Raw genomic sequence first — 109,825 nt, forward strand, 5'->3', positions numbered from 1 at the left:
GCCGAGTTCCACACGTCGAAGCGGTCGTAGTCCAGCGCGCCCTCGGCGAGGAAGTGGATCGAGCCGACGACGTAGTCCCAGTCGCGCGCCTCCAGCAGCGAGCGCATCTTGTCGTCCTTGCCCGGGATGAAGTCGGCCTCGATGCCGAGCTTGAGGTCGGTGCGCTCGCGGACGAACTCGCAGTAGCGGTCGATGTCGTCGTGGGCGTTCTCGACCCACAGCGGGTGCTGCCAGACGTCCAGCGCGGCGGTGAACCGGTAGATGTGCTCGGCGACGCCCAGCTCGGCGATGCCGCGCTCGGCGGCGGTCTCGCGGTAGCGCTCGGCGTTGGCCTCGGTGAAGTACTCGGCGGCGGGCGTGTTCTCGCCGTCGGGGCGGAGATGGACGTGGTAGTCGGTCAGCACGGGGGGAGTCAGCGACTCCGCAGCAGCAGGTCGGCCAGGCGGAGGTCGTCGGGGGTCGTGACTTTGAAGTTCTCGCGCGGGCACTCTACGAGACGGACGGTCCCGCCCAGGCCCTCGACCAGCGACGCGTCGTCGGTCGCGGCCGCGAGCACGTCGTGGGGCTGGTCCAGCGCGCGGGTGAGGATGTCGCGGCGGAAGACCTGCGGCGTCTGGATCGCCCACAGCCCGGCGCGCGCGACGGTCTCGCTCACGGTGGGGCGGCCGTCGGCCACGGGATCCCCCTCGCGCTTGAGCGTGTCGGCCAGCGGCGCGGCGGCGATCGCGCCGTCGGCCTCGTCGTCCAGGCCGGCGAGCGTCGCGCGGATGATCTCCGGCGTCACCAGCGGGCGCGCGGCGTCGTGGATCAGCACCGGGTCGCCGGCCAGCGTGTGGTGCAGCGCGGCGCGCACGGAGTGCGAGCGCTCCTGCCCGCCGAACACGCCGGACGTGCCGGCGGGCGGCTCGACGCCCGCGGGCGTGGCCACCACGATGTGGGAGATCTCCGGGACCGCCTTGAGGGCGTCGATCGACCACTCCAGCAGCGGACGTCCCCCACACATGACGAACGCCTTGGGACCGGAGGACCCAAGGCGTTCGCCACGTCCGGCGGCCACGACGAGCGCGACCGCTGACATCAGGTTCCTACTTCGCGGCGGCCAGGCGCTCGGCCGACGACGTCAGGAGGTCGTCGAGGTAGGCCTCGGCCTCGTCCTCGGACTTCTCCAGCGCGTACATCAGCTCCGAGGCCAGGATCTTCTTGGCCCGCGTGAACATCTGCTTCTCGCCGGTCGACAGGCCCTTGTCGTGCTCGCGGATCGCCAGGTTGCGCACGACCTCCGCCAGCTCGTAGATGTCGCCCGTCTTGATCTTGTCGCGGTTGTGCTTGAACCGGCGATTCCAGTTCTTGGGCATCTCGGAGATGTCGTCCTGCAGGACGGCGAGGACCTTCTTGACGGTCTCCTCGTCGATGACGCGACGGAGGCCCGCGACGCCCGCGTTCTCGCAGGGCACCATGACCGTCATGTCGTTGTGCAGGATCTTGATGGTGAGGTACTCGCGCTCCTCACCGAACATCTTCTTGAGTTCCTTCTTGAGGACCTGCCCCGCCCCGTGGTGGGGGTAGACGACGTTGTCGCCGATCTCGAACTCGATGTTGACGATCTCGACCTCGATGTCCAGGTCTTCCACGATCTGCTCTTCGGTGCTACCGGGAATGATGGTCCTCCTTGGCTTGGGCCACACGCCGGGGAGACGTGCGACCGCGGTGTTCCGTCCGGGCCCTTTTCTGGGGGCCCGATCAGGTCTGCAGGTACCGATCGACGAGGTTGATCTCCTGCAACCGGCGAAGGCCCTCGCGGATGTCCTTCGCCCGAATCTCTCCGACGCCCTCGACGGTCTCCAGCTCCGCGTCCGTCGCGGCGAGCAGCTCGTCGAGGCCCCCGAACTCCTTCACGATCTGCGCCACGACGAGCTTCGGCAGGCGCGGGACGCGGCCCAGGATCCGGAAGCCCCGCGGCGAGACGGGGTAGTCGAGGGTGTTCAGCTTGCGGTCGTAGCCCATCAGCTCGGCGAGGCGGCCGAAATCGAGCAGATCCTGATGGGGCATGCGCCCGAGCTGGTCGAGCGCGGCGGCGAACGTCTCGTCGGAGTCCGCCGCGAGGTAGTCGTGGATGAGCGCGGCCTTGTCGGCGGCGACGCCGACCATGACCTCCTCGAGCTGCATCTCGATGAGGCGGCCCTCGGTGCCCAGCTCCACGATGTAGCGCTCGATCTCGACGGCCATGCGGGTGACCAGCTCGGAGCGCTGCAGGACGGTGAGCACGTCGTGGAGCGTCGCGCCGCCCTCGAACTCCAGCGCGGTGAGGCGCGTGGAGACCTGGTCGAGGCGCGTGCGGTACTTGTCCAGCGTGGCCAGGGCCTGGTTGGCCTTGGCGAGCACGACCGGGATGTCCTCGAGGATGTACTTCGCGCCGTCGACGTAGAGGCTGACGACCTCGCGCCGCTGGGAGATCGCGATGACGATCGCGTCGGTCTGCTTGGACACGCGCTCGGCCGTGCGGTGGCGCGTGCCGGTCTCCAGCGTCAGGACCGTCGGGTCCGGCGTCAGCTGGACGTTGGCCATCGCGATCTTGGTGGCGTTGGCGTTGAGGACGATGCCCCCGTCCATCTTGGCCACCTGGTAGAGCAGCGCGGGCGTGTAGTCGACGTCGAGCTTGATGCCCCCGGAGAACAGGAAGCTCAGCTCGTCGTGATCGCCGATGACGAGCAGCCCGCCCGTGTGCGCGTGGAGGATGTTGTCGAGGCCCTCGCGCAGCGCGGTGCCAGGAGCGACCATCTCCAGCGCCTTGACGAGCCGGGGCTCCTGACGGCTCTCGAGCTCGTTGAGCTCATCCCCGGATCGCTGCGCCATCACAACGATTCTACCAGGGCTCCTTTAGATCGGCCTTACCGGGGTGGGCACGTTTGGACGAACTGGCCAGTCGGCCAGGTCCGGGCCCCGATCAGGCGGCCACGGGCTCGGAAGCCGTGGAGAACGCGGCCTTCAGCGCGTGGCGCAGCGTCCGGGCGCTGCCCGGGTGGACGGGATCGCCGAGGCCGAACTTCGTGGACTCTTCGACGCGGCGCTCGGGATGGGCGACCGTGCGCAGCTCGCCGGTCAGGCCGAGCTCGCCGAAGCAGGCCAGCGGCTTGCGCTCGGCGCCCAGGGCGACGCCGCGCTGGGCGGAGGCGACGGCCAGCGCGACCGCGAGGTCCGCGCCGGGCTCGTCGATGCGCACGCCGCCGACCACGTTGACGAAGACGTCCGCGGATCCCGTGTTGACGTTGGCGTGGCGCGACAGCACGGCGAGGACGAGCGCGAGGCGGTTGCGGTCGATGCCGGTGACGACGCGGCGGGGCGGGACGATCTCGGACGGCGAGACCAGCGCCTGGACCTCCACCAGCAGCGGCCGCGAGCCCTCCATGGCGGCCAGCACGACCGAGCCCGGCTTGCCGGTGGCCTCCCCCACGAAGCGGGCGCTCGGGTCCAGGACCTCGACCAGGCCGCCCTGCTTCATCTCGAAGACGCCGGTCTCCGAGGTCGAGCCGAAGCGGTTCTTCAGCGCCCTGAGGGTCCGGTAGGTGCGTTCGCGCTCGCCCTCGAACTGCAGGACGCAGTCGACGAGGTGCTCCAGCACGCGCGGGCCGGCGATCGAGCCCTCCTTGGTGACGTGGCCGACGAGCACGACCGTCGTCTGCGCGGCCTTCGCGGCGCGCATGAGCCGCGCGGCGACCTCGCGCACCTGGCCGACCGAGCCGGGCGCGCCGGTCAGGTCGGAGCAGTGCAGGGTCTGCACGGAGTCGATGACGCAGACCTCGGGGCGGTGGTGCTCGATCGTCGCCAGCACGGCGTCGAGGTCGGTCTCGGCCAGGACCGGCACGTCCAGCGCCTGGCACCGCGCGTGCTCCAGGCGCTCGTGGCGCAGGCGGATCTGCGCGGCGGACTCCTCGCCCGAGACGTAGAGCGTGGCGCGGCCGGCGCCGGTGAGGTTGCCCATCGCCATGCCGGTGAGCGTCGACTTGCCGATGCCCGGCGAGCCGCCGAGCAGGACGAGCGAGCCGGGCACGAGGCCGCCGCCGAGGACGCGGTCCAGCTCGCCGATGCCGGTGGACAGGCGGGCGACCGCGGACGCCTGGACGTCGCGCAGCGCGACGGGGGCGGGCGCCGCGGCGCCGCCCGCGCCACCGCGCCGCGCGGCCGCGCCGCCGCGGCCGGCGGGCGCCGACGGCGCGCGCTCCTCCACGAGCGTGTTCCAGGCCCCGCAGCCCGGGCACTGGCCGTGCCAGCGCGCCTCGGCGTGGCCGCATTCGGAGCAGACGTGGATCGTGGCGGGCTTCGGCATTCGGGATCAGCGAGGGTAGGGACGGGACCCGATGGATCCGCCCCGTGCCATCTAGGCTCGGCCGGCGGCGAGCGTGCGCAGCGCGCCGACGACGAGCGCGACCAGGGCGGCCAGGGCGAAGGCGACGCTGGTCGGCACGTGGGCCAGCAGCACGGCGGCCGTCCAGCAGAACGCCGCGAACGCGAAGAAGCCGCTGAGCATCCCGCGCAGGAGCGCGACGGCGGTGGGCGCGCCCGCCTGGGCCTGCGTGAAGGCGGCGAGGATCGACGTGATGATCGGCGCGGGCGCGATCAGCCCGGAGACGCGCGAGCCGACGGCGGCGGAGATGCCGGTCACCGCGAGGACGAGGACGGCGGCGCAGGCGGCGCGGACCGGGAGGTCCCAGGCGGGCGGGGTCGGCGGCGGCGCGGAGGACGGCGCCGCCACCTCCGGCAGGGCGCGCGCGGCGAGCGGGAACGACGCGCAGGCGGCGAGCAGGGCGACGGTCGGCGGGACGTCGACGACGCGCGTCAGGCCCGCGAAGGCCAGCGTCCCGAGCGCGAAGGCCGCCCACGCGGCGAGCAGCGCGACCGGCCACGCCCGGCGCACGGCGACCGCGCCATAGGTCGACGCGAACGCCGCCAGCGAGATCAACCCCAACAACGACGCGCTCGCCGCGTGGCGGGCGAACGGCGCGTCGTGGACGATCGCCAGCACCAGCAGGATCGGGCCGCCGACGACCGGCAGCCCGCCCACCAGGCCGCCCACGCGCGGGCCGAAGCGGCGCGCGGTGACCGAGGCGCCGACGACGAACGCCGGCGCCATCGCGAGCTTCAGCGCGAGGACGAGCAGCGGCCGGCGCTCAGTCGTCGTACCGCGTCGACTCGAGGACGCAGAACATCGCGCCCTGCGGGTCCAGGCCCACGGCGAAGCGTCCGGAGGGCACCGACATCGGCTCGACGATCACGCGGCCGCCGGCGTCGGCGGAGCGCCGCAGCGCGGCGTCCACGTCCTCGACGCCGACGTAGACCGTCCAGTACGGCCGATCGATCGGGCGCGCGGCGCGCATGATCCCGGCGATGGCGCGGCCCTCGTGACCGATCGAGCGGTACGCGCCGCCCGCGCCCGGGACGTCGGTGACCGACCACCCGAACAGGCCCTCGTAGAACGGCGCCGCGGCCTCGGGATCGCCGGTCTGGAGGTCGTCCCAGCACCAGGCGCCGACCTCGTTGACGACCTCCGCGCCCGCGAAGCCGCCCGCCTGCCACAGCAGCGTGACGCCGCCCTGGGGGTCGGCGACCGCCGCCATCGTCCCGACGTCCGGGATCGGCGTGGGCCCGAACGCCACGGCGCCGCCGAGGGCCTCGGCCCGCGCGGCCGCCTCCCCCACGTCCGGCACGTTGACGTACATCGACCAGGCGGGCGGCATCCCCGCGTCGCGCTGCTGCTCGTTGAGCGCCGACAGCCCGGCGACCACGGCGCCGTCGCGCTCGAGGTACCAGTAGGCGCCGGGCAGGACCTCCCGCGCCGTCCACCCGTGCACCGCGCCGTAGAACGCGATCGCTCCCTCCACGTCGGGGGTCGTGAGGTCCACCCAGCACGGCGTGCCCGGCGTGTAGCTCTGACGGCGTCCCATGGACGCGACGCTATCGGAGGCCGCGCCAGGGGTCGCGGGTCACCTTCGACGTCGATGCGACGTTCGGAGTGACCCGCGTCAGCCGAGCGCGGCGAGGACGTCGGCCACCAGGTCCTCGGCGTCCTCGATGCCGGTGCTGAAGCGGATGAGGCCCGGGGGCACGTCGTCGGTGCCCCAGCGGTCGCGGCGCTCGGCCATCGAGTGGACGCCGCCGAAGGAGGTGGCCTCGGCGACCAGGCGGCAGCGCGACAGGAACGCCTGGGCGGCGTCGGCGCTCTCCAGCACGAAGGTCAGCACGGAGCCGAAGCCCGGGTAGCGCGCGTCCAGCTCGGACGGCAAGGCGGACAACAACGCGCGCGCGTTGGCCTCCTGGCGCTCCAGCCGGACCGCGAGCGTCGGCAGCGACCGGTGGGCCAGCCAGACCTCGAACGGTCCCGGGATCGCGCCGGCGACCGTCCGCCAGCCGCGCATCGCCTCCAGCCACTCGCCGTCGCGTGTGGCCGCGTAGCCGAGCACGAGGTCGCTGTGACCGGTGAGGTGCTTCGACGCGCTGGCGACCACGACGTCGGCGCCGAGGTCCAGCGCCCGCTGGCGCAGCGGCGTCGCGAGCGTCCCGTCGACCACCAGCTTGCCCGGGAGCGCCGCGAGCGCCTCCACGTCGACCAGCTCCAGCCCCGGGTTGGACGGGGTCTCGACGAAGACCGCCGTCGCGTCCTGCCCGGCCGCCAGGAACGCCTCGGTCGAGGAGTCCACGAACCGGACCTCGACGCCGTGCGGCGCCAGGTGGTCGCCGGCGACCGCGCGCACGCCCGGGTAGCCGTCCCGCGGCACGACGAGCACGTCGCCGGCCTTCAGCACCGGCAGCAGCACCGCCGCGACCGCGGCCATGCCGGAGGCGAAGACCAGGGCGTCGCCGCCCTCCAGCGCGGTCAAAGCCGACTCGTAGGCCGTCCACGTCGGGTTGCCCATGCGCCCGTAGCCGCCGGGGCCCATCTCGCCGACCCAGTGCGGCGCCGCCTGGAAGGACGGGCCGCGCAGGAACGGCGCCCCGTGCTCGGCGGGCGCCAGCCCCGCGTGGACGACCCGCGTCGACTCGCCGCTCACGCCCGCGCCGCCCGGACGCACGACTCGAAGCCGCTGCTCTTGTGCGCGGCGTCGCAGAACGGCTTGGTGTGCGAGTGCCCGCAGCGGCACAGCACGATCGGCCGCCCGTCGTCCGGAAGCGCCAGCTCCCCACCCTCCGCGTCGACGAGCCGCACCGGTCCGGTGACCTTGTACGGCCCGTCGTCGCGCACCTTGATCTCGACGACTGCGGGCTCGGCCATGCGACCAAGCCTAGGCCTTTCGGCCCGCCCACCCGCGACCTGACCTCGCCCTCTGGGCGAGCGTCAGGCGTGCTCCTTGCGTTGCTCCACCAACGACCGCAGGTGGTCGACCACCGCGGGCGTCGACTTGCGCAGCTTGCGGATGTCCCAGGACGTCAGCGTCACGAGCACCATCGGCGACGTCGCGACGACCGTCGCGTTGCGCTGCGAGCGCTCCAGGACGCCCATCTCGCCGATGATGTCGCCCGGCCCGAGCTCGGCGATCCGCTCGCCGGAGCGCTCGACCGACGCGTTGCCCTCCTCGATGGCGAGCACGTCGTAGGAGTAGTCGCCCTCGCGGACCAGCTCCTTGCCGGCCGGGACCGACACCTCGGCCGCCAACGCGGCGATGTGGTCCAGGGCCTCGTCGTCCAGCTCGGAGAAGACCGGGATCCGCTTCAGGCGTGTGGCGTCCATGCGCGCATCCTTCCCGATCGCACGGATTCCTGACAACCCACAACGACCGAGGGCGGCCACGCGGGCCGCCCTCGGATCAACAGCTATGCCTTGAAGGCCAGCGCTACTCGGCCTCGGGGTTGTCCGAGCGCGAGGCGTCGGGCTCGCCCGGGAGGACCTTGTCCTCGACGGGCTCGTCGCCGCCCTCGGAGTCGCCGCCCGCGGCGCCGACGCCGACCGGCTTCGGAGCCTTCTTGGGCGCCACCACCGACAGGGAGACCTCGGGATCGCCCTCGGGGCGGTCCTCCGGGGCCTTGTCGACCATCACCGTGCCGCCGGGCACCAGCTCGGCGCGCAGGACGAAGTCGGCCAGCGGGTCCTCGATGTAGCGCTGGATCGCGCGGCGCAGCGGCCGGGCGCCCATCGCCGGGTCCCACCCCTTCTCGACCAGCAGGTCCTTGGCCTCCTCGGACAGCTCCAGCTGCAGCTCCCGCTCGGCCAGGGACTCGCGGATCCGGCGCAGCAGCAGCTCGACGATCGTCTTGATCTCGTCCTTCTGCAGCTTGTGGAAGACGATGACGTCGTCGATGCGGTTGAGGAACTCGGGCCGGAAGACCTTCTTCAGCTCGCCCATGACCCGCAGCTTCATGTCGTCGTACGTCATGCCCGTCTCGTCGTCGCTGACCGCGAAGCCCAGCGGCGTGTTGCGAGCGATCTCGGAGGCGCCGATGTTCGACGTCATGATCACGATCGCGTGACGGAAGTCCACGGTGCGGCCCTGGGAGTCGGTCAGGCGACCGTCCTCCAGGATCTGCAGCAGGATGTTGAAGACGTCCGGGTGCGCCTTCTCGATCTCGTCGAGCAGGAGCACGCAGTACGGCTTGCGGCGCACGGCCTCGGTGAGCTGGCCACCCTCGTCGTAGCCGATGTAGCCGGGGGGCGACCCGACGAGGCGCGACACCGCGTGCTTCTCCATGTACTCGGACATGTCGATGCGGATCATCGAGTCCTCGTCGCCGAACAGGAACTCGGCGAGCGTGCGGGCCAGCTCGGTCTTGCCGACGCCCGACGGGCCGAGGAACACGAACGAGCCCGTGGGCCGCTTCGGGTCCTTCAGGCCGGCGCGCGACCGACGGATCGCCTTCGAGATGACCTCGACGGCGGCGTGCTGGCCGATGACGCGCTTGTGGAGCTCCTCCTCCATGCGCATCAGCTTCTGGGTCTCGGCCTCGGTGAGCTTGAAGACCGGGATGCCCGTCCACATCGAGACGATGTCGGCGATCTCCTCCTCGCCGATGGCCGGACGCTCGGCGCCCTCGGCCTCGCCGGCCTCCCACTGCTCCTCCAGCTCGCGCTTCTTGTTCGTCAGGCGCCGCTCCTTGTCGCGGAGGTTGGCGGCCTTCTCGAACTCCTGCGCCTCGATCGACGCCTCCTTGGCGCGGCGCGTCTCCTCGATCTCGTCCTCCAGCTCCCGGTACACGGGCGGCGACGTCATCGACTTGATGCGCATGCGCGACGCGGCCTCGTCGATGAGGTCGATGGCCTTGTCGGGCAGCTGACGGTCGGAGATGTAGCGATCGGCCAGCTCCGCCGCGGCCTCCAGGGCCTCGTCGGTGATCTCGATCTTGTGGTGCTGCTCGTAGCGGTCGCGCAGGCCCTTGAGGATCTGCACCGTCTCCTCGGGGGACGGCTGGTCCACGCGGATCTGCTGGAAGCGCCGCTCCAGCGCGGAGTCGCGCTCGAGGTACTTGCGGTACTCGTCGAGCGTCGTCGCGCCGATCGTCTGCAGCTCGCCACGCGCCAGCGCGGGCTTGAGGATCGAGGCGGCGTCGATCGCGCCCTCCGCGGCACCGGCGCCGACGAGGTTGTGGATCTCGTCGATGAACAGGATGATGTCGCCGCGCTGGGTGATCTCCTTCATCACCTTCTTGAGGCGCTCCTCGAACTCGCCGCGGTACTTCGAGCCGGCGACCAGGGCCGCGAGATCCAGCGTGTAGATCTGCTTGCCCTTCAGCAGCTCGGGCACGTCGGCGTTGGTGATCCGCTGGGCCAGGCCCTCGACCACCGCGGTCTTGCCGACGCCCGGCTCGCCGATCAGCACCGGGTTGTTCTTCGTGCGGCGCGAGAGGATCTGCATGATCCGCTCGATCTCGGTCTCGCGCCCGACGACCGGGTCCAGCTTGCCGTCGGAGGCGAGCTTGGTGAGGTTGCGGCCGAACTGGTCCAGCAGCTTGGAGGACTTCTTGCCCTCGCCCGTGCCGGCCGCGCCCGCGGCCTGCGCGCCGGAGCCCTGGCCGCCCTGACGGCGACCGCCGGGCCCGCTCAGCATGCGGATGACCTCGTTGCGGATCTTCTCGGAGTCGGCGTCGAAGTCCAGGAGGATGCGGGCGGCGACGCCCTCGTTCTCACGGACCAGGCCGAGCAGGATGTGCTCGGTGCCGATGTAGTTGTGGCCGAGGCTCAGGGCCTCGCGGAGCGCCAACTCCAGCACCTTCTTGGCGCGCGGCGTGAACGGGATCTGACCGGAGGTCACTTCCTCGCCCGAGCCGACGATGCGCACCACCTGCGCGCGGACGCGCTCGACCGTGATGTCGAGCGACTCGAGGACGCGGGCGGCCAGGCCCTCCTCCTCGCGCAACAGGCCGAGCAGGATGTGCTCGGTGCCGATGTAGTTGTGCTTGAGCGTCCTCGCCTCTTCCTGGGCGAGCACGACCACCTGGCGGGCTCGCTCTGTGAATCGCTCGAACATCTTGGGGAACGTCCTTCCTACTGCGGGGGGAGAGTCGCTAGCGGTCGGTCGAAGAGGTGGTCCGGATGGGAAATTCGTCGAAAGGGTGCAAACGGTGCTGGAGGTCACCGAGATACCCGATTAACCCTCCTATTCGACCGCTGGGGCCGGAAGGATGAGCGAATCGGGTCCGTTCGGCGGGCATGAGTCAGTCTACCGCGCCGTACCCCGGAGCCCCGGACCTCCCAAACCACCGGCAACCGCTGAGAAACCTGCCCGGTTCGAGCCGCGTTGGGCGCGCGCGTCGCGCTAGTCGCGCATGGCGGGAAACAGCACGATCTCGCGGATCGAGCGATGGCCGGTCATCAGGAGGACCAGGCGGTCGATCCCGATGCCGATCCCGCCGGTCGGCGGCATGCCGTGCTCCAGCGCCTCGACGAAGACCTCGTCGTAGGGCGTGGTCTCCTCGTCGCCCGCCTCCGCCAGGCGCACCTGCGCCTCGAAGCGCGCACGCTGCTCGTCGGGGTCGTTCAGCTCGGTGAAGGCGTTGCCGACCTCCATGCCGTTGGCGAAGAACTCGAAGCGCTCGACCAGGCCCGGCTTGGAGCGGTGGTCCTTGGCGAACGGCGACAGCGCCTTGGGGTAGTCGACGACGAACGTCGGCTGGATCAGCGTCGGCTCGACCTTCTTGGAGAAGAGGTCGTCGACCAGCCCCGGCCACTCCAGGCCGTCGGTCCCACCCAGCCCGTCGATCCCGGCCTCCTTGATCGCGGCGGCCAGCGCGTCGCCGGTCTCGTGGGCCATGACGTCGATGCCGGTGGCCTCCTGGATGGCCTCGATCAGCGGCACGCGGCGGTAGGGCGTCGTGTGGAAGTCCACCTCGCCGTCGTAGCCCGCGGCGCGCGCGACCAGCGGGAACAGCTCCTCGACGGAGGCCATCATGTCCTCGTAGTCCGCGTAGGCCTCGTACCACTCGACCATCGTGAACTCGGGGTTGTGCTTGAACGAGATGCCCTCGTTGCGGAAGTCCTTGCCCAGCTCGTAGACGCGCTCCAGGCCGCCGACGATCAGCCGCTTCAGGTACAGCTCGGTCGCGATGCGCAGGTAGAAGTCGCGATCGAGCGCGTTGAAGTGCGTCGTGAACGGCCGGGCCGCGGCGCCGCCGTAGAGCGGCTGCAGGACCGGCGTCTCGACCTCGACGAAGCCGCGGTCGTCCAGGAAGCGGCGGACCGCGGCGACGATCCTGGCGCGCGCGACGAAGAGGTCGCGCGCCTCCTCGGAGGCCATCAGGTCCAGCTCGCGCCGGCGGAAGCGGGTCTCGACGTCGCGCAGGCCGTAGTGGGCGTCGGGCGGCGGACGCAGCGCCTTGGCGAGGACCGCGTAGTCGTCGACGCGCAGCGACAGCTCGCCGCGCTTGGTGACGAACGCGGTGCCGTCGACGCCGACGATGTCGCCGAGGTCGACGTCGTCGAGCAGCCGCTTCATCTTCTCGTCGCCGAGGACGTCGACGCGCGCCTGCAGCTGGATGCGCCCCGAGCGGTCGACGAGGTCGAGGAAGGCCATCTTGCCCTGGCCGCGGCGCTGGGTCAGGCGGCCGGCGACGCGGTAGGCGTTCTCGGTCTCCGCCCCGGCCTCCAGGCCCGGGTTCTCGTCGCGGACCTTGGCGGTCGGCACGACGCCCGGGTAGGACGGCGGGTACGGGTCGATCCCGTCCGCGCGCAGGCGGTCGAGCTTCTCGCGACGGACGCGGAGAAGCTCGTTGTGCTCGGCCTCGGACTCGCCCAGGGGCTCGTTCCCGGGCTCGCGGCGGGCCTCGTCGGTCATGGCCGGGAAGCCTAGAGGCCGACGTCGATCTTGGTGATCTTGAACTTCCGCGCCGGGCCCTTGGGCACCGCCACGGAGACCACGTCGTTGCGCTTGTGGCCCAGCAGGGCGCGACCGACCGGCGACTCGTTGGAGAGCTTGGACTCGGCCGGGTTGGCCTCGGCCGAGCCGACGATCGTGAACTTCTGCGACTTGCCGGTCTTCTCGTCCTTGACGTGGACGGTCGTGCCGATCGCGACGACGTCGGAGGACAGCTCCTCCGGGTTGACGACCGTCGCGGCGCGGATGCGCTCCTCGAGCTGGGCGATCTTCGACTCGAGCATCGCCTGCTCGTTCTTGGCGTCGTCGTACTCGGAGTTCTCCGAGATGTCTCCGAACTCCCGCGCCTCCTTGATGCGCTCGGCGACCTCGCGGCGGCGATCGGTCTGGAGGTGCTCGAGCTCGTCCTTGAGCTTCGTGAGGCCTTCGGGGGTGAGGATGACGTCTCGGGGCATGCGGTGAGGGAGATAGACCGGTCCGGGCCCAGGTCGGCCTGCGGCGTCTCCCTGGCCCAGCGAGCGCGGCAGTATAGCGACGCGGGAACGACCTGCCAGCGGCGACTTTCGACCCTGATCTAGACGGCTGGCACAGCGGCGCCCAGACCGTCCAGGACCGCGCGGGCGTCGTCGACCGTGGCCGTCTGCTGCAGGGCCGTGTGCAGCTCCTTGGAGCCGCCCAGACGCTCGACGTACCAGGGGTGGAACTTGCGCAGGTATCGGCCCGCGCGCTCGGCGCCGAGGTGCTCCTCGGCGCGGTCCATGACCCACTGCCACTCGGCCAGGATCTCGGCCGGCGAGGGCCCCTCCTCGCGCCGGCCGAGCAGCTGCTCGAACAGCCACGGGTTGCCCAGCGAGCCGCGCGCGAGCATGACCGCGGCGGCGCCGGTGCGCTCGTAGGCGGCCTTGACCTCCTCCACGGTGTGGAGGCCGCCGCTGAGGATCACCGGCGCGGGCAGCGACTCGACCAGCCGGGCGGCGAGGTCGTAGTCCGGCGTGCCCTTGTGATGGACCTTGGCCGAGCGCGGGTGGAAGGTGATGGCGGCGACGCCGGCCTCCTCGACGAGGCGGTGCGCGAGGTGGATGCCCGAGGTCGTGTCGCCGGGCACCGAGCCGGAGCGCAGCTTGACCGTGACCGGCTTGCCCGAGCCCTCGTGGGCGGCGCGCGCGACCGCGACCGCCGTGTCGGGGTCCTTGAGCATCGCCGCGCCCGCGCCGGTCTTGCAGACCTTCGGGACCGGGCAGCCCATGTTGAGGTCGATGACGTCGACCTGCGGGACGTGCTCGGCGACGTAGGCGGCGGCCGACCGCATGATCTCGGGGTCCTGCCCGAAGAGCTGGAGCGCCGTCGGGCCCTCGTCGGGATGGACGCGCAGCAGCTCGGTCAGCGTCTTCTCGTTGCCGTAGTGGATGGCGAACGAGGAGACCATCTCGCTGTAGGCCATCCCGGCGCCGTGGCGCGCGGCCTGCAGCCGGACGAACCAGTTGCCGATCCCGGCCAGCGGCGCGAGCAGCACGCGGTTGGGCACGCGGAGGCCGGCGAGCTCCCAGGGATCGGTCAGTGCGGGGCGGGACGTCGTCATGCGCGCCGTTCAGGATAGACGCGCCCGATGCCCCCGCTCGACGTCGACCCCAGCCGCCTGGCTCCGCTGCCCGCCGCGTTCCTGGCCGATCTGAACGCGCTGCTGGAGACACTCGCGCCGCCGCGGCTGGACGCGGCGATGACGAAGGCCACCCTGCGCGACGACGGCGTCGAGGTCGTCCTCGCGCACGCGACCGAGATCGCGTTCAGCGCCTGGATCCAGGCCGCGCGCGACGGGATCGTCGTCGGCTGCGCGGCGATGCACGAGGAGACCGACGACGCGGCCGTCGCGGTGGCGATCGTCGCGCAGCTGCTGCGCGGCGAGCGCGCGGTCCGCGGCTACGACGGCGCGACGCTGCGGCCGTCGTTCCTGGACGCGTAGGCGCGGCGGCAGCGTAGCACCGCGCGGCGCGCGCGGCGCTACGCGTTGCGCTCGTGCAGCAGCTTGAGGCCCTTGAGCGTCAGGAGGTCGTCGACGTCGTCGATCGACTCCGTGTAGGGCACGACGACGCCCGCCAGGCCGCCGGTGGCGATCGTCCGCGCCTCCTCCCCCAGCTCCTCCTGGATGCGCGCCAGCAGGCCGTCGACGGCCGAGGCGAAGCCGAAGACCACGCCGGAGCGGATCGCGTCGACCGTGCCCTTGCCGATCGCGCGGCGCGGCGCGACGAGGTCGATCCGCGGCAGCTTGGCGCCGCGCGAGGTCAGCGCGTCCAGCGAGATCTCCACGCCCGGCATCAGCACGCCACCGATGTACTCGCCCTGGGCGGAGACGACGTCGAAGTTCACCGCGGTGCCGAAGTCGACCGAGATGCACGGACCGCCGAGGCGCTCGTAGGTGGCGACCGCGTTGACGAGGCGGTCGGCGCCCAGCTCGCGCGGGTTGTCGATCTTGATCGGCATGCCGGTCCGGATCCCGGGCCCGACCGCCAGCATGCGGTGGCCGAGGTAGTGGTTGGCCATCGCCAGCCACTCGGGCTCCAGCTGGGGCACCGTGCTCGACACGATCGACGCGGTCAGGTCGGCGAGGCCGACGCCGCGCAGCTCCAGCAGGTTGCGCAGCGCGGCGCCGAGCTCGTCGCTGGTGGACGTCCGCACGGTCGCGAAGCGCCAGTGCTCGACCAGCTCGTCTCCGCGGAACGTGCCGAAGTGGGTCTGCGTGTTGCCGACGTCGACGACGAGGAGCATCGGTCGCGCATCATGCCAAGGCGCGCCCGCGAGGCGTCGCTCCCGTTAGGCTCGCGCCATGCCCGCCCGCCTGTACGTCGTCCACGGCTCACATCCGTGCCTGACCGTCGAGAAGGCCTTCGACCTGAAGGGGATCCCCTACAAGAAGGTCGAGCTGCCCGCCTCGTCCCAGCCGTTGGTGATGAAGCTGCTCTTCGGCGGCCGGACCGTCCCGGGCGTCAAGTTCGACGACGGCGCCAAGGTCCAGGGCTCGCGCGCGATCCTGCGCGCGCTGGAGGACCGCGTCCCGTCGCCGCCGCTCTACGACGGGCCGGCGGGCGCCCAGGCGATCCTCGACGCCGAGCGCTGGGGCGACGACGTCCTGCAGTCGATCCCGCGGCGGCTGCTGTGGGAGGCGTTCAGCAAGCGCCGCGGCGCGATGTACGACTTCCAGGAGGGCGGGAAGGGCCCCAAGCTGCCCAAGCCCGTGGTCCTGGCGGCGTCCTACGCGGTCCTCCCCGTCGAGCGCCGGCTCAACGACGTCGACGACGCCGGCGTGCGCGCCGACCTCGCGGCGCTGCCGGGCCTGCTCGACCAGGTCGACGCCTACATCGCCGAGGGCGTGCTCGACGGCGAGCAGCCCAACGCCGCCGACCTGCAGATCGCGCCGACGATCCGGTTGTTGTACGCGTTGGAGGACGTCCGCCCGCTGATCGCGGGGCGCCCCGCCGAGGCGTTCGCGTTCCGGTGGCTGGACCGCCCGGTCGCGACCGTCCCCGCCGGGGCGCTGCCGGCTCAGGCCGAGGTGCCCGCCGCGACGCTCCCCGCGGCCTGACCCTGCCCGGCGAAGGCGCCGATCAGCTCGGCCACGCGGTCGGGCCGGTCCCAGCTGACGAAGGTGTAGGAGTCGCTGACCTCCTCGACGCGCGCGTCCGGGAAGACCGCCGCCAGGCGGTGGGCGAGCGACGTCTTGAAGATCTTGTCCTCGCCGGCCCAGACGATCAGCACGGGCTTGGCGAACTCGGTCAGCCGCGGCGCGTTGTCGAGCAGGAGCTTGCCGTCCAGGCCCGAGAGGACCTGGCGCAGGTCGGCCATGACGCCCCTGTCGCGCAGCGCGCGCAGGACCCAGCCGTCGGTGACCTCGCCGGGGATCGGCCGCTTGGACAGCAGCCCGTAGGCGATCGGCAGCCGCCGCGCCGCGCGGATCCGCATCGGCGCCAGGCCGGCGCGCAGGGCGCCGGGGATCTTGGCGAAGGTCACCAGCGGCTTGACCATCGCCGGCGGGAAGTCCTCGAAGGCGTCGCAGTTGGTCAGCACGAGCCGGCCGACGCGCTCGGGCGCGGCGGTGACCAGGAGCTGGCAGAGCCCGCCGCCGGTGTCGTTGCCGACCAGCGTGACGTCGCGCAGGTCCAGGCGCTCGACGAAGTCGGCGATCAGCTTCGCCAGGCCGGTCGGCGAGAGGTCGGCGCCGGGTGGCATCGGCCGCTCGTGCGAGCCCAGCGGCAGCTCGGGCACGACGCAGCGGAAGCGGTCGCGCAGGCGCTCCACGACCGGGTCCCAGAGGCGGCCGTCGACCAGCGCGCCGTGGATGAGGACGACGGTCGGGCCGGTGCCCTCGTCGCGGTAGCGGATCGTCCCCTGGTCCAGCGTCAGCTCGGGCATCGCTCAGGCCCTCCGGATAGATTGCGTACAGGCAGTACGTAACTTACATACAGACGGTATGGAAGACAAGTCCGCCAACAAGCAGGAGCAGCGCTCGCGCGCCACGCGCGAGAAGCTCGTCGTCGCCGCGCGCGCGCTGTTCGCGCAGCGCGGCTACGCGGCGGTGGGCACCGAGGAGATCGTCCGCGCCGCGGGCGTGACGCGCGGCGCGCTCTACCACCAGTTCCGCGAGGGCAAGGAGCAGCTCTTCGAGGCGGTCTTCGAGGTCGTCGAGGCCGAGACCACGCGGCGCATCGCCGAGGCCGCGCTGGTGGGAGCGGCCGATCCCGTCGCCGCGCTGCGCAACGGCGCCCGCGCGTTCCTGGAGATCTGCGCCGAGCCGGAGGTCGAGCGCCTCGCGCTGCTCGACGCGCCCGCGGTCCTGGGCTGGGAGCGCTGGCGCGAGATCGGCTTCGCTTACGGCCTCGGCCTCGTCGCCGCCACGCTGCAGGCCGGCATCGACGCGGGCGCGCTGGCGCCCGGGCCCGTCACGCCGCTGGCCCATCTCCTGCTCGGCGCGTTGGACGAGGGCGCGCTCTACGTCGCGCGCGCCGAGGACGCCGACGCGGCGCGCGCCGAGATCACGCTCGTCATCGACCGGCTGATCGACGGCCTGACGGCCTAGCCTTAGGGCCGTGGGCCACGGGCACGATCACTCCCACGGCGGGCATGGGCACAGCCACGACATCGGCGCCGACGCCGATCGCGGCAAGCTGGCGGTCGCGCTCGCGCTGATCCTGGGCTTCATGGCCGTGGAGGTCGCGGTCGGCATCGCGGCCTCGTCGCTGGCGTTGCTCTCCGACGCGGCCCACATGCTCACCGACGCGGCGGCGATCGGGCTGGCGCTGCTGGCCATCAACCTGGCCGCCCGCCCCGCCAAGGGCGCGTTCACGTTCGGCCTGCGGCGCGCCGAGATCCTCTCGGCGCAGTTCAACGGCGCGACGCTGCTGGTGCTCGGCCTGCTCGTCGTGGTCGAGGGCATCCGCCGGATCGTCGAGCCGCCGGACGTCGCGGGCACCGCGGTGCTCGTCGTCGCGCTGGTCGGCGTCGCGGTCAACCTCGTGGCCACGATGGTCCTGGCGCGCGCCAACCGCCGGTCGCTGAACGTCGAGGGCGCCTACCAGCACCTGCTGACCGACCTGGCGGCGTTCATCGCCACGGCGATCGCCGGCGCGATCATCATGATCACGGGCTTCCGCGAGGCGGACGGCATCGCGGCGCTGATCGTCGCGGGGATCATGTTGTACGCGTCCTACGGGTTGTTGAAGGAGTCGGGCCGCGTCTTCCTGGAGGCCGCGCCGCGCGGGATGGACCCCGACCAGATCGGCCGCGCGCTGGCCCACGCGCCCGGCGTCGTCGAGGTCCACGACCTCCACGTCTGGGAGGTCTCCTCGGGCTTCCCGGCGCTGGCCGCGCACGTCGTCGTCGGCCGCGACCGCGACTGCCACCAGGCGCGAATGGGGCTGCAGACGCTGCTGCGCGAGCGCTTCGACATCGAGCACACCACGCTGCAGATGGACCACGAGTGCGAGCCGCTGATCCAGATCGAGACGGTCGCCGGCGAGACCTCCGCGCCCTCGCCGGCGCAGCGCTGACGTCAGCGCGCGGGCAGGGTCAGCGGGGGGCCGGCCCGCCGGACGCCTTCGGTGACCGGCAGCGCGGCGAGCGCGTCGGCCAGCGCGACGCCGTCGGGCGTGGCGAGGGAGAAGTCGATCTCCAGCAGCGGGATCAGCACGAAGCGGCGCTCCAGCAGCGCCGGGTGCGGGACCGTCAGGCGGCCGCCGGCGTGGCCGGCGCCGAAGGCCAGCAGCACGTCGACGTCGATCGGCCGGGGCCCGTGGCGGACGTACTCCGGCCCCTCGGTGGTGCGCCCCAGCGCGCGCTCGACGGCCTTGGCGGCGTCCAGCAGCGCCTCGACGTCCAGCGCGGTCTCCACGGCCACGCACGCGTTGAGGAAGGCCGGCTGGTCGAGGATCTCGCCGACCGGGTCGGTCTCGTAGGTCGACGACGACGCGACCGTCCGGACGCCCCGCTCCGCGAGCCCGTCGATCGCCGCCTGGAGCATCGCGCGGCGGTCGCCGAGGTTGGACCCGAGGCCGAGGTGGGCGATGTCCCCCGCGCCGCTCACGAGCCCGGGAACAGCAGCGCGAGCTGCCGGGACTGCGCCAGCAGCGTGCCGTCGGGCGCCCAGAGCGCGCCGTCCTCCTCGAAGAAGCCGCCGTGCGAGGTCGTCGAGGAGAAGCGCGCCAGCACCGGGTCGGCCGCGGACATGCCGGGGTGCGGCAGGCGCGCGCGGAAGTGGATCGTCAGGTCGATCGTCGGCGCGGGCGCGGGCACGGTCAGCCGCGCGAACGGCGACGGCAGCCACGCGTCGGCGTAGAAGGCCAGCACGGCGGCGTCGGCGGGCCGCGGCTGGGCCAGGCGCAGCCAGCCGCCGGTCAGCGCCTCGTCGCCGCCGCTCATCGGCGTGGGGCCGAAGACCGGCGCCATCGCGGCGCGCAGCGCGATCGGCGGGACGCCGGGCGCCGGGTCCAGCGTGTGCAGCTCGCCGGGCCCGGCGGCCAGCTCGGGCGGCGCGGACGTCGCGTAGTCGGCGACGGTCGGGAAGTCGTCGGCGAACGCGCCGATGGCCAGGACCATCGGCTTGTCGTCCTGGACCAGCCGGGCGGTGACCGTGGTCAGCGTGCGGCCCGCGCGCTCGATCGTCGTCGCGATCGTCGCGGGCGCGCCCGGCGCCGGCGGGCGCAGGTAGTGCAGCGTCAGCGAGCGCGGCGCGCGGTCGGGGTCGCCGACCGCGCCCTCCATCGCGCGCAGCATCACGGCGGCGATGTAGCCGCCGTTGGGCCCGCGCGGCACCGCCCACCGGTCGGAGATCGTGGCGCGCCAGAGGCCGTCGCCGAGGGGCTCGACCGCGGTGTCGCGGTCGAACTCAGTCGTCGTCGTCGCCACCGCGCTGGCGCCAGACCTCGACGCTGACCTCGTCCACCGGCAGCGGGATCGGCGGCTCGGGCTTGGCCGCCTTCACCCAGACCTCGTCGGCGCTGTACTCGTCCAGCAGGCGATCGGCGATCGCGGAGCAGAGGCGCTCCAGCGTCTTGTAGGAGCGCTGCTGGGCGACGAGCGAGACCGTGTTGCAGACCTCGCCGTAGTCGACGGTGTCCTCGACCATGTCGGTGACGGTCGCGTCGCAGTCGCCGACCTCCAGGCGCAGGTCGAGCACCAGCCGCTGGCCGACCTCGCGCTCGGCCGCCGACACGCCGTGGTGCGTGTAGAGCGACAGCCCGCGGATCTCGATCGTCACCTCGGTCTGGTCGCCGCCGTCCTCGTCGAAGTCGTCGTCGACGTCGTCGGGCTCGAGGTCGTCAGGCTCTTGGTCAGGCGCCATCGCGCTGCAACGTAGCACTCGCGACCTGGAGCGCCTGGCGCGACTCGGCCACGTCGTGGACCCGGAACACGCGTGCCCCGCGCTCGTAGGCGAGCACGTTGGCGGCGATGGTGCCGGGCACGCGGTCGTGCGGGTCGGGCGCGGGCGTGATCCGGTCGATGAACGACTTGCGGCTGACGCCGATGACCACGCGGAAGCCCAGCGCGACGATCTCGTCGGTCCGGGCCAGCAGCTCGAGGTTGTGCGCGAGGGTCTTGCCGAAGCCGATGCCGGGGTCGACGTCGATCAGGTGCTCGCCGACGCCCTCGCGGACCGCGAACTCGGCGCGCTCGGTCAAGAACGCCTTGACGTCGTCGACGACGTCGGCGTAGCGCGGCTCCTGCTGCATCGTGCGCGGGTCGCCGAGCATGTGCATCAGGCAGCAGCGCGCCTGGCGGTCGGCGACGAGGCCGGCCAGCTCGGGCGCGCCGCGGAAGGCGGTCACGTCGTTGACGTAGCGCGCTCCCGCGTCCAGGGCGGCCTCGGCGACCGACAGCTTGGTCGTGTCGATCGAGACCGTCGCGCCGCCCATGCGCGCGAGCGCCCGCACGACCGGCTCGGTGCGGCGCAGCTCCTCGTCCTCGGGGACCGGCAGCGCGCCGGGACGGGTGGACTCGCCGCCGACGTCGAGGATCGCGGCGCCGTCGGCCGACAGCCGCAGGCCGTGGGTGACCGCGGCGTCGCGGTCGAACCACTCGCCGCCGTCGGAGAACGAGTCCGGCGTGACGTTGACGACGCCCATGATCTCGGCCGGCTCCATGGGCGGGACGTTAGGGAAAGCCGGATGGCAGGGCTTCGGCCGAGGTGTCCAACAGATGGCCAGGGCGCTCATCCGATCCGGTCCAACGGTCGAGGACCTTCCACATGGAGAGTGCTCCTCACCGTCAGAGCCTGGATGTCGAGAAGCTCAGCGCCGCTGAGCGGGCGGACCTGCGGTGGGGGCTCGAGCGCGTGCTGCTGCGCCACGCGGAGGCGGGCGACGGCGAGACGCGCGACCTCGCCCGCAGCCTCCAGCGGGCGCTGCGCCATCTCCCGGTCGTGATGCTGCACGACCGCCGCCTGCCGACCGGCGTGCTGGTCGAGCACCTGGCGATCGGGCCGGGCGGCGTGACGGTCATCGAGGGCTGGTCGGCGGCCGACGCGCCCGAGCCGCTGACCGTCGAGCGCCTGCGCGGGATCTTCGGGGCGCGCGGCGACCTGCTGCGCGACGGCGCGAAGGCCGACCGCACGGCGCTGGTCGCGCCGGTGGCGCGGCGCGTGGCGACGGTCCGGGACGTGATCGACGACATGGCGCCCGTGGCCGGCGCGCTGTGCTTCGCCGACGAGGAGCGCAGCGAGCGCCTGCGCCCGCTGTACGTCGAGGGCGTGACGATCGCCGGGCCGCGCGCGATCGCCGAGCTGGCCGCCCGCGAGGGCGACCTGCGCGACTACGAGCTGGCGGGCATGGTCGACCACCTCGACGGCGCGCTGCCGGTGGCGCTGGAGCGCTGAACGGCGCCGCCCCTAGGCGGCCGCGACCACGTTGACGACGTGCGCGCCGCCCGGCCGGGCCGGGGCGTGCAGCTCGACGCGCCCGACGCCGTCGCCCCGCTCGGCCGCGGCGGCGACGTCCTCCGGCGCGGTCGCGGGGCGGCGGGCCTTCAGCAGCTCGCGCGTGACCGTGCCGCGGACGGCCTTGGCCATGTGGGAGATCGGGCGGCCGTCGGCGGTCGAGGCCTTGACCTCGACGAGCGTGGCGTGGCGCGGGCGCCAGGCGGCCGCGTAGCCGCCGGAGCGCATGTCGACGACCAGCGCGCCCGGGTCGTCCGGGAGCGCCCGGGCCAGCGCCGGCTTCCAGTAGGCCGCCAGCCCGGTCTTGGTCAGCGACGGCAGCTTGGCGGAGATCGACAGCCGGTAGGCCGGGATGCGGTCGTCCAGCGCGACGACGCCCCACAGCGCCGAGGCGACCAGGACGCGCTCGCGGGCGCGGGCGACCGCCGCGTCGGACAGCGACGCGAGGTCGAGGTGCTGGTAGAGCACGCCGGTGTAGACCTCCCCCGCCGGGCCGGCGGGCGCGGTCCGCAGCGCGGCGTCGCGGTCCAGCTCGTCGGCCTGGCCCGGCGTCAGCCCGAGCAGGCTCAGCGCGCGGTTGCGCTGCCTGCCGCCCGCGAGCCTGACCAGCGCGTCCAGCGCCTTCTCGCGCGCCCGCGTCAGCTCGCTTCCGAACGCCAGCGCGCTGACCTCGACGGGCGCGCCGCGCTCCGGCGCGCGCTTACCCTCGGACGGTGGCAACAGGACCAACACGGCGGCGCAGGGTATAGGTCGGCCGACCATGGACGACGGCCCCCGCACCGGCGCGCTCCAGCTCCTCCTGCTCCTCGTCGGAGCCGCCTGCGCCTACCTCACGGTCTGCTACGCCGAGGCCGGCCCGGCCCGCGCGGCCGTCGTCCCCGCCCTGCTCGCGCTCGGCTCCTTCTACGGCATCTACCGCACCGAGCGCTACGCGCGCCGCCGCTCCCGCGCGGAGGCCGAGGCCCGGGAGCGCGACGCGCTGGAGGCGCAGTTCCGGCAGCCCTCGGCGCCGCGGGAGTGACGCCCGGCGCCGGCGCGGGCCGGTTAAACGACACCGCCCGGCCGAGGCCGGGCGGTGCGGAGCGGCTGGGTCAGGCCAGGTTCGGCCGTTCGGGCGCGTCGAGCCCGCGGGCCTCGACGCCGCCGCCGGCCAGGCCGGGGCGCGGGAGCGGCCGCGGGGCCTCTCGGCCGGCGCGGTCGGCCGGAGCCGGCGTGCCGGGCGGCAACGAGGAGTCGGCGGGCTCGTCGGGACCGAAGACCTCTTCCTCGGACTTGCCGTCGAGCAGCGCGACGAACTCCTCCTTCTCGATCGTCTCGCGCTTGAGCAGGATCTCGGAGATGACCTCGAGCGACTTGCGGTGCTCCTCGAGGAGGTCCTTGGCCCGCTGGTGGGCGCCCTCGACGATGCGGCGGATCTCGTCGTCGATCTCGCGCGCGATCTCGTCGGAGTAGTCCGGCTCGGAGGAGAACTCGCGGCCCAGGAACGGCTGGCCGTGGTCGTGGCCGAAGACGCGCGGGCCGAGGCGCTCGGACATGCCGAAGCGCATGACCATCTGCTTGGCCGTCGCCGTGACCTTCTCCAGGTCGTTGGAGGCGCCCGTGGTGATCTCGCCGAAGATGATCTCCTCGGCGGCGCGGCCGCCGAGCGTCATCGCCATCGTGTCCTGCAGCTCGGCGCGCGTCGTGAGGAACTTGTCCTCCTGCGGCATCGAGATCGTGTAGCCCAGCGCCTGGCCACGGGAGATGATCGAGATCTTGTGCACCGGGTCGGAGTGCTCGAGGTAGTGCCCGACGATCGCGTGCCCCATCTCGTGGTACGCGGTGACGAGGCGCTCCTTCTCCCCCATCACGCGGGTCTTCTTCTCGGGACCCGCGATCACGCGCATGATCCCTTCCTCCAGCTCGGCCTGCGTGATCTCGCGCTTGCCGTTGCGGGCGGCCAGCAGCGCCGCCTCGTTGACCAGGTTGGAGAGGTCCGCGCCCGTGAAGCCCGGCGTCTGCCCGGCCAGCACGTCGACGTCGATCTCCTTGGCCAGCGGCTTGCCGCGGGTGTGGACCTCGAGGATCTTCGCGCGGCCCTTGCGGTCCGGGCGGTCCACGACGATCTGGCGGTCGAAGCGGCCCGGGCGCAGCAGCGCCGGGTCCAGGATGTCCGGGCGGTTCGTGGCGGCGATCAAGATGATGTTGTCCTTCATCTCGAAGCCGTCCATCTCGACGAGCAGCTGGTTCAGCGTCTGCTCGCGCTCGTCGTGCCCGCCGCCGAGGCCGGCGCCGCGGTGGCGGCCGACCGCGTCGATCTCGTCCATGAAGATGATGCAGGGCGAGTTCTGCTTGGCCTGCTCGAAGAGGTCGCGCACGCGCGAGGCGCCGACGCCGACGAACATCTCGACGAAGTCCGAGCCGGAGATCGAGAAGAACGGCACGCCCGCCTCGCCCGCGACCGCGCGCGCCAGCAGCGTCTTGCCGGTGCCCGGCGGCCCGTAGAGCAGCACGCCCTTGGGGATCCGCGCCCCCAGCGCCTGGAACTTCTTCGGGTTCTCCAGGAACTCCTTGATCTCGTGGAGCTCCTCGACCGCCTCGTCGACGCCCGCGACGTCGCGGAAGGTGATCTTCGGCGAGTCGACCGACATGCGCTTGGCGCGCGACTTGCCGAACGACATGACCTTCGACCCGCCGCCCTGGACCTGGTTCATGAGGAAGATCCAGAACGCGATGAAGATCACGAACGGCAGCACGTACGTCAGCAGCCCGAGCAGCGCGCTCGACTTGCGCGGCTCGATGTTGTAGTTCTGGATGTTCCCGTCGTCCTTGGCCTTCTGCAGCTGATTGCTCAACTGGGCCGCGCCCTGGTCCGTGAACCCCGTCTCGTACTTCTTGCCGTCGGTCTGGGTGACCGCGACGACGTTGTCCTTCGTGCGCAGGTCGACGGTCTTGATGACGCCCTTGGTGCTGAGCTGCTGGATGAACTGACCGTAGGTCGGCGGCGCCTTCTGGTTGCCGTCAGAGATCAGCTTCTGGGCGAAGAAGGCGAGCAGGACCACGATCAGAATCGGGAACGCTGCGCTCTTGAAGAACCTGCTCATGAGGGGTACGCGGACTGCTTTCGCATCGCTTCGGAAAGACCTTGAGGGTACCAGGGGGAGCCGGGCCCCCTGACTGGTTCCCGGTTACCGGTCCGTCAACGCGGCCACGTACGGAAGGTTTCGGTAGCGCTCCGCCACGTCGAGCCCGTAGCCGATGGCGAACTTGTCCGGGATCTCGAAGCCCACGTAGCGGGTCGGCAGCTCGACCTTCCGGCGGTCCGGCTTGGTCAACAGCGCGCAGACCTCCAGCGACGCGGGCTCCCGCGCGCCGAGGTTGCGCAGCAGGTACTGGAGGGTCAGCCCGGAGTCCACGATGTCCTCGACGATCAGGACGTCGCGGCCCGCGATCGGGCGGTCGAGGTCCTTGAGGATCCGGACGACGCCGCTGGAGTCCGTCTCGGACCCGTAGGACGAGACCGCCATGAAGTCGACCTCGCACGGGATGTCGATCGCGCGCATGACGTCGGCCAGGAAGAAGACCGCGCCCTTCAGGACGCAGACCAGCAGCAGGTCGCGCCCGGCGTAGTCGGCCGAGATCTGCTGCCCGATCTCGCGGACCTTGCGCTTGAGGTCGTCGGGCTGGACGAGGATCTCGCCGATCTGAGGGTCCCGCATACGGCCCGGCACGCTAACGGGTAGCCGGGCGCGCAGGGGTCCTGCCCACCGACACCACCCCGTCGCGGACGATCGCGCGCGCCCCGTCGCCCAGGTCCAGCGCGCCGTCGTCGCCCAGCGCGAGCACCTCGCCCAGCCGTCCGGCCGCCCGCGCGCACGGCCCGGCGATCGCGTCCTCGGCCAGCCGCCGCAGCACCAGGCGCCCCAGCGCGGCGGGCAGCGCGGCCAGCTCGGCGCGCGGCAGCGCTCCCCCGCGCCCGTCCAGGACGCCCGCGACGACCTCGTCGAGCACCGCGGCCTCCGCGCGCAGGATCTCCGCGGTGCGCAGCACGTTGGCCTCCGCCCGCGGGTCGACCGCCCGCAGCGCCGGCAGGAGGTCCTCACGCACGCGGGCGCGCGCGTAGGCGCGGTCGGTGTTGGAGGCGTCCTCGCGCCAGGCCAGCTCGCGGGCCATGCAGTAGGAGGCGGTCTCCTCGCGCCGGATCCCGGCGGCCAGCAGCGGGCGCACCAGGCCGCCGCGGACCGGGTCCATCCCGGCCAGCGCGCGCCGGCCCGGCGAGGACGCCAGCCGGTAGAGGATCGTCTCGACCTGGTCGCTGAGCGTGTGGGCGGCGGCCACGCGCGCCCCGAGCGACGCCGCCGCCGCGTAGCGGACCTCGCGCGCCCAGGCGTGGAAGTTGCCGACCGCGTCGGGAGCGCGCGCCGCGCGACGGACCTCCAGCGGGACGCCCAGGGACCGGCACAGCGCTACGCAGAGCTCGCGGTCGGCGTCGCTCGCGGCGCCGCGCAGCCCGTAGTCGACGTGCAGCGCGGTCACCCGCGCGCCGAGCGTCACCGCGACGTGCAGCAGGCAGACCGAGTCGCGACCGCCGCTGAGCATGACGACCAGCGGCTCGCCGTCGACCACCAGCCCGGTCTCGCGCACGCGCGCGACGACGTCCACGCCTCACCGCCTCCGGCCGCCGCCACCGCGCCGGCGCTCGCGCCGCCGCGCCAGGAACAGCTCGGTCGCCTCGGCGAAGCCCTTCAGCCGGACCGCGCCGATGCGCTCGAAGGCCATCTCCCCCGGCGCCTGGTCGACCACGGGCCGGGTCACCAGGACCTCGCCGCCCGCCGCCCGCGCCGCCACGCGCGAGGCCTGGTTGACCTCGCGCCCGTAGTAGTCGCCGTCGCGGTAGAGCGTCTCGCCGTAGTGGATGCCGATCCGCGGCCGCGGACGCGCCGCGAGGTCGTCCTGGAAGGCCACCGCCCACTCCAGCAGCGCGCCCGCGTCGGGCCCGACGACCATGACCTCGTCGCCGATCGTCTTGATGACCCGCGCCTCGTCGGGCAGCGAGCGCTCGACGTTCTCCACGAACCGCTCGACGACGCTGACGGCCTCCTCGTCGCCGACCTCCTCGGTCAGCCGCGTGTAGCCGGCCAGGTCGGCGAAGGCGATCGCGACGCGCAGGCGGCCCAGCACCCGTTCCCCGCCCGCTCCGTCCTCGAGGTCGGCCTCCATGTGCCCGATGACGTCCTGCTCGATGAAGTGCTGCAGGAACCGCGTGTGCGCGTGCTCCATGATCGGCGAGGCCAGCGGCAGGATCTCGCGCGCCAGGCCCTCCATCTCCTCGGCCATCTCGAAGCCGGGCACGCCGTCGCGCATCAGCGGCTCGTGGACGTAGAGGTGGAACAGCCGGACCTCGGCGTCGGCGATCTGCGACATCGCCTGCCCGTAGACGCGCGTGAGCTGCAGGAACGCGACCAGCGGGAGCCCCGCGTCGAGCACCGCCGCCGCGTAGCGCAGCAGCTGCACGTCGTCGTCGGTCAGCCGGTCCAGCGTGTGCGCCGCGAAGCCCAAGGACATGAAGACGCGCTCGATCAGCGCGGCCTCCAGCCCGACCTCGGCGGCGGCCTCCTCGCGCGTCCAGGTCGCGTCGGCGTCGGGCAGCAACCCCTCGATGTAGGACGTCGCGAGCTTGCCGCTCTCGGTCGCCGCGCGGATCTCGGCCAGCGAGTGGCCGCGCTCGCGCAGCCGCGCGACGACCCGCGCGTGCCCGTAGGACGCCGCGGTCATCCCGCCGTCGCCGTCGGCGGGCACCAGGCCCGCGTCGACCCAACGGCGCAGCGTCGACGGCGTGACGCCGACGCGTCGCGCGACCTCGGCCAGCGACGGCGGGGCGGCGCTCACGCGCGATCGGCCCCACATACGTCAGCGGCGGGATCTCGGAGAGAGTCCCGCCGCTCGCGGGCACGGCCCGCAACGAGGCCGCTGGCGCTCGTCCACCGGTGAGCGGCGCCTTGCGGGTGGAGTCGAGCCACCCACTCTCCGGCCTTCTGACGTTCATAGGTACTCCTGCGGGCGGCGGCCGTCAACCTCATCGGAACGCGCCCTGACGTTCGATCAGGTTGTCGTACACCATGCTCTGGATCCGCTCGCGGACCTCCTCGGCGACCTCCAGCACGGTGGCGCGGTCGTCGGCCGCCTCCGGCCCCAGCGCGCTCAGGTCGATCGGCTCACCGAACGCGATCCGCCAGCGCGACGGCAGCGGGATCGCGCCGAAGGGCCCGAGCAACGGGAACGTCGGCGTGATCGGGAAGTACGGCGCGCCGAGCAGCCGCGCGAGGCCCGGGATCTCGCCGAGCTTGGGGTAGATCTCCTCGCTGCCGACGACCGCGACCGGGACGATCGGCGCGCCGGTGCGCAGCGCCAGCTCGACGAAGCCGCCGCGCCCGAAGCGCTGCAGGCGGTAGCGCTCCGACCACGGCTTGCCGACGCCCTTGCTGCCCTCGGGGAAGACCATCACCAGGTGGTCCTGGCGCAGCAGCCGCAGCGCGTTGTAGGGCGAGGCGGGGACGCCGCCGGCGCGGCGGATGGCGGGCGCGACCCACGGCAGGCCGAAGGCCCAGTCGAGCACGAGGAAGCGGACCCGCCCGCCCCCGCGGGCGATCCCGCCGCGGCGCAGCGCGGTCGCCATCATCGCCGCGTCCCACGGCAGCACGCCGGCGTGGTTGGCCACCAACAGCGCCCGGCCCTCGCGCGGGACGTGCTCGGCGCCGGTCGCGGTCACCCGCCACCAGCGGTCGTAGAGGAACGAGAGCAACGGCTCGGCGGCCGCGGCGAACTCCGGGTCGAAGCCCCACTCGTCCTCGTCGTAGTCGCCGCGCAGGCGCCGCGCGGTGAGGTCCAGCGCCCTGCGCAGGTCGTTCAGCGGCCCGAGCCCGATCACGCGGCCGCCGTCCCCTCGCGCTCCCCGCGCAGCCGCGCCGCGACCGCGTCGATCGCCTCGACCGTCGTGCGCGTCGGGACGAACCGCAGCTCGGCGCGCATCCGCGTGGTGTCGACGCCGCGCCCGTGGCGCAGGTAGCTGACGACGTCGTCGTCGATCGGCGGCACGACGCCCGCGCGGGCCAGCGCGCGGACCGTCGGCGCGTAGACCGGCGCGGCGATCGGCAGCGCGCGCTTGCCCAGGCGGCGCAGCATCCGCGCCAGCGAGACCGTGCCGTCGGCGGCGACGTTGACCGGCCCGCGGACGGGGACGTTGACGGCGGCGACGATCGCGCCGAGCGCGTCCTCGTCCAGCAGCAGCTGCAGGCGCGGGTCGAAGCCCAGGAACGTCGGGACGACCGGCGAGCGGAACAGCGACATGATCGGCGAGTCGAGCGTCGTGCCGATCACCGGCTGCAGGCGCAGCGTGGTGCAGACGACGGCCGGGTGGCGGCGCGCGAACGCGGCGACGAGGCGCTCCAGCTCGGCGATGTCGCGCTGGAAGCGCGTGCGCAGCGTCGCGCTGCGGGCGAGGTCCTCGGTGAAGAACGCGGGCGCGTCGGGCGCCGAGCCGTAGATCGCGGCCGCGCTGCGGACGACGAGCTGGCGCAGGCCGGGCAGCTCCGAGCACGCGGCGAGCACCTGCAGCGTGCCGATCACGTTGAGGTCGTGCAGGTGGCGGCGGGAGCGCCCGGGCTCCGGGAACTGCGTGATGTCGTGGTGGATGACGACGTGCGGCGCGGCGACCTGGAGGATCGGCGCCAGCTCGCCGGCGGTCAGGTCGGCCTCGACGAACGTGATCCGATCGGCCAGCGGTGCCGGCGGGCGGCGCGTGTCGATGCCGACGACGTGCTCGACGCCGGGATCGGCCGCCAGCCGCGTGGCCAGCCGCGCGCCGAGCGGACCGGAGACGCCCGTGATCAGGACGCGCCGCGTGGTCACGGCGTCAGCGGTCCTGCTGCTCCAGCTCGGCCACGCGCGCCTCCAGCGCCTCGACCTGGGCGCGCAGCGCGGCCAGCTCGGCGGACAGCTCGGCGCCGCCGGTCGCCGCGCCGAGCGTCTCGCGCACCCGCGCCGCGACGCTCACCAGCTCGTCGCCGCCGACGAGCCCGCCCCGCAGCCGTCGGGCCGCGTCGACCAGCTCGTCGGCCAGGTCTTGGGCGCGCCGCTGCACCGGCGCGGCGCCGCCGGCCGTGGCGCTGAACGCGCTCTCGACCGCGCCGCGCAGCTGGTCGGCGCGCGACTTCGCCGTCGGATCCTGGTCGGCGTCCTTGGGCATCGCCAGGAAGTCTAAGGTGGCGCGCGGTGTCCGAGCCGATCCACCTCCGCCCCACCGCCCCGCTGGCCCCGCGCGTGCTGCTGCCCGGCGATCCCGGCCGCGCGCTGGCGCTGGCCCAGGTCGTCCTGGGCGACGACCGCAGGATGTTCCACCACCACCGCGGGCTCTGGGGCTACACGGGCACGGCGGCCGACGGCGCGCCGCTGACGATCCAGTCGACCGGGATCGGCGGGCCGTCGGGCGCGCTGGTCCTGGAGGAGCTGGCGGGGATGGGCGCGCGGGCCGCGATCCGGGTCGGGACGGCCCGCGGGCTGCAAGATCCCGTGCGGCCGGGCGCGCTGCTGGCGGTCACCGAGGTGCGCGCGCTGGACGGCGCGAGCCGCGCGCTCGGCGGGCCGGAGACGCTGCCGCTCGCCTTCGCCGACGCGCTCGTCGCGGCCGCCGCCGACGCCGTCAGCGGGCCGATCGTCAGCCACGACGTCCTCCACGCGCCCGACGCCGCCGACCAGGCCGCCGCCTGGCGGGCCGACGGCCTGCTCGCCGCCGACCTGGAGACCGGCGCGCTGGCCGCCGTCGCGCGCCGCCACGGCCTCGCGTTCGGCGCGATCCTCGTGCTCGACGGCCACCGCCTCGACGACGAGGCGCTCGCGCCCCGCGCCGAGCGCGCCGGGCAGGCGGCCGCCGCCGCGCTCGCCGCGGCCGACGTCGCCGGGGGCTAACCGCACCAGCGGACGCCGGCAGCCCGAATGGTCTGGCCGCGGCACCTTCGGCACCATTCGCTCATCGGCCGCAGCCGACCCTCCCCGCCACGGCAAGCGTCATCCCCTGACTGCGGCCATCGGTGCCCACCGGCCGACCCACCCCATCCCGGGGCCGGCAGGCATCGCCCACGACCCCTCCCCCCACGACGAGAACGGCCCGGCTCCTCTCCTCCGCCGGGCCGCTTCTCGTTCGGCGCCCTGCCCGACGGCTAGGACGCCTTCTTGGCCGCCGCCGCCCGCTTGGGCGGCGTCGCGGGCAGCTTCTTGCGCAGCGCCTCGACCTCGTCGGTCAGCTTGCCCAGCGTCGCCTCGATGGCGGCCAGGCGGTCCTCGATGCCCGCCCCGGGCAGCTTCGCGAGGCGCTCGTCGAGCCGGTCGACGCCGTCCTCGATGCCCTCCAGCCGCTGGCTCAGCGAGCGCACGCGGCGCGTCAGGCGCTCCAGGTCGGCCGCCGACGGCAGGTTCAGCGCGCCCATCGCGGCCTCCTGCGCCTGGACGGCCTTCTCGCGCGCGTCGAACGCCCCGGCCAGCGCCTTGTGGACGATCGGGCTCTCCAGCAGCTGCTGGGCGAACTGGCCCAGCGCGTCCTCGCCCTGCTTCTGCAGGCGCTCGCGCAGGCCGTCGGTCGCCGCGTTCTCCGACTCTTCACTCATAGCTTCCGGTGTCTCCGATTGAATGGGGGGCCGTGGGCCAGCAACCTACCCGTGAGCCGCGGCCTCGCCAAACCCTCAGGCTCGATCAGAGCTTGAGCGTGTCAGCGGACTGCCGCCCCGAGGGCAACTTCCCGCCGATCGCGGACGTCCGCCCTTCAAGTCCTTCCGACGTCCGGCCGATCTCACGGGCAACGCGCCTCCTGGACTAGTGCCCACTTGGGTACAAGCCGGCAGTCGGTTGTGGTTTGCACATCCAGAAACATGCAAGTAGCGTCCTGCACCCCCGATCGGTCCCCCTTGGTAGGGTCTCGCCGCACCCGCGGCGCGGTCGGGCCTGACCGGGTCGCGGGAGGAGAACTCACCATCTAATGAGACGGCGCAAGCTGCTGATCGGACTCATGTCCGCCGGAGCGTTCACGGCGGGCTTCAGCGCTGCCGTCTTCCCGGCGTCGGCCGAGCTCCGCACGATCACGGTCACCCTCCTGGGCGGCCAGACGGTGACCGTGCAGGTCGACCAGCCCGCGGACGCCACGACGCCCGCGACCGACACGACGTCCACGACGACGGCGACGAGCACCCCGGCGCCGACGACCACACAGGCCGCGCCGCCCGTCTCCACCAGCACGGGCTCGACCGACACCGGCACGCAGACCCAGGCGCCCGCGCCCCCGAGCACGGACACCGGCTCCACCCCGCCCGCGAGCGCGCCGCCCGCCGCCTCCAGCCCGGCCGCGCCGTCCACGGCGACGCCCGCCGACCCGGCCTCCACGACCACCACGCCCGCCGACGCGATCCCGTCGCTGTCGCCCGACGGCTCCAAGCCCTCGGTCTCCGCGGGTGGCCAGCAGAGCCAGAAGACGGTCGGCAAGGAGCTCAAGAAGGCCACGGGCGAGGACGAGGCGTCCAAGAAGCAGCAGGCCGAGGGGCAGCCCGACGCCAGCGCCATCCGCCAGGCCGACGGCGTCCCGACCTCGGCCAACCCGACCTTCTCGCAGGCGCTCCCGGGCGCCGCCGCGATCGGCGTCCCGAACTTCTTCATCGACAAGTTCCGGATCCCGCCCTTCCTGCTGCCGATCTACCAGGCCGCCGGCATCGAGTACGGCGTGCGCTGGGAGGTCCTCGCGGGCATCAACGAGATCGAGACCGACTACGGCCGGAACCTCTCCGTCTCGTCCGCCGGCGCGCTGGGCTGGATGCAGTTCATGCCGTCCACGTGGAAGCAGTACGGCGTCGACGCCAACCACGACGGCAAGAAGGACCCCTTCAACCCGGTCGACGCGATCTTCGCCGCCGCGCGCTACCTCAAGGCCGCCGGCGCCGACACCGACATCCGCAAGGCGGTCTTCGCCTACAACCACGCGGACTGGTACGTCGACTCGGTCCTGATGCGCGCCCGCCTGATCGGCGGCCTGCCGTCCGACCTCGTCGGCTCGCTCACCGGCCTCACGCAGGGCCAGTTCCCGGTCGCGGCCAAGGCGACCTACGCGGACGACCTCTCCGAGCGCGACCTCAACAAGAAGATCGCGCTGGGCCACAACGCGGCCATGCCGGTCGAGGCCAACACGAGCCGCCGCGGGATCAACATCTACGCGAAGGCCGGCTCCCCCGCGATCGCCACGCAGGACGGCAAGGTCGTCAAGATCGGCACGTCCAAGCGCCTCGGCAGCTTCATCCAGCTCGAGGACGTCTACGGCAACACCTACACCTACGCGAACGTGAAGAAGGTCGCCAAGGCGTACGCGGTGCCCAAGGAGGAGAAGGTCTCCAAGGCGTCCGTCGCCAAGGAGCTGGGGCTCCCGAAGAAGGACCCCAAGCCGACGCAGGCCGCCTCGGCGGGCACGCAGCCCGACAAGCGGGCGGCCGCCAAGGCCACCGACGCCGAGGCCGCCGCGCGCACCGCGTCGCAGGTCGCCAAGGCGCCGGCCAAGGAGGTCGTCTCGGCCGCCGGCGCCGCCGACGTCACCAAGGAGCGCGCGTTCGCCAACCCGTCGCGCCCGGCCTCCTACAAGCACGGCGGCGAGGAGCAGCTCCTCAACCGCGAGTTCCAGGCCGGCGGCACGAGCTACCAGGCGCAGTTCACCAAGGTCCTGGGCCTGGACTCCAAGGACGTCCAGATCAAGAAGCTCAAGGTCGGCTCCAAGGTCGTCGCGGGCACGATCCTCGGCCGCCTGGGCAAGACGCAGAAGCACGTCGCGTCGCACCTCCTCTTCGAGATCCGCCCCGCCGGCCAGGGCGCGCCGCGGATCGACCCCAAGCCGATCCTCGACGGCTGGAAGCTGCTGGAGTCGACCGCGGTCTACCGCGCCGCGGGCAAGAACCCGTTCTTCGGCCCGGACGCCAAGAACCCGTCGATCGGCCAGATCCTGCTGATGTCCAAGGCGTCGCTGCAGAAGCGCGTGCTCGAGGACCCGCGGATCCAGGTCTACGACTGCGGCAAGACCGACATCAAGGCGGGCAACATCGACCGCCGCGTCCTGGCGACGCTCGAGTTCCTGGCCACGTCCGGCCTCAAGCCGACGGTCAGCGCGCTGGAGTGCGGCCACTCGCTCATGACGACCTCGGGCAACGTCTCCGAGCACTCGTCGGGCAACGCGGTGGACATCGCGGCGATCAACGGGATCCCGATCCTCGGCCACCAGGGCGAGGGCTCGATCACCGACATGACGATCCGCCGGCTCCTGACGCTGCAGGGCACGATGAAGCCCCACCAGATCATCAGCCTCATGACCTTCGAGGGCGCCGACAACACGCTGTCGCTGCCCGATCACGCCGACCACATCCACGTCGGGTTCCGGCCGCTGTACGGCTCGGACTCCAAGCTCGGCCGTCAGCTCAACAGCGCGCTGAAGCCCAAGCAGTGGATCAAGCTGATCGACCGCCTCGGCGAGATCGACAACCCGAAGGTCCTGACGTCGCCGTCGAAGTACGCGATCGACGACCCGAAGACGTCGACCGACGGCGACTAGCCGTCCAAGGCAGCGTCGTCGTTGGACGCCCCCGCCCCAGGGTCCCGCTTCCGCTTCGTCCAGCTCGAGCTGCCGTGGGCGCTGGGCCCCGCCGACGGACGCTACGTCCTGCGCGGCCACGCGGGCGAGCCCGAGCACGTGCTGGTGCTGGAGACGCTCGGCGCGCCGCCGCGGCGCCGGCGGCTGTCGCGCCGCGTGGCCAGGGCCCGGCGCGAGGAGCCCAACACGCCGCACGCGCTCGCGCCGCTGACGATCGCCACGCTGGTGGCCGCCGCGCCGCTGCCCGGCGATGACGTCGCGCTGCAGTGGCTGGAGTCCGCCGACCTGGCCGCGGAGGTCCGCGCGGCCGTCGAGGTCCTCAACCGCGTGCTGCACGCCGAGCGCCTCGTGCGCGCCGACCCGTTCGTCCGCGAGGTGAGCGCCGCGCAGGCGATCGCGCTGCGGATCGGGATCGGGCGCGGCGAGGAGGTCGCCGAGGGCCACTGGACCGCGGCCCGCGCGCTGGACGCCACCGCGTTCCGGCCGCGCTCGCGCGAGAGCGCGCTGCGCCCGCAGGAGCGCTTCGCCGCGCTGCTGGCCGGGCGCGACGTCGCGCTGGCCGCCGAGGAGCTGACGCTGCGCGCCCGCCTGGACCTCGACCGCGGCCGCACCCGCGAGGCGGCGCTGCAGCTGCGCGTCGCGCTGGAGGCCGCGCTGGCCGAGCTGCAGGCGTGGTCGCGCAACGACGACGTCGCCTCGCGCCTGACCGCGCTGCGCGGCGACCGCGAGGCCGTCGCCGGCGCCGCCAACCGCGCGCTGGAGGGCGGCCTGGACGCCAAGCAGATCGCCGCCGTCTCCGAGATCCTGTCGCGCGTCGAGGCGGCCCTGGCGGCCCGCACGGCCGGCGGGCTGGACTAGGCGCGCTCGCCGCGCGGGCGCCACCGGCGCCACCGCGCGACGTTCAGCTGGGTGAGCGCCACCACTTCTCCGGGCAGTCCGACGACACCGGTCACGATGACCAGCCAGGTCGGGCCGCCGAAGACCAGCAGGAACCAGAACACCAGGTACGCGACCGTCGAGAGGCCGAGCAGGATCGAGCCGACGGCGCGCATGGGCCGTGAGCGTACAGCGACGCGCGCGGCGGGCATACTCGCGGGCATGGACGCCTCGGCGATCGTCATGCACGCCCCCGTGATCCGCGACGACGGCGTGCGGGACCGCGTCGCGGTCGAGGAGCCGCTGGAGATCCGCGTGCGCGGTCGCGCGCTGGCGGTGACGATGCGCACGCCGGGCCACGACGAGGAGCTGGCGGCCGGGTTCCTGCACGGCGAGGGCCTGCTGGCCGGGCCGGTGCGGGCCGTCGGGCCGACCGCGGACCTCGCCGGCAACGTCGTCGAGGTCGACGCCGACCTGGCGCCCCACGCCCGCGAGCGGCGGTTCTACACCACGTCGTCGTGCGGGGTCTGCGGCAAGGGCGCGCTGGAGGAGGTCGCGGTCCACTCCGCCCTAATGGATCCGGCCGACGGGCCGATCGTCGATCGCGCGCTGCTGGCCGCCCTGCCCGGGCACCTGCGCCAGCCGGGCTTCGACGTCACCGGCGGCCTGCACGCCACCGGCCTGTTCACCGCGCGCGGGGAGTTGTTGTACGCCCGCGAGGACGTCGGACGACACAATGCCATGGACAAGGTCATCGGCCGCGCGCTGCTGGACGGGACGCTGCCGCTGAGCGACCGGATCCTCTGCGTCTCCGGCCGCCTGTCGTTCGAGTTGGTGCAGAAGGCGGCGGTCGCCGGCGCGCCGATCCTCGTCGGCGTCGGCGCGCCCTCGTCGCTGGCCGTCGACCTCGCGCGCGACCGCGGCCTCACACTCGCCGGCTTCGCGCGCGGCGACCGCGTCAACGTCTACACGGGCGCCGCGCGGGTCAGCATGCGCGCCTAGTGGACCTCGTCCATCCGCGCCTCGCGCGGCAGCAAGAACGACAGCGCGAAGGCCAGCAGGAACAGCGCCGCCGAGATCAGCGCGGTGTCGCGCATCGCGGCCGCGGGCACGTGCCCGTGGTCCATCAGCGAGAAGAACACCGTGCCCAGCAGCGCGACGCCGATCGCGTTGCCCAGCTGCTGGATCGCGTTCAGCGTGCCCGACGCCGAGCCGACCTCGCGGTCGTCCACGCCGGCCAGGATCACGTTGAACAGCGGCCCGAAGACGAACCCGAGGCCGAGGCCGAACGGGATCAGCGCGGGCACCATGTCCCACGTGCTCAGCGACGCGTCGCTGCCGTCGACGATCAGCGCCAGGGCGCCCAGCGCGGCGGCGATGATCAGCACGCCCGCCTGCAGCACCCGGCGCCCGAACTTCGCCATCAGCGGGAACGACGCGCCCGCGGACACGGCCGACGCCGCGGTCGCCGCGACGAACGTCAGGCCCGCGTGCTCGGGCGTGTAGCCCAGGCCGAGCTGGAAGAACATCGACAACACCAGCAGCAGCCCGCCGAAGCCCGCGAAGAACGCGATCCCGACCAGCAGGCCGGTCCGGAACGCGCGGTTGCGCAGCAGCGAGGGCTCGATCAGCGGCGTGCCGTGCCCGCGGCGCTCGACGACCGCGAAGACGCCCAGCAGCGCGACGCCCGCGGCCATCAGCGCGAACGACCACGCCGGCCAGCCCAGCTCGCGGCCCTGGACCAGCGGGTAGATCAGCGCCAGCGACGCGGCGCTGATCAGCGCGACGCCGAGCGGGTCGAGCCGCAGCCGCTCCGGCGCGCGCGACGCGGGGAAGAAGCGCCGCGCGCCGATCAGCCCGGCGATCCCCAGCGGGAGGTTGATGAGGAAGATCATGCGCCAGCCGGTGCCGAGCAGGTCGGCGGAGACCAGCCAGCCCGCGAGCACCGGCCCGCCGACGGCGGCCAGGCCCATCACCGGGCCGAACGCCGCGAACGCGCCGCCCATCTCCGACGGCGGGAAGACCGTCTTGATGATCCCGAGGCCCTGCGGGATCAGCAGCGCGCCGAAGCCGCCCTGCAGGACGCGGAAGGCGATCAGCAGGTCGGGCGAGGCGGCCAGCGCGCACGCGGCGCTGGAGAGCGTGAAGCCGACGATGCCGATCGTGAAGATCCGGCGCCGGCCGAAGACGTCGCCGAGGCGGCCGCCGACGATCATGAAGACGCCGAAGGCCAGCGTGTAGCCGGCCGCCCACCACTGCATCGTGGCCTCGCTGCCGCCCAGCTCGGCGCGGACGGTCGGGGCGGCGATCGTGATCACCGTGCTGTCGAGCAGGTCCATGATCTCGGCGACGAGCACGACGGCCAGGCAGAGCCAGCGCAGGTCGTAGGCGGGCGGGCGCGGGTCGGCGGGCACGGCCGGAGCCGCCGCGGCGCTGGGGACGGCGCCGGCCGGCGAAGGGGAGGCGGACATGGGGAGAGGTCGTCCTTCGGGGTCAGAGGGGGTTCTGCGTCACACGCGAACGAACAGCGTTCGCTACGAACACCGTACGCCACGAACGGCGTTCGCGTCAAGCTATGCTCTGCGCGAGATGTCCTCCGACGCGTCCCCCGGCCCGCGCAGCCGCCGCGAGCGGCCCGCCAAGCCCGCGCTCTCGCGCGAGGCGATCGTCGACGCGGGGCTGGACGTCCTGCGCCGCGAGGGCCTGGGCGCGCTGAGCATGCGGCGCGTCGCCACCGCGCTGGACACCGGCCCGGCGTCGTTGTACGTCTACGTCGCCAACCGCGACGAGCTGCACGCGCTGCTCTTCGACGCGGCGATCGCGACGATCGCCGTCGAGGAGACCGACCCGGCGCGCTGGCGCGAGCAGCTCCACGGCCTCGCCGGGCGCATGCTCAGGATGATGGTGGAGGACTTTCCCGGGATCGCGATCATGGGCATGGCCGCGATCCCGACCGGCGAGAACGCCATGCGCCTCACCGAGTCCATGATGTCGCTCCTCCGCGCGGGCGGCGTGCCCGACCAGGCGCTGGCCTACGCGCCGGACCTCGTGTCGATGTACATCACCGCGATCGCCTACGAGCAGGCGCTGTACCAGGAGCTGTACGCCGACCCCGCCCACGAGCAGCGGGAGATCGAGCGCCTGCTCGAGCGCTTCCGCACGCTGCCCGCCGACCGCTATCCGACGATGGCGTCGGTCGCCGCGCTGATGACGCGCGGCACCGGCGACGAGCGCTTCGGGCTCGGCCTCGACATCATCGTCAACGGCCTGCTGGCGACGCCGACCGACGGCCGACTGTCCGAGGGCTGCCCACCCGACTAGTCATTCTTCGCCGCGGCCTTGCCGCCCTTGCGGCCGGCCTCCTGCTTCTGGCGGCGGTTGCCGCCGCTGCCTTCGCCGGACGACTTGCGCGAGCGGCTCGACCCGCCGCTGTGGGAGTGCTCGCCGCCGTGCTTGGAGGCGTCCGGGGCGTTGGCGATCGCGGCCGCGCGCTGCTTGCTCATGCCCTTCTCGCGCAGGCCCTCGTACTGCTTGTCGTCCTTGATGGACGGTCCGTGGTCCTTGGCCATGGTCCCGGGCCTACCCGCGCGCGGCGGCGCGCCACACATCAGCGCGGCGGGCGCGGACGCCGCGCGGTCACGGCCTCCAGCCCGCCCTCGCCCTCGATCAGCGCCAGCAGGGCGCGGCGCAGCGTGGGGACGGCGCGGACGCTGAGCGCCGCGGCCAGCTCGGCCTCGAGCCTCTCCGACGTCGCCAGCGCGCTGGCCCGCACGGCCTCCCCGCGCGCGCTCAGCGAGAGCCGCACGCGGCGGCGGTCGGCCGGGTCGGGCGCCCGCTCCAGGAAGCCCGCGCGGAGCATGTCGTCGACGAGCGTGGACGCGGACTGCTTGGTCACGCCGAGCAGCTCGGCCAGGCGCCCGACCGTCGGCTCCTCGGCGGCCACCGCCCGGATCACGAAGCCGTAGCTGGGGCGCATCCCGGCGATCCCGCGCGCGGCCAGCTCCCGCTCCAGCCGCTCGGTCATCGCCGAGTAGGCCCCGGCGACGAGCAGGACGAGGTCGGGCGCTTGCGCTTCCATGGTCGTCAGTCTACTCTGACCGTCAGTCAGACCTGACGAACTCGGAAAGGACCCCTCCCCATGGCCACCCTCATCACCGCCGACGACGCTCCCCGCTTCGGCCAGGACGGCTTCGCGCTCACCGGCCTCGCCGCCCCGTCGCGCGGCTGCGCGACCGTCAGCGCGTGGCGGGTCAGCGCCGCGCCCGGCGCGACCTCGCCCGTCCACCGGCTGACCAGCGACGAGGTCTTCGTCGTCGTCGCCGGCGCGCTGGAGGCGAACGTCGGCGACCGCGTCCTCACCGCGCGCGCCGGAGACGCGCTGGCGATCCCGCCCGGCGTCGAGTTCTCGTTGACCAACCGGGGCGACGAGCCGGCCGAGGCCGTCGCCTGCATGGCCGCGGGCGGGCAGGCGGCGATCGGCGACGGCGAGCCGTTCACGCCGCCCTGGGCCGCGTGAGCGCCTGACCGGGCCGTCCGCCGTCCGCCGCCGCGCCGCGCGCCCGCCTCAGCGGGCGTCGGCGACGGCCCGCTTCAGCTCGTCCTTGCCGAGGTCCGATCGGGTGCTCCTGTCGAGGTGCTTGAGCGTCTGCTGGTCCTTGGCGGCGGCCTGCGCGTGCTCGACGTTGCGTCGGGCCGCCGCGCGCTGCTTGGTGGTGGCCATGCCCGACGCGCTACCGCGCCCGGCGCCGGGGCAAACGCGACGGACTACAGTGCCTGCGTGACCGACGCCGCCGAGCCCGCCCTGATCCGGATCGCCCGGCCGCCGGTGCGCTCGCCCGACGCCGACCTGCCGTTCACGGTCCTGCTCGACGACGCCGAGGCGGGCCTGCTGGAGCACGGCGAGGCGGTGACGCTGGAGGTCGCGCCCGGCTCGCACCGGATCGAGCTGCGCGTCGGCGACGCGGGCAGCCCGGTTCGCGAGGTGACCGTCGGCCCCGGCGAGCGGGTCCTGCTCGGCTGCCGCAGCCGCGCGGCGGGCGTCAACATGGTGTTCAACGTCTTCGGGCGCGGCCACTACATCAGCTGGATCCGGTAGCGCGGGCGCCGCGCCCGCGTCCGGTAGCGACGCCAACCCCTACAACGCGGCGACCAACGCCTCCAACTCGGCCACCACGTCGCCGTCGAGCTTGACCGCCGCGCGTCCGTCCCACGGCGTCGGTCCCTGCGTGACCACCGCGACCGCGCCGCCGTTCTGGCGCGTGACGCCGGGCAGCTGGGCGATCGGGTGGACCTCCAGCGACGAGCCGACGCACAGCAGGACGTCGGCGCCCGCCGCCAAGGCGTAGGCCTCCTCCAGCGCGCCGGTCGGCAGCCACTCGCCGAAGAGCACGACGTCGGGCTTCAGCGGCTCGCCGCAGTCGCAGTGCGGCACCGAGATCGGCGAGTCCTCCAGCCGCGTGCGGACCTCGGCGATCGGGTACCGCGCGCCGCAGCTCAGGCACGACGACGTGTCGATCGTCCCGTGCACCTCGATCAGCCGCGACGTCCCCGCCCGCCGGTGCAGCCGGTCGATGTTCTGGGTGATGACCGCGTCGAGCTTGCCGCGCGCCTCCAGCTCCACCAGCGCCCGGTGCGCGCCGTTGGGCTCCTTGTCCTCCAGCGTCTGGAAGCGGTTGCCGTAGAAGTGCCAGAAGCGCTCGGGGTCCGCGCGCCAGGCGTCGATGTGGGCGACCTCCATCGGGTCGACGTTCGCCCACAGCCCGGTCCCCGGCGAGCGGAAGTCGGGGATCCCGGACGGCACCGAGATCCCCGCGCCGGTGAGCGCGACGACCGACCCGGCGTCGCGCACCAGCGACGCCAGGCGGTCGATCCGCTCGGGCTCCGAGCCGCCGCTCAGCTCAGCGGCCCTTCCACTCCGGCTTGCGCTTGCCCAGGAACGCGCCGATGCCCTCCTTGGCGTCCTCGCTCTGGAACACGCGAGCGAACGCGGCCTTCTCCTTCTCGATGCCCTCGTCGAGGTCGCCGGCCGCGCTGTTGGCCTTGATCTCGGCCAGCGCCAGCGGCGCCGACTCGCCGAGCTTGCGCGCCCACGCCAGCGCCGTGTCGAGCAGCTCGTGGTCGGGCACCGAGCGGTTGACGAGGCCGAACTCGTAGGCCTCGTCGGCGCCGACCGGGTCGCCGATCAGGTTCATCTCCAACGCCTTGTTCTCGCCGACCAGGCGCGGCAGGCGCTGCGTGCCGCCGAAGCCGGGGATGATCCCCAACTTGATCTCCGGCTGGCCGAAGATCGCCGACTCCGCGGCGATGCGCACGTCGCAGGCCATCGCCAGCTCGCAGCCGCCGCCGAAGGCGAGGCCGTTGACGGCGGCGATCGTCGCCACGCCCTTGGTCTCCAGCTCGCGGAACAGCGCGTGCGCGTCGTGGATGAGCTGGGCGCCGGACGCCTCGTCGAGCGTCGTGAAGGCCTTGATGTCGGCCCCGGCGCTGAACAGGAACGGGTTGGTCGAGGCGATGACCAGCGCGCGGACGCCGTCGGCCTGGACCTTGTCCCACACCTTGCGCAGGTCCTCGATGACCTTCGGCGCGATCGAGTTCATCTGGCCGTTGGCCAGCCACGCGATCGCGGTCTCGCCGCGGGACTCCAGCTTGACGACCGCGTCGTCGCCCGCCGGCTGCTCGGCGTCGGCCTGCGGGTAGGCGTAGAAGCCCTGGCCGCTCTTCTGGCCGAGGCGGCCCTGGGCGACCAACCGCTTCAACACGGTCGGCGGCGCGAAGCGCTCGCCCCACTTCTCCTCGGCGCTCTCCAGCCGCTCGAGGATCGAGTCGAGGCCCTCGATGTCGGCCTTCAGGAACGGCGGCAGCAGGCCGCGACGGGGGTCGAGGCCGGCGCCGGCCATCATCCCGAAGTCGATGTCGCGGTGGGTCGCGACGCCCTCCTCGAGCACGCTCGCCGCCTCGACGAACGTCTTCAGCACCAGCTTCTCGACCAACTCCTCCACGTTGGGATCGGCCTCGCCGGCGAGGTTCGCGTTGCCCTCGGCGTCGTAGAAGCCGTTGCCGCCGGTCTTGGCCCCCAACTTGCCCTCGGCCACGAGCTTCCGCATGCCCTCGGGGACGTAGAAGCGGTCGCCGTAGGAGTCGGCGAGGTGCTCGGCGACGTGCAGCACCGTGTCGAGGCCGAGCAGGTTGATGAGGAAGTACGGCCCCATCGGGACGACGTTGGCGGCGCCGACGCCCTCGTCGATCTTCTTGATCGAGAGGCCCTGCTCCTCCTGGTCGCGCCAGATCTCGGCGATGCCCGAGTTGAGGATGCGGTTGACGACGAAGCCCGGGACCTCGGCGCAGGTGATCGGCTGCTTCTTGATGGCCTGCGCGAAGGTGATCGCGGCCTGCATCGTCTCCGAGGACGTGTCCTCGCCCTCGATGACCTCGATCAGCGGCATGATCGACGCGGGGTAGAAGTAGTGGAAGCCGACGACCTTGTCGGGGCGCAGCGTGGCGTCGCCGATCTCGGTGATCGACAGCGACGAGGTGTTGGACGCGAGGATCGCGTGGCCGGGCGTGACCGCGTCCAGCTCCGAGAAGACCGCCTGCTTGATCTCCATGCGCTCGGGGACGGCCTCGATGACGAAGTCGACGTCGCCGAAGGACGCGTAGTCGGTGGCGCCCTCGATCAGGCCGACGATGCGATCGACCTCGGCCGCGGCCTGCTCCTCGGTCAGCTTGCCCTTCTTGACCAGCCGGCCGATCTGCCCGGCCGTGACGTTGCGGGCCTCGGTGAGCCCGGCGTCGACGAACTCCTGCTTGACGTCCTTGAGGACGACGGGGATGCCGGAGGCGGCGATCGTCTGCGCGATCTGCCCACCCATCGTCCCGGCGCCGACGACGGCGGCCTTGAACACGAACATGAGGTCTCGGGAACCCTTCTGGTTGGCGGCTTTGCGGGTGCTGCGGCGGCGAAGACTAGCCCGTCCGGGCTAGTCGCGAGGCCTCGATCACCTGTGTGGGCCACGATCGCTGTGGGGGACGTCACACATCCCTTGCGGGCTGTCACAAGCGTGTCACAATGTCCTCGTCGCCCAGCTCCCCAGCAGCGGCGGCGCAGGACCCGACGCAGGACCCCTCTCCCCTACTCCCCAAGGATCGCCGATGGCCCGTCGCATCATCGACGCCGTCGGTCGCGCGCTGACGCGCACCGACCGCATCACCGACCACGAGCACCCCCACTTCCATCGGGGCGCCCAGGGCAACGTCGCCGCCTGCTACGTGCAGGGCTGCGACCGCCCCAAGCTGGACAGCTAGCGCCCGGAAGACGCGGCACCCGCAGCACCGCAAGACCCAAGACGCATCCTCCTCCTCACGGCCGCCGTCGGACTCGCTCCGGCGGCGGCCGGCGTCTTTCAGGCGCCATACGCCGTCCAGCCTCCGAGGCCGCCGGACGGCAGCGGGCGGTCGTCGGGCCACAGCTCGAGCGCCCGTTCGGCCGCCTCGCGCAGCGGCGCGCTGTCGACCTCGGCGACGACCTCCTGAAGGCCCTTCGCCGGCCAGACCAGCGCGAACCTCACCGGGCCCTCCGGCGGCAGCGGCCACAGCCAAAAGGTCTGCGACCACGATCGCAGGCCGCCGTGCCCACCGCGCTGCACCAGGGCGATCTCGCGCGACGCGTCGCCGCGCGCCGGCGGCCCGTCGACGACCGCCCGTCGCCCGTCCGCGAAGCCGACGCCGAAGCGCAGCGCGTCCGGACCGCCCTGATGGTGCAGCGGGTGCATCCGGTCGGGCTCGACCGCCTCCTGCCGCGCCCGCACGGAGAGGCCGAAGGCGAACCCGTCCGGCGTCACCGACGCGCTGCCGATCCACGCCGCCCAGTCCGCGGTGCGCGCGAGGAGGACGTCGAGCGCCACGGTGACCGGCACGACGTTCTCGGCCATGCCGTGCCACGGCGGCTGACGGTGCTCCGTCGGCGCCGGTGGCGCGGGCGGCAGCTCCAGACCTTCGAAGAAGGACGCCATGCGGTGAGCATCTCACACGATCTGGTCGCCGGCCTCCAGCTCGTGCTTGAACCGCCGCAGCGTGCGCTTGAGCGAATCGCGCATCGGGCGGCGCGCGAAGAGGTCGATGACCTGGCGCTGCGGTGGGTCCATCTTCAGCGTGTAGTCGAGCGACATGATGATCTTGCAGCCCTCGCCGTCGGGGTGGAACTCGATGCGTTGCACGCCGCGGATCTTGTCGTCCTCGACGTCGAGCGTCTGGCCGACGCGCGCCTCGTGGCGGGACACGCGCTCCTCGACACGGCCGCGGCCGTCGACCTTGGCGTCCCACACCACGCGCCCGGAGCGCGGCCAGTCGCCCTCGACCTTGGCCACGTGCGCCAGGCCGTCGACGAACGTCGGCCACCGCGCGGTGTCGTACCACAGCTCCTCCGCGGCGCTGGCCAGCGCGGCGACCTGCACCTCGGCGCGAACGCGTCCCATGGCGCGACAGTCTCGCCTACAGGCCCAGCGTCGTGCGGATGTCGTCCAGCGCCTGGGCGACCGCGTCCAGCCGCGGCTCGACCGCCTCAGCCAGGCGGGCGCGCTCGGCGGCGCCGGCGTCGGTCAACCGGTAGAAGCGCCGGGAGCGGCGCTCGGGGTGCTCCCACTCGCCGGCGATCAGGCCATCGGCCTCCAGGCGGCGCAGCAGCGGGTACATCGTGTTGGGGTTGACCGCGATCAGCCCGCGCGAGAGCGTCTCGATGCGCTCCATCAGCGCGCCGCCGTAGGACGGTCCGTCGCCCAGGAAGTGCAGGACCAGCAGCGGCAGCACGCCCGCGCGACGCAACTCGCCGGCCAGCGGGTCGGAGGATCCGGCGCCCCCGCCGACCGCTCCACGTGCCGCCCCCAGCGGTGCCGCCTCGGCGACGGCCTCCTCGGTGCGACGGCGGGTCATGGGACCGAAGCTTCCCACGCGCACGGCCTCGCCATGCGCGTGGGAGCCGATCCGGCCGCGCTACTTCGTGCAGGCGGTGACCTTCGCCGCGTCCGTGCCGGCCGCCGAGAGGCAGGCCGTCAGGTCGCCCTTTGGCGCCGCGGACCCCGTGGACGGTGCCGTCGTCTTGGCCGTCGTCGCGCTGTTGTCGAGCCCGTCGAGCGTCTTCTGCACGCCGGCCATCGCCTTGCGCGCGTCGGCCTCCGGCGACGACATGCCCTTGCCGTCCAGCGACGCGCGCCAGAAGCGCTGGTTGTCGAGGTAGACCGAGATGCCGGGCTTGCCGGTGTCCGGCATGACGGTGACGACGATGTGCGACACGTCGTCGAGGCCGAGGTGCTCCTTGGCGGCGGCCTCGCCCGCCAGCTTCTCGACGACCTTCGTGTCGACCTTGTTGATGGGGAACACGTTGTCCTTCAACGTGCCCGGGCCCGTCAGCGTGACCGGCAGCTTGTCGACGCGGCCGTCCTCCTGGATGCGGAACGAGCGTCCGCGGTCCTCCGAGCCGGTCGAGGCGTCGGCCTCGATGTAGCCGGGGTAGACGTTCAGCGCCAGCAGCCGGCCGTCGTCGCCCACCTGGGCGCGGACCTTGTCGAGGGACTGGCTCAGGCGATCGGCGTGGAACTGCGACTTGGGGTCGCCGCCCTTGCGGTTGACCGAGTCGGTGGCGTGCTTGGCGGTGATGGCGCCCTTGACGCCGAAGAAGAGGCCGACGGCGGCGCCGATCAGGCCGAGGATGGTGAGTGAGCGGAACATGCCCCTCACGACGGCGCAGCGACGCTCTCCTTACGCGGCCGCCGCGCAAGACGCGGACGGGCCGCCCTCGCGGGCGGCCCGTCGCGCGGCGAACCTTCTCCTCGGTGGCGCTAGGCCGTGGCGGCCGTGGGCTCCTCGATGCGGCGCGGCAGCAGCGTCTCGCGGGCGATGACGAGGCGCTGGATCTGCGACGTGCCCTCGTAGAGCTGCATGATCTTGGCGTCGCGCATCAGCTTCTCGACCGGGTACTCCTTGATGAAGCCGTAGCCGCCGTAGACCTGCACGGCGTCGGTGGCGACCTCCATCGCGGAGTCCGAGGCGAAGCGCTTGGCGTGCGACGACTCGATCGTGTTGCGCTGGCCGTTGTCGAGCAGGACGGCCGAGTTCCACGTCGCCAGGCGCGACATGTGGACCTTGGTCGCCATGTCGGCGATCATGAACTGGATCGCCTGGTGCATGGCGATCGGCACGCCGAACTGCACGCGCTCCTTGGAGTACTCGACCGCGAACTCCATCGCGGCGCGGGCGATGCCCGTCGCCATCGCGGCGACGCCCGGACGCGTGCGGTCCAACGTCATCATCGCGACCTTGAAGCCCTTGTTCTCCTCGCCGAGGATGTGGTCGGCGGGGATCTCGGTCTCGTTGAACGTCACGGTCGCCGTGTTCGACGCCCGCTGGCCCATCTTGTCTTCCTTCTTGTCGATGACCACCGTCTCGTCACGGGGCACGACGAAGGCGGAGATCCCGCGGTGGCCGGCGTCGGGGTCGGTCTTGGCGTAGACCGTGTACCAGTCGGCGTGCGAGCCGTTGGTGATGAAGCACTTCTGGCCCGTGATGACGTACTTGTCGCCCTTCTTGACGGCGCGCGTGCGCATCGACGACACGTCGGAGCCGGCGCCCGGCTCGGTCAGGCAGAACGACGCGTACTTCAGCTCCTCGGCCAGCATGCCCAGGTACTTCTTCTTGATCTCCTCGGAGCCCGCGAGGATGACCGGCGCGCTCGCCAGGCCGTTGGCGCCCAGCGACGTCGTGATGCCGGAGCAGCCCCAGGACAGCTCCTCCTCGATCAGGCACCCGTCGAGGTAGGACAGGCCGGGCCCGCCGTACTCCTCGGGGATGTGCGTGTTCATCAGCCCGACCTCGTGGGCCTTGGCGAAGACGTCGGCCGGCCAGGTGCCGTCCTTGTCGTACTCCCACGCGACAGGACGGATCTCCTTCTCCGCGAAGTCGTGGGCCAGCTCGCGAAGGGCCTTCTGCTCGTCGGTCAGCGTGAAGTCGACCATGGGAAAGAGGCTGCTTTCTCCTAGAAGAACGGGGAAGCGCACGCGGAGCGAGCCGCGTGCGCCGGGTCCGATTGACTGGTCAGTCAACGGCTGTCGCACAGGGTAGCGGGATGTCCCTCCTCGTCAAGCGCGACTGGACCGACGTCACGCCGCGAACGGCCCGCGGGACGCGTTGCCCTGGGTCCCGGCGGTGGCGGCCGGCGCGGTCGCCGCCGCCCGAGGTTGCCGCCTATCCGGCAAGTCCTATACAACCCGTGCCATGGCCATGCGGCGCTTCGAGCTCGACGACCTCGTCAACCGTCCCGGGACGTACTTCAACCCCCAGACGGAGGTGCTGATCGTCGTCGACGACTCGCCCGACCTCGACAACGAGATCTTCGACCTCGAGGAGGCCGAGGGCGCCGACTGGGTGCTGATCTCCGACGAGGCCCCGGTCGACGAGCGCACGCGCGACGACCTCATCGAGCGCTTCCAGTCGCGTCACAGCGCGACCACGACCGGCGACGTCGAGCCCGACGAGATGGACGCCGACGACTTCGACGGCTTCGAGGTCCAGGACCCCGACGAGGACGACCTCTAGGTCGCCTAGGAGCCGGTCGCCTAGGAGCCGGCGGTCGTGCCGCCGGTGGCGGCGGAGGCGGCGGTCGTGGCCGCGGCGGACGTCGAGGCGGCGGTGGTGGTGTCGCTCGTGTCGGTCGTCGTCGTGCCGGTGGTCGCCGTGCCGGTGGTCGACGCGGCCTTGTGGCCGACCTCGACGACGCTGCGGTCCTTGCCGCTGCCGTAGACGTGGAACTGCCGCCCGTCGCGCCAGATCAGGTCGAACGCCTGCCCGCTGCGGGCGTTGCCGGACAGGTTGACGCACATCTCGTCGCGCTCGCCGCCCTTGATGCGGGCGAACTGGTGACCGTCCACCTTCGAAAGCTTCTCGCCCTTCTTGAGGTCCTGCTGGGCCTCGGTGAAGAGCGTGTCGAAGCTCTTCTTGGTCGTCGAGCTGGTCGACGACGTCGAAGGGGTCGACGTGGTGGTGGAGGTGGTGGTCGCCGCGGTGGTCGCGTTGACGGACGTCACACCCGGGTGGTCGACCGCCCGGCCGCGCCGCTTTAGCGCGCCTACGAGCCCGCGAACAGGAACGTCAGCCCGAGGACGACGTAGACGGCCAGCAGCTGCAGGCCCTCGAACCACGTCGACTCGCCCTCGTTGGTGACGTGGTTGGCGATCAACACCGCCAGCAGCACCGCGCCGACCTCGAAGCCGTTGAACACCAGCGCCATCGGGTGCGGCCCGAGGAAGAACGAGCAGATGACCAGCACCGGCGCCGCGAACAGCGCGATCTGCGCCGATGAGCCGATCGCGATGTTGACCGCGAGGTCCATCTTGTCCTTGCGCGCGACGAGCACCGCGACCCAGTGCTCGGCCGCGTTGCCGACGATCGCCACGACGATCACGCCGATGAAGAACTCGCTGAGCCCGACGCCCTTGGCCGCCTCGGAGATCGACCCCACCAGGATCTCCGACATCACGCCGACCGCCACGCCGGCGATCGCGAGCATGACGATCGACCGCTTGATCGACCAAGCGTCCTCGACCGGCTCGGCGTCGGCGCCGTGGTCGGGGTTGAAGAGGTCGCGGTGGGTCTTCAGCGAGAACAGCAGCCCGGCCGCGTAGGTCGCGATCAGGACGATCGCCACGGCCAGCGACAGGTGCTCGACGTTGGACGGGTAGTTGCGGATCTCGTCTCCGGGCAGCGGCAGCCCGTTGCCCTGGATCAGCTCGAAGATCGCGGGCATCACCAGCGCGACCGCGGCCAGCAGCAGCATCGCCGACTGCGACGAGGCGGCGGTGCGGTCGAACTTCTGGCGGTCGCGCCCGATGCCGCCGACGAACATCGCGGCGCCGAGCACCAGCAGGATGTTGCCGAGCATCGAGCCGATCAGCGACGCCTTGACGACCTCGTGCAGCCCGGAGCCCAGCGCGAACAGCGCGATGATGATCTCCGGCGCGTTGCCGAACGTGACGTTCAGCAGGCCGCCGATGCCGGGCCCCGACCGGTGGGCCAGCTCCTCGGTCGCCCGGCCCATCAGCGCGGCCGTCGGGATGACGCCGCCGGCCGAGACGAAGAAGATCGCGATCGCCGACGCCCCGATGATGTCCAGGACGATCGCCAGCGGGATCAGCGGCACCAGGAGGTACGGCCAGCCCTCGCTGGTGGCCAGGAACGAGCGCAGCTGCTGCACCGAGCGCAGACTACTTGTTCAGGTACTGGGCACAGCCCTGGACCTTGGCCAGGTCGTTGCCCGCGGCCGCCAGGCAGGACTCGTACTTGCCCTGCGGCTCGGTGGCGGCCGTTCCGCCCTGGTCGGCCGGCGTCGCGTCGGTCGTCGACGGGGTCGTCGCGGTGGTCGACGGCGTCGTGGCCGACGCGTCGCCGCCCAGCAGCCCGCTCTGCTGGAGCACCGAGCGCAGCTGGGAGATCGGGCGCGCGTCGGCGGGCTTGACGATCTTCTGCGGCTGGTTGAGCTGGGCCAGCGACAGCGTGAAGGCGACGCGGCCGGTGGTCAGGCCGTTGGCCTGGTCCTTGAGCTGGTCGGGGACGTCGACGCGGACGTCGACCGCCACCTTGCGCAAGGTGTGGTCCTTGGTCCCGGTCCACACGTCGACCTTGGCCGACCTCACCGACCGGGAGATCAGCTCGCGCTGCTGGGCCGACAGCTGGGTGGGCACGGCGGTGCCGGTCGCGGCGCCGCCGGCGGACGCCACGCTCTTGGCCTTGCTCAACAGCGTCGAGAGGTCGGTCAGCAGCTTGGGGACGTCGACGCCGGAGGTCAGGTGGACGGTCGGCGTGCCGGCGACGTCCTCCTCCCCCACGTTCTTGGGGTCCTTCAGCCAGCGGATCGGCCGCACGCCGAGCGCCGACAGCGTCGTCGTGCCCTGCTTGGCGCCCGAGTCCTTCTTGGCGTTCTCATAGCCCTTGCGGAACGCCTCGTAGGTGCTCTTGCCGACGTCGAAGGCCCGGCCCTCGATCGTCAGGTAGCCGCCGCCCTGCGCGAAGACCGCGCCGAGCGTGACCGGCTGGGTGCCGCCGAAGTCGACGTCGAGCGCGAAGTCCGGGAGCTTGGCGCCGCCGTTGGACTGGAACGGGCCGTTGAGGTGGAGGTTCAGCGGCGTGCTGAGCACCGACCAGCCCTTGAGGTCGACGTCGAGCGTCGCGTCCACCCGGCCGCTGTGGACCGGATGCCCGGTGCCGAACGTGTCCTTGATCAGCGTGGACGCGTCGCCGCCGGAGCCGCCCGCGGACGCGTCGGCGCCCGACCCGCCGCCGCAGGCGGAGGCGGTCAGCGCGATGACGGCGAGCAGCAGCGGGACGAGGCGGGAGGGCTTCATGGCAAAGGGCGTTGCGAACGGCGAGGGCTGAGGAACGTAGCATCGGCCTCGTGCCGCGCACGCCGGTCCTCGCCGTCCTCGTCACCGTCCTGATGCTCCCCGCGAGCGCCCTCGCGAAGGATCCGACCGTCCGCGGCGAGCTCAACCGGCTGGCCGCCTCCGACGCGATCGTGCCCGAGCAGCAGACCGCCTGGCGCGACGACTACGACGCCGCGCAGGCCGCGCTGAAGAAGCTCCACGGCACCCGCTTCCGCGAGCTGCGGGCCGTCGTCGTCAACGTCGACCGGATGGCCGCGCGCCACCAGTTCACGCCCTCGCGGCTGCCCGCGGTCTTCATGACGCTGCGGCGCAACCGCGACTGGTGGACGGCCAAGCCGCTGCCGCGGACCGGGCAGCGCGCGTCGTTCGCGCCCAGCCAGCTGGTGTGGCAGTACTACCCCGGCCAGGGCTGGCAGATCCAGTGGCTGGCGACGTTCGGCAAGGCCAACGCGCTGTGGTCCTACGGGGGCAAGGACGACGAGCTGCGGCGCCTGCTCGACGAGGCGCTGGCCTACGCCACGCAGCGCGCGGGCGGGATCGCCTTCGAGTACCTGTTCACCTTCGACGGCGGCCGGCCGCCGTGGGTCAGCGGCCTGGCGCAGGGCACGGGGCTGTCGGCGCTCTCGCGCGCGGCGATCCGGCTGCGGACCACCCGCTACTTCGACGCCGCGCGCCAGGCGCTGGGGATCTTCAGGACCCCGCCGCCGGAGGGCGTCCGCTTCACGCGCTCGACGGGCGTGCACTACCTGCAGTACTCCTACGCGCCCACGCTGCGGATCGCCAACGGCTTCACGCAGGCGCTCAACGGCCTTCATGACTTCGCGGCGCTCGCCAACGACGAGGAGGGGCGCGTCCTGTTCGCCTCCGGCGAGCGCGAGCTGCGCCACGAGCTGCCGCAGTTCGACACCGGCGCCTGGTCGCTGTACTCCAAGCCGGGCGCGGAGTCCGACCTGGGCTACCACAAGGTGCTGCGCGACTTCCTCCAGAACCTCTGCGACCGCCTGACGAAGGCCGGCTCCCCCAGCCCGACGCTCTACTGCGACACCGCGCGGCGCTTCACCGCGGACCTGACGACGCCGCCGACGCTGAAGGTGCGGCTGCCCGCGAAGGACCCGCGCGCGAAGGCGGGCGTGACGATCCGGATCGCGCTCGACAAGATCTCCACGGTGACGGTCACCGCGGCCCGCGGCGGCAAGGTGGTGTTCTCGCACACGGCCCGCTGGGCACACGGCACCCACGCGCTGCGGATCACGCCGTCGCGGCGCGGCGCGCTGACGATCCGCGCCGGCGCCGTCGACCTCGCCGGCAACGTGGGGTCCGGTCAGGCGGTCCTGCACGTCAAGGCCGCCCCGAAGAAGAAGCACAAGGACTAGTCTGTCCGCTCCTTGAGCCAACCCCCGCGCACGATCCTCTACACGGGCAAGGGCGGCGTCGGCAAGACGTCGGTCGCCGCGGCCACGGCGCGCCGCTGCGCGGCGGCGGGCCTGCGGACGGTCGTGCTGTCGACCGACCCGGCGCACTCGCTCAGCGACTCGCTGGGGACGCCGCTGGGGGCCGAGCCCGTCGCGGTCGGCGACCGGCTCTGGGGCCAGGAGGTCTCCGCCCAGGAGGAGATGGAGCGCAACTGGGCGGGCGTGCAGGACTGGCTCGGCGAGCTGCTGATCGCGCGCGGCGTGGACCGCATCAGCGCCGAGGAGCTGACGGTCCCGCCCGGGATGGACGAGCTGTTCAGCCTGCTGGCGATCAAGCGCCACCACGAGTCCGGCGAGTACGACGTGGTGATCGTCGACTGCGCGCCGACCGGCGAGACGCTGCGGCTGCTGTCGTTCCCCGACGTCGCGCGCTGGTGGCTGGACAAGGTCTTCCCGCAGCAGGGCCGGATCCTCGACGCCGCGCGGCCGTTCGCGCGCGCCGTGCTGGACGTGTCGCTGCCGGGCAACGAGGTCTTCGACGACGTCCAGCGCCTGGTCCGCAACCTGATCGCGATGAACGAGATCCTCCGCGACAACGAGCGCGTCTCGATGCGGCTGGTGATGACCCCTGACCGGATGGTCGTCGACGAGGCGCGGCGCACGTTCACCTACCTCAACCTGTACGGGTACCTGACCGACGCGGTCGTCGTCAACCGCGTGTTCGGCGAAGAGGTCGGCGACTACTTCGGCCCGTGGCGCGCGCGCCAGCAGGAGCAGCTGGAGGCCGTCCGCGACGCGTTCGCCCCGGTCCCGGTGCTGCAGGCGCCGTACTTCGAGGAGGAGGTCGTCGGCGGCGCGATGCTCGACCGGCTCGGCGACGCGCTGTTCTCCGGCGACGACGCCCTGCCCGCCCAGGCCGTCCACCACGCCACGGTCTCCGAGCGCCTGGAGCTGGGTGCCGACGGCGCGACGCTGCGCCTCGAGCTGCCGTTCGCGCGGCGGGGCGACCTGTCGCTCAAGCGCCTGGGATCCGAGTTGATCGTGCGCGTGGACGGGCACAAGCGGACCATGCTGCTGCCGCCCGCGCTCGACGACCTGCACCCGAGCGGCGCGACGTTCGAGGACGGCGCGCTGACCATCACCTTCGATGCCGCCTGAGCCCACCGAGCCCACGCGCCTGGACGACCTCCGGGCCCGCCTGCGCGACACGCGCGAGGCCGCGCAGCGCCTGGCCGAGGAGATCCCGGACGCGCCGGCGGAGGCCCAGCACGCCGCGGCCGACGAGATCTCGGCGCTGGTCGGGGTCCTGCGCGCGCTGCGCGACGCGGTCCCCGACGACCTCTGGGAGCAGGTCCGCGAGATCGTCCGCCAACTGCTCGTGCTGCTGCGCGCGCTGCTGGACCTGGTCGTCGAGCGGCTGGGCGGCGAGCGCGACGCGCCGCGCGGCGGCACCGCCACCGCGCGCGGTCGCGGTCCGGACCTCCAGGACATCCCGATCACCTGATGGCGGTCTGCCCACGCGCCTACAATCGGCGCCAGATGGCGGCGGGAGCTTCGGCATGATCGGGCGCGTGCGGCGCGCCTTCGGCGCCCTGGCGCCCGACCAGCGGCTGGCGGGCGCGGCGGCCCTGGGCCTGTTCGTGACGATGTTCCTGCCCTGGTACACCCGGGACACGACCGCGGTCGTCGGCGGCAAGCTGCAGACCGTCGGCTCGACGCTGATGGCCTGGAAGGCGTTCTCGTTCGTCGAGGCGGCGATCCTGCTGGTCGCCGTCGGCGTGCTCGCGCTGCTGTTCGCGCGCGGCGAGCGGAAGGCGTTCCACCTGCCCGGCGGCGACGGCCTGGTCATCACGGCCGCCGGCGTCTGGGTCGCGCTGTTGGTCTTCTACCGGCTGATCGACAACAAGACCGGCTCGACGTCGGAGTTCCAGAAGGTGGACTACGGCGTCTCGTGGGGCATCTTCGTGACGCTGCTGTGCGGGATCGCGCTGGCCTACACCGGCCAGCGCATCCGCCAGGCGCGGCTGAGCGAGCCGCCGCTGCCCGGCGAGGGCCCCGACGGCGGCGCGCCACCGCGCGGGCCCGGCGGCCCCGCGGGCCCCGCGGCTCCCGCCGGCCCGGCGAGCCCCGCCCCGACGGTCACCGACCGGCGTCCCGGCCGCACCGCCGCCGAGCGCGAGGCCGAGCGCGCCGCGCGCGAGCAGCGCCGCCGCGGCGACACCGGCGAGACCGCCGTGGTCCCCGCCCCGCCGCCGACGACGCGGGCGCCGGCGGCCGCGCCGACCGAGCGCCTGCCGCCGCGCCCCGAGATCGACGGCGGCACGCAGCTCTCGTTCGACGAGCAGGAGTAGGTGAGTACGGCCGCGGTGACGCGGGAACGTCCGGGTCATGATGCTCCGCCGACGACGCAACGCCATCGACGACGATCGCGGTCGCGACGTCGTCGTCGACTACGGGCCCTCGCTGGCCAAGGGCCCCGCCATGATCGCGGGCGCGATCCTGGTGGCCTTCGGCCTCTGCGCCCTGCTCAAGAACAACGACTTCCCGTCGTTCTCCGCCTCCTTCCCCAACGCCGACGTCCACGGAACCAACTTCCTGGGCATCGAGGTCAACGGGTGGACCTGCTTCTTCTCGATCACCGCGGGCGCGCTGCTGCTGTTCGGCGCCGCCCAGCACCACCTGGCCAAGCTGATGTCGCTGCTCGTCGGCCTGGCGCTGGTGGCCTGCGCGGTGATCGCGGTCATCGACGGCCACGACGTCCTGGGCCTCGCCGCGACCAACGGCTGGACGAAGCTCGGCTTCGCCGTCGCCGGCGTCGCGATGCTGCTCAACGCGCTGATGCCGCGGGTCCAGCGCCGCCGCGAGGTCGCCACCGGCGCCGCGGCGGGCACGGGCGCCGGTGCCGCGCCCGTGGCCGGCGACACGACCGCCACGCGCCGTCGCCGCTTCGGCCGCCCGGGCCGCGTGCGCGGCGACGCGCCGGTCGCCGACCGCGCGCAGCCCCGCGCGACGGCCGCCCCCGAGGAGGCGCCACGCGGCCCGCGCCACCACCCGGTCTAGAACCTAGAACCCGCCGGGCTCCGGGTCCGAGCCCGCGAGCTTGGCCACGATCCGATCCAGTGCCTCGAGGTCCTGCGGCGGCAGCGCCAGCAGGACCTCGGGGGGCAGGTAGAGCACGCGCTCGGCCTTGGCCGCCGCCCGCCTGCCCGCCGCCGTCACGCTGATGAGCTTGGCGCGCCGGTCGGTGGGATGCGGCTCGCGGCGCACGAACCCGCGCTGCTCGAGGTCGTCGACGATCACGCTCACGTACGGCGCGTCGATCGCCAGCAGCGTCGCGAGCTGGCGGCCGGTGCGCGGCTCTCGGGACGTGTACAGCAGGGCCTTGACGCGCGTGAAGCTCATCCCGAGCGCGTCGCTGACCGCCGGGCGCCGATCGCGCCGGCGCACGAGCGAGGACAGCGCCGCCCAGACGCGGCGGGCCTGCTCGTCGTCCTCGGGCACGCCGGTCATGCCGCCACCATCGGCTCGTCCAGGCGCCGCGCGGTCTCCGCGGCGGTGCGCTGGGCCCAGCGCGTCGTCGTCGCCAGCCCGAGCGCGACGACCACCACGCCCAACGCGAACACGATCCACCAGCCCGTCGGGTCGCTGCCCGGCAGCACGCCGTGCAGCGTCGCGCCGACGACCGCGACGCCGAGCGACTGCCCGACCTGCCGCGACGTCGAGGCGACCGCGGCCGCCACGCCCGCCTGCGCGGGCGGCATGCCGCTGACCGCCGTGTTGGTGATCGGCGGGTTGATGACGCCGAAGCCGATCCCGAAGACCACGTAGGCGGCCAGGACCCAGACCAGCGACGTCGTCGGCGCCAGCACGGTGAGCATCAGCGCGCTGATCGCGATCCCCACCCCGCCGGCGACCAGCGGCCAGCGCGTGCCGAAGCTCCCGACGACGCGGCCCGACAGCGGCCCGCCGATCGCGGTCATCGCGGCCATCGGCAGCGTCAGCAGGCCGGCGTGGACGGGGCTGTAGCCGCGCACGTCCTGGAGGTACAGGGTGTTCATGAACAGGAAGCCCGCCAGCGCGGCGAACGCCGACACCGCGATCAGCGTCGCGCCGCTGAACGGCGCGCTGCCGAAGAAGCGCAGCTCGATCAGCGGCTCCTCGCGCCGCGGCTCGTAGAGCAGCAGGCCGACCAGCGCGACGGCCGCGACCGCGTAGAACGGCGGCGCGCTCTCGATGATCCCGTACACCAAGGTCGCCAGCATGACGATCACCAGCCCCTGGCCGATCGGGTCCACGCGGCGCCCGTGCGCGGCCCGCGACTCCGGCACGTAGCGCGCGGTCAGCGCGATCGCGGCCAGGCCGACCGGGATGTTCACCCAGAAGATCGCGCGCCACGACGCCTCGACCAGGAAGCCGCCGAGCACCGGCCCCAGCGCCATGCTGAGGCCGACGACCGCGCCCCAGACGCCGATCGCCCGCGCGCGCTCGCGCGGGTCGTGGAACGTGTTGCGGATGATCGACATCGCCACCGGGTTGAGCATCGAGCCGCCGACGGCCTGCAGCATCCGGAACGCGATCAGCCAGCCGACCGACGGCGCCAGCGAGCAGGCCAGCGAGCCGAGCGTGAAGACCGCCAGCCCGACCTGGAAGACCCGCACGCGGCCGAGGCGGTCGGCGGTCGAGCCCGCCAGCATCAGCAGCGAGGCGAGGACGAGCGTGTAGGCGTCGATCGTCCACTGCAGCTCGGAGACCGAGGCGTGCAGGTCGCGCCGGATCGAGGGCAGCGCCACGTTGACGATCGTGTTGTCGAGCCCGACGATGAAGAGGCTGATGCAGCAGATCGCCAGGACCCGCAGCCGCCCGCGCCGGTCGGAGATCGTTGTAGGCACACAACCGTTATAGCACCACAACTATCGCGCGCCCAGAGACGCGTCCGCGCTCAGAAGTCCAGCGGACCGTGCTCCTGGTAGCTGCCGTAGGCGCCGAGCAGCAGCAGCCCGGTCGCCAGGAACAGCAGCGCGATCCCGATCGCCACGATCTTCTGGTCCTTGAAGATGTGCCCCATGAGCGTGAGCACGACGCTGAAGGCCATCAGCGCGTAGATCGGCGTGGCGGAGATGGCGCCCAGGATCACGCCCGGCAGCCTCGCAGATCGCCCGGCTTCGTAGACTTCTTGGCCCATGCCGGTCGAGCCCTCCTCCGTTTCCGACGTCCACGCGGGCCTGCGCGCCACGGGCTACCTGCCCGCGGAGTCCACCGCCCTGGTCAGCTACCTGTCCGCCAAGCTCGGCAAGCCGATCCTCGTCGAGGGCCCAGCGGGCGTCGGCAAGACCGAGCTCGCCAAGGCGCTGGCCAAGTACCTGGACCGGTCGCTCGTGCGCCTCCAGTGCTACGAGGGCCTCGACGAGGCCAAGGCCCTGTACGAGTGGAACTACCGCAAGCAGCTGCTGCGGATCCAGGCCGAGCGCCAAGGCACCGGCTGGGACGACGTGCAGGACGACATCTTCGGCGAGGAGTTCCTGCTCGAGCGCCCGCTGATGACGGCGATCGCCTCGCCCGACCCGGTGGTGCTGCTGATCGACGAGATCGACAAGACCGATCAGGAGTTCGAGGCCATGCTGCTGGAGGTCCTGTCGGACTTCCAGATCACGATCCCCGAGCTGGGCACCGTGGCCTCCAAGTCGCACCCGATCGTGCTGTTGACCTCCAACAACACGCGCGAGCTGACCGAGGCGCTCAAGCGCCGCTGCCTGTACCTGTGGATGGACTACCCGGACCTCGAGCACGAGCTGGAGATCGTCCGCCTCCACACGCCGGACCTGCCGGACGCCGTCGGGCGCAAGCTCGTCGAGGTCGTCGCGCAGGTGCGCGACCTCGACCTCAAGAAGCCGCCGTCGATCGCCGAGTCGATCGACTGGGCGCGCGCGCTGCTGCTGCTCGGCGCGCAGGACATCGACACCAAGGTGTTCAACGAGACGATGTCGGTCATCGTCAAGCACCGCACGGACCTCGACGTCGTGTCCGAGCGCGTCGGGGTCAAGCTCGGCGGCGGGCTGGGGGTCAGTGCCGGCGCATCCTCATAGGAACGCGCGGCGCGCGGGCGTCCACGGGACCGCTCAGCTGGAGCGGCCCGGGATGGCCGGGCGCCTGCTGGAGTTCGGCGAGGAGCTGCGCGGCGAGGGCGTCGCGATCGGCACGTCGGAGCTGCTGGACGCCTTCGCGGCGCTGCGGCACGTGCCGTGGACCGAGCAGGTGGACTTCCGCGAGGCCTTGGCGGCGACGCTGGCCAAGTCGCAGGACGACCGGCGCGTCTTCGAGCTGGTCTTCGACCGCTTCTTCTTCCGCGCCGCCGAGCTGGCGGCGATCGAGGAGGGCGTGCGCGAGGAGGGCGGCATCTCGCCCGACGACGCGGGCATGCTCGACATGGAGGAGCTCAAGCGCCAGGTCGCCGAGGCGGTGCGCGACGGCGACGAGGCGCTGATGCGCGACCTCGCGCGGCTGGCGATCGCGGCGTTCGGGCGCCAGGGCGAGGGCTCGGGCGTCATCGGCGTCGACGTGCAGCGGATCCGGCGCTCGCTGGCGCTGCGGACCGACCCGCAGCCCGACCTGCCGCCGGAGGACCCGCGGCGCGACGGCCTGCCGCGCGACGAGATCCGGCGCTTCGAGGCGCTGTTGCGCAAGGAGCTGGAGCGGTCGCAGATCGAGCGCACCGAGCAGCTCTCTCCGGCGCGGCCGCTGAACGAGCTGGACCGCGCGCTGCCGTCCGGGCCGCTGCAGGACCTGGCCGCCGTGCACCGCGTGGTCGCCCAGCTCAAGCGCCGGCTGAAGACGCAGGGCAACGAGCAGCGCGGCCAGAAGCGCCACGCGGCCGTCGACATGCGCAAGACGATGCGCGCGTCGCTGGAGTTCGGCGGGGTCCCGGCGGTCATCAAGGAGAAGCCGGTCCGGCCGCGGCGGCCCGAGATCTACGTGTTGTGCGACGTGTCGACCAGCGTCACCAGCGCGTCGGTGTTCTTCTTGTCCGTGTTGCACGCGCTGCACGACTCGTTCCGCAAGATGCGGTCGTTCGTGTTCATCGAGCGGATCTCGGAGGTCACCGAGATCTTCGCCAAGGAGCGCGACTTCAAGGCCGTGTCCGAGGCGATCGGGCGCGACAGCGGCGTCGCCGACATCTCCGGCTACACCGACTACGGGCGCGTCTGGAGCGAGTTCCGCGAGCTGGTCGAGGACGACCTGCACCCGCGCGCGACGGTCATCGTGCTCGGCGACGCGCGCACCAACGGGCGCGATCCGCGCGCCGACATCTTCGCCAAGGTCGCCCAGAAGGCCGGGCGCACGTTCTGGCTGAACCCCGAGCCGCGGTTGTACTGGAACTACGGCGACAGCGTGATCTCGGCCTACGAGCAGCACTGCGAGGCCTACGAGTGCTGGACGACCCAGCAGCTCGAGGACTTCGTCAAGGCGCTCACGCGCCCGATGAACCGCTGACCGGCGGGCGCGGTCCTCGAGCACGCGGTCGGCGACGCGCCGGACGACCCCGCCTGCGCGGCGCGCCGGCGCTGACCGAGGCCGAACGGCGGACGGCCGACCTCGCGGCCGAGGGCCTCACCGACGCCGAGATCGCCGGACGCGGCGAGCCGGAGCGCGCGCGGCACGAGCGCTGACCGGGAGCGCGTCCGGTAGGCTGGAAGGTCTAGGAACTACAGGGGGGCTCGCGGACGCGGGCTGAGATTGCGCCCGAGGACGGTCCGGCGCTGACCCTTCGAACCTGTGGGGTAATGCCCGCGGAGGGAGCGATGGCGACGAGGCTCGGGGTCCCGAAGGTGGGGCCGGGCGACGCAACAAGAAGCGCGGTGCGGCTGGAAGGGGTGACCCGTCGGTTCGGCGACGTGGTCGCGCTGGACGGCGTCTCGCTGAGCGCGGCGCCGGGCGAGGTCGTCGCGGTCGTCGGCGCGTCCGGCTCGGGGAAGTCGACGCTGCTGGAGCTGGTCTGCGGGCTGCAGGCGCCGGACGCCGGGTCGGTCCACGCGGGCCGCGCGGTGCTGATGCCCCAGCGCGACCTGCTGCTCCCGTGGCTCGACGCGCGCGACAACGCCGCGCTGCCGCTGCGGCTGGCCGGCACGCCGAAGGACGCCGCCCGCGCGCGCGCCCACGACCTGCTCGTCCGGCTCGGCCTGGAGGGCTTCGAGCGCGCCCGCACCTGGCAGCTCAGCGGCGGGATGCGCCAGCGCGTCGCGGTCGCGCGCACGCTGCTGGCCGGCGCGCCGATCCTGTGCCTCGACGAGCCGTTCGGCGCGCTGGACGCGATCACGCGCGCCGACGCCCAGACGTGGCTGGCCGAGACGCTCGCCCACGAGCCGCGCACGGTCCTGCTCGTCACCCACGACGTCGAGGAGGCCGCGCTGCTCGCCGACCGGATCGTCGTCCTCTCCCCCCGGCCCGGCCGCGTCGTGGCGACGGTCCCGGTCGACTTCCCGCGCCCGCGCTCGGCCACCGATCCGCAGGTCGTCGCGGTCCGCGCCCAGGCGATGGAGGCGCTGCGGACCAACCGCTAGGCCATGCTCGCCGCGCTCATCATCATCGTGCTCCTCGGCATCTGGGAGCTGTACGCCCGGCTCGGCTCGGTCGACGACTTCATCCTGCCCGCGCCCGACCAGGTCGCCTCGTCGCTGTGGCACGACCGCGGGCTGCTGTGGGACAACCTGCTCGTCACCGCCGAGGAGATGCTGCTCGGCCTGCTCGTCGCGCTGGTCGCCGGCGCCGCGCTGGCGCTGCTGCTGCACCGCTTCGCGCCGGTCCGCAAGGCGCTCTACCCGCTGCTGGTCGGGACCCAGGCGATCCCGATCGTGACGATCGCGCCGCTGCTCGCGGCCTGGTTCGGGTACGGGCTGCTGCCCAAGCTCGTGATCGTCGCGCTCGTCTGCTTCTTCCCGATCGTCGTCACGACCCTCGACGGCCTGCGCTCGGTCGACCCCGAGCAGCACAAGCTCATGCGCACGCTGAACGCGACGCCCGCCCAGACCTTGCGCTGGGTCGAGCTGCCGACCGCGCTGCCCGCCGCGCTGAGCGGCGCGAAGATCGCGGTCGCCGTCGGCGGCATCGCCGCGGTCTTCGCTGAGTACGCCGGCTCCGAGGACGGCCTCGGCCACCTGCTGCTGCAGTCGATCCCGCAGCTGGAGACCGCGCGCGCCTGGGCCGCGGTCGTCGTCCTCGCGGCGCTCGCCGTCTTCTGCTTCGCTCTCCTGGCCCTCGCCGAGCGCCGCCTGGCGCCGTGGGCCCACCGACCAAAGGACCCGACCACGTGATCCGCCGCCGCGCCCGCCTCGTCCCGCTCGCCCTGACCGCCGTCGCGCTCGCCGGCACGCTGTCGGCCTGCGGCGCCAAGAAGGACGTGACCACGACGAGCAGCGCCGCCACCAAGCGCCTCGACCTCGTCCTGGACTACCTGCCCAACGCCGACCACGCGCCGATCTACGCCGCCCAGGCGATCGGCGCGTTCAAGGCCGCCGGGCTGGACGTCCGGATCCAGACCCCTTCCGACCCGGCGACCCCGCTGAAGCTCGTCGAGTCCGGGCGGGCCGACCTCGCGATCTCCTACGAGCCCGAGCTGCTGCTGGCGCGCGACAAGGGCGCGCACGTCGCCGGGGTCGGCGCGCTGATCCAGAAGCCGCTGACGTCGATCATGTCGTTGAACAAGCACTTCACGAGCGTCAAGGACCTCAAGAACGCCACGGTCGGCACCGCGGGCATCCCGTACCAGACGGCCTACCTGCGGACGATCGCCGACTCCAACGGGTTCTCGCCGAGCACGATCCACGAGGTCAACGTCGGCTTCAACCTCGTCCCGAGCATGTTGTCCAAGAAGGTCGACGCCACGCTCGGGGCGTTCTGGAACATCGAGGGCGTCCAGCTCCAGCGCCGCCACAAGGACCCCACGATCATCAAGATGGACGAGGCCGGCATCCCGACCTACCAGGAGCTCGTGTTCGTCGCCAACAACGAGAAGCTCCAGGAGAAGGGCGTCGGCGCGGTGATGCGCCGCTTCCTGCAGGCGGTGTCGCGCGGCGCGAGCGCGGTCAAGGCCGACCCGGCCGTCGGCGCCGACGCGCTGGTCAAGGCCGACCCCGATCTGGACCGCGCCACGGTGCTGGCCCAGATCAAGGCCACGCTGCCGGTGTTCTTCCCCGAGAGCAGCGCGTTCCCGTGGGGCTACATGAACGCTGACGAGTGGGCGGCCTACGGCCAGTGGATGTTGAAGAACAAGCTGGTCAAGACGCTGCCGACGGCGACGTCGATCACCAACGAGTTCCTGCCCGGGCGCGGGATCTGAGGCGTCGGGCCGGCGTCAGGCCGCCGCGGCGAAGCGCGTCCCCGCGCCGCCGCCGGTGGCCTTGACGCCGAGCGCGTGCAGGCCGGCCAGGCCCATCCAGCCCTCGTAGGGCGCGAAGGCCTCCAGGACCTCCTCCTCGGTGGCGCGCGCGGACGGGCGGCCGCCCGCGCGGGCGCGGCCGACGAGCTTGAGGTAGGCCAGGTCGCCGGCGGGCAGGACGTCGTGGCGGCCCTGGCCGTGCAGCGCCAGGACGGCGATCGTCCACGAGCCGATGCCGGAGATCCGGCGCAGCCGCGCCCAGCCGGCCTCCTCGCCGCCGGGCGCGCAGCGCAGGTCGCAGCGACCCGAGGCGACCTCGCGCGACGCCTTGACCAGCGCCAGCGCGCGCGCCGCCGAGAGCCCGAACGCCTGCAGCCGCGCGGGCGCGGTGTCGCCGAGCGTCCGCGCCGTCGGCAGGTCGCGCAGCGTGCGCGTCCCGTCCCACGACGGCGCGCGGCGGCCCAGCCGCCACACGATCGCGCGCTCGATCTCGGCGGCCTCCTCGTAGGCGATCAGCTGCTCGCAGATCCCCCACGCCAGCGCCTCGAACGGCTCGGGCCGGCGCACCGGCCGCAGATGCGGGCGCGTCCGCACCGACGGCCCGATCCACGGGTCGTCGCGGAAGCGGTCGTAGAACGGCCGCAGCGAGACGTCCACGCCGAACCCGGCGCGCACCCGCGCGATCGCCTCCTCGCAGACCTCGCCGGTCTCCCCGCGCGCGCCGATCACCACGCGCTCGCTCGACGGCTGCGCCGCCCGGACGACCACCGGCGCGTCCTCGACATGCACCAGCCGCTCCCAGACCCCGCCGCGCATCGACGCCACGCCGTCCATCCCGCCCGCGCCGGGCAGGCGGAACGGCCACGGCGGGCGGACCTCGCGACGGACCTCGATCATCGGGCGCCGGAGGCTACGCCTCGCGCAGGACGGGCGCGCGTCAGCACCGGGCCCGAGCGGGCCGAACCGGTGGCGCCTTCGTGTCGCATGGGAACACCAAGGCGCCACCGGTTGGGGTTCGGTGCCGAACCGAGCCCTCGCGCGGGTGCGTCGGGGCCGGTCAGTCCCGGCCGCTCAGGAGGTGGATGTCCACCAGGAACGAGCGGGTCGCGCGGATCTCGCCCAGCGAGGTCCGCTGCTCCTTGCGGCGTACGCGGACCCGCTTGCGGGCGCGGGCGCGGCGGACGACGGCGACGGTGGCCGCGCCGGCGGCGAAGCCGGTGACCGCGACGGCGGCGGCCTGGACGGCGACCGGCGCGGCGACGACGAGGTTGCGGCCGGACTCGGGCGCGGTGGGCGCCGGGGCAGGCCGCGGTGGGATCTCGTGGGCCTCCGGCACCGGAAGCGCGTCCACCACCTCGACGTCGTCGTCGTCGGCGGGCGCGGCGTGCTCGAAGGAGGGATCCGTCACGAGGTCAAGGATGCCGCATCGACAGGCGGGAAGCGACGTCCGCGGACCGTCGGGTCCGACGGACGTCGATCAGGTCGCGCCCGAGGCCGTGTCGGTCGGCCCGTGCTTGCCGCGCGAGGCGACCGGCGGAGCGCCCGAGGCGCGCGCCGCGCGCTGCTCGGACAGCGGCCGGTTGCCGGTGCGGGACGTCGCCGTCCCGAAGACGTTGTCCCAGTACGGCGCGCTGATGCCGAAGCCGGTCTCGTCGTCCTGGAAGTGATGGCGCATGTGCAGCTCGCGCAGCTTGTGCCCCACCGCCGTGCGCGGCGTGTGGTGGTGCACGTGGTAGTGGAGCATGTCGTAGGCCAAGTACCCGGCCAGGAACCCACCGCCGAACACCAGCGCCGCGTTCCAGCCGAGGATCAGCCAGAACACCGACAGCACCGCGGCGCCCAGCGGGAGCGACACCGACGGCGGCATGACCAGCCGCAGCGGGTCGTTGGGGTGGTCGTGGTGGACGCCGTGGATCATCCAGTGCAGCCGCATCCCGATCTGCGAGTTGTAGGGCTCGAAGTGGAAGACGACGCGGTGCAGCCAGTACTCGAAGAGCGTCCAGAAGACGTACCCCGCGATCAGCAGGAGCACGGCCTGGAGCGTGCTCTGCCGGCCGAAGCCGGCGATGACCATCACGAGGATGATCGGCGTGAAGATGATCGGCGGCACCGACGGGTGGACACGCGTGAAGCGGTCCAGCCACGGGCTCTCGAACATCGGCGGCGAAGCCTTGAGATCGTCGGACCGTGCCATTAGGTCAACCTTATCGCGCCGCGCAACCTGATTGCACGTACAACCTGAATCCCGGTCGATCAAAGCTCCCGACGATAGATCCGGTACTTCTTGACCACCCGCCCGTGCATGGCCTCCATGCCCCGGTTCATCGCGCGGTTGGTCTCCAGGATCCAGCCCATCTCGCCGCCCTTGATCCGCGGGTGGCGAGCTGCGGTGTCGAAGTGCTCCAGGTACAGCGCGGCCGCCGCGCCCGTGTGCTGGAACTTGGGCTTGACGCCCAGGAACCCGACGCGGACCTTGTCGATGGTCTTGCTGCGGCGCAGGTAGTGCCACCACCCGAAGGGCAGCAGCCGCCCCTTCATCTTGGGCAGGACCTGGTTGAGATCCGGGATCGTGATGGCGATCGCGATCGGCTCGTCGCCGACCTCGGCGATCATGAACCAGTCGCGGCTGTAGGCCAGCTGCAGCTCGAGCGCGTACTGGTCGAGGTCCTCCTCGCCGTAGGGCACGAACCCGAAGTTGCGCCGCCACGCCCGGTTGTAGATCTCGCCGAAGACGTCCATGTCGCGCCGCAGGTGGCGGCGCGACATGCGCCGGATCGTGACCCCGTGCTTCTCGCGGGCGTCGCGGGCCAGCTCGGGCAGGATGTCCAGCATCTGCTCGCGGTCGGAGATGTCGAGGTGCCACATGAGCAGGTCGACCTCCTTCTCCAGCCCCAGGCCCTCCTCCAGCAGCCGCTGGTAGTAGGGCGGGTGCCACGGCTGGCGGATCATCGGCGGGAGGTCGTGGCCCTCGACGACGATGCCCGACTCGTCGTTCATCGTGAAGTCGGCCGGACCGCTCATCAGCGTCATCCCGCGGGTGCGCAGCCAGTCCTCGGCGCGCGCGATCAGCGCGGCGGCGGCCTCGGTGTCGTCCTCGCACTCGAAGAACCCGAACCACCCGCGCAGCTCGCCGTGGTGGCGGTTGTAGGCGTGGTCGACGTGCGCGGACACGCGGCCGACGACGCGCCCGTCGCGCTCGGCCACCAGCAGCTCGAAGTCGATGCGCGACGCGTAGGTGCCGAGCTTCGGCCGGCGCGACAGGAACAGCCGGCGCTCGAGCTTCAGCGGCGGGACCCACGGCGTCCCGGCGTGCAGCCGGAACGGAAGGTCGATGAACGCGCCGACGTCGCGGTACGAGCGGGCAGGACGAACGGTCACCGGCATGAAGGTCCGCACCCTAGCTGACCAAACCTGGCGACAGACGGCACAGGTACGCTCCTGGCGTGCCCACACGTGCGCAGGTCGACGTCTTCGAGAAGGCCCGGACCCACGAGCGCCTGGAGATCCTCCGGGCCGCCCGGGCGGCCGACATGGTGCCCTACTTCCGCGTCATGGAGTCCCCGGCGCGGCCCGTGGTCGAGATGGAGGGCCAGGCCCGGATCATGCTCGGGGGCAACAACTACCTCGGGCTGACCGAGGACGAGCGCGTGATCGACGGCGCCGCCGACGCGCTCAGGCAATACGGCACGGGCATGACCGGTTCGCGACTGCTCAACGGAACGACCCAGATGCACCTGACGCTCGAGGCCGAGATCGCCGAGTGGATGGGCACCGAGGACGCGATCGTCTTCACGACCGGCAACCAGGCCAACGTCGGCACGCTCGGCACGATCCTCGCGCCGGGCGACACCGTGATCGTCGACTCCGGCGACCACGCGTCGATCCTCGACGGCTGCCTGCTGAGCAAGGCCAAGCTGCGCCCGTTCCGCCATAACAAGCTCGACAAGCTCGAGCGGATGCTGGAGCGCGCGGCGGGCGACGGCGGCGGCGTGCTCGTCGTCGTCGACGGCGTCTTCTCGATGGAGGGCGACCTCGCCCCGCTGCCGGAGATCTGCGACCTCTGCGAGGCCTACGGCGCGCGCCTGATGGTCGACGAGGCCCACGGCGCCGGCGTGCTCGGCGACCGCGGCGCCGGCGCCTGCGAGCTGTTCGGCGTCGAGGACCGCGTCGACCTGCGGATGGGCACGTTCTCCAAGTCCTTGGCGAGCTGCGGCGGCTTCGTCGCCGGCTCCGCCGAGGTGATCGAGTACCTGCGGATCCAGTCGCGGACGTTCCTCTTCACGGCGTCCGCCGTCCCGGCCGCGACCGGCGCCGCGCTGGCCGCGCTGCGCGTCGTCCGCGGCGCCGACGGCCCGCCGCTGCTGAAGGCCGTGCAGGACAACGCGCGCTACTTCCGCGACGGGCTCGAGGAGCGCGGCTTCGCGGTCGTCGAGCCTCAGCGCCTGCCCGCCGGCCACCCCTACGGCGCCGACATCGTCACGCCCATCATCCCCGTGTTGATCGGCGACGACTGGCAGGCCGGGCTCATGTGGAAGGGCCTCTATGAAGAGGGCGTCTTCGTCAACACCGCGCTGCACCCCGCCGTGCCCCCGGGCGCCTCGCTGCTGCGCACCTCGGTGATGGCCACGCACGATCGCGCGACGCTCGACCGGGCGCTCGACGCCTTCACGAAGGTCAAGGCGGCCTTCGAGCGCGAGCACGGCCCGCTGCCCGGCCCGGGCGAGCACGGCAAGCGCCGCCGGCAGGATTGAACCCGCCGCTGAGCGTTGCTCAGCAACCTTGGTCAGCAGGATTTCAGCAACTGTCCGTAGCACGTCGGGAGCGCTCGACGACGCCTCGTCGGGCGCTCGCCGACGGGCGGACAACCGGGTGTGTCTGACGGAAGAAAAAAGGCGCTCTGAGCGAATGTTGCGGTCGTTCACACCTTGATCGAACGTGCCGCCCTGGCATACGTTCGAGACGCGTTCGAGGCGGACGCCCCGGGGATTGGATGTCCCGGATCGAGGAGTGGTTTCGTTTGAGGAGACGCCCACTCGTCGTGCCGGAGACACGTGGTCGACCCCGGTCCGTCGCTGCCCGGACGCTCGTCACGCAGAACACACGAGCGCCGGCTCACGACTGAGGGTGAGCCCGGCAGGGAGGACAGATGAACGCAGCAGCGACGATCGCCCCTGCGCCGCAGCACTTGCGCGCATTGGCCCGAGCGAACGAGGTGCGCCTCGCCCGCGCGGAGCTCAAGCGCCAGGTGGCCGAGGGGGAGATCAGCGCCGCGCACGTCATCCTCGAGTGCCCGTGGGAGGCCGCCTCGATGACGGTCTCCGACCTCCTGACCAGCCAGCGCCGCTGGGGCAGCACCCGGTGCCGCAAGCTCCTGGCCTCGATCCCCATGTCGGAGAACAAGACCGTGGGATCGATGACCGAGCGCCAGCGAAACGCCCTCGCCGCCCTGTTGGAGGGACTCCCGGCCTAGAAGGTTGATGCGCAGCGCGCGGCGGGCCGTCCGACTCGATGGACGGCTCGCCGCGTAGCGGCCACCGATCTAGGCGGTCGCGATCTCGATCAGATGGCCGTCGGGATCGCGGAAGTAGATGGACTTGAAGCGCCCGCGCTCGAAGACCTCCGAGCACGGCACGCCCCGGCCCCGCAGGTAGTCGCGCCACGCGACCTGCTCGTCGGCCGACCCGACGCTGAAGGCGAAGTGGTGGACGCCGCCGCGGCCCTCCTGCGCCTCCCCCATCCGCGGGTACTCCATGAAGGACACCAACGTGCCCGGCGTGCCGTTGGCGTCGCCGAACCAGAAGTGCCGCGAGCCCGGGTCGTCCGGGTTGTCCTCCTGCGCCGTGAGCGCCAGGCCGAGGACGTCGCGGTAGAACGCGGTCGTCCGGTCGAGGTCGGCCACGATCGCGGTGACGTGGTGCAGCCCGCGCAGCTGCATGCGGCGCTGCGGGGCGCCGGGCTCGGCGGGGAGGTCGCTCACGCGCGGAACCCTACGCCGCCGCTCCGACGCACGAACGCTCGGCGGAAGAGGAAGAAGGCGGCGAGCCCGGCGACGAGCGCGATCGGCGGGATCACGTTCTGCGACACGCCCGCGACGTAGAACGGGATCGCGACGACGACGGCGACCAGGCCCGCCAGCAGCGACGAGTGCGAGCGGTAGCCGGCGAAGTGCTCGCGGAACGACAGCTCGCCGGCCGAGAGCGTGATGAGCACGAAGCCGCCGCCGAGCAGGACCGCGCGGCGGTCGCCGGTCGCGAAGGCGAAGCCCCAGACCAGCAGGACGATCGACAGCAGGATCGTCAGCTCGGTCAGCGGGAACGGCGCCCACGGGGCGGGCGGCGCGTCCTCCCTGCGCGACGTGTAGGTCGCGGTGCGGGGAGGCGAGGGCGCCCGGACCGGCGCGGCGGGACGCTCCACCGCGGGCGGAGGCGGCGGGGCGATCTCGTGGCTGACGCGCTTGCGGCTGCGGCGACCCATGGGGCGGGATGGTATTCCGCGCGGGCCGGCCTCACGCCGGCGCGGGCCTCGGGCATCCCGAGGAGAGCTTGACCTGCCACCAGCCCATGCAGCGCCCGACGATGCCCAGGCGGGGCCGGACGAGGTAGGCGCCGCAGCCGTGCTCGCCGAGGTCGGCCAGCGGGAGCCGGACGTGGCGGTGCCGCGCGGGGTCGCGCAGCATCTCCTCCAGCAGCGCGCGGCTGTCGGCCTCCAGCTCGGCGCGCCGGGCGACGACGACGTGCGCGCGGCGCACGCGCTCGGCCAGCTCGTCGCGGACGCGCTCCAGCTCGCCCAGGCCCAGCAGGCGCGGGCCGTGGACGGCCGCCGCGCGCGCCTGGACGTCCGCGTCGGTCACGTGCGGGAACGCGGCGAGCACCGCGGCGCCCAGCTCGCGCTCCAGCCGCGCGATCTGCGCGCGCAGCGTGCGGCGTGCGGCCCGCTCGTCGGCGGGCGCGACGACCGGGGGCGCGAGACGGGTGCTGTCGGCAAGGACGACCACGCAGTTCCTCTCTCCGGCCGAGGTTAGCGCCCGAGGCCCTCGGCCGCCAGCCACAACGCCTCGTCGACGTGGACCTCGGGCACCCCGGGCACGGCGATCGCGACCAGGCGCACCGCGGCCGTGCGGCGGTGCGGGCCGTGCGCGCTCGAACGGCGGCCGAAGAGGACGGCGACCGGCCCGGCGCCGTCGGCCAGCACGAGACGGCCCCGCGGCACGTCGTGGGCGTACCCGCCCTCGGCGGGCAGCGTCTCCCCCGCCCGCGCCGCGCGCAGCGTCACCTCTCCCTCCAGGGCCGCCTCGTCGAAGGCGACGATCGGCACCCCGGTCTCCAGCAGGCCGAGCACGAGCGCATCGGTGAAGCGGTCGCCGGTGTGCAGCTCGCCGCGGATCAGGCGCTCGACCGCCAGCTGCTCGACCGGCGTGCGCTCGACGTCCGGGTCGAGGCCGACCTGGCGGAAGAACACGCGGTAGGCGTGCGGGACCGGGCGCGTGCGCAGCTGGATCGCGTTGGCGCCGCGAAAGCGCGTGCTGACGTCCTCCAGCCGCAGCCGCAGCCCGCGCGGCGTCTTGTGCCCGCCCTCGACGGCGACCAGCGCCCAGCGCAGGCGCAGGCCGGGCAGCTCGTCCAGGACGGCCGCGTCGACCAGGCCCTCGCGCGGGTCGTCGCCGCTCACGTCCCGCCGCCCAGCTCCCGGGCGCGGGTCACGAGGTCGTCGGCGCCGATCGTCCCGAACGTCGTCGCCGCGACGCGGCCGCCGCGCCGGGCGAACGTGATCTGGGGGCAGACCTGCACGTGGTAGGCGTTGGACAGCGCGCCGTCGCGGTCGTAGCCGATCGGGATGCTCCAGCCGTGGTCGCCGACGAGCTTGCGCAGCTCGTCGCGGTCGCCGCGGATCGCGATCGCCGCCAGCTGGACGCCGGGCAGCCGCGCCCGCGCGCGATCGAGGACGTCGACCTGGTCGATGCACTCCCGGTTGCGGACGGTGAAGAACGCCAGGACGACCGGCCCGGCGTCGCGCAGCGCGCAGCCGTTGAGCACGTCGGCCCCGCGGACCTGACAGGCCGGGACGTGGCCGGCCTGCCCCTCGCCGGCGTGCGTGGCGAGGTTGGCGTCGCCGTCGAGCCTGCCGGTGGCCGTGGGCACCGCGAAGGGCGGCATGGCCTCGCCGTCCGGGATCCCGCGCGCGCCCTGGTCGGTGCCGTGACGGATCGTCGTGGCCAGCAGCACGAGCACGAGCACCAGCGCGCCGACGCCGACGACCCAGACGTAGCTGCGCCCCGGCGCGGCGGCGGGACGGCGGCCGCGCGGCGACGGCGACGGCGACCGCGGGGCGTCGCGCGCGGACGCGGGCTCGCGGCGCGGCGCCGACGCCGGCGGCGGGTCCAGGTCCTCGTCGTCGAAGTCGAGCGGGCCGCGCTCGCTCATGTCTCCGGCTGGGTGCGGCGCAGCGAGGGCCGGCGCGGGCGGCGCACGCGCGGGCGGGGTACGCGCGGCCGGGGCACCCGGACGTCGGACAGCGTGAAGCGCTCGCCGAGCACCAGCGCCGAGGGCAGCACGAGCAGCACGCCGAGCAGCGACACGGTGAGGTCGACGACCGTCACCGCTCCGAAGTCGCGCAGCATCCTGATGTCGCTCAGCGCCAGGACCGCGAAGCCCGCGATCGCCGTCACGCCCGAGGCGAGCACCGCCGCGCCGGTCGACCGATAGGTCCGCTCCAGCGCCGCGGCCGGGTCGAAGCCGTCGGCCCGCTCGCTCCGATAGCGCTCGGCGAGCAGCACGGAGAACTCGGTCGAGATCGCGATCACCAGCGCGCCGAGCGTCACCGACATGGGGTTCAACGGCACGCGGATCGCGAACAGCACGAGCGCCGACCAGCCGGTCGCCAGCGCGATCGGCACCAGCGGCGTGAGCGCCCGGCGCCAGGACCGGAAGGCCGCCAACAACACCGCGGCGACGGCGACCAGGCCCAACACCATCAACAGCATCCGCCGCCAGGTCGAGGACACCTGCGCGTCGGCGTCGGCCGCCAGCACCGGCAGGCCGGCGAGCTGCGCGTCGACGCCCTTGGGCGGGTGCAGCTCGCGCCGCATCGTGTCGATGACCTGCTTCTGGCGCGCGAGCGGCATCAGCCGGATCCCGAACGCCAGCGTCGCGGTCTTGCGGTCGGCCGTGACGACGCTCTGGGAGAAGTACTCCGGCACGACCTTCAGCAGCTCGTCGACCTGGGCCTGCGAGGTGACCTTGCCGCTGTTGCCGCCGAAGAGGTCGGGCAGCGAGAACGCCGGGCACAGCTCGGCCTTGCCGCAGCCGCGCTTGTCGGTGTAGCCGAAGGTCTTCAGCAGCCGCGACTGGTAGGCCGCCATCCAGTTGAGGTTCGCGGGCGTCGTGAGCTTCCGGTCGCTGCGCACGACGACGTCGATCTGGCCGCCGACGCTCGTCGACCGCTCCAGCGCGGTGAGGTCCCGCAGCGCGGGCAGGTCCTGCGGGACGAGCTTGGTGACGTCGGACTCGACCTTGGTCTGCGTGTCCAGGCCCCAGCCGACGATCGCGACCCCCAGCCCGACGGCCAGCACGCGGCCCGGCCGGTGCGCCGCGGCGCCCAGCGCCCGCGCGCGCGCCGCGCGGCCGCCGCGCAGCAGCCCGCGCGTCGCCGGGTTCTCGCGCAGCAGCTCGCCCGCGCCGCGGCCCGCGGAGGCGACCATCGCGCCCGCCTCGGCGACGGAGGCGCCGAGGCGCCCGCCCACGCGCGGCCGGCCGCCGCCGCGGCCCGTCCGCCCCGCCGTGCCGACCAGCACCGCCACGCCGAGCGTCGTCGCCGTCGCCAACCCGACGAAGATGCCCGCGACCAGCAGCCAGCCGAAGCCGCGGACCATCGGCACCGGCGAGGCGCCGAGCACCAGGAAGCCCGCGGCGGTCGCCAGCGCGGCGATCGCCACCGACGGCGCGCCGCGCCGCGCGACGTGGGCGACCGCGCGCGCGACCTCCGCGCGTGACGCCCCGGGCCCCGCGCGCTCCTCGATGCGCGACTGCAGCTGGATCGCGTAGTCGACGGCCAGGCCGATCAGCACCGGCACGACGCCGACCGACGCCATCGTCAGCGACGCGCCGATCAGCGACAGCGCGCCGAAGGTGATCGCCACCGCGGCCAGCGCGACGACCAGCGGCAGCAGCCGGCGCCGCGCCGGGAAGACCAGCGCCAGCACCAAGGCCATCACCAACACCGAGGCGATCAGCAGCAGGACGATGGCGTCGGTGATGTTCGTCGTCAGGTCCGACAGCACGACCGGCGCGCCGGTGACCGTGTAGGTCCCGCCGTTGGCCAGCCGGAAGTCCTTCATCTCGGTCGCGGCCCGGATGTTCGCGATCGCGTCCTTGCGCTGCCGGTCGCTCAGCCCCGGCTTCAACCGCACCTGGATCAGCGACGAGTCCTTGTTGGGCCACAGGTAGGCGAAGCGCGACTTCGGCGTGCCCGCCGCCTTGCCGCCCTCGAAGACCAGCTGCGAGACGAAGCCGGGGTCGTTGACCTCCGGCGCCTTGAGCAGCCCGTACTTGAGGGCGATCTGCGCCGCCTGCGTCAGCGCCTGGTACTCGGCGAGCTGCTGGGCCTGCGTCGCCAGCTTCTTGGAGCGCGCGACCGAGTACCTCTTGGCCCGCGCCAGCTTGTAGGCCGCGGTGTAGGCCTGCTGGGCGTCGTCCTTGATCGCCTGCTGCTGGGCGGTGAACTGGTCGCCGATCTGGCCGACGGACTCGTTGATGAACGTGCCGGGGCCGAAGACGACCTTGGCGGGCTTGGCCTTGCCGAGCCGTCCGCACGGCCCGCTCCAGCCGCCGGGCGGCGTGTGGTCCTTGGGCACGTTGCCGCCCAGGCAGCCCTCCAGGCCGATGAGCTGGTTGAGGTCGGTCGTCAGCACGACCTTCGACACCGGCCCGGAGACCAGCACGTAGACGGCGTCCTCGCCGAACAGCTCGTGGTCGCGCTCGGTCGCCTGCCAGGACGCGCTCGACGTCCCGACCAGCGTCTTGGTCGCGGTGGTGGGCGCCAACCGCAGCGCCAGCGCGGCGCCCGCCAGCGCGAGCACCGTCACCAGCAGGCCGACCGCCAGCGGGCGGCGGGCGGCCGTGCCCATGGCGGCGCCCAGGATGCGCGGGAGCCGACCCATCAGTCCGCTGAGGGTACCGGGACGGTCACGGCCGTGCGCCGGATCCCGGGCGGGCCGGGCGGGCCGGCGGGGCCGTCTGGCCTACGGCTGCGGCAGCCCCGCCTGCAGGCCCGCGACGTTGGCCTTGACCTGCGGGAACTGGGTCAGCGTCCCGCCGAGGTTGAAGCGCGGCTGCTGCGTGCACGGCGGCGCGACGACGTTGCCGTTGTTCAGCGCGTACTTGAGGATGTTGTCGCGCAGCGTCTCGTCCATCACGCCCGGGACGGCCGGGCCCAGCGTCGGGTTCGGCGCGGTGGCCGAGCCGCACTGGCGCGTCTCGAACGACGACAGGCCGGTCTTGAGGCTGTTGCTGTCGCCCGGGAAGGCGTACGGGTTGGTCCGGTTGGTCTTCAGGCGGTTGGGGTACTGCGCCAGCGCCTCGGGGTTGAGCGGGTTGGCCGTGCGCAGGTAGTGCAGGTTCTCGCCGCTGGCCTGCGAGGGCGTCACCGCCTGGGTCGAGGCCGTCGCGTTGGCGAAGAACGCGTTCAGCTCGCTCTTGTACAGGCCCGCGCCGTCGAGGATCGGGTTGAGCTGCTGCAGCGGCGCGTCGAAGTTCGCCAGCAGCGGATGCAGGTCGTCGAGGAACTGCTCGGTCGCCGGCAGGCCCTTCTTGGAGGCCTTGGTCAGCGGGTCGATCGAGCGGAACAGGTGCTTGAGGTCGGGCGCGATCGCCGAGAGCTGCTCGAGCGTCGGCGACAGCTCGCGCGCCGCCGGGCGCAGCTGCGTGACGACCGGGTTGGCGTTGGCCGAGAACCGCGACAGGCGCTTGAGCGTCGTCGCCGACTCCTCCTCGAACGTCGGCAGCGCCTTGAACGTCGCCTGGAGCTCCGCGTCGCGCGCGGCGGTCGTCGCGAACACGCGGTTGGAGTTCGTGATGACGCCCGCCAGCTGCTTGTCGCGCTCGCTGAGCGCGTCGAACACCACGCCGGTGTTGCGCACGAGCTGGCGCACGCCGGCCTTCTGCTCGTTGAGGATCTGCAGCAGCTTGGTGGTGTCCTCGGCGAACGGCGCGAGCTGGCCGAGCGCGTCGTTGAGGTCCTGGCCGCGGCCGTTCAGCGACTCGGCCTGGGTCTGGATCCAGGTCTGGAACGCCTTGCGCGTCCGCGGGTCGAACGTGCGCAGGATCTCGTCCAGCTCGACGGTGTCGGCGACGCGTCCGGTGGCCAGGCGCCCGTTGTCGGGGATCGGCCTGGCCTTCGGCGTGCCCGGCGTCAGCTCGACGTAGGTCTCGCCCAGCAGCGTCTTCTGGCGCAGCGTCGCGCGGGCGTCGGAGGGCAGCGGCGCGTAGTCGGGGTCGAGCTGGATCGTCGCGTCCGAGCGGCCCGTCTGCTTGTTGGTCTGGATGGCCTTGACCTTGCCGACCGGCACGCCGGAGATGCGCACGTCGGCCTCCTGGGCCAGCTGCGTCGCCTCGCCGAAGGACACCTTGAACTGGTAGCCCTTGGGCGCGAACGGCGTCGACCCGCCGAAGGCCAGCCACAGGAACAGCAGCAGGCCGAAGCAGGACAGCGCGAAGCCGACCATCACGAAGATCTTGCCGAGGCTGGGGACCTGCTTGTTCACGCGCCGATCACCCCGCCGCCGCCGTGGTTGCCGCCTGGCCCGTGGAGGCGCAGGCCTGGGACTTGGAGGGCGCGTTGGTCAGGCTGATCAACGTGCCCAGCTGCGGGTTGACGCCCTTGAGCACGTCGAGCAGGCCGAGGCCGTCGCAGCTGAAGAACAGCGCGCCGCGGCGGATCGGGCCGTGGGCGTCCTGCGTGCTGAACACCGTCGGGCCGATGTGGTTCAGCCACGACACCCAGAACAGGTAGCCCTCGTCGTCCCCGGGCGGGTTGTAGGCCAACGTGTTGAGCAGGTAGTTGGCGGTCTTCAGCGCGGACGTGAAGTCCGGGGTCAGCGCCGCGAGGTCGTGCGCGGCCGGGCGCAGGACCTTGACCGTCGGCAGCGCGTCGCGCGCGAACGGGCGCAGCTGCTTCTCGATGACCGGCGTCGTCTGCTGGAAGAACGGCCGCGACTGCTTCAGCGACGGGCCCAGCGCGCGCGCCGCCGGGCGCAGCTTGCCGAGCGTCGGCCCGAGCGTCTTGCCGAGCTTGTCGGCCTTCTGGACGGCGGTGTCGGTCGTCTTCAGCGCGTTGGGCAGCAGCTGCAGCGTCTCGCGCAGCTTGGCGTCCTGGTCGGCGAAGGACTTGAACACCGCGTTGGACGCGTCGACCAGCGAGGACAGCTGTCGGTCCTTGGAGCCGACGGCCGCCACCAGCTCCTTGAAGTTGTGGATCGAGCGGCTGATGTTCTGGCGGCGGACCGACAGCGCCTGGGTGATCTTCAAGATGTCGCGGTTGGTCGGCTCGAAGCGGCGGAAGGTCGCCGACAGGTTCTTGCCGTTGCCGCCCAGGCCCTGGCCGCCGCCGGCGACCAGGAGCTGCAGGTAGCTGCGCGTGTCGCCGTCCAGCGCCGCGAGGAACTCGTCGGTGTTGACGTTGGGCAGCGTCTGGGTGATCGGGATGACGCCCTTCTTGGGGTCGATCTCCCCGGCCTTGGACGAGCCCGGCGTCAGCTCCACGATCATGTCGTTGAGGCCGGTCTTCGGGCGCAGCAGCGCGGTCGCGTCCTTGTAGATGTGCGCGTACTTCTTGCGCACCTTCATCGTGACCAGCGCGCGCCCGTCCTTCAGCTCGACCTTGGAGATCTCGCCGATCGGCACGCCCGCGACGTTGACCGTCTGGCCCTGGCCCGGCGTGACCGACTGCGCGGTGGCGAACTCGGCCTTGTAGCTGACGAAGTCGGTGCCGACGAGCGGGACCCACTTGGGCAGGTAGAAGCGCTGGTGGCCGAGGATGAAGCCGCCGACGACCAGCGCGATCACGAAGATCCCGACCATCGCGACGAAGTCGAAGCGATGCTTGCGGATCGCCCGCCTCACCGGCCCTCACCCCCGGTCCGGAACGGGTTGAGGCGATCGATGAGCTGCGACGTCAGGTCGTCGGACGTGGCCGCGCGCGTCGTGGGCGCCGAGGCCGACGTCGCCGACGACGTGCCCGGCACCTTGTTGGCGTCGGTCGGGATCACGCCCGACTGCGCCTGCGGGCTGCCGTCGGCCGGGCCGGTCTTGGCGCCGTTGAGGTCGGGCAGCTTCTGGTCCTTGCACGCCGCCGTGTGGTTGTAGGGCGAGCGCTGCTTGCCCGGATAGGCGGGGCGCGTGCCCTCCGGCGCCTGGTTGACGTTGGAGTACAGCTTGGCGCCCTTGGCGCCGCCGTACTTGCCGGTCGAGATCGTGTTCGAGCCGCCGCCGACCGCGAAGCGGACGTAGTGGCCGTTGCCGTCGAAGTTCTGCGACTCGCCGGCCAGCCCGACCATCGAGTACCAGAACTCCTTGTAGTTCTCGACGTCGGACGTGAACTGGCCGTCCTGGATCTTGACGTCGCCCGTCGGCAGGATCGTGTGCGTCACGCACTGCGACACGAGGTCGGCCTGCGGCAGGGCACTCAGCGAGCCGTTGACGACCTTGGCCAGGTCGACGGTCGTCGGCTGCAGCTGCGTGACGACGCCGCCCAGCTCCGACGGGGACACGAGCTTGCGCGCCTGCGCGATCCACGGCTCCGCCGCGTCGATCGTCGCCGGCGTCTCCTTCACGCCCGGCAGGATCTCCTTGGCGAACGCGCGCGTGTTCGGGAACGACGCGTTGAGGTGCGTCAGCGCGCTGTCGGCGTGCCGCAGCGTCGGCCCGAGCTGCGCGATCGAGGCCTTCAGGTTGGACTGCTCGGAGGCCAGCGCGCCCAGCGTCGTGTTGAAGTTGGCGACGAACCCCTGCAGCGACTGCTCGTTGTTGGCCAGCGCCTTGGTGACCTTGGCGGTGTTGTCGACCAGGCCGGACAGGTCGTGGGCCTGCAGCCCGAGGAACGCCTCGTTGACGATCGACGCGTTCTTCAGCGCGCCCGGCGCGTAGCCGATGGACTTGTTCAGCGCCTGCGCGCCGGTCTTGCCCTTGACGTCGGGGTCCTGGGTCTGGTCGTCGGCGCCCGTCGGCTCGTAGGTCAGCGCGGTGCCGTAGCCCTCGAGCAGCTCCTTGAGGTCGTCGCGCGTGTCGCTCTGCAGCGCGCCGAGCACCTGGTCGAACTGGACCGGCGCCGCGGTCTGCGTCGACGGGATCGTGTCGCCGGAGTCGATCGTCGGCGCGCTCGGCGTGCCGGGCTGCAGGTCGACGAACTCGTTGCCCTCCAGGAAGATGCGCGGCCGGACCTTCAGCGTCGCGTCCTTGTGGATCGGCAGGCCGGCCTTGTCGATCTCCATCGTGACCAGCGACATGTTGCCGTCGCCGCCCTTGTAGGCCTGGACCGTGGTGACCTTGCCGATGTTGACGCCGGCGATGCGCACCGGCGAGTTCGGGCGCACGTTGTTGGCGTTGACGAAGACGGCCTTGACGCGGAAGCCGTGCGTGAACGGCACGTGCTTGGAGAAGCCGGCGTAGACGATGATCGCGGCCAGGACGAGCACGATCGCGCCGACCGTGACCGGGTTGGCCCCGGTCCGGTCCTTGCGCAGGACGCGCTTGCGCTTGTCGGGTCGGTTGCTCATCGCGACGCGCTCGTGGTCGTCTTCTGCGTGTTCTCGCCCTGGTTGCCCGGGACGTTGCCGATGACCTGCTTGCCCGCCGCGTAGGACTCGTTGCCCGCCTCGCACTCCTGCGTCTGGCCCGGCGCGGCGGTGTTGGGGTACGGGTTGGCGTGCAGGAAGTTGTCGTTCTTGGCGCCGCCGCCGTTGGCCGGGCCCGACGACGGGCTGCCCTCGTTGTTGGGGCCCTGCGGCGTGGCGACGATCATGAAGCGCTGGCCGGTGCCGACGGTGTCGCCCTCGCTCAGCAGCGAGGCGGCGTTGCGGAACAGCAGCGTCCAGTAGTTGCAGACCGTCTGGCCCGGCGCGATCGCCGCGAACAGCGGGTTGGCGATCTTCGCGGTCTGGGTCAGGTCGTCGACGCCGAGCTTGACCAACGGGTCGTCGGCGAAGCGCTCCAGCGAGTCGAAGACCGGCTTGAGCCGCTTGTTGAAGGTGACGGACTCCTTCAGCGCGGGCTCGCCGACCGTGAACGCGTCGGCCAGGTCCGCCGCCGCGCCCGACAGCGCCTTGACGCCCGGTCGCAGGTCGTGGAAGAAGGCCTCGGAGTTGGCCAGGAACGGCCGCTGCTTGGGCAGCTCGTCGATCGCGGTCTGCAGCGCGGGCGGGCCGCCGCTGATCGAGTCCTGCAGGTAGGGCCGGGCGATCGCGGCGAACGCGGTGAACGTCGTGTCGAGGTTGGCGAACAGCTGCGCCTGCTGGTCGGCGACCGGCGCGACGATCGCCGACGTGCGGCCCAGCGCCTCGGAGAACCGCGCCAGCCGCGTGCGGTCGTCGGCGAGGTTGGCCATCGCGGGCGCGAGGTTGGCCAGCAGCGGGTTCAGGGACTGGATCGCCCGGTTGAGGTCCTGGCCGCGGCCCGCGAACCCGGTGCCCAGGCCGTTGAGCTGCTGCTGGGCGGCGTGGCGCGTCTTCTCGTCGAAGGTCGACAGGAACTCGTCGAACTCGACCGGCGCGGGCGTCGCCTGCTTGAGCGGGATCGTCGCGCCCTCGGCCCAGCCCTGCGAGGACTTGCCCTTGGTCACCTGGACGTACTTCAGGCCCAGCGCGGACTTCTGCCGGATCAGGATCGTGGAGTCCTTGGGCAGCGGCTTGACCGTCGTCTCCAGCTTCATGTGCAGCTGGGCGATGACGCGGCCGTCGGCCAGGCGCTTGGGCGTGATCTTGTCGACGACGCCGACGCGCGTGCCGCCGATGCGGACCTCGTTGCCCTTGACCAGGTTCGCCGCGCTCGGGACGTCGGCGGTCAGCTGGTAGGTCGGGACGAACGGCAGGCCGTTGTTGGCGTTGTAGGCCAGGAAGACCGCGACGAGGACGACGAGCGTCGTCGCCGCGCCGATCAGGACGGGGTTGGCCGCGATGGACTGGGATCCGCGCCGCATCTCAGCCGCCCAGCAGGTAGTCGAGGAGGGTCTGGGCCGCGCCGGAGGACGTCGTCGTGCTCGTGCCCGAGGACGGCGCGGTGCCGCCGACCTGCGTGGTCTGCGTCGAGGTGGCGGTCTCGGTCGTCGTCGCGGTGGACGTCGTGGTCTGCGGCGTCGGCGTGGTCGTCGCGCCGGAGGCCGCCGGCGACGGCGACGCCTGGCCGGGGAAGACGCTGGTCGGCAGGCTGATCGGCGCGCTCGCCGTGCCCGAGGAGCCGCGCTTCTTCTTGGAGACCTTGGTCTTCGACGCGCCGGTGGAGCCGGTGGTGCCCGCGGAGCCCGACGCCGACGACGCCGACGACGCGGACCCGTCGCCGTCGAACGCCGACGGGTCGAGGCCGGCGGCCACGGCGTCCTGGCGGGCCAGGAACGGGCTGCGGCCGTTGGCGATCTCGCGGTTGACGTCGGCGACCGTCGGCGTGGTCCTCGACGCGCGCGCCACCGCGGCGTCGGCGCCCGTCGCCGGCTTCTCGAAGTTCGCCGAGCAGCTCGGCTGCGGCTCGGTCACGTAGGTCGTGCAGTTGGTGACCACGAAGATCGCGCGCAGGTAGTGCCCGAGCGAGTCATAGCCGTTGGTCGCCGCGGCCTGGTAGTAGAAGAAGTCCATCAGGCGCTCGATGCCGCCCGTGGTCCGCAGGCTCGTCAGCATCGCGGCCAGGTTCTTGGTCAGCGGCCGCGCCTGCTTGGCGAACGTGCCGACGTCGGAGACGATCGGCTTGGCCTTCAGCAGCGCCTGGTCGCCGGCGTCGGCGGTGTCGCCCAGCGACTTCAGCGCCGGGATGCCGGCCTGGCTGAACGGCCCGAGCTGCTTGATGAACTGGTTGAGCTGCGGCGCCGACGCGTTGAGGTCGTCCAGGACCGGCGTCATCTGGTCGGCCAGGCCGCCCAGGCGCTGCATCGTCGGCGTGAGCTGCCGGAGGAACGCCGGGAGCTTCTGGAGGCTCGCCTCGATGTCGCCGCGGCGCTCGGCGGAGGCGACCGCGGTCTTGTCGGCCTTGTCGATGAAGTCGGCGACCTTGCCCTTCTGGCGCGCCAGCGGCGCCAGGACCGTGTCGCTGTTCTTGGCCAGCTGCGCCAGCGTCTTGTTCTGGTCGGCGAGGATGGCCAGGACCTTGTCGGTCTGCTCCAGCGCCGGGTCGGCCTGCTTGATGGCCTCCCGCAGCGCGTCGCCGTTGCCGGCCAGGCCGGTGCCCAGCTCGTTGATGATGATCGACAGCCGCTCGCGGTAGGGCAACCGCATGATGTTGCCGACCAGGTCGATGTCCACCGGCTTGATCGTCTGCGAGTCGGGCAGCAGGTACTGGCCCTTGCCGGCGCCGCTCTTGATCCGGTCCAGCTCCGGCGACGGCGCCTCGCCCTCCGGCTTGGGCTGCGTCGGCGTGCACTCGACGAAGCGCTCGCCGATCAGCGACTGCGGGCGGATCGTGCAGGTCGCGTCCTTGCGGAAGTCCTTGAAGCCCGGCTCGGTGATGTTCAGGACGACCGCGGCCTTGTTGTCCTTGGTGACCTCGAGGTCGGAGATGCTGCCGACCTTGACGCCGGAGATCTTGACGTCCTCGCCCGGGATCACCGTGAACGCGTTGGAGAAGATCGCGCGGACCTTGTAGCTGCCCTTGTGGTCGTCGCCCGCGCCCGTGCCGAAGACGACCAGCACGAGGGCGGCGGCGGCGAGCGCGAAGCCCGCGCAGAAGATGCGCACGCGGGTCATGGGCCGGGCGGGGTGATGCTCGGATCGCAGTCCGAGCCCTCGGGGGCGTAGGGGTTGGACTTGTCGGCCGCCGTCTGCGTCGCCGAGCCCGGGCAGCGCTTGACCTTGCCCGACTGCAGGCCGACCTGGCGGTCGGCGGGCTGCAGCGCGTTCAGCGTGCCGCCCTCGGGGCTGTCGGTGAACTGGAAGGCGTTGACGATCGGCGAGATGCGCGCGAAGTGGCCGTTGGCGTCGTAGTTGGCCGTCGTCTGGCCGAAGTCGCGGAACCAGCCGATCAGGTCCGGCGCGTAGGGCCGGATGAACTGGAGGACCGGCGTGCCCTGCTGCAGGCCCTTGACCGTGTGGTCGAACGCGGGCTTGGCGACCTTCGTCAGGCGCGGCTGCTTGTTGAGGAGGTCGATCAGGTCGTTGTCGGCGCCCTTGCGGCTGATCAGCGAGCTGAGGTCCTGGATCGTCGGGCGCGCCTCGGTGACCAGCGGGCGCAGCTGCCGGAAGAACGGCGCGAGCTTCGGCGCGACCGGCTTGGACGCGTCGACCAGCTGGTCGAGGTCGTCCAGCGTCGAGCGCAGGTTCACGAACGTCGTGTTGGCCTGGCGCAGCGTGCGCGGCAGCACGCTGAGCGCCTGGTTGAGCGAGTCGCTCTCGGAGGCGATCGCGCCCGACGCGGTGTTCGCGTTGGACACCAGGTCGGCGACGTCGTCGCGCTTCTCGGCCAGCGCGGTCGTCGCGCGCGCCGTGTAGACGATGAAGTCCTGCAGGGACTGCTGGTCGCGGTCCAGCTCGTCGACCAGGCGCGACGTCGTCGACAGCGTCGGGCTGAAGTACTTGAGCGCCTCGTTGGCCTGCTTCCCCTTGCCCTCGTACTGCGTCGCCGAGCCGCGGATGACGTCCTGCAGGCTCTTGCGCGTCTTGGGGTCCAGCGTGTCGAAGAGCTGGTCGAGGTCGACCGAGGTGGTGGTCTTGTCGAGGCCGAGCGTGGCGCCGTCGTCGATCTTGCGCGCGTTGTTGGGGCCCGGCGCCAGCGAGATGTAGCGGTTGGCGACGCCCGACAGCGAGCCGGAGCGGATCGTGGCCGTCGTGCCCTGGTGCAGCGGCGCGTAGGGCTCGTCGACCTGGATCTTGACCTCGGCCAGGTTGTTGTTCGACAGCTTGATGTCCGCGACGCGGCCGATGCGGCGGCCGCCGATCTGCACGTCGTTGTCCTTGACGAGCTGGCCGGCCGTCTGGAAGACCAGCGTGTACTCGTGCTTCTTGCCGCCCGTCAGCAGCAGGATCGCCGCGACGACGGCGACGCCGACCACCCCGACGGCCAGACCGCGGGCAAGGGTCACCGGCGCACCCCCATTTCAGGGATGACGCGGGACACGTCGGGACAAGGTGACGGGAAAGACGACAGGACCGTGTGGGGTTCGGTTCCCGGCCGGATGGACCGGCCGAAGATCATGCAGTTGGTGTGTTGAGGTGATGTTGCGGTACCGCGGGTTTGGCTACTCCATGCCGAGCGGCCCCTGCGACTCGCCGGAGAGGAACTGGCGGACGAAGGCGTTGTCGCTGTTGAACAGCTCCTCCGCCGGGCCCGCCTCCACGATCCGGCCACGCCACAGCACGCTGATGTACTCCGCCACGCGGCGGGCGCTCATGATGTCGTGCGTGATGACCGTGTAGCAGCCGCCGTTCTCCTCGTGGATCTCCTGGATCAGCTCGCACAGCAGCGCCGTGCGGACCGGGTCCAGGCCGGAGTCCGGCTCGTCGAAGAGCACGATGTTGGGGTCCAGGACCAGTGCCCGAGCGAAGCCCGCGCGCTTGCGCATCCCCCCGGAGAGCTCGTTGGGCATCTTGTCGTGGGCCGAGCCGAGGCCGACCTCGTCGAGCCGCTTGTAGACGATCTCGAGGATCTCGTCCTCGGACTTGTCGGTGTGCTGGCGCAGCGGGAAGGCCACGTTGTCCACCAGGTTCATCGAGCCGAACAGCGCGCCGTCCTGGAACAGCACGCCGAAGCGCTTGCGCATGTCGAACAGCTCGTCGTCGGTCATGTTCGGGACCGACTCGCCGTGCACCAGGACGTCCCCCTCGTCCGGGTACAGCAGGCCGACCATGTGCTTGATGCACACGGACTTCCCCGTGCCCGACGGCCCGAGGATCATGGAGATCTTGCCTTCCGGCAGGCCCATGTTCAGGCCGCGGAGGATCTTGTTGCGGCCGAAGGCCTTGTGGACGTCGACGAACTCGACCGCGTCCGGCACGCCCGTGGGGCGGTTCATGCCGGTGTGCCAGCGGTACTCGTCCTCGTCGTCGTCGCTCGGCGGGGCCTCGCGGACGACCGAGGCGCTCGTCGCGGCGGCAGGCGCGTCCGCGGCGGCGTGGGCCGGTCCGGCGCCGGCGAGGCGCTCGTCGTCGGGCGTCGGAGCCGGCTCGGCCGCGTCGCGGCCGTCGCCCTCGTAGCCGTCGGCGTACAGGTCGTCGTCGTGGTCGCGTGGCGTGTCGGTCATGTCAGCTCAGCCTCCGATCGGAGCGCGTGGGTTGGCGCCCCAGAACACCTGTGTTCCCAGCATCCCGATCAAATGCACCAGGACGATGTTCATCACCATCGATTTTGCGGTGGCGGTACCGACGCCGACGGGTCCTCCGCCCGCGTGGTAGCCGTAGTAGCAGCCGACCAGGACGATCGCGGTCGCCATCACCATGGCTTTGATCACGCTGTAGAGCAGGTCCGGTGGGTTCTGGAACATCCAGAAGATCAGCGAGAAGCCGCCCGGCGAGACCTCGCCGATCTGCTGCACGACGGCCAGGTAGCTGGCGAAGAAGCCGGCGCCGACGGCCGCCATGTACATGAACGGCAGCACCAGCCACGACGCGAGCAGCTTCGTCGCGCAGAGGAACAGCACCGAGTCGATGCCCATGACCTCGAGCGCGTCGATCTCGTCGGAGATCCGCATCGAGCCCAGCTCGGCGACGATGCCGGTGCCGACCTTGGCGGCCATCATGTAGCCGAAGCCGTAGGGCACGATCTCGCGCAGGTCGCACCAGGCGGCGAAGACGCCCGAGTACGCGGGCGCGCCCTGCGCGCGCGTGAAGTACGCGCCCTCGATGCCGCACTGCAGGCCGACGATGAAGACCAGGCCCCAGATGACGAGCGTCGAGCCGAGGATCAGCACGCCGCACTGGCGCAGCGTCTCGCCGAAGAAGTGCAGGACCCGCAGGGTGTAGACCTGCTTGAGGATCTTGCCGCTGAACTTCGCGATCGAGCCGAAGGAGCCGATCCACTCCTTGGGCAGTGCGAGCCATCCGCCCATGGCTAGCGGATCACCTGGATCTCGGGGTGGGTGGCCAGCAGCGTCTGCGTGAACACGTAGTTGAAGGCGAAGACCCCCAGGAACGTGATCACCACCGCCTGGTTGACCGCCTTGCCGACGCCCTCGGCGCCGCCGCTGGCCGTCATGCCCTTGTAACAGCAGACGATCGCGGTAATCGCGCCGAAGAGCGTGCATTTCAACAGCGAGCCCCAGAGGTCCGTCGTCGACGCGTTCGTGAAGAACGTCGCCCAGAACGGGCCGAGCGGCGCGCCGTTGACGAGCGTCGCGATCAGGCCGCCGGTGATGCCGAAGATGATGGCGAAGATGTCGAACAGGCCCGTGACGAGCATCAGGGCCAAGAAGCGCGGGACGACGAGGTTCTTGACCGGGTCGACGCCGAGGACCTGGAGGGCGTCCAGCTCCTCGCGGATCTTGCGGGCCCCGAGGTCGGCGGTGATCGCCGTGCCGGCGACGCCCGCGACGATGATCGCGCAGACGAACGGCGCGAACTCGCGGATGATCGCCAGGACGAAGAAGCCGCCGAGGCGGTCCAGCGCGCCGAAGAGGATCAGGAAGTTCGCGGCCTGCAGGCCGGGCGCGCCGTAGGAGACGGCCACCGTCGAGATGAGCAGCGGCAGCCAGCACAGGCGCAGCGCGAAGAGGAACTGACCCACGAACTCGCTGCCGTACGGGTACGGCGGGCGCAGGGCCGACACCAAGGTCTTCCCCGTCAGGATCATCATGTCGCCTACTTCTTCGAGCAGGCTCTTGGCCGGGGCAAACGCCCGGTCGGCAACGCTGCTGACCACGCGGTCTCGGACCTCTCCTCTTGTGCAACCCTCGGGACGTGCGGCGCGGACGCGCGCGACCACCCGCACGGCGCGCAGTCTATGTGACCGCTGTCACGGCTGCCAACCGGGAACCGTGACGGCTCTGGAGAAGTTCCACCTGCGCTCGGCGACACCTGCTTCTGGTACGTTCCGCGCGCAGTGGAGGGGTCCAGGAGAGCCATGCGCCTTATGGGGGCCGCCGCGACGGCGGCGTGCGTCGTGCTGCCCGTCGCCGGCTGCGGCGGCGGGGAGCGCCAGGACGCGCACGAGACGGCCGGCACCTACAAGGTCGACGTCGTCTCGCACCGGTTCCCGCTCAAGCAGCGCCTGGCCAACGCGTCGGTCATGACGATCGCGGTGAAGAACACCGACTCCAAGGCGATCCCGAACGTCGCGGTGACGATCACCAATGACGACGACGCCAAGGGCGGCGCCGGCTTCGCGACGCGCTCCGACCAGCCCGGCCTCGCCGACCCGTCGCGGCCGCTGTGGATCGTCGACGTGGGCCCGCACGGCGGCGACACGGCCTACGTGTCGACATGGGCGCTGGGGCGCCTGGCGCCGGGCGCGACCAAGACCTTCGTCTGGCACGTGACGCCGGTCGTCGCCGGGTCGCACCGCCTGCGCTGGCACGTGGCGGCCGGGCTCAACGGCAAGGCCGTGGCCCGCACCGACGACGGCAAGGACCCGGTCGGCACGTTCGCGGTGGACGTGTCGCGCAAGCCGCGGGCGGTCGTGGTCGACCCCAAGACCGGCGACGTCGTCGACGCGGACGACGCCAAGAGCTGACGCGGCGCGGCGCCGCGCGCGCGTCGCCCGCTAGCTCCAGCCGCGGGCGCGTCCCGCGTCCTGGACGGCGGCCAGCAGCGCGCGGGTCGACGGGCGGTGCGCGTCGGCCGAGCGGACGGCGGCGAGGATCGTGCGGTGCACGGCGCCCTCGCGCAGCGTGCGCGCGACGACGCCGGGATGGTCGGCCGGACCGGTCAGCTCGGGCAGCAGCGTGACGGCCTGCCCGTGGGCGACCAGCCGCTGGGCGACGAGCGCGTCGTTGGTGCGGTGGCGGATCGCGGGCTCGAAGCCGCCCAGCTCGCGGCAGGTGCGCAGGATCAGCGACTCCCAGCCGCCGCCGGGCGGGGCGGCGACCCAGGCGGCGTCCCGGAGGCGGCGCAGCTCGACCGGGTGGGCGGGGTCTCCTTGCGCGGCCGGGTGCTCGGCGGGGAGCGCGAGCAGCACCGGCTCGCGGTGCAGGTCGTGGCGGTCGAGCCCGGGCAGGCGCGGCAGCGGCTGCCCGACCCACTCGTCGGCGAGCACGAGGTCGAGGTCGCCGAGCGCCAGCGCGGGCAGCGACTCCTCGGGCTCGGCGGCGATCAGCTCGGTGCGCAGCCGGGGCGCGGTGCGCGCGAGCCGCGCGATGGCCGGCGTGGCGATGTTCAGCGCGACCGACTGAAACGCGGCGATCCGCCCGCGCCCGGCGGGCTCGCCCGCGGCGGCGGCCAGGTCGGCCTCGGCGCGCTCGGCCTGCTGGAGCAGGGCCGCCGCGTGGCCGACGAGGACGAGCGCCTGGTCGGTCAGCCGCACGCCGCGGCCCTCGCGCCGGATGAGCTTCACGCCCGTCTCGCGCTCCAGCGTGGCGAGCTGCTGCGAGACCGCCGAGGGCGTGAAGCGCAGCGCGTCGGCGACCGCGGCGATCGTGCCGCGCTCGTGCAGCTCGTGCAGCAGACGCAGGCGGCGCAGGTCGAGCATCGTGAAGCGATGCTAATGCGTTGAGCGCACGAATCCGAATCGCTCCTTGAGGGTGTTCGCGGCGATCATGCGCGCGCCATGCGCACCCTGGGCATCGTCCTCTGCGTCGCCTCCGCCGCGTTCTTCGGGGCGATGGGGATCTTCGGCAAGCTCGCCTACGAGCAGGGCGTGAGCGTCGGCACGCTGCTGGCGACGCGGTTCGCGCTGGCGGCGGCGGTGTTCTGGGTGGTCGTGGTCGCCTCCGGCCGGCTGGCGGCGCTGCGGAGGCTGCCCGTCCGCGACGTCGCGCTCGCGCTGGCGCTGGGCGCGGTCGGCTACGCGGCGCAGGCGGGCGCGTACTTCGCGTCGCTGAAGCGCCTGGACGCCTCGCTGCTGTCGCTGTTGTTGTACACGTTCCCCGTGATGGTGGCCCTGGCCGCCGCGGCGCTGGGGCGCGAGCGGCTCACGCGCCGGAGCGTCGGGGCCTTGGCGCTGGCCTCGGCGGGCGGCGTCCTCGTGCTCGGCGGCGCGCCGTCCGGCGCGCTGGACCCGCTGGGCACCGCGCTGGGGCTGGCCGCCGCCGTGGTCTACAGCGCCTACATCCTGACCTCCGCGCCCGTGTCGTCGCGGCTGGACCCGCTGCTGCTGTCGACGCTCGTCGCGACCGGCGCCGCCGTCACGCTGACGCTCGCGGGGATCGTCGACGGCGACCTCTCCCCCACCACGGTCTCAGCCGCCGGCTATGGCTGGCTGGCCGCCATCGCGCTCGTCTCCACCGTCGGCGCGATCACGCTGTTCTTCGCGGGCCTCGCGCGCGTCGGACCGACCACGGCCTCGATCGTCTCGACCGTCGAGCCGGTCACGGCGATCGCCCTGGCGGCCGCGGTCTTCGGCGAGTCGCTCGCGCCCGTCCAGCTGGCCGGCGGCGCGCTCGTCCTCGGCGCGGTCCTCGTCCTCTCCGCCCGCCGGGCGGCACCCGCGCCGCCGGGCGCGGAGCCCGCGCCGGTCGAGCGGGTCCCGGTCCTGGTCCTGGACTAGCCGGCGTCCTTGCCGAGACGCCCCAGCCGGACCCCGGCGAGGGCGGACACCAGGCTCGAGACGACCGTCGCGCCGGTCAGCCCGAACACCGCGAGCACGACCGCGACCAGGGCCAGCACGATCGTCAGGACGAGCAGCGCGCGGCGCTCGACGAGCAGCGCGCGCCGTTCGACGAGCGTGTGCTCGAGCAGCCGTCGCTCGGCGCGCGCGGAGAGCAGGCGCTCCTCGGCCAGCCCACCCTCCAGCGGGTTGTCGCGACCCTCGCGGGCGCGCCCCAGCCAACCGCGCAGATGTCCATTGAACGACAAAACCCGCGGAGATGCGCGGGCCAGCTGTGCTGTTTAGCATGCTCCGGTCTTCTGTACAGCCGAAAATTGTGAACATGAATATGCAGGAGATGCATAAGACGTAAACATGGGATTTGCAGGTAATTTTCACAGAAGCCATGTTTGTGCAATCAACACCGGAAAAAGCATTGATTCGCAATAGGCATAGTCGTCCGGTTCATGGCGGTTCTCGGAACCCCCGCGGGTTCCGTGATCCGCGAGCTGCGCGAAGGCGCCCGGCTCACCCAGGCGACCGTCGCCGAGGGGCTGCACATCTCGCAGCCGCAGTACTCGCGCCTGGAGAACGGGCGCGACCGCCTGACCAGCGACGAGTGGGCGTCGGTCGCCCCGGCGCTGGCCCTGGGCATCTACGTGCCGGACCCGCCTCCGCTCGCGGACCTCGTGTACCTGGTCTGCTGGGTGCCGTCGGACGCCGGCCGCCTCGCCGACGCGATCTACCCGTGCATCGGCGTCGAGCTGCCGCTGTTCGCCGACGCCCTCCTGGCCTGCCGCGTCGCGGCGGTGCTCGACGTCTTCGGCCTGCGCGGCGCGTGCGCGATCGCCGCCACGCCGCGGGCGGCCGACGACCTGATCTTCCGGCTGACGCGCGTCAACGGCACGCACCGCATCCCGCGCCGCGGGCGCGGCGAGCTCCCCGCCGCGACCGAGGCCCTGTCCTTCGCCAGCGAGGCCTTCAGCCGCTTCGTCGGCGACCTCGACCGCAACGACGGCGTCCCGAGCGTCCAGGCCGTCGGCACCCCGCGCTGGCGGGTCGCCTGGCGCGAGGACCGCTTCGCCGCCCAGCGCTCGGACGACACCGAGCCGGCGGGCTAGCCGAGGCCGCCGGCCCGGCCGCTACTTCGGCAGCCGCGGCGCGATGATCCTGTAGGCCTTGAGGCCGAGGCCGAGGCGCTCGCGATCCTCGGAGAGCATCGGGTCCAGCCCGGTGAGCTCCTTCACGCGCTCCAGCCGATAGGCCACGGTGTGGCGGTGAGCGTAGATCGCCGCGGCCGTCGCGTTCATGTTGCAGTTCTGCTCCAGGTAGGACTCCAGCGTGCCCACCAGGTCCGTGCGGTACTGGTCGTCGTAGCGGACGATCGGCGCGACGGTGTCCTCGTAGAAGCTCCGCACCTCCTCGGGGTGGGAGGCGAGGACGCGGAAGAGCAGCCGGTAGGTGCCGGTGCCGATGTCCTGGACGCCGTCCCAGCCCCCGCCCTCGCCCTGCTTGAGCACGTCCAGGACCAGCTCGGCCTCCTGGATCGCGCGCGGCAGCTCGGCGGGGTCGGAGTAGAAGCTCGAGACGCCGACGGTGCCGTGGCGGCGCAGCCGCGTCGCCAGCGCGCGCCCGCGGGTCGCCGTGGTGTCGGGCGCGTCGTCGCCGCCGGCGCCCGGCAGGATCGCGTACACGCGCCCGTCGAGATGCTCGGCCAGCGCGCCCGGCTCGTCGCCGGTGATCGTCGCGATCACGTGGCGGGGACGGTCGGTCGTCAGCTCCGCGCAGAGCACGACGGCCCCGCGCGAGAGGTCGCACCCCAGGCGCGCCGCGCGCCGCATGACCTCGCGCGGCTCCAGGTCGGGCCGCGAGCGCAGGTCCTCCAAGAACGAGCCGCGCAGGTTCTGCTCGACCTCCTCCTTGGCCTCCTCCACCGCCACCTCGGTCAGGCAGGCGACCGCGGCGAGGTGCAGGAAGTCCCCGGCCTCCGGGGCGGGCGCGGCGGCGCCGCGCAGCATCACGACCGCGCCGACGACGTCGTCGCCGGACTGGATCGGGGCCTCCGCCGCCAGCGCCTCGGGCACCTGCGACGGCCGGTCGCGCACGCGGTCGCCCACGTAGCGCCGGACCTCCTCCAGCGTCCGGTCGCGCGCGGCCCCCTCGGGTCCGGCCGGCGCGAGCACCGCCGCGTCCAGCCGCGGGACCACGATCGCCACCGGGGCGCCCGCGGCCTCCGCGGCCAAAGCGGCGACCTGCTGCAGGCCGTCGCCGCCCAGGACGGCGTCGACCATCTTGAGGTGGACCGACCGCAGCCGCTCCACCAGCGAACCAGCCGGCGAGGCGGCGGAACGCCCCGTGGGATCCATCATCTTCTCCGCCGCCTCACCCATCGCTGGACTCGTTCTCCTGTCCTCGCGCTCGGCGCCGCCGAGCGCTACGCGGCCGTCGTGGCGGCGTCCGGGTGGGCCTGGAGGATCTCCTCCCCGGCCTCGCCGGTGCGCACCCGATAGGCCTCCTCGACCGGCATCACGAACACCTTGCCGTCGCCGACGGCGCCGGTGCGCGCGTGCTTGAGGATCGTGTCGACGATCGTCTGCACGTCACCGGAGGCGACGACGCACTCGATCTTGATCTTCGGCCGCAGGTAGTTGGTCAACTCGGCGCCGCGATAGCGCTCCGTGATGCCCTTCTGCCGGCCGGAGCCCTTCACCTCGCTGATCGACAGCGACGGGAAGCCGAGCTCCAGGAGCTCCGTCCGGATCGGCTCGAAGGACTCGTGGCGGATGTACGCCACCACCATCTTCATGTTGCGGGAACCTCCGTGGTCGTCGGGACGGGGCTCACTCCGGTTGCGGCAGCGGTCCCCGCGGGGGCCGCACCGTAGCCGACGAGCTCCGGCGCCGGGATGAACTGCTCGGGGTACCCGTACATCCCGTGCTCGGAGATGTCCAGGCCGGCCCGCTCCTCCTCGTCGGACACCCGCATGCCGTAGGTGGCCTTGATGATCCCGAAGACGACGTAGGAGCTGACGAACACGCCGGCGAACACGACGACGACGCCGATGGCCTGCACGCCGAGCTGGTGGAACGAGCCCGTGTAGATCAGGCCGCCCTTGCCGACCCCGTTGTAGGCCGCCAGCGACGGGTGCGTGAAGATGCCGCAGGCCAGCGTGCCCCAGATGCCCGCCAGTCCGTGCGCCGACAGCGCGCCGACCGGGTCGTCGAGCTTCTTGTCGATCGCGTAGACGCCGAGCACCACGATGACGCCGGCGACGACGCCGATCACCAGCGCGGCCCAGGGGACCACGTAGCCCGAGGGCGCCGTGATGCCGACCAGCGCGGCGATCGCCCCGTTGCCCGCCATGCCGATGTCGACGGTCTTGGTCTTCCAGTAGGCCGTCGACACCGCGGCGAGCACGCCGCCGGCGGCGGCGATGTTCGTCGTCAGCACGACCTCGGGGAAGCGGCCGTCCAGCGCGCCGAGCGTCGAGCCCGGGTTGAAGCCGAACCAGCCGAGCCAGAGGATGAAGATGCCCAGGCCGAACAGCGGCATGCTGTGGCCGGGGATCGCCCGCGGCTTGCCGTCGGGCCCGTACTTGCCGCGCCGCGGACCGAGGTGCAGCAGCGCCGCCAGGGCGCCCGTCGCGCCGATCAGGTGGACCGCCGTCGAGCCCGCGAAGTCCTGCATGCCGAGGTTGGTCTGCAACCAGCCGCCGCCGAAGACCCAGCCGGAGAACACCGGGTAGATCACCGCGGAGAAGACGATCGCGTACAGGACGTACACGCCGAACTTCACGCGCTCCAGCGTCGTGCCCCAGACGATCGCCAGGGAGACGGCGCAGAACACGAACTGGAAGAAGAACTTCGACTCGATCGTGGCGTTCGAGAAGCCCATCACCGGGAACGCCTTCTGCGGGTCGCCGTAGTCGCGCAGGAAGAAGCCGTGCGTGCCGATGACGTGGCCGGCGTCGCCGCCGAACGCGAAGGCGAAGCCCACGGCCCAGTACATGATCGAGGCGATCGCCAGGTTCACCAGGATCTTGGCGATGATCGTGCCGGAGTTCTTGCCCCGGGAGAAGCCGATCTCCAGGAAGGCGAAGCCCGCCTGCATGAAGAAGACCAGCAGGCCGGCGACCATCACCCAGATGGTGTTGATGCCGACGCTCTGGAGCAGGCCCTGGTTGCCGGCCCGGTCCATCAAGTCTGCGGATGCCGTCGCCGGCAGGATCAGAGCGGCCAGCGCGCCGAACAGCAGCGCGCGCACCGTCAGGGAACGTCTCATGTGACCTCCTAGTCGAGCGTGCACCGGCAGTCTGCGCCGCGGCGGAGGCCGGATCCTTAGCCCGCTGTCGAAAGATCGCCGGGCTCCATTCGCCACCTGGTCGAGGCGGCCCGGGCGGGTGGGCCTACCTCAGGGCGAAGCCCCCGCGTCGGACTTTGGACACAGGTACAAGGTGTCTCGCACGCGTGCGACATAGGCTCCTAGGTGCCCGCCGGCCGCGAGAGCCCGCGACACGGCGCCCCCACGCGCCCCGAACACGCATGCACGCACAGGAGGAAGTTCCCGCCCCATGAGCCCCGTCCGCCAGCAGAACGTCACGGCCGCCCAGTGGTCGGTCAACGGCGGCGCCCTCGGCAAGACCGACCTGACGCTGCCCGGCGCCAACGTCTTCGGCGCCAACGTCTTCACGATCGACGAGCAGCGCGCGCGTCTGCCCAAGCACGTCTTCCGGCAGCTCCAGGCCACGCTGGAGGCCGGCGAGCCGCTGGACTCCTCCCTGGCCGACGCGGTCGCGCAGGCGATGCGCGAGTGGGCGATGGAGAAGGGCGCCACGCACTACACGCACTGGTTCCAGCCGCTGACCGGCCTGACGGCCGAGAAGCACGACTCGTTCTACAACCCGACCGGCGACGGCCACGCGATCGCCGAGTTCTCGGGCAAGGAGCTGATCCAGGGCGAGCCGGACGCGTCGTCGTTCCCGACGGGCGGCATCCGCGCGACGTTCGAGGCCCGCGGCTACACCGCGTGGGACCCGACGTCGCCGGCGTTCATCCTCGACAACCCGAACGGCACGTTCCTGTGCATCCCGACGGCGTTCGTGTCGTGGACGGGCGAGGCGCTGGACCACAAGATCCCGCTGCTGCGCTCGATGGACGCGCTGTCCAAGAGCGCGCTGAAGGCGCTGAAGCTGTTCGGCGACGAGGAGACCACGCGGATCTTCACGACGGTCGGCCCCGAGCAGGAGTACTTCCTGATCGACGAGCAGTACTACTTCGAGCGCCCTGACCTGTACACGACCGGTCGCACGCTGTTCGGCACCAAGCCGCCCAAGGGCCACGAGCTCGACGAGCACTACTTCGGGTCGATCCCCGAGCGCGTCCTGGCCTACATGATGGAGTCCGAGCAGGAGCTGCGCAAGCTCGGCGTGCCGGTCAAGACCCGCCACAACGAGGTCGCCCCGGCGCAGTACGAGCTGGCGCCGATCTTCGAGAACTCCAACGTCGGCTCCGACCACCAGCAGCTGACGATGCAGGTCCTGCAGAACGTGGCCCGCCGCTACGGCCTGGTCTGCCTCCTGCACGAGAAGCCGTTCGCGGGCGTCAACGGCTCGGGCAAGCACAACAACTGGTCGATGGGCACCGACTCCGGCCACAACCTGCTCAACCCGGGCGACACGCCGGGCGAGAACGCGCAGTTCATGTTCTTCTGCTCGGCGGTCATCAAGGCCGTCAACAAGCACCAGGCGCTGCTGCGCGCGTCGGTGGCCAACGTCGGCCAGGACCACCGCCTGGGCGCCAACGAGGCGCCGCCGGCGATCATCTCGATCTTCCTCGGCGCCGAGCTGGAGCAGGCGTTCTCGAAGATCGCGACCGGCAAGGGCAAGCGCGTCCGGAAGGGCCTGATGGGCCTGGGCGCCGAGGTCCTGCCGCACCTGCCCCGCGACGGCGGCGACCGCAACCGCACCTCGCCGTTCGCGTTCACCGGCAACAAGTTCGAGTTCCGCGCGCTGGGCTCCAGCATGTCGCTGGGCTTCGTCAACGCGGTGCTCAACACGATCGTCGCCGAGTCGATCGACGAGCTGAGCGCCCTGCTGGAGAAGCAGCTGAAGGCCAGCAAGGGCGACGTGACCGCCGCGGTCTCCGAGGTCGTCAAGGACGTCTGGGAGCGCAACAAGCAGGTCGTCTTCAACGGCGACGGCTACTCCGACGCCTGGCACAAGGAGGCCGAGGAGCGCGGGCTGGCCAACCTGCCGACGACGCCCGACGCGCTGCCGTGGCTGGTCGAGAAGCAGACGATCCGCGCGTTCGAGAACTACGGCGTGCTGACCGAGCGCGAGCTGGAGTCGCGCTTCGAGGTCTTCGTCGAGCAGTACGCGACGAAGCTGAACATCGAGGCCGAGACCGCCGCGTCCCTGGCCCGCACGATGATCCTGCCGGCGGCCGTGCGCCACCTGACGGAGCTGAAGGCCTCCGGCGTCACCGCGCTGGCCGAGGAGGTCGAGCCGCTGGTCGAGGACCTCTTCTCCAAGATCACCGCGCTGGAGAAGGCCAACGACCACAACGGCCCCGAGGGCGGGTTGAAGCACGCCAAGTACATGCGCGACGTGGTCATCCCGGCGATGAACGACGTCCGCGCGATCGCCGACCGCCTCGAGCGCATCGTCGCCGACGACCTCTGGCCGCTGCCGAAGTACAGCGAGATGCTGTTCATCAAGTAGCGCCCCGGGCGAGCAGCCCGCCCCGCAGGACCTCGGAAGCCCCGCCTCGGCGGGGCTTTCGTCGTTGGGGGCGGCGCGGCGGACGAGGCCGCGCCTGGAGATCGCGCCGGACCACCCGCCCGGAAGCTGGGCACGCGCGCTGGGCGCCTGTCGCTGCGAATTCCGTCGGGTGAAGCTCCGCCGACCGGTGCGCCGGACCGGTCGCGACGGCCCGCCGGCGAACGCCCGAGCATGGAACGTTGGCGTTTCCTGGGAACGCCTGGGCCAACCGGCCGGAGGCTGATTCGCACCACGTTCGTTCCGCTCAAGAAACCTCCATCATTTCAACACTCCCACGGCACGGTTGTTGAGAAGGCGATTGATTGCGCACGTTGAGCAGTTATCAATGCAATGAAGGAGGCAATTCCCATGCGAAAGGCACGGAGGGCGCTCGGAGGCGCCGTCCTCGTGGTGGTGTTCGGTGTCTGCGCCACGGCGGCGTACGGAACGTCGGATTTCTGGTTCAGCGGCTCACTCGCGACTAACGCCGGGTTCGCGAGCACGGATGCGCACTCGATCACCTACATCCAGGGATCGGCTGACCACAACGGGTTCTGTGTGGCCAAGGACCAGGGGCTGGCAGGCTTCGACGTGGCGACCCGCGCGACGGTCGGCACGCAGGCCTGCGCGAGCAGCGGCGGGTTCGCCAGCCGCAGCGAGGACGGCTCCTGCTGCTACCACGGCTGGATCGCCAACAAGAACACGTTCGCGATCAGCGTCAACTCGACGACGCGATACGACTACTAGGAGGCGATGAGGATGAGGCTCACCAAGCGAATGGCCGCCCTCGCCGCCGCCGCCGGGCTCGGCGCCGGTGTCACGGTCGGGATCGCGCAGGCCGGCGGCGACGATCCGCCGCCGCTGTGGCAACCGACGATCACCGACACTCCGGCTCCCGCGACCACTGCGGAGATCGCGGCCTACTCGGTGCTCGCGCCGATCCTGGCCCGAGGGTCCGGCCCGGACACGACCCAGGTCGCGGCCTTCGGCACTCACGCGCAGATCGGCGTCGACGTCGACGGCTCCCGCGTGGTCGACTCCACCGATGCCGGGCCGATCTGGCTGATCCCGGTCACTGACGGGCTCTGCCTGGGCCTGGAGGACACCACTGGCGGCGCGATCGGCGCCGCGTGCGAGGGGAGCGACGACGTCATCACTCGCGGGATGACCATCGGCGACGGCACCACCATCTACGGGATCGTCCCGGACGGCGTCACTTCGGTGACTGTCACTCCCATGGGCGGTTCGCTCACGACCGCGACGGTCTCCTCCGGCGGCATCTACACCCTGCCGTCGGGGACCGCCACGGTCTCCGTCGACGGTCCGAGCGGGACGGCCGAGTTCGGCGTCGTCGGCTGAAACGCACTGATCGGTCACAGCAAGGGCCCCCGCCGGTTCATATGGGCATGGGGCCCTTGCGGTCGGCGTCCGACGCCGAGCTCCTCAGACGAACGAAAGACGATCCCGAGGCCTTCGCCGTGTTCTACGAGCGTTGGGAAGGCCCCATCTTGGCGTGGCTGCAGCGGCGTACGCGGGACCCCGAGGTCGCGGTCGACCTCAGCGGCGAGGTCTTCGCCGCGGCGCTGAGCGCCGCCGACCGCTTCATCGGCGCCGGCAGCGGCAGCGCCGCCGCCTGGCTCTTCACGATCGCCCGCAACACGCTGCTCACCAGCATCCGGCGCGGACGGGTCGAGGAGCAGGCGCGCCGCCGCCTGATCACCTGGGAGCCGGTCCACCTGCACGAGGTCGATCTCGACGCGATCGTCGAGCTGGCCGCCGACGGGCCCGCGCTGATGGCCGCGCTGGAGCAGCTGCCCCCGCGCCAGCGGGAAGCCGTTCGGGCCCGCGTGCTCGAAGAGCGGCCATACGAGGAGATCGCCCAGCAGCTCGCGTGCTCGGAGATGGTGGTGCGCAAGTCCGTGAGCCGTGGGCTCAAGGCGCTGCGCGCGCGGATGAAGGACCAGCCGTCATGACCTACGTGCCGCAGAACCGCGCGAACCTCGTGGCGGCGGCGACCGCCGCGGCGGCCGCGCGCGAGCAGGAGTCCGGCCGCCGTCCGTCCCTGCCGTGGGGCCGCGTCACCCGACGCTCGCTGGCGCTGGTCGCCGTCGCCCTCGTGGTGCCGGTCGGCGTCGGGGCCGCGGTCGTCACGCTCGTCCACGAGCGGCCGCCGCGCGAGCCGAAGATCACCAACCCGGTCAACGTGAGGCCCGACCGCGCGCCGCTTCCGCACGTCCCCGCCACGCTGTTGAAGGGCTATTCGCGGCTGGCCGCCCCGGCGACGGCCGAGGATCGCGACAACGCGCTGGTGCGCCGACTGGCCCGTCACAGCCGCACGTTCGGGCTCGACGCCGGCGGGGCGCGCGTCCTCGCCCACATCGACGGCAAGCGCCTCTGGCTGATTCCGGGCAACGGCTTCGTCTGCCTCGGGCTCGAGAACCCCGCGCCGCATCGCGGCCTCAGCATCGGCTGCGACACCGAGGAGGTCGCCCTGCGCGACGGCCTCCAGGCCAACGACGGCAAGTCGATCTACGGCGTGCTGCCCGACGGGGTCACGCGGATCGAGGTCACCGATGACGACGGCTTCCGCCACATCGAGCCGGTGAATCGCAACGCCTACGTGCTGAGCGACGACAACGTCACCGTGCGCTACCCCGTCGGCGCCAAGCGCCAGCAGACCTTCCGCATCATCGGCACCGGCGGGTAGCGAATCCGGTTAGGGTCCGCCCCATGTCCGCTAAGCGACTTCTGAGCGGGATGCGTCGGCTTCCCGTACCCGCCCTCGTCGTGCTGGCGCTCGCGGCCCCGGCCGGGACCAGCGCCGCGCCGGACCCCGCGGCGCTCTCAGCGGCCAAGTTGAAGAGCTGCAAGACGCCCGGAGACCCGCCGCCCAAGAAGTCCGCGTACTCGATCCAGGTCCGAGGCGTGAGCTGCACCACCGCCTATCCGCTCATCCAGAAGGTCATCTCCCACGCGCCCAAGGGGTGCCTCGAGGTCCCCACCCCCGCACACGTCCGGCTGAGCGATCCGTGTCGGATCGCGGGCTATCGCTGCACGGGCCGGACGGTTGCGCGGGGGATCGCGGTCGAGGCGACCTGCAAGCGCGACGCGAAGATCGTCCGCTTCCAGGTCCAGTACCTCGCCTACTGATCCCCAGGCCTACTACTAGAAGCCCGCCGCCTCGCGCTCCAGGCGCCATCGCCGCTCCACCCCCGTCTCCCCTGGCGCCGCGAGGTTCGGCTTGGCCACCGTCCCGAGGTCGGTGAAGCCGGAGCGGCGGGCGACGGCGCCGGAGGCGAGGTTGGCGGCGTCGTGGTGGATCTGGACGAGGTCGACGTCGGGATCCGAGAAGGCCTCGGCGACGAGTTGGGCGACGGCCGCGGTGGCGACGCCGCGGCCGATCTGGTCGACGTGGACCCAGTAGCCGATCTCCCACGCGCGCGGGCCGATCCGGCGGTGCAGGCCGCCGGAGCCCAGCAGCGTGCCGTCGGCCGCGTCGAAGAACCCGCGGTAGCGGTCGCCGCCGGCGGCCTCCTCGGCGCACACGTCGCGGATCCAGCGGCGGCGCCAGGCCACGCCCGGCGGCGGGCCCGCCGCCCACGCCATCCACGGGCGCAGGTGCTCCCGCGACGCGGCGACCGCGGCCTCCAGCGCGGCGGCGTCGTCCGCTTCGTAGGCGCGCACCACGAGATCGGCCATGCGCCGGACCCTGGCACAGTCCGCCCGGGTCCGCGAGCGGCCGGAACCAGAGACGAGGGCGTCTCCCGGCCCTCCCGCGATCGCGGGATCTTGCCCCACTAGTAGGGCAGCAGGGTGACATCGAGCGCCGGCGACGCTCCTCGTCCGGGTGCATAGCCCGCCCCGGTCCGCCACCCGGGCGACCCTGCGCATCCGGCCACCGAAACCTCGGTATCCGCCCGCCGGAACGGCCGGTCATGCCCAGGCCGACCCCGGTTAGGCCGGTCTCCCACCCTGGTAGAAACCTCCTGACTCGACGCAGGGGGTAGGGGGTCCCTCGGGACTTCCCGTGCGTCGCATCCCATCCGTCCGCCTCGGCCACCGCCGCGCGGCGCGCATGCGTCGCGTGAGCAGTCGGCTTCCGGCGGTCCTAGACCCAAACCAGTCTCAGAACCGGAGGAAAACCCGTGCGTTCTGCACGTACCCTTTCCGTGGCGGTCCCCGCTGCGCTGTCCCTGGGGGCGCTGTGCGCCGTCGCCGCCCTTCCGGGCGCCGCCAACGCCGCCACCCTCAACGCGACGCCGTCCACGCTGACGAGCGTCTACAACTCGGCCAAGGCCGGAGACACGGTCCAGCTGGCCGCCGGCGCCTACAGCGCCTTCAACGGCGCGAGCAAGTCGGCCCCGGGCGTGACGCTCAAGGCCGCGAGCGGCGCCAACGTGACGATGGCCGGCGCGCAGTTCGCCGGCACGTCCTACATCACGATCCAGGGCGTGAAGTTCACGTCCGGCGTCGTGCTGCGCGACAACGCCAACCACATCGTCCTCGACGGCGACACGTTCGACAACCTCGGCCCGGCGACCTGGGAAGGCCGCCTGTCGATGAACCTCGGCGCGCACGACAACACCGTCCGCAACAGCCACTTCGGCAACGGCGGCTGCGCCGACGGCGTGTTCATCGGCAACGCCACCAACAACACGATCGGGCCGGGCAACGAGTTCAGCAACCTGAAGCAGGGCAGCTGCTCGGCGCACGTCGACTCGATCCAGCTCTACACGGGCCCGTCCACGACGATCACCGGGAACTACTTCCACGACGTCACGACCGGGATCATGGCCCCCAACGGGACCAGCAACGCGACGCTGAGCAACAACGTGTTCGTCATGTCCGAGTACCCGTACGCGGCGTACTTCGGCTGGTCGGCGAACACCACCGCCGTCCACAACACGATCCTCGGCGGCAGCCTGCACTTCGAGGACTGGACCAACGGCACCGACCACCCGTCGGCGCACACGAGCGGCACCGTCCGCGACAACGTGCTCGCCGGTGGCATCCAGAAGATCGGCGTCTCCTCGCTGACCCAGGACTACAACCTGCTCAGCTCGGGCGCCTCGGGCTCCCATGACGTGACCGGCAAGGCGACGTTCGTCGGCGGCGCCAACCCGACGAGCTACGCGGGCTACGCCCTCGCCTCCGGCTCGCTGGGCAAGGGCAACGCCAGCGACGGCACCGACCGTGGCATCCAGGTCGGCTCGACCACGCCTCCGGTCGTGACGCCTCCGAGCACCGACCCGACCCCGCCGGCCACCACCCCGGTCAAGGCCGTGTGGACGGTTCCGAGCAACGTGCGCGTGAACAAGGCGGTCACGCTCGACGGCACCCGCTCGACGGGCACCGGCACGCTGACCTGCACCTGGTCGTTCGAGGACCAGACCGGCGCCACGGTCTGGGAGACGGCGACCGGCTGCAAGCTGAGCAAGGCGTTCTCGAACGCCGACACGAAGTACGTGAAGCTCACCGTTCGTGACTCCACCGGCGCCACGAACTCGAGCCGCCAGTCGTTCGCGGTCACCCGCTGACCGACGCGTCTCACCGGATTCGCGGCAGTGACCTGGGGCCCCGCTTCGGCGGGGCCCTTCGTCGTCCTCGGACGACCCGCGATCCGACCTACCCTGACACAGTTGTGTCAAGGTTGCGCTACCCTTTCGCGCATGCGCGATTTCCTGGCCGCCGTCCGTGACCACGTCGTCGTCTTCGACGGCTCGATGGGCGCGACCCTGGAGGAGTTCGACCTCTCCCAGGCCGACTACGGCGGGCTGGAGGGCAAGTGCCACGAGGCGCTCGTGCTGCACCGCCCGGACGTCATCCAGGAGCTGCACGAGTCGATGGTCCGCGCGGGCGCCGAGGTCGTGGAGACCGACACGTTCCAGGCCTCCCGGCTGAAGCTCGAGGAGTGGGGCCTCGGCGAGCACACGCTGGAGATCAACCAGAAGGCCGCCGAGATCGCCCGCCGCGCGGTCGGCGAGGACCGCTTCGTCGCCGGATCGATCGGCCCCACCGGCCACCTCCCCGCCTCCGACGACCCGACGCTGGGCAAGATCACCTTCGCCGAGCTGGTCGAGGTCTTCACCGAGCAGGCCCAGGGCCTGGTCCAGGGCGGCGCCGACCTGCTGATCATCGAGACCGCCCAGGACATCCTGGAGGTCAAGGCCGCGATCTTCGGCGCGCGCGAGGCGTTCAAGCTCGTCGGCCGCTCGGTGCCGATCCAGACGTCGGTCTCGCTGCTGCCCAACGGCGGCAAGATGCTGCTGGGCACCGACATCAGCGCGGTGCTGACCACGTTGGAGGCCTTGAAGGTCGACGTCATCGGCCTGAACTGCTCGACCGGCCCCAACGACATGCGCGACGCGATCCGGTTCCTCGGCGAGTTCTCGCCGGTCCCGGTCCACTGCATCCCGAACGCCGGCCTGCCCCAGCAGGGGCGCAACGGCGAGACGATCTTCCCCGAGGGCCCCGACGAGCTGGCGGCCGTGCTCGGCGAGTTCGTGCAGCAGCACGGCGTCTCGGTCGTCGGCGGCTGCTGCGGCACGACGGTCAACCACATCTCGGCGATCGCCGAGCGCGTCCGCGGGCACCGGCCGGGCGAGCGCCCGGCGCCGCGCGCCCCGATGGTGTCCTCGATGATCAGCGCGACGCCGCTGGTCCAGGAGCCCGCCCCGACGCTCGTCGGCGAGCGCGTCAACTCGCAGGGCTCGCGCAAGGCCAAAGAGCTGCTGCTGGCCGACGACTACGACGGCCTCGTGCAGGTCGCCGAGGACCAGGTCGAGGGCGGCGCGCACGTGCTCGACCTCTGCGTCGCGCTGACCGAGCGCACCGACGAGGACGAGCAGATGCGCCAGGTCGCCAAGCGCGTGTCCCTGTCCCAGCCCGCGCCGCTGCAGATCGACTCGACCGAGCCCGACGTCATCAAGCTCGCGCTGGAGCAGACCCCGGGCCGCGCGATCGTCAACTCCATCAACCTGGAGGCCGGCCGCGCGAAGGCCGACACGGTCATCCCGCTGGCCATCCAGCACGGCGCCGCGCTGATCGCGCTGACGATCGACGAGGTCGGCATGGCCAAGACCGCCGAGCGCAAGGTCGAGATCGCCACGCGCATCAAGGAGATCGCCTGCGACGAGCACGGCCTCGATCCCGAGCTGCTGATCTTCGACTGCCTGACGTTCACGCTGACGACCGGCGACGACGAGTGGAAGCCGTCGGCGGTCGAGACGATCGACGGCATCCGCGACATCAAGGCCGCGCTGCCCGGCGTCAAGACGTCGCTGGGCGTCTCCAACGTGTCCTTCGGCGTCTCCCCCGGCGCCCGCGCGGTGCTCAACTCGGTGTTCCTGCACCACTGCGTCGAGGCCGGCCTGGACCTCGCGATGGTCAACCCCAATCACATCACGCCGTACGGGGAGATCAGCGAGCTGGAGCGCGAGCTGGCCGACGACCTGGTCTACAACAAGCGCGAGGACGCGCTGGAGCGCTTCATCGCGCACTTCGAGTCCAAGGGCGAGACCGAGGAGGCCGCGGGCGCCGCGGACCCGACGGCCGACATGGAGCCCGAGGAGGCGCTGCACTGGCACATCCTGCGCCGCAAGAAGGACGGCGTCGAGGCCCAGATCGACGCGGCCGTCGAGAAGCTCGGCGCGGTGCCGGTGCTCAACGACGTCCTGCTGCCGGCGATGAAGGAGGTCGGCGACAAGTTCGGCGCCGGCGAGCTGATCCTGCCGTTCGTCCTGCAGAGCGCCGAGGTCATGAAGCGCGCGGTCGCCCAGCTGGAGAACTACCTGGACCGGATCGAGGGCTACACCAAGGGCACGGTCGTCCTGGCCACGGTCTTCGGCGACGTCCACGACATCGGCAAGTCGTTGGTGAACACGATCCTCACCAACAACGGCTACACGGTGATCGACCTCGGCAAGCAGGTCCCGGTCTCCACGATCATCGACGCGGCCAAGGAGCACGACGCCACGGCGATCGGCCTGAGCGCGTTGTTGGTGTCGACGTCCAAGCAGATGCCGCTGGCCGTGCAGGAGCTGGAGCGCGAGGGCCTGCCGTACCCCGTGTTGATCGGCGGCGCCGCGATCAACCGCGCCTTCGGCTACCGCGCGCTGCACGTCAACGGCCTGGACGACGAGAAGCTCTACGACCCGGGCGTCTTCTACTGCAAGGACGCCTTCGAGGGCCTGCACGTGATGGACCGCCTCGTCGAGGACGAGCAGCGCGTCGAGCTGCTGGAGAAGCTGCGCGCCGACGCCAACGCGTTCCGCGAGAAGGGTGACGAGGAGGTCGTGCTCGACACGACCGGCACCGAGCGCTCGGACGCGGCGGTCGACGTCGAGGTCCCCGAGCCGCCGTTCTGGGGCGTGCGCGAGATCCCGGTCGACCTCGACGACGTCTACCAGCACCTCGACACGCACGTGCTGTTCAAGCTGCACTGGGGCGGCAAGGGCATCAAGGGCGAGGCCTGGCGGCAGCTCCTGGAGGGCACCGACGAGGACGAGGGCTTCCGGCCCAAGCTCGAGCGCATGTGGCGCGAGCAGACCTACCTGCACCCGCGGGCGTTGTTGGGGTACTTCCCCTGCTACAGCGAGGACAACGACGTCGTCGTCCTGGACCCGTCCGACCGCTCCACGGTCCTGACCCGCTTCGTCAACCCGCGCCAGCCCGGCAACGACCACGTCTGCCTGGCCGACTTCTTCCGCCCCAAGGACAGCGGGGAACTTGATGTGGTTGCCCTGCAGGCCGTCACGGTCGGCGACGAGGTCACCGAGCTGATGGCCCAGCTGGAGTCCGACGGCGAGTTCGCCGAGCAGCTGTTCGTCCACGGCCTCGGCGTCCAGACCGCGGAGGGCCTGGCCGAGTGGCTGCACGCCAAGGTCCGCGCGGATCTCGGGATCCCGGAGACCCAGGGCCGCCGCTACTCCTGGGGCTACCCGGCGGTCCCCGACCAGTCCGAGCACGAGAAGGTCGACGCGCTGCTGGACCTCTCGGCCATCGGCATGGCGATCTCCGACGGCTACGCGCCGGTGCCCGAGCAGTCGACGCTGGCCCTGGTGGCCCACCACCCGCAGGCCTTCTACTTCGGGATGAAGCAGGGCCGGCTGAAGCCCGTCGACGCGACCGCGCCCGACGACGTCATCCGCGGCTCCAAGCGCGACCCGTCGCTGTTCGCCCAGGCCGAAGCGGAGGAGCTGGACACCGAGGCCGTCGAGGGCGGCCTGGCCGAGGGCGAGGCCGAGGCCGCGCCGGTGGCGGCGGAGGCGTAAGCGCGACCAGCGCCCCGCCTTCCCCCGCCCCGCCTCGCCCTAGCTCGCCTCCGACAGGTCGATCGCGAAGGCCGCCCGGAACGGCTCGGTCACGACCCGCAGCCCCTCGCCCGAGCGCAGCGCGTCGATCGGCGCGGTCATCGGCTCGATCGCGACGATCGGGCGGCCGGGCGGCGAGAAGAGCTGGAGGTGCGTGTAGCCCTCCAGGAACTCGACGGTCAGCTCGTGGCCGCCGCCGGCGATCGTGAAGCAGGGGTGGGCGCCGAGGTCGGTGAAGTGCGCGTCCAGCGGCGCGTCGCCGAGCGTGGCGTGGCGTGGGCCGACGCGCTCGCGCTCGCCGGTCGGGATCGCGTGGTCGTCCAGGCGCAGCCGGGTCATCGACGGCGTGCGCAGCACCAGCTCCTCGCGCGGCACGCCGGGCAGCGTGAAGTACGGGTGGAAGCCGAAGGAGATCGGCACCCCGACGTCGCCCAGCGGCGTCAGCGTCGTGGTCACCCCGATCCGGTCGGGCCCGTGGTCGACCTCCAGCCGCAGGCGGTGCGGGAACGGGAAGCCCGCGAAGCGCTCGCCGCCCTCCTCCCACGTCGCCTCGGCCACGAGCCGGCGCCCGTCGTCGTCGCGGACCTCCCAGCCGCGGTAGGCGCCCATCAGCCCGTGGATCGGCAGGCCGTTCTCGTCGGTCCGCAGGCCGGGCGCGCCGGCCTCCAGCGCGACCTCCGCCCCGTCGACCGCGTAGGACCAGCCGCTGAGCCGATTGGCCCACGGGTGCAGCAGCGGGATGCCGAAGGTCGCCCCGCGCGCCACATAGGCATCCAGGCCGCCGAGCTGCCCGAGCAGTTCGCGACCGTGCCCGAAGAGGGACACTCCCACCATGCCCACCGACGGCACCCAGCGAGAGGTCCATGCACCGGCTTTCAGCGTGACCACGTCTGAGGACATGGTGTCATCCTCTCTTACCTGGCCTTTATCTGTGCAACAGGATTTCATCAGGAAGCTGTCGCACCCTGTCGCAATGACCGCGGTCCGTTTCGGGGGAGCTGACGCATGACCCCGCCCAAGCACATCTGGAGCGGCGGCTGGGAGGCGGAGTCCGAAGCCGAGGCGCGCCGTCGCGCCGAGGCCGAGGCCGAGCGTCAGGCCCATGCCGCCGAGCAGCCCGAGGCGCCGACCACGACCGGGCCGACGATCGCGCCCGGCTCGCCCGCCGACCCCTACGCGCCGGAGCGCGGGCGGGCGGGAACCACCTCCCGCGGCCGCGTCGCCGCGCTGATGGCCGTCACGATCCTCGTCATCGGCGGCGCCGCCTTCGCGGCCGGCCTGCTGCTGGACGACAACGGCGACGGCAAGAACGGCACCACGCCGGTCGCCGCGCTGCCCTCGGTCGGCTCCAAGCCGATCAAGCCGGCGCGCGGCCAGACCCGCGCGGGCACGATCTACACCCAGGCCTCCCCCGCCGTCGTCTCGATCCGCACCTCGACGGGCACCGGCACCGGCTTCCTCATCGACAAGAGCGGCACGCTGGTCACCAACGACCACGTGGTCGAGACCGCCAAGACCGTCCAGGTCAAGTTCGGCACCGACGGCCGCACGATCCAGGGCGACGTCAAGGGCGTCGACCCGTCCAGCGACCTCGCGGTCGTCCACATCGACCCCGGCACGATCCCCGGCGGGACCACCCCGCTGGAGTTCGCCGACTCGCGCGGCGTGTCGGTCGGCGACGTCGCGATCGCGATCGGCAACCCGTTCGGCCTGGACCGCACGGTCACCGAGGGCATCGTCTCCTCGCTCGGGCGCACGCTCAAGGCGCCCAACGGCTTCCAGATCGACGACGTCATCCAGACCGACGCCGCGATCAACCCCGGCAACTCCGGCGGCCCGCTGCTGGACGACGGCGGCAAGGTCATCGGCGTCAACTCGCAGATCGCCACCAACGGCGTCTCCGCCGGCAACGTCGGGATCGGCTTCGCGGTCCCGTCCAACACCGTGCGCCAGGTCGTGCCCGGCCTCAAGGAGGGCAAGACGGTCTCGCACGCGTGGCTCGGCGTCCAGATCGACACGAGCGGCGCGACGAACCCGAACGCCACCTCCGGCGCCGTCATCGGCTCGGTCGAGACCGGCGGCCCGGCCGAGTCGGCGGGCCTGCAGGCCGGCGACGTCGTCAAGCGCATCGACGGCCAGGCGGTCCAGGACCCCACGGAGCTGTCGACGATCATCAACTCCAAGGCGCCCGGCAACAAGATCAAGCTGACCGTGGAGCGCAACGGCCAGTCCCAAGAGGTCGACGTCACGCTTCAGAACCGCCCGCAGCAGGTGCCCTCGCAGACCCAGACCCCGTGACCTTCGGCGCACCCCTCGTCCTCGTCGCGCTGGTCCTGGTGCCGCTGCTGGCGGCGGGGTACGTCGCGCTGCAGCGCGACCGTGCCCTCGCCGCCGCCGCGTTCGCGGCGCCCAGGATGGGGCCGTCGGTCGCGCCGCGGCGCCCGCGCTGGCGCCGCCACGTGCCGCCGGCGGCGTTCCTGCTGGCGGTCGCGATCCTCGTCGTCGCGGCCGCCAAGCCACAGCGGACGGTCGCGGTGCCGGTCGAGCACGCGCAGATCATGTTGTTGACCGACGTGTCGGGCTCGATGCTCGCCACCGACGTCAAGCCCAACCGGCTGGTCGCCGCGCGCCGCGCCGCCAAGGCGTTCATCGAGCAGGTGCCCAAGCAGGTCAACGTCGGGATCGAGGCCTTCAACCTGACGCCGCAGGTGCTCGCCAACCCGACGACCGACCGGGACGCGCTCGACCTCGCGCTCGGACGGCTGCGCTCCAGCGGCGGCACCGCGACCGGCGAGGCGATCCAGACCGCGGTGCGCGTCCTCCAGCAGGCGCCGTCCCAGAACGGCAAGAAGCCGCCGTCGGCGATCGTGCTGCTGTCCGACGGCGCATCGACGCGGGGCGTCGACCCGATCGCCGCCGCCCAGGCCGCGGCGCGGCTCAAGATCCCCGTCTACACGGTGACGCTCGGCACGCCGGGCGGCACGATCACCGTGCCCCGGTCGGAGGCCAACCCGTCGGCCGGGACGATCACCAAGCCCGTGCCGCCGGACGTGCGGTCGCTGGACCAGATCGCGCAGGCCTCGCACGGCAAGTCCTTCACGGCTCAGACCGCGTCGGGGCTGTCGGAGGTCTACAAGCACCTGGGCTCGCAGTTGGGCACCAAGAAGGAGCCGCGGCAGATCACCGCCGGGTTCGCGGGCGCGGGGCTGGCGCTGCTGGCGCTCGGCGCCGTCATGTCGCTGCGCTGGTTCGGGCGGCTCATCTAGTTGACGATGGAGAACGAGGAACGACCGATGGACGAGACCACCGACCTGTCCCCGCAGGACGCCCACGAGGATCCGCGCCGGGCGCTGAGCGAGGCGCTGCACGAGATCAAGCGCGTCATCGTCGGCCAGGACGCGATGCTCGAGCGGCTGCTGGTCAGCCTGCTCGCCGGCGGCCACGTGCTGCTGGAGGGCGTCCCGGGCCTGGCCAAGACGCTGACCGTGCGGACGCTGGCCGACGTCGTCGGCGGCACGTTCCGGCGCGTGCAGTTCACGCCCGACCTCGTGCCCGCCGACCTGGTCGGCACGCGGATCTGGCGGCCGGACACCGGGCGCTTCGACACCGAGCTGGGCCCCGTGTTCGGCAACGTGCTGCTGGCCGACGAGATCAACCGCGCCCCCGCCAAGGTGCAGAGCGCGTTGTTGGAGGTCATGCAGGAGAACCAGGTGACGATCGGCGGCCAGACGTTCCCGGTCCCCCGCCCGTTCCTCGTGCTGGCGACGCAGAACCCGATCGAGTCCGAGGGGACCTACCCCCTGCCCGAGGCGCAGGTCGACCGCTTCCTCATGAAGCTGTTGGTGGACTACCCGACGCCGGGCGAGGAGGCGGCCGTGGTCGGCCGCTCGCTGGGCGGCCCGGCGGAGGTCCGCCAGCGCCTGGAGCTGCACGACCTGGAGCGCTACGCGGCGCTCACCGGCCAGGTGATGGTCGACCGCGACATCATCGCCTACGCGGTGGCGCTGGCCGACGCGACGCGCCACCCGGCCGCGCACGGCATGGGCGACCTGGCGGGCATGGTCGAGTTCGGCGCCTCGCCGCGCGGGCCGATCGGCCTGATCCACGCGGCGCGCGCGCTGGCGATGCTGCGCGGGCGCGGCTACGTCAACGCGGGCGACGTCCGCGACCTCGCGCCCGACGTGCTGCGCCACCGGCTCGTGCTGTCCTACGACGCGCTGAGCGAGGGCGTGACCGCCGACCAGATCCTCGACCGCGTGCTCGAGGCGATCCCCGCGCCGGAGGACCGCTACCAGCACCGCGTGGCGCGAGGGGCCGCTTGAGCCCCAGCCCGCGCATCCCGATGGCCTCGCCCGCCGCCCGCCAGGGCCCAGGCCCGATGCCGCACGCGTTGTTGGATGCCTTGGCCATCGCGGTGACCCAGCGGGTCGCGGGCGCGCTGCCCGGCGACCGGCGCGCCGCGGGCGTCGGGGCGGGCACCGAGCTGGCGCAGATCCGGCCCTACGCGTTCGGCGACGACGTCCGGCGCATCGACGCGGCGGCGACCGCACGTTCCGGCGAGCCGCACGTGCGCCTGGAGGTGCCGGAGCGGACGCTGACGACGTGGCTGGCGATCGACGTGTCGGCCTCGATGGCGTTCGGGACCGCGCGGCGGTTGAAGTGGGACGTCGCCGAGGGCGTCGCCCTGGCCCTGGGTCGGCTGGCGCTGCGCCACGCGGGCCGCGTGGGCCTGATGACCTTCGGCGCGGGCGAGCCGACGCTGCGCCCGCCGCGCGGGTCGAAGGCCGGCCTGGTCGCGCTGCGGCGCGCGCTGTCGACCGGCACGGCCGTCGACGGCGCCCACGACCCGCACGCGCTGGCCGACGCGCTGGGCCGCGTCGGGCGCGTCGCGCGGCTGCCGGGCCTGGTGGTGGTGATCTCCGACTTCCGCGACCAGCGCGACTGGGCGCGGCCGCTCGGCGCGCTGCGCGCGCGCCACGCGGTGCTGGCCGTCGAGGTCCACGACCCGCGCGAGGCGTCGGTCCCGGCCGTCGGCCGGATCGCGGTCGTCGACCCGGAGACCGGGCGGCGCGTCGAGGTCGACACGTCGCGCCCGCGCGTGCGGGCCCGGTTCGAGGCGTTGGAGCGCGAGCGCCGCGACGCGCTGGCGAGCGAGCTGCGGCGCCTGCGCGTCGACCACGCGTCGCTGTCGACCGACGAGGACTGGCTCCTGCAGCTGGGACGGAGGCTGCGGTGAGCGTGGCGACCCCGCTGGCGCTGTCCTTCGGCGCCCCGCTGGGCCTGCTGGCGCTCCTGGCGATCCCGCTGGCGTTGTTGGGGTTGTACGCGGCGCGCCGTCGCCGCACGGCCTACGCGGTCCGGTTCCCGGCCGCGGGCACGCTGGCGCTCGCGGCGGGCGTCGTGTCGCCGTGGCGGCGCCTGCTGCCCGCCGCGCTCGCGCTGGCGGCGATCGCCGCGCTGGCGCTGGCGCT

The 109,825-nt window shown here is 72.4% G+C and carries 116 protein-coding genes (2 of these 116 running past the window's edge); 43 read left to right on the plus strand and 73 right to left on the minus strand.

Features of this window, described 5'->3' with window-relative positions:
- The 14 genes from VFG42_RS15845 to VFG42_RS15910 form a co-directional block, all read right to left on the minus strand.
- Positions 1-404: the start of a histidinol-phosphatase gene (locus VFG42_RS15845; RefSeq protein WP_324909729.1), read on the minus strand. Its footprint begins 430 nt before the window's first position; only the first 404 of its 834 coding nucleotides appear in the window; it begins with the start codon at positions 402-404; its stop codon lies beyond the left edge, outside the window.
- A gap of 8 nt (positions 405-412) precedes the next feature.
- On the minus strand, positions 413-1,078 hold the full coding sequence (ispD, locus tag VFG42_RS15850; RefSeq protein ID WP_324909730.1) for a 2-C-methyl-D-erythritol 4-phosphate cytidylyltransferase: 666 nt from the start codon (positions 1,076-1,078) through the stop codon (positions 413-415).
- A 7-nt stretch (positions 1,079-1,085) separates the two neighbouring features.
- Positions 1,086-1,631, minus strand: a complete 546-nt coding sequence (locus VFG42_RS15855; protein ID WP_324909731.1) for a CarD family transcriptional regulator — start codon at positions 1,629-1,631, stop codon at positions 1,086-1,088.
- 109 nt (positions 1,632-1,740) lie between these two features.
- On the minus strand, positions 1,741-2,853 hold the full coding sequence (gene disA / locus VFG42_RS15860) for a DNA integrity scanning diadenylate cyclase DisA (protein ID WP_324909732.1): 1,113 nt from the start codon (positions 2,851-2,853) through the stop codon (positions 1,741-1,743).
- 91 nt (positions 2,854-2,944) lie between these two features.
- The gene (gene radA, locus VFG42_RS15865; RefSeq protein WP_324909733.1) at positions 2,945-4,324 is read right to left on the minus strand and encodes a DNA repair protein RadA; all 1,380 of its coding nucleotides are present in this window, start codon (positions 4,322-4,324) and stop codon (positions 2,945-2,947) included.
- A 51-nt stretch (positions 4,325-4,375) separates the two neighbouring features.
- On the minus strand, positions 4,376-5,128 hold the full coding sequence (locus tag VFG42_RS15870; RefSeq protein ID WP_324909734.1) for a hypothetical protein: 753 nt from the start codon (positions 5,126-5,128) through the stop codon (positions 4,376-4,378).
- Between the two features lie 37 nt (positions 5,129-5,165).
- A complete protein-coding gene (locus tag VFG42_RS15875; RefSeq protein ID WP_324909735.1) occupies positions 5,166-5,939 on the minus strand; it encodes a VOC family protein in 774 nt (257 codons plus the stop codon).
- Positions 5,940-6,017: 78 nt separating this feature from the next.
- Positions 6,018-7,043 (minus strand): PLP-dependent transferase, encoded by a 1,026-nt coding sequence (locus VFG42_RS15880; protein ID WP_324909736.1) that lies wholly within the window; start codon positions 7,041-7,043, stop codon positions 6,018-6,020.
- Positions 7,040-7,264, minus strand: coding sequence for a CDGSH iron-sulfur domain-containing protein (locus VFG42_RS15885; RefSeq protein WP_324909737.1), 225 nt, complete (start codon positions 7,262-7,264; stop codon positions 7,040-7,042). The genes VFG42_RS15880 and VFG42_RS15885 overlap by 4 nt, the downstream gene beginning before the upstream one ends.
- 63 nt (positions 7,265-7,327) lie before the next feature.
- The gene (locus tag VFG42_RS15890; protein WP_324909738.1) at positions 7,328-7,720 is read right to left on the minus strand and encodes a cyclic nucleotide-binding domain-containing protein; all 393 of its coding nucleotides are present in this window, start codon (positions 7,718-7,720) and stop codon (positions 7,328-7,330) included.
- A 103-nt stretch (positions 7,721-7,823) separates the two neighbouring features.
- Positions 7,824-10,448 carry an ATP-dependent Clp protease ATP-binding subunit gene (locus VFG42_RS15895; RefSeq protein WP_324909739.1) on the minus strand — a complete coding sequence of 875 codons (2,625 nt, stop codon included), beginning with the start codon at positions 10,446-10,448 and terminating at the stop codon, positions 7,824-7,826.
- A gap of 288 nt (positions 10,449-10,736) precedes the next feature.
- Positions 10,737-12,251: a lysine--tRNA ligase gene (lysS, locus tag VFG42_RS15900; protein WP_324909740.1), complete on the minus strand. Its 1,515-nt coding sequence runs from the start codon at positions 12,249-12,251 to the stop codon at positions 10,737-10,739.
- Between the two features lie 11 nt (positions 12,252-12,262).
- Positions 12,263-12,745, minus strand: coding sequence for a transcription elongation factor GreA (greA, locus tag VFG42_RS15905; RefSeq protein ID WP_324909741.1), 483 nt, complete (start codon positions 12,743-12,745; stop codon positions 12,263-12,265).
- A gap of 119 nt (positions 12,746-12,864) precedes the next feature.
- A complete protein-coding gene (locus VFG42_RS15910) occupies positions 12,865-13,869 on the minus strand; it encodes a tRNA-dihydrouridine synthase family protein (protein ID WP_324909742.1) in 1,005 nt (334 codons plus the stop codon).
- Between the two features lie 27 nt (positions 13,870-13,896).
- Here VFG42_RS15910 and VFG42_RS15915 point away from each other — a divergent pair, with 27 nt between their 5' ends.
- A complete protein-coding gene (locus VFG42_RS15915) occupies positions 13,897-14,250 on the plus strand; it encodes a hypothetical protein (RefSeq protein WP_324909743.1) in 354 nt (117 codons plus the stop codon).
- 38 nt (positions 14,251-14,288) lie between these two features.
- Here the strand turns inward: VFG42_RS15915 and VFG42_RS15920 are convergent, their stop codons facing one another.
- Positions 14,289-15,053 carry a type III pantothenate kinase gene (locus VFG42_RS15920; RefSeq protein ID WP_324909744.1) on the minus strand — a complete coding sequence of 255 codons (765 nt, stop codon included), beginning with the start codon at positions 15,051-15,053 and terminating at the stop codon, positions 14,289-14,291.
- A gap of 58 nt (positions 15,054-15,111) precedes the next feature.
- Between VFG42_RS15920 and VFG42_RS15925 the strand changes: the two genes are divergently transcribed.
- Positions 15,112-15,867, plus strand: a complete 756-nt coding sequence (locus VFG42_RS15925) for a glutathione S-transferase family protein (RefSeq protein ID WP_324909745.1) — start codon at positions 15,112-15,114, stop codon at positions 15,865-15,867.
- Here VFG42_RS15925 and VFG42_RS15930 read toward each other — a convergent pair.
- Positions 15,828-16,694: an alpha/beta hydrolase gene (locus tag VFG42_RS15930; RefSeq protein WP_324909746.1), complete on the minus strand. Its 867-nt coding sequence runs from the start codon at positions 16,692-16,694 to the stop codon at positions 15,828-15,830. The two genes, VFG42_RS15925 and VFG42_RS15930, sit on opposite strands and share 40 nt — an antisense overlap.
- Before the next feature lie 58 nt (positions 16,695-16,752).
- Between VFG42_RS15930 and VFG42_RS15935 the strand changes: the two genes are divergently transcribed.
- Positions 16,753-17,358, plus strand: coding sequence for a TetR/AcrR family transcriptional regulator (locus VFG42_RS15935; protein ID WP_324909747.1), 606 nt, complete (start codon positions 16,753-16,755; stop codon positions 17,356-17,358).
- A gap of 10 nt (positions 17,359-17,368) precedes the next feature.
- A complete protein-coding gene (locus VFG42_RS15940) occupies positions 17,369-18,328 on the plus strand; it encodes a cation diffusion facilitator family transporter (RefSeq protein ID WP_324909748.1) in 960 nt (319 codons plus the stop codon).
- Positions 18,329-18,330: 2 nt separating this feature from the next.
- On the opposite strand, the gene folK is transcribed toward VFG42_RS15940, so the two are convergent.
- The 4 genes from folK to folP are packed head-to-tail and all read right to left on the minus strand — an operon-like array spanning position 18,331 to position 20,917.
- Positions 18,331-18,861 carry a 2-amino-4-hydroxy-6-hydroxymethyldihydropteridine diphosphokinase gene (folK, locus tag VFG42_RS15945; RefSeq protein ID WP_324909749.1) on the minus strand — a complete coding sequence of 177 codons (531 nt, stop codon included), beginning with the start codon at positions 18,859-18,861 and terminating at the stop codon, positions 18,331-18,333.
- Entirely contained in the window at positions 18,858-19,682 is an 825-nt protein-coding gene (locus VFG42_RS15950) for a thioesterase family protein (protein ID WP_324909750.1), read from the minus strand. The genes folK and VFG42_RS15950 overlap by 4 nt, the downstream gene beginning before the upstream one ends.
- On the minus strand, positions 19,663-20,118 hold the full coding sequence (gene folB / locus VFG42_RS15955; protein WP_324909751.1) for a dihydroneopterin aldolase: 456 nt from the start codon (positions 20,116-20,118) through the stop codon (positions 19,663-19,665). Before folB ends, VFG42_RS15950 begins: the two co-directional genes overlap by 20 nt.
- Positions 20,108-20,917, minus strand: coding sequence for a dihydropteroate synthase (folP, locus tag VFG42_RS15960; RefSeq protein ID WP_324909752.1), 810 nt, complete (start codon positions 20,915-20,917; stop codon positions 20,108-20,110). Before folP ends, folB begins: the two co-directional genes overlap by 11 nt.
- Before the next feature lie 104 nt (positions 20,918-21,021).
- On the opposite strand from folP, the gene VFG42_RS15965 reads away from it, so the two are divergent.
- A complete protein-coding gene (locus VFG42_RS15965) occupies positions 21,022-21,648 on the plus strand; it encodes a hypothetical protein (protein WP_324909753.1) in 627 nt (208 codons plus the stop codon).
- 12 nt (positions 21,649-21,660) lie between these two features.
- Here VFG42_RS15965 and VFG42_RS15970 read toward each other — a convergent pair whose 3' ends face one another.
- Complete coding sequence (locus VFG42_RS15970) at positions 21,661-22,440, minus strand: YaaA family protein (RefSeq protein ID WP_324909754.1); 780 nt, start codon at positions 22,438-22,440, stop codon at positions 21,661-21,663.
- Positions 22,441-22,468: 28 nt separating this feature from the next.
- On the opposite strand from VFG42_RS15970, the gene VFG42_RS15975 reads away from it, so the two are divergent.
- Positions 22,469-22,729, plus strand: a complete 261-nt coding sequence (locus VFG42_RS15975) for a hypothetical protein (protein ID WP_324909755.1) — start codon at positions 22,469-22,471, stop codon at positions 22,727-22,729.
- 70 nt (positions 22,730-22,799) lie between these two features.
- Here the strand turns inward: VFG42_RS15975 and ftsH are convergent, their stop codons facing one another.
- From ftsH to VFG42_RS16010, 7 genes are all read right to left on the minus strand, one after another.
- A complete protein-coding gene (gene ftsH / locus VFG42_RS15980; RefSeq protein WP_324909756.1) occupies positions 22,800-24,791 on the minus strand; it encodes an ATP-dependent zinc metalloprotease FtsH in 1,992 nt (663 codons plus the stop codon).
- An 84-nt stretch (positions 24,792-24,875) separates the two neighbouring features.
- Positions 24,876-25,406: a hypoxanthine phosphoribosyltransferase gene (gene hpt, locus VFG42_RS15985; protein ID WP_324909757.1), complete on the minus strand. Its 531-nt coding sequence runs from the start codon at positions 25,404-25,406 to the stop codon at positions 24,876-24,878.
- A 13-nt stretch (positions 25,407-25,419) separates the two neighbouring features.
- Positions 25,420-26,349 (minus strand): tRNA lysidine(34) synthetase TilS, encoded by a 930-nt coding sequence (gene tilS / locus VFG42_RS15990; RefSeq protein ID WP_324909758.1) that lies wholly within the window; start codon positions 26,347-26,349, stop codon positions 25,420-25,422.
- Between the two features lie 3 nt (positions 26,350-26,352).
- Complete coding sequence (locus tag VFG42_RS15995) at positions 26,353-27,576, minus strand: adenylate cyclase regulatory domain-containing protein (RefSeq protein WP_324909759.1); 1,224 nt, start codon at positions 27,574-27,576, stop codon at positions 26,353-26,355.
- A gap of 187 nt (positions 27,577-27,763) precedes the next feature.
- Entirely contained in the window at positions 27,764-28,615 is an 852-nt protein-coding gene (locus tag VFG42_RS16000) for a lysophospholipid acyltransferase family protein (protein WP_324909760.1), read from the minus strand.
- Positions 28,612-29,595 carry an NAD-dependent epimerase/dehydratase family protein gene (locus VFG42_RS16005; protein ID WP_324909761.1) on the minus strand — a complete coding sequence of 328 codons (984 nt, stop codon included), beginning with the start codon at positions 29,593-29,595 and terminating at the stop codon, positions 28,612-28,614. Before VFG42_RS16005 ends, VFG42_RS16000 begins: the two co-directional genes overlap by 4 nt.
- A gap of 4 nt (positions 29,596-29,599) precedes the next feature.
- Complete coding sequence (locus VFG42_RS16010; RefSeq protein WP_324909762.1) at positions 29,600-29,932, minus strand: hypothetical protein; 333 nt, start codon at positions 29,930-29,932, stop codon at positions 29,600-29,602.
- A 26-nt stretch (positions 29,933-29,958) separates the two neighbouring features.
- On the opposite strand from VFG42_RS16010, the gene VFG42_RS16015 reads away from it, so the two are divergent.
- Positions 29,959-30,651, plus strand: coding sequence for a hypothetical protein (locus tag VFG42_RS16015; protein WP_324909763.1), 693 nt, complete (start codon positions 29,959-29,961; stop codon positions 30,649-30,651).
- 251 nt (positions 30,652-30,902) lie between these two features.
- Here VFG42_RS16015 and VFG42_RS16020 read toward each other — a convergent pair whose 3' ends face one another.
- Positions 30,903-31,346 (minus strand): hypothetical protein, encoded by a 444-nt coding sequence (locus tag VFG42_RS16020; RefSeq protein ID WP_324909764.1) that lies wholly within the window; start codon positions 31,344-31,346, stop codon positions 30,903-30,905.
- Between the two features lie 398 nt (positions 31,347-31,744).
- On the opposite strand from VFG42_RS16020, the gene VFG42_RS16025 reads away from it, so the two are divergent.
- Positions 31,745-34,312, plus strand: coding sequence for a lytic murein transglycosylase (locus tag VFG42_RS16025; RefSeq protein WP_324909765.1), 2,568 nt, complete (start codon positions 31,745-31,747; stop codon positions 34,310-34,312).
- A gap of 21 nt (positions 34,313-34,333) precedes the next feature.
- Entirely contained in the window at positions 34,334-35,209 is an 876-nt protein-coding gene (locus VFG42_RS16030; RefSeq protein ID WP_324909766.1) for a hypothetical protein, read from the plus strand.
- On the opposite strand, the gene VFG42_RS16035 is transcribed toward VFG42_RS16030, so the two are convergent.
- The gene (locus tag VFG42_RS16035; RefSeq protein WP_324909767.1) at positions 35,206-35,403 is read right to left on the minus strand and encodes a hypothetical protein; all 198 of its coding nucleotides are present in this window, start codon (positions 35,401-35,403) and stop codon (positions 35,206-35,208) included. The genes VFG42_RS16030 and VFG42_RS16035 overlap by 4 nt on opposite strands.
- A gap of 46 nt (positions 35,404-35,449) precedes the next feature.
- On the opposite strand from VFG42_RS16035, the gene fdhD reads away from it, so the two are divergent.
- Entirely contained in the window at positions 35,450-36,229 is a 780-nt protein-coding gene (gene fdhD / locus VFG42_RS16040; protein ID WP_324909768.1) for a formate dehydrogenase accessory sulfurtransferase FdhD, read from the plus strand.
- On the opposite strand, the gene VFG42_RS16045 is transcribed toward fdhD, so the two are convergent.
- Positions 36,226-37,698 (minus strand): MFS transporter, encoded by a 1,473-nt coding sequence (locus VFG42_RS16045; RefSeq protein WP_324909769.1) that lies wholly within the window; start codon positions 37,696-37,698, stop codon positions 36,226-36,228. The genes fdhD and VFG42_RS16045 overlap by 4 nt on opposite strands.
- 118 nt (positions 37,699-37,816) lie before the next feature.
- On the opposite strand from VFG42_RS16045, the gene VFG42_RS16050 reads away from it, so the two are divergent.
- Positions 37,817-38,548, plus strand: coding sequence for a TetR/AcrR family transcriptional regulator (locus VFG42_RS16050; RefSeq protein ID WP_324909770.1), 732 nt, complete (start codon positions 37,817-37,819; stop codon positions 38,546-38,548).
- On the opposite strand, the gene VFG42_RS16055 is transcribed toward VFG42_RS16050, so the two are convergent.
- Together VFG42_RS16055 and VFG42_RS16060 are read right to left on the minus strand one after the other, a co-directional pair.
- Positions 38,545-38,796, minus strand: coding sequence for a DUF7218 family protein (locus tag VFG42_RS16055; protein WP_324909771.1), 252 nt, complete (start codon positions 38,794-38,796; stop codon positions 38,545-38,547). The genes VFG42_RS16050 and VFG42_RS16055 overlap by 4 nt on opposite strands.
- 38 nt (positions 38,797-38,834) lie before the next feature.
- Entirely contained in the window at positions 38,835-39,305 is a 471-nt protein-coding gene (locus VFG42_RS16060; protein WP_324909772.1) for a MarR family winged helix-turn-helix transcriptional regulator, read from the minus strand.
- 60 nt (positions 39,306-39,365) lie between these two features.
- On the opposite strand from VFG42_RS16060, the gene VFG42_RS16065 reads away from it, so the two are divergent.
- Positions 39,366-39,743, plus strand: coding sequence for a cupin domain-containing protein (locus VFG42_RS16065; RefSeq protein ID WP_324909773.1), 378 nt, complete (start codon positions 39,366-39,368; stop codon positions 39,741-39,743).
- Between the two features lie 48 nt (positions 39,744-39,791).
- Here VFG42_RS16065 and VFG42_RS16070 read toward each other — a convergent pair whose 3' ends face one another.
- Positions 39,792-39,947: a hypothetical protein gene (locus VFG42_RS16070; RefSeq protein WP_324909774.1), complete on the minus strand. Its 156-nt coding sequence runs from the start codon at positions 39,945-39,947 to the stop codon at positions 39,792-39,794.
- Positions 39,948-40,004: 57 nt separating this feature from the next.
- Here VFG42_RS16070 and VFG42_RS16075 point away from each other — a divergent pair, with 57 nt between their 5' ends.
- Complete coding sequence (locus VFG42_RS16075; RefSeq protein ID WP_324909775.1) at positions 40,005-40,322, plus strand: hypothetical protein; 318 nt, start codon at positions 40,005-40,007, stop codon at positions 40,320-40,322.
- Between the two features lie 39 nt (positions 40,323-40,361).
- On the opposite strand, the gene VFG42_RS16080 is transcribed toward VFG42_RS16075, so the two are convergent.
- Both VFG42_RS16080 and VFG42_RS16085 read right to left on the minus strand, forming a co-directional pair.
- Positions 40,362-41,123: an NAD-dependent protein deacylase gene (locus VFG42_RS16080; protein WP_324909932.1), complete on the minus strand. Its 762-nt coding sequence runs from the start codon at positions 41,121-41,123 to the stop codon at positions 40,362-40,364.
- 1 nt (position 41,124) lies between these two features.
- Entirely contained in the window at positions 41,125-43,134 is a 2,010-nt protein-coding gene (locus VFG42_RS16085) for a 3-hydroxyacyl-CoA dehydrogenase/enoyl-CoA hydratase family protein (protein WP_324909776.1), read from the minus strand.
- Between the two features lie 241 nt (positions 43,135-43,375).
- Here VFG42_RS16085 and VFG42_RS16090 point away from each other — a divergent pair, with 241 nt between their 5' ends.
- Positions 43,376-43,528 carry a hypothetical protein gene (locus VFG42_RS16090; protein ID WP_324909777.1) on the plus strand — a complete coding sequence of 51 codons (153 nt, stop codon included), beginning with the start codon at positions 43,376-43,378 and terminating at the stop codon, positions 43,526-43,528.
- A gap of 98 nt (positions 43,529-43,626) precedes the next feature.
- Here VFG42_RS16090 and VFG42_RS16095 read toward each other — a convergent pair whose 3' ends face one another.
- The 5 genes from VFG42_RS16095 to VFG42_RS16115 all read right to left on the minus strand — a co-directional run bounded on the left by VFG42_RS16095 (position 43,627) and on the right by VFG42_RS16115 (position 47,229).
- The gene (locus tag VFG42_RS16095) at positions 43,627-44,235 is read right to left on the minus strand and encodes a hypothetical protein (protein ID WP_324909778.1); all 609 of its coding nucleotides are present in this window, start codon (positions 44,233-44,235) and stop codon (positions 43,627-43,629) included.
- Positions 44,236-44,247: 12 nt separating this feature from the next.
- Positions 44,248-44,697, minus strand: a complete 450-nt coding sequence (locus VFG42_RS16100; protein ID WP_324909779.1) for an SRPBCC family protein — start codon at positions 44,695-44,697, stop codon at positions 44,248-44,250.
- A 16-nt stretch (positions 44,698-44,713) separates the two neighbouring features.
- On the minus strand, positions 44,714-45,151 hold the full coding sequence (locus VFG42_RS16105; protein ID WP_324909780.1) for a PadR family transcriptional regulator: 438 nt from the start codon (positions 45,149-45,151) through the stop codon (positions 44,714-44,716).
- A 60-nt stretch (positions 45,152-45,211) separates the two neighbouring features.
- Positions 45,212-45,946, minus strand: coding sequence for a hypothetical protein (locus tag VFG42_RS16110; RefSeq protein ID WP_324909781.1), 735 nt, complete (start codon positions 45,944-45,946; stop codon positions 45,212-45,214).
- A 110-nt stretch (positions 45,947-46,056) separates the two neighbouring features.
- Positions 46,057-47,229 carry an acyl-CoA dehydrogenase family protein gene (locus VFG42_RS16115; RefSeq protein WP_324909782.1) on the minus strand — a complete coding sequence of 391 codons (1,173 nt, stop codon included), beginning with the start codon at positions 47,227-47,229 and terminating at the stop codon, positions 46,057-46,059.
- Between the two features lie 265 nt (positions 47,230-47,494).
- Here VFG42_RS16115 and VFG42_RS16120 point away from each other — a divergent pair, with 265 nt between their 5' ends.
- Complete coding sequence (locus tag VFG42_RS16120) at positions 47,495-47,809, plus strand: hypothetical protein (RefSeq protein WP_324909783.1); 315 nt, start codon at positions 47,495-47,497, stop codon at positions 47,807-47,809.
- A 20-nt stretch (positions 47,810-47,829) separates the two neighbouring features.
- On the opposite strand, the gene VFG42_RS16125 is transcribed toward VFG42_RS16120, so the two are convergent.
- From VFG42_RS16125 to VFG42_RS16135, 3 genes are read right to left on the minus strand one after another with little or no spacing between them, the layout of a single operon-like run.
- Positions 47,830-48,297: a hypothetical protein gene (locus VFG42_RS16125; protein WP_324909784.1), complete on the minus strand. Its 468-nt coding sequence runs from the start codon at positions 48,295-48,297 to the stop codon at positions 47,830-47,832.
- Between the two features lie 41 nt (positions 48,298-48,338).
- The gene (gene cax, locus VFG42_RS16130; protein ID WP_324909785.1) at positions 48,339-49,463 is read right to left on the minus strand and encodes a calcium/proton exchanger; all 1,125 of its coding nucleotides are present in this window, start codon (positions 49,461-49,463) and stop codon (positions 48,339-48,341) included.
- Positions 49,464-49,473: 10 nt separating this feature from the next.
- Positions 49,474-50,610, minus strand: coding sequence for a hypothetical protein (locus VFG42_RS16135; protein ID WP_324909786.1), 1,137 nt, complete (start codon positions 50,608-50,610; stop codon positions 49,474-49,476).
- A gap of 50 nt (positions 50,611-50,660) precedes the next feature.
- Between VFG42_RS16135 and VFG42_RS16140 the strand changes: the two genes are divergently transcribed.
- Genes VFG42_RS16140 through VFG42_RS16160 form a run of 5 tightly spaced genes read left to right on the plus strand, consistent with a single transcriptional unit; the run spans position 50,661 to position 55,121 of the window.
- Positions 50,661-52,022, plus strand: a complete 1,362-nt coding sequence (locus VFG42_RS16140) for a D-glucuronyl C5-epimerase family protein (protein ID WP_324909787.1) — start codon at positions 50,661-50,663, stop codon at positions 52,020-52,022.
- 12 nt (positions 52,023-52,034) lie between these two features.
- A complete protein-coding gene (locus tag VFG42_RS16145) occupies positions 52,035-53,219 on the plus strand; it encodes an ArsA family ATPase (protein WP_324909788.1) in 1,185 nt (394 codons plus the stop codon).
- Positions 53,209-53,565, plus strand: a complete 357-nt coding sequence (locus VFG42_RS16150; protein WP_324909789.1) for a hypothetical protein — start codon at positions 53,209-53,211, stop codon at positions 53,563-53,565. Before VFG42_RS16145 ends, VFG42_RS16150 begins: the two co-directional genes overlap by 11 nt.
- Before the next feature lie 55 nt (positions 53,566-53,620).
- A complete protein-coding gene (locus tag VFG42_RS16155) occupies positions 53,621-54,412 on the plus strand; it encodes a hypothetical protein (protein WP_324909790.1) in 792 nt (263 codons plus the stop codon).
- Positions 54,413-54,449: 37 nt separating this feature from the next.
- Positions 54,450-55,121 carry a hypothetical protein gene (locus VFG42_RS16160; protein WP_324909791.1) on the plus strand — a complete coding sequence of 224 codons (672 nt, stop codon included), beginning with the start codon at positions 54,450-54,452 and terminating at the stop codon, positions 55,119-55,121.
- A gap of 3 nt (positions 55,122-55,124) precedes the next feature.
- Here VFG42_RS16160 and VFG42_RS16165 read toward each other — a convergent pair whose 3' ends face one another.
- Genes VFG42_RS16165 through VFG42_RS16175 form a run of 3 tightly spaced genes read right to left on the minus strand, consistent with a single transcriptional unit; the run spans position 55,125 to position 57,195 of the window.
- Positions 55,125-55,571 (minus strand): MarR family winged helix-turn-helix transcriptional regulator, encoded by a 447-nt coding sequence (locus VFG42_RS16165; RefSeq protein ID WP_324909792.1) that lies wholly within the window; start codon positions 55,569-55,571, stop codon positions 55,125-55,127.
- Complete coding sequence (locus tag VFG42_RS16170; protein WP_324909793.1) at positions 55,568-56,950, minus strand: MFS transporter; 1,383 nt, start codon at positions 56,948-56,950, stop codon at positions 55,568-55,570. Before VFG42_RS16170 ends, VFG42_RS16165 begins: the two co-directional genes overlap by 4 nt.
- Positions 56,951-57,000: 50 nt before the next feature.
- Positions 57,001-57,195 carry a hypothetical protein gene (locus VFG42_RS16175; RefSeq protein WP_324909794.1) on the minus strand — a complete coding sequence of 65 codons (195 nt, stop codon included), beginning with the start codon at positions 57,193-57,195 and terminating at the stop codon, positions 57,001-57,003.
- A gap of 46 nt (positions 57,196-57,241) precedes the next feature.
- Between VFG42_RS16175 and VFG42_RS16180 the strand changes: the two genes are divergently transcribed.
- The 5 genes from VFG42_RS16180 to VFG42_RS16200 all read left to right on the plus strand — a co-directional run bounded on the left by VFG42_RS16180 (position 57,242) and on the right by VFG42_RS16200 (position 62,391).
- The gene (locus VFG42_RS16180) at positions 57,242-58,144 is read left to right on the plus strand and encodes a MoxR family ATPase (protein ID WP_324909795.1); all 903 of its coding nucleotides are present in this window, start codon (positions 57,242-57,244) and stop codon (positions 58,142-58,144) included.
- A gap of 52 nt (positions 58,145-58,196) precedes the next feature.
- Positions 58,197-59,549 (plus strand): VWA domain-containing protein, encoded by a 1,353-nt coding sequence (locus VFG42_RS16185; RefSeq protein ID WP_324909796.1) that lies wholly within the window; start codon positions 58,197-58,199, stop codon positions 59,547-59,549.
- Between the two features lie 380 nt (positions 59,550-59,929).
- Entirely contained in the window at positions 59,930-60,616 is a 687-nt protein-coding gene (locus VFG42_RS16190; protein ID WP_324909797.1) for an ABC transporter ATP-binding protein, read from the plus strand.
- 3 nt (positions 60,617-60,619) lie between these two features.
- Positions 60,620-61,366, plus strand: coding sequence for an ABC transporter permease (locus tag VFG42_RS16195; RefSeq protein WP_324909798.1), 747 nt, complete (start codon positions 60,620-60,622; stop codon positions 61,364-61,366).
- Entirely contained in the window at positions 61,363-62,391 is a 1,029-nt protein-coding gene (locus tag VFG42_RS16200; RefSeq protein ID WP_324909799.1) for an ABC transporter substrate-binding protein, read from the plus strand. Before VFG42_RS16195 ends, VFG42_RS16200 begins: the two co-directional genes overlap by 4 nt.
- Before the next feature lie 15 nt (positions 62,392-62,406).
- Here VFG42_RS16200 and VFG42_RS16205 read toward each other — a convergent pair whose 3' ends face one another.
- From VFG42_RS16205 to VFG42_RS16220, 4 genes are all read right to left on the minus strand, one after another.
- Positions 62,407-63,327: a hypothetical protein gene (locus VFG42_RS16205; RefSeq protein ID WP_324909800.1), complete on the minus strand. Its 921-nt coding sequence runs from the start codon at positions 63,325-63,327 to the stop codon at positions 62,407-62,409.
- A 160-nt stretch (positions 63,328-63,487) separates the two neighbouring features.
- Positions 63,488-63,838 (minus strand): hypothetical protein, encoded by a 351-nt coding sequence (locus VFG42_RS16210; RefSeq protein ID WP_324909801.1) that lies wholly within the window; start codon positions 63,836-63,838, stop codon positions 63,488-63,490.
- A gap of 69 nt (positions 63,839-63,907) precedes the next feature.
- A complete protein-coding gene (locus VFG42_RS16215; RefSeq protein ID WP_324909802.1) occupies positions 63,908-64,624 on the minus strand; it encodes a sterol desaturase family protein in 717 nt (238 codons plus the stop codon).
- Positions 64,625-64,683: 59 nt separating this feature from the next.
- Positions 64,684-65,814 carry a hypothetical protein gene (locus VFG42_RS16220; RefSeq protein ID WP_324909803.1) on the minus strand — a complete coding sequence of 377 codons (1,131 nt, stop codon included), beginning with the start codon at positions 65,812-65,814 and terminating at the stop codon, positions 64,684-64,686.
- A 59-nt stretch (positions 65,815-65,873) separates the two neighbouring features.
- Here VFG42_RS16220 and VFG42_RS16225 point away from each other — a divergent pair, with 59 nt between their 5' ends.
- Together VFG42_RS16225 and VFG42_RS16230 are read left to right on the plus strand one after the other, a co-directional pair.
- The gene (locus VFG42_RS16225; RefSeq protein ID WP_324909804.1) at positions 65,874-67,181 is read left to right on the plus strand and encodes an aminotransferase class I/II-fold pyridoxal phosphate-dependent enzyme; all 1,308 of its coding nucleotides are present in this window, start codon (positions 65,874-65,876) and stop codon (positions 67,179-67,181) included.
- A gap of 395 nt (positions 67,182-67,576) precedes the next feature.
- A complete protein-coding gene (locus VFG42_RS16230; RefSeq protein WP_324909805.1) occupies positions 67,577-67,900 on the plus strand; it encodes a hypothetical protein in 324 nt (107 codons plus the stop codon).
- 69 nt (positions 67,901-67,969) lie between these two features.
- Here VFG42_RS16230 and VFG42_RS16235 read toward each other — a convergent pair whose 3' ends face one another.
- The 15 genes from VFG42_RS16235 to VFG42_RS16305 all read right to left on the minus strand — a co-directional run bounded on the left by VFG42_RS16235 (position 67,970) and on the right by VFG42_RS16305 (position 85,400).
- Positions 67,970-68,407, minus strand: coding sequence for a VOC family protein (locus VFG42_RS16235; RefSeq protein ID WP_324909806.1), 438 nt, complete (start codon positions 68,405-68,407; stop codon positions 67,970-67,972).
- Positions 68,404-68,904, minus strand: a complete 501-nt coding sequence (locus tag VFG42_RS16240; protein ID WP_324909807.1) for a hypothetical protein — start codon at positions 68,902-68,904, stop codon at positions 68,404-68,406. Before VFG42_RS16240 ends, VFG42_RS16235 begins: the two co-directional genes overlap by 4 nt.
- Before the next feature lie 31 nt (positions 68,905-68,935).
- Positions 68,936-69,424, minus strand: coding sequence for a hypothetical protein (locus tag VFG42_RS16245; RefSeq protein WP_324909809.1), 489 nt, complete (start codon positions 69,422-69,424; stop codon positions 68,936-68,938).
- Between the two features lie 23 nt (positions 69,425-69,447).
- A complete protein-coding gene (locus tag VFG42_RS16250; protein WP_324909810.1) occupies positions 69,448-70,098 on the minus strand; it encodes a phenylalanine--tRNA ligase beta subunit-related protein in 651 nt (216 codons plus the stop codon).
- Entirely contained in the window at positions 70,095-70,850 is a 756-nt protein-coding gene (locus VFG42_RS16255; protein ID WP_324909811.1) for a hypothetical protein, read from the minus strand. The genes VFG42_RS16250 and VFG42_RS16255 overlap by 4 nt, the downstream gene beginning before the upstream one ends.
- Positions 70,847-73,585: an efflux RND transporter permease subunit gene (locus tag VFG42_RS16260; RefSeq protein ID WP_324909812.1), complete on the minus strand. Its 2,739-nt coding sequence runs from the start codon at positions 73,583-73,585 to the stop codon at positions 70,847-70,849. The genes VFG42_RS16255 and VFG42_RS16260 overlap by 4 nt, the downstream gene beginning before the upstream one ends.
- A gap of 81 nt (positions 73,586-73,666) precedes the next feature.
- Entirely contained in the window at positions 73,667-75,187 is a 1,521-nt protein-coding gene (locus VFG42_RS16265) for an MlaD family protein (protein ID WP_324909813.1), read from the minus strand.
- A gap of 7 nt (positions 75,188-75,194) precedes the next feature.
- Positions 75,195-76,544, minus strand: coding sequence for an MlaD family protein (locus tag VFG42_RS16270; protein WP_324909814.1), 1,350 nt, complete (start codon positions 76,542-76,544; stop codon positions 75,195-75,197).
- Positions 76,541-78,196 (minus strand): MlaD family protein, encoded by a 1,656-nt coding sequence (locus VFG42_RS16275; protein ID WP_324909815.1) that lies wholly within the window; start codon positions 78,194-78,196, stop codon positions 76,541-76,543. Before VFG42_RS16275 ends, VFG42_RS16270 begins: the two co-directional genes overlap by 4 nt.
- Complete coding sequence (locus VFG42_RS16280; RefSeq protein ID WP_324909816.1) at positions 78,193-79,614, minus strand: MlaD family protein; 1,422 nt, start codon at positions 79,612-79,614, stop codon at positions 78,193-78,195. The genes VFG42_RS16275 and VFG42_RS16280 overlap by 4 nt, the downstream gene beginning before the upstream one ends.
- Position 79,615: 1 nt before the next feature.
- Entirely contained in the window at positions 79,616-81,364 is a 1,749-nt protein-coding gene (locus VFG42_RS16285) for an MlaD family protein (protein ID WP_324909817.1), read from the minus strand.
- Positions 81,361-82,695, minus strand: a complete 1,335-nt coding sequence (locus VFG42_RS16290) for an MlaD family protein (RefSeq protein ID WP_324909818.1) — start codon at positions 82,693-82,695, stop codon at positions 81,361-81,363. The genes VFG42_RS16285 and VFG42_RS16290 overlap by 4 nt, the downstream gene beginning before the upstream one ends.
- Positions 82,696-82,851: 156 nt before the next feature.
- Positions 82,852-83,853: an ABC transporter ATP-binding protein gene (locus VFG42_RS16295; protein WP_324909819.1), complete on the minus strand. Its 1,002-nt coding sequence runs from the start codon at positions 83,851-83,853 to the stop codon at positions 82,852-82,854.
- Positions 83,854-83,859: 6 nt separating this feature from the next.
- On the minus strand, positions 83,860-84,657 hold the full coding sequence (locus VFG42_RS16300; protein ID WP_324909820.1) for an ABC transporter permease: 798 nt from the start codon (positions 84,655-84,657) through the stop codon (positions 83,860-83,862).
- A 2-nt stretch (positions 84,658-84,659) separates the two neighbouring features.
- A complete protein-coding gene (locus tag VFG42_RS16305) occupies positions 84,660-85,400 on the minus strand; it encodes an ABC transporter permease (RefSeq protein ID WP_324909821.1) in 741 nt (246 codons plus the stop codon).
- A gap of 267 nt (positions 85,401-85,667) precedes the next feature.
- Here VFG42_RS16305 and VFG42_RS16310 point away from each other — a divergent pair, with 267 nt between their 5' ends.
- A complete protein-coding gene (locus VFG42_RS16310; protein ID WP_324909822.1) occupies positions 85,668-86,276 on the plus strand; it encodes a hypothetical protein in 609 nt (202 codons plus the stop codon).
- Between the two features lie 30 nt (positions 86,277-86,306).
- Here VFG42_RS16310 and VFG42_RS16315 read toward each other — a convergent pair whose 3' ends face one another.
- A complete protein-coding gene (locus tag VFG42_RS16315) occupies positions 86,307-87,230 on the minus strand; it encodes a LysR family transcriptional regulator (protein WP_324909823.1) in 924 nt (307 codons plus the stop codon).
- 78 nt (positions 87,231-87,308) lie between these two features.
- Here VFG42_RS16315 and VFG42_RS16320 point away from each other — a divergent pair, with 78 nt between their 5' ends.
- Positions 87,309-88,247: a DMT family transporter gene (locus VFG42_RS16320; RefSeq protein WP_324909824.1), complete on the plus strand. Its 939-nt coding sequence runs from the start codon at positions 87,309-87,311 to the stop codon at positions 88,245-88,247.
- Here the strand turns inward: VFG42_RS16320 and VFG42_RS16325 are convergent.
- Positions 88,244-88,555, minus strand: a complete 312-nt coding sequence (locus tag VFG42_RS16325) for a hypothetical protein (protein ID WP_324909825.1) — start codon at positions 88,553-88,555, stop codon at positions 88,244-88,246. The genes VFG42_RS16320 and VFG42_RS16325 overlap by 4 nt on opposite strands.
- Positions 88,556-88,753: 198 nt before the next feature.
- Here VFG42_RS16325 and VFG42_RS16330 point away from each other — a divergent pair, with 198 nt between their 5' ends.
- Positions 88,754-89,407, plus strand: a complete 654-nt coding sequence (locus tag VFG42_RS16330; RefSeq protein WP_324909826.1) for a helix-turn-helix transcriptional regulator — start codon at positions 88,754-88,756, stop codon at positions 89,405-89,407.
- A 21-nt stretch (positions 89,408-89,428) separates the two neighbouring features.
- On the opposite strand, the gene VFG42_RS16335 is transcribed toward VFG42_RS16330, so the two are convergent.
- From VFG42_RS16335 to VFG42_RS16345, 3 genes are all read right to left on the minus strand, one after another.
- Complete coding sequence (locus VFG42_RS16335; protein ID WP_324909827.1) at positions 89,429-90,607, minus strand: helix-turn-helix domain-containing protein; 1,179 nt, start codon at positions 90,605-90,607, stop codon at positions 89,429-89,431.
- A gap of 113 nt (positions 90,608-90,720) precedes the next feature.
- Positions 90,721-91,092, minus strand: coding sequence for a P-II family nitrogen regulator (locus VFG42_RS16340; protein WP_324909828.1), 372 nt, complete (start codon positions 91,090-91,092; stop codon positions 90,721-90,723).
- Positions 91,089-92,567, minus strand: coding sequence for an ammonium transporter (locus tag VFG42_RS16345; RefSeq protein WP_324909829.1), 1,479 nt, complete (start codon positions 92,565-92,567; stop codon positions 91,089-91,091). Before VFG42_RS16345 ends, VFG42_RS16340 begins: the two co-directional genes overlap by 4 nt.
- Before the next feature lie 289 nt (positions 92,568-92,856).
- Here VFG42_RS16345 and VFG42_RS16350 point away from each other — a divergent pair, with 289 nt between their 5' ends.
- The 6 genes from VFG42_RS16350 (at position 92,857) to VFG42_RS16375 (ending at position 98,193) form a co-directional block, all read left to right on the plus strand.
- On the plus strand, positions 92,857-95,004 hold the full coding sequence (locus VFG42_RS16350) for a glutamine synthetase III (protein WP_324909830.1): 2,148 nt from the start codon (positions 92,857-92,859) through the stop codon (positions 95,002-95,004).
- Between the two features lie 447 nt (positions 95,005-95,451).
- Positions 95,452-95,790, plus strand: coding sequence for a hypothetical protein (locus VFG42_RS16355; RefSeq protein WP_324909831.1), 339 nt, complete (start codon positions 95,452-95,454; stop codon positions 95,788-95,790).
- A 12-nt stretch (positions 95,791-95,802) separates the two neighbouring features.
- Positions 95,803-96,402, plus strand: coding sequence for a hypothetical protein (locus tag VFG42_RS16360; protein ID WP_324909832.1), 600 nt, complete (start codon positions 95,803-95,805; stop codon positions 96,400-96,402).
- Positions 96,403-96,521: 119 nt separating this feature from the next.
- Positions 96,522-97,016 carry an RNA polymerase sigma factor gene (locus VFG42_RS16365; RefSeq protein ID WP_324909833.1) on the plus strand — a complete coding sequence of 165 codons (495 nt, stop codon included), beginning with the start codon at positions 96,522-96,524 and terminating at the stop codon, positions 97,014-97,016.
- Positions 97,013-97,750: a hypothetical protein gene (locus VFG42_RS16370; protein WP_324909834.1), complete on the plus strand. Its 738-nt coding sequence runs from the start codon at positions 97,013-97,015 to the stop codon at positions 97,748-97,750. The genes VFG42_RS16365 and VFG42_RS16370 overlap by 4 nt, the downstream gene beginning before the upstream one ends.
- A 23-nt stretch (positions 97,751-97,773) precedes the next feature.
- Positions 97,774-98,193, plus strand: a complete 420-nt coding sequence (locus VFG42_RS16375; RefSeq protein WP_324909835.1) for a hypothetical protein — start codon at positions 97,774-97,776, stop codon at positions 98,191-98,193.
- A gap of 15 nt (positions 98,194-98,208) precedes the next feature.
- Here VFG42_RS16375 and VFG42_RS16380 read toward each other — a convergent pair whose 3' ends face one another.
- Positions 98,209-98,742 carry a GNAT family N-acetyltransferase gene (locus tag VFG42_RS16380; protein WP_324909836.1) on the minus strand — a complete coding sequence of 178 codons (534 nt, stop codon included), beginning with the start codon at positions 98,740-98,742 and terminating at the stop codon, positions 98,209-98,211.
- 470 nt (positions 98,743-99,212) lie between these two features.
- On the opposite strand from VFG42_RS16380, the gene VFG42_RS16385 reads away from it, so the two are divergent.
- Positions 99,213-100,580: a right-handed parallel beta-helix repeat-containing protein gene (locus VFG42_RS16385; protein WP_324909837.1), complete on the plus strand. Its 1,368-nt coding sequence runs from the start codon at positions 99,213-99,215 to the stop codon at positions 100,578-100,580.
- Positions 100,581-100,712: 132 nt separating this feature from the next.
- Positions 100,713-104,315, plus strand: coding sequence for a methionine synthase (gene metH, locus VFG42_RS16390; RefSeq protein WP_324909838.1), 3,603 nt, complete (start codon positions 100,713-100,715; stop codon positions 104,313-104,315).
- A gap of 39 nt (positions 104,316-104,354) precedes the next feature.
- Here the strand turns inward: metH and VFG42_RS16395 are convergent, their stop codons facing one another.
- Complete coding sequence (locus VFG42_RS16395) at positions 104,355-105,188, minus strand: aldose 1-epimerase (protein WP_324909839.1); 834 nt, start codon at positions 105,186-105,188, stop codon at positions 104,355-104,357.
- Between the two features lie 171 nt (positions 105,189-105,359).
- Between VFG42_RS16395 and VFG42_RS16400 the strand changes: the two genes are divergently transcribed.
- The 5 genes in view from VFG42_RS16400 to VFG42_RS16420 are tightly spaced (at most 27 nt apart) and all read left to right on the plus strand, a layout consistent with a single transcriptional unit that may run on beyond the window.
- Complete coding sequence (locus VFG42_RS16400) at positions 105,360-106,652, plus strand: S1C family serine protease (RefSeq protein WP_324909840.1); 1,293 nt, start codon at positions 105,360-105,362, stop codon at positions 106,650-106,652.
- Positions 106,649-107,620, plus strand: coding sequence for a VWA domain-containing protein (locus VFG42_RS16405; RefSeq protein ID WP_324909841.1), 972 nt, complete (start codon positions 106,649-106,651; stop codon positions 107,618-107,620). The genes VFG42_RS16400 and VFG42_RS16405 overlap by 4 nt, the downstream gene beginning before the upstream one ends.
- 27 nt (positions 107,621-107,647) lie before the next feature.
- Positions 107,648-108,676, plus strand: a complete 1,029-nt coding sequence (locus VFG42_RS16410; protein WP_324909842.1) for an AAA family ATPase — start codon at positions 107,648-107,650, stop codon at positions 108,674-108,676.
- Positions 108,673-109,590, plus strand: coding sequence for a DUF58 domain-containing protein (locus VFG42_RS16415; protein WP_324909843.1), 918 nt, complete (start codon positions 108,673-108,675; stop codon positions 109,588-109,590). The genes VFG42_RS16410 and VFG42_RS16415 overlap by 4 nt, the downstream gene beginning before the upstream one ends.
- Positions 109,587-109,825 carry the start of a VWA domain-containing protein gene (locus tag VFG42_RS16420; protein WP_324909844.1) on the plus strand. 739 nt of this gene lie beyond the right edge of the window, so the window shows 239 of its 978 coding nt (coding positions 1-239); it begins with the start codon at positions 109,587-109,589; its stop codon lies beyond the right edge, outside the window. The genes VFG42_RS16415 and VFG42_RS16420 overlap by 4 nt, the downstream gene beginning before the upstream one ends.

The sequence above is a fragment of the Baekduia sp. genome, assembly GCF_035685985.1.
In the GTDB taxonomy this organism is placed as follows: Bacteria; Actinomycetota; Thermoleophilia; order Solirubrobacterales; family Solirubrobacteraceae; genus Baekduia.

What these genes read in the sequence shown, in the direction of transcription:
- VFG42_RS15935 (WP_324909747.1), top strand. Translation starts at nt 16,753, where the DNA reads ATGGAAGACAAGTCCGCCAACAAGCAGGAGCAGCGCTCGCGCGCCACG.
- VFG42_RS15930 (WP_324909746.1), bottom strand. Translation starts at nt 16,694, where the DNA reads ATGCCCGAGCTGACGCTGGACCAGGGGACGATCCGCTACCGCGACGAG.
- VFG42_RS15975 (WP_324909755.1), top strand. Translation starts at nt 22,469, where the DNA reads ATGGACGACGGCCCCCGCACCGGCGCGCTCCAGCTCCTCCTGCTCCTC.
- VFG42_RS16085 (WP_324909776.1), bottom strand. Translation starts at nt 43,134, where the DNA reads ATGTTCGTGTTCAAGGCCGCCGTCGTCGGCGCCGGGACGATGGGTGGG.
- VFG42_RS16400 (WP_324909840.1), top strand. Translation starts at nt 105,360, where the DNA reads ATGACCCCGCCCAAGCACATCTGGAGCGGCGGCTGGGAGGCGGAGTCC.
- VFG42_RS16100 (WP_324909779.1), bottom strand. Translation starts at nt 44,697, where the DNA reads ATGGGACGCGTTCGCGCCGAGGTGCAGGTCGCCGCGCTGGCCAGCGCC.
- hpt (WP_324909757.1), bottom strand. Translation starts at nt 25,406, where the DNA reads ATGCGGGACCCTCAGATCGGCGAGATCCTCGTCCAGCCCGACGACCTC.
- VFG42_RS16375 (WP_324909835.1), top strand. Translation starts at nt 97,774, where the DNA reads ATGTCCGCTAAGCGACTTCTGAGCGGGATGCGTCGGCTTCCCGTACCC.
- VFG42_RS16050 (WP_324909770.1), top strand. Translation starts at nt 37,817, where the DNA reads ATGTCCTCCGACGCGTCCCCCGGCCCGCGCAGCCGCCGCGAGCGGCCC.
- folB (WP_324909751.1), bottom strand. Translation starts at nt 20,118, where the DNA reads ATGGCGCCTGACCAAGAGCCTGACGACCTCGAGCCCGACGACGTCGAC.
- ispD (WP_324909730.1), bottom strand. Translation starts at nt 1,078, where the DNA reads ATGTCAGCGGTCGCGCTCGTCGTGGCCGCCGGACGTGGCGAACGCCTT.
- VFG42_RS16160 (WP_324909791.1), top strand. Translation starts at nt 54,450, where the DNA reads ATGATGCTCCGCCGACGACGCAACGCCATCGACGACGATCGCGGTCGC.
- radA (WP_324909733.1), bottom strand. Translation starts at nt 4,324, where the DNA reads ATGCCGAAGCCCGCCACGATCCACGTCTGCTCCGAATGCGGCCACGCC.
- VFG42_RS16330 (WP_324909826.1), top strand. Translation starts at nt 88,754, where the DNA reads ATGGCGGTTCTCGGAACCCCCGCGGGTTCCGTGATCCGCGAGCTGCGC.
- VFG42_RS16110 (WP_324909781.1), bottom strand. Translation starts at nt 45,946, where the DNA reads ATGTTCCGCTCACTCACCATCCTCGGCCTGATCGGCGCCGCCGTCGGC.
- VFG42_RS16060 (WP_324909772.1), bottom strand. Translation starts at nt 39,305, where the DNA reads ATGGAAGCGCAAGCGCCCGACCTCGTCCTGCTCGTCGCCGGGGCCTAC.
- VFG42_RS16180 (WP_324909795.1), top strand. Translation starts at nt 57,242, where the DNA reads ATGCCGGTCGAGCCCTCCTCCGTTTCCGACGTCCACGCGGGCCTGCGC.
- VFG42_RS15875 (WP_324909735.1), bottom strand. Translation starts at nt 5,939, where the DNA reads ATGGGACGCCGTCAGAGCTACACGCCGGGCACGCCGTGCTGGGTGGAC.
- VFG42_RS15870 (WP_324909734.1), bottom strand. Translation starts at nt 5,128, where the DNA reads ATGGCGCCGGCGTTCGTCGTCGGCGCCTCGGTCACCGCGCGCCGCTTC.
- VFG42_RS15895 (WP_324909739.1), bottom strand. Translation starts at nt 10,448, where the DNA reads ATGTTCGAGCGATTCACAGAGCGAGCCCGCCAGGTGGTCGTGCTCGCC.
- VFG42_RS16165 (WP_324909792.1), bottom strand. Translation starts at nt 55,571, where the DNA reads ATGACCGGCGTGCCCGAGGACGACGAGCAGGCCCGCCGCGTCTGGGCG.
- VFG42_RS16350 (WP_324909830.1), top strand. Translation starts at nt 92,857, where the DNA reads ATGAGCCCCGTCCGCCAGCAGAACGTCACGGCCGCCCAGTGGTCGGTC.
- metH (WP_324909838.1), top strand. Translation starts at nt 100,713, where the DNA reads ATGCGCGATTTCCTGGCCGCCGTCCGTGACCACGTCGTCGTCTTCGAC.
- VFG42_RS16090 (WP_324909777.1), top strand. Translation starts at nt 43,376, where the DNA reads ATGGCCCGTCGCATCATCGACGCCGTCGGTCGCGCGCTGACGCGCACC.
- VFG42_RS16240 (WP_324909807.1), bottom strand. Translation starts at nt 68,904, where the DNA reads ATGGGTCGCCGCAGCCGCAAGCGCGTCAGCCACGAGATCGCCCCGCCG.
- VFG42_RS16070 (WP_324909774.1), bottom strand. Translation starts at nt 39,947, where the DNA reads ATGGCCACCACCAAGCAGCGCGCGGCGGCCCGACGCAACGTCGAGCAC.
- ftsH (WP_324909756.1), bottom strand. Translation starts at nt 24,791, where the DNA reads ATGAGCAGGTTCTTCAAGAGCGCAGCGTTCCCGATTCTGATCGTGGTC.
- VFG42_RS16150 (WP_324909789.1), top strand. Translation starts at nt 53,209, where the DNA reads ATGCCGCCTGAGCCCACCGAGCCCACGCGCCTGGACGACCTCCGGGCC.
- VFG42_RS15910 (WP_324909742.1), bottom strand. Translation starts at nt 13,869, where the DNA reads ATGACGACGTCCCGCCCCGCACTGACCGATCCCTGGGAGCTCGCCGGC.
- VFG42_RS16115 (WP_324909782.1), bottom strand. Translation starts at nt 47,229, where the DNA reads ATGGTCGACTTCACGCTGACCGACGAGCAGAAGGCCCTTCGCGAGCTG.
- VFG42_RS16295 (WP_324909819.1), bottom strand. Translation starts at nt 83,853, where the DNA reads ATGACCGACACGCCACGCGACCACGACGACGACCTGTACGCCGACGGC.
- VFG42_RS15890 (WP_324909738.1), bottom strand. Translation starts at nt 7,720, where the DNA reads ATGGACGCCACACGCCTGAAGCGGATCCCGGTCTTCTCCGAGCTGGAC.
- VFG42_RS16380 (WP_324909836.1), bottom strand. Translation starts at nt 98,742, where the DNA reads ATGGCCGATCTCGTGGTGCGCGCCTACGAAGCGGACGACGCCGCCGCG.
- lysS (WP_324909740.1), bottom strand. Translation starts at nt 12,251, where the DNA reads ATGACCGACGAGGCCCGCCGCGAGCCCGGGAACGAGCCCCTGGGCGAG.
- VFG42_RS16065 (WP_324909773.1), top strand. Translation starts at nt 39,366, where the DNA reads ATGGCCACCCTCATCACCGCCGACGACGCTCCCCGCTTCGGCCAGGAC.
- VFG42_RS16205 (WP_324909800.1), bottom strand. Translation starts at nt 63,327, where the DNA reads ATGATCGAGGTCCGTCGCGAGGTCCGCCCGCCGTGGCCGTTCCGCCTG.
- VFG42_RS16280 (WP_324909816.1), bottom strand. Translation starts at nt 79,614, where the DNA reads ATGCGGCGCGGATCCCAGTCCATCGCGGCCAACCCCGTCCTGATCGGC.
- disA (WP_324909732.1), bottom strand. Translation starts at nt 2,853, where the DNA reads ATGGCGCAGCGATCCGGGGATGAGCTCAACGAGCTCGAGAGCCGTCAG.
- VFG42_RS16185 (WP_324909796.1), top strand. Translation starts at nt 58,197, where the DNA reads ATGGCCGGGCGCCTGCTGGAGTTCGGCGAGGAGCTGCGCGGCGAGGGC.
- VFG42_RS16120 (WP_324909783.1), top strand. Translation starts at nt 47,495, where the DNA reads ATGCGGCGCTTCGAGCTCGACGACCTCGTCAACCGTCCCGGGACGTAC.
- VFG42_RS16410 (WP_324909842.1), top strand. Translation starts at nt 107,648, where the DNA reads ATGGACGAGACCACCGACCTGTCCCCGCAGGACGCCCACGAGGATCCG.
- VFG42_RS16035 (WP_324909767.1), bottom strand. Translation starts at nt 35,403, where the DNA reads ATGCGCGCCGTCGGCTCGATCCTGCTCGGCCTCTCGACGGTCGCGTAC.
- VFG42_RS16045 (WP_324909769.1), bottom strand. Translation starts at nt 37,698, where the DNA reads ATGTCCGCCTCCCCTTCGCCGGCCGGCGCCGTCCCCAGCGCCGCGGCG.
- VFG42_RS16340 (WP_324909828.1), bottom strand. Translation starts at nt 91,092, where the DNA reads ATGAAGATGGTGGTGGCGTACATCCGCCACGAGTCCTTCGAGCCGATC.
- VFG42_RS16105 (WP_324909780.1), bottom strand. Translation starts at nt 45,151, where the DNA reads ATGACCCGCCGTCGCACCGAGGAGGCCGTCGCCGAGGCGGCACCGCTG.
- VFG42_RS16275 (WP_324909815.1), bottom strand. Translation starts at nt 78,196, where the DNA reads ATGAGCAACCGACCCGACAAGCGCAAGCGCGTCCTGCGCAAGGACCGG.
- VFG42_RS16055 (WP_324909771.1), bottom strand. Translation starts at nt 38,796, where the DNA reads ATGGCCAAGGACCACGGACCGTCCATCAAGGACGACAAGCAGTACGAG.
- VFG42_RS16305 (WP_324909821.1), bottom strand. Translation starts at nt 85,400, where the DNA reads ATGATGATCCTGACGGGGAAGACCTTGGTGTCGGCCCTGCGCCCGCCG.
- VFG42_RS16310 (WP_324909822.1), top strand. Translation starts at nt 85,668, where the DNA reads ATGCGCCTTATGGGGGCCGCCGCGACGGCGGCGTGCGTCGTGCTGCCC.
- fdhD (WP_324909768.1), top strand. Translation starts at nt 35,450, where the DNA reads ATGGACGCCTCGGCGATCGTCATGCACGCCCCCGTGATCCGCGACGAC.
- VFG42_RS16010 (WP_324909762.1), bottom strand. Translation starts at nt 29,932, where the DNA reads ATGCCCAAGGACGCCGACCAGGATCCGACGGCGAAGTCGCGCGCCGAC.
- VFG42_RS16195 (WP_324909798.1), top strand. Translation starts at nt 60,620, where the DNA reads ATGCTCGCCGCGCTCATCATCATCGTGCTCCTCGGCATCTGGGAGCTG.
- VFG42_RS16285 (WP_324909817.1), bottom strand. Translation starts at nt 81,364, where the DNA reads ATGACCCGCGTGCGCATCTTCTGCGCGGGCTTCGCGCTCGCCGCCGCC.
- VFG42_RS16300 (WP_324909820.1), bottom strand. Translation starts at nt 84,657, where the DNA reads ATGGGCGGATGGCTCGCACTGCCCAAGGAGTGGATCGGCTCCTTCGGC.
- VFG42_RS16215 (WP_324909802.1), bottom strand. Translation starts at nt 64,624, where the DNA reads ATGGCACGGTCCGACGATCTCAAGGCTTCGCCGCCGATGTTCGAGAGC.
- VFG42_RS16155 (WP_324909790.1), top strand. Translation starts at nt 53,621, where the DNA reads ATGATCGGGCGCGTGCGGCGCGCCTTCGGCGCCCTGGCGCCCGACCAG.
- VFG42_RS16095 (WP_324909778.1), bottom strand. Translation starts at nt 44,235, where the DNA reads ATGGCGTCCTTCTTCGAAGGTCTGGAGCTGCCGCCCGCGCCACCGGCG.
- VFG42_RS15920 (WP_324909744.1), bottom strand. Translation starts at nt 15,053, where the DNA reads ATGCTCCTCGTCGTCGACGTCGGCAACACGCAGACCCACTTCGGCACG.
- VFG42_RS16255 (WP_324909811.1), bottom strand. Translation starts at nt 70,850, where the DNA reads ATGAGCGAGCGCGGCCCGCTCGACTTCGACGACGAGGACCTGGACCCG.
- VFG42_RS16320 (WP_324909824.1), top strand. Translation starts at nt 87,309, where the DNA reads ATGCGCACCCTGGGCATCGTCCTCTGCGTCGCCTCCGCCGCGTTCTTC.
- VFG42_RS16345 (WP_324909829.1), bottom strand. Translation starts at nt 92,567, where the DNA reads ATGAGACGTTCCCTGACGGTGCGCGCGCTGCTGTTCGGCGCGCTGGCC.
- VFG42_RS15965 (WP_324909753.1), top strand. Translation starts at nt 21,022, where the DNA reads ATGGAGAGTGCTCCTCACCGTCAGAGCCTGGATGTCGAGAAGCTCAGC.
- VFG42_RS16025 (WP_324909765.1), top strand. Translation starts at nt 31,745, where the DNA reads ATGTCCGCCGGAGCGTTCACGGCGGGCTTCAGCGCTGCCGTCTTCCCG.
- greA (WP_324909741.1), bottom strand. Translation starts at nt 12,745, where the DNA reads ATGCCCCGAGACGTCATCCTCACCCCCGAAGGCCTCACGAAGCTCAAG.
- VFG42_RS16260 (WP_324909812.1), bottom strand. Translation starts at nt 73,585, where the DNA reads ATGGGTCGGCTCCCGCGCATCCTGGGCGCCGCCATGGGCACGGCCGCC.
- VFG42_RS15885 (WP_324909737.1), bottom strand. Translation starts at nt 7,264, where the DNA reads ATGGCCGAGCCCGCAGTCGTCGAGATCAAGGTGCGCGACGACGGGCCG.
- VFG42_RS16135 (WP_324909786.1), bottom strand. Translation starts at nt 50,610, where the DNA reads ATGAAGCCCTCCCGCCTCGTCCCGCTGCTGCTCGCCGTCATCGCGCTG.
- VFG42_RS16220 (WP_324909803.1), bottom strand. Translation starts at nt 65,814, where the DNA reads ATGCCGGTGACCGTTCGTCCTGCCCGCTCGTACCGCGACGTCGGCGCG.
- VFG42_RS16360 (WP_324909832.1), top strand. Translation starts at nt 95,803, where the DNA reads ATGAGGCTCACCAAGCGAATGGCCGCCCTCGCCGCCGCCGCCGGGCTC.
- VFG42_RS16370 (WP_324909834.1), top strand. Translation starts at nt 97,013, where the DNA reads ATGACCTACGTGCCGCAGAACCGCGCGAACCTCGTGGCGGCGGCGACC.
- VFG42_RS16395 (WP_324909839.1), bottom strand. Translation starts at nt 105,188, where the DNA reads ATGGTGGGAGTGTCCCTCTTCGGGCACGGTCGCGAACTGCTCGGGCAG.
- VFG42_RS15915 (WP_324909743.1), top strand. Translation starts at nt 13,897, where the DNA reads ATGCCCCCGCTCGACGTCGACCCCAGCCGCCTGGCTCCGCTGCCCGCC.
- folP (WP_324909752.1), bottom strand. Translation starts at nt 20,917, where the DNA reads ATGGAGCCGGCCGAGATCATGGGCGTCGTCAACGTCACGCCGGACTCG.
- VFG42_RS15925 (WP_324909745.1), top strand. Translation starts at nt 15,112, where the DNA reads ATGCCCGCCCGCCTGTACGTCGTCCACGGCTCACATCCGTGCCTGACC.
- VFG42_RS16230 (WP_324909805.1), top strand. Translation starts at nt 67,577, where the DNA reads ATGAACGCAGCAGCGACGATCGCCCCTGCGCCGCAGCACTTGCGCGCA.
- VFG42_RS16020 (WP_324909764.1), bottom strand. Translation starts at nt 31,346, where the DNA reads ATGAGTGAAGAGTCGGAGAACGCGGCGACCGACGGCCTGCGCGAGCGC.
- VFG42_RS16315 (WP_324909823.1), bottom strand. Translation starts at nt 87,230, where the DNA reads ATGCTCGACCTGCGCCGCCTGCGTCTGCTGCACGAGCTGCACGAGCGC.